Origin of the sequence: Rhodococcus sp. NPDC059969, assembly GCF_042738325.1 — a bacterium.
Taxonomy (GTDB): domain Bacteria; phylum Actinomycetota; class Actinomycetes; order Mycobacteriales; family Mycobacteriaceae; genus Rhodococcus_F.
Map to the genome: position 1 here is coordinate 57,167 of NZ_JBHWUF010000001.1, position 115,343 is coordinate 172,509.

Consider the following 115,343-nt stretch of genomic DNA (forward strand, 5'->3'; position numbering starts at 1 on the left):
GTGGCCGGTATTCGCATTGCTGCCGCCGGCGTCGATGATCCGCACCTGAAGCGCGATCGCTACGACACCGTCGCCGGAACACCCAATCCCGTCGCCCAGCTCAAGCTCGGCCTGACGCACTCGCCCGAACCGCGAGTTCTGGACCGGTTCGCCGACGACGGCTACGACCTCGTGCTCGCCGGCCACACGCACGGTGGTCAGCTGTGCCTTCCGTTCTACGGCGCGCTGGTCACCAACTGCCAGATCGACCGATCCCGGGTCAAGGGACCGTCGAAGTGGGGCGCGCACACCCAGCTGCACGTCTCAGCGGGCATCGGCACTTCGCCGTGGGCTCCGGCACGCTTCTGCTGCCGTCCCGAGGCAACTCTGCTGACTCTGGTTCCGGCTACCAGGCGCGAACCGGAGCATGTCTCCGCACACAGTTCCGCAGAGTCTCCAGCGTCGGTTCTACGCAACTGACCTGCGGATTTAATGTCAGTCGACTCGGTAATGTAAGCTAACCGAGGTTCGACACGGGGTGTGGCGCAGCTTGGTAGCGCGCTTCGTTCGGGACGAAGAGGTCGTGGGTTCAAATCCCGCCACCCCGACAGTGAAGAACAGAAATTGAGGCCCTTCCGCTTACGCGGGAGGGCCTCAATTTCGTTGACGATAAGGTGAAGCCGTGGCATCCGAACCAGACTTCGCGCACAACGACATGGCGAGCCGTAGCCGACGTGAGAAAGCTGTCGGTCTTGCCAAGTTCGCCTGGGACCGCGATATCAGCAGTGCAGAGTTGCTCGACATGCCCGACGATCGGCTGCGCAAACTCGCGCGGGCGGCCGGTGCCAATCCGCCGAGCACGCGGGAGACTTGGACTATCGCCGCCAGTCTGCTCGATGAGAAAGCTGTGTGGTCAGCCGCTAACCCAGACCGTCCCGAGGCTCGGCGTGAGCATCCGGACGAGAAGATCATGTGGGTGAAGAAGCCGATCGAGCCCTGGCTGTGACAGCCGAATTCAGCGCAGCTGTGACAGCCGAATTGAGCGCAGCTGTGACAGCCGAATTCAGTGGAGCTGTCAACCGGTGATCGGGCAGGTCGACGAAGTAGTTGTGGATTGCTCCGCACCAGCTCAGTTGGCGGAATTCTGGGCCGGGATCCTCGGTGGACAGCCGGTGAAGCGGAGCGAGGAGTGGGCGTTTGTCGACCCACCCGGATGGACTCGCCTCGCCTTCCAACGCGTACCGGAATCCAAGCTGACGAAGAATCGCCTGCACATCGACGTCAGCGTGGATGATGTCGTCGCTGCAACCGAGGCTGCCGAGCGCCTCGGCGCAACTCGGGTCGGCAATGTTCAGGAAGACCAGGCCGGTACCTTTCAGGTGTTGCTGGATCCCGAGGGAAACGAGTGGTGCGTCGTCCGAGGTATCGGAAGTTGATTCACACTCCCGCTACGGTTTCGCGAGCCCAACGGTAGTCGGCCTTCCCGCTGGGTGAGCGGAGGATGCTGGGCACCAGCACGATCGACCGGGGAATCTTGTACCCCGCTACGTGGGTGCGGCAATGCTCCGACAACGATTCCGTCGCAACATCTTCGAACCCCGGTCGAACCTGCACCACCGCGGCGACCTTCTCACCGAATCGAGTGTCGGGCGCACCCGCCACCAAAGCGTCGAAAACTGCCGGGTGAGTTTTGAGTGCCTGCTCGACTTCTTCGGGATAAACCTTCTCGCCTCCGGAGTTGATGCACATCGAACCGCGCCCGAGCAGCACGATGGTTCCGTCGGCTTCCATCGTGCCCATGTCCCCGAGTACCGCCAGACGCACCCCGTCGACGACGGGAAAAGTTGCAGCAGTCTTCGCGGGGTCGTCGAAGTAGGCCACGGGAACATGGCCGGCCCTGGCGATGAATCCGACTGTGTTCGAGCCTGGTTCGATGCGACGGAATTCGTCGTCGACAAGAATCATGTTGGGGTTGGATCGAATTCGCTTGGAACCGTCCTCACCGAATTCGACGACGCCGTCGTTGCCGGATTCCGAAGCACCGAATGCATCCTTGATCACCAGCCCCGGCAATCGGGTCGTCAGTTCCGCCTTGAGGTTCGGCGAGAACAATGCGCCACCCGAGCCGATCAGTTGGAGAGTCGAAAGGTCGTAGCGCCCTTCGCTTGCGGCGATGGCGTCGGCAATCGGTCGAGCAATCGCGTCGCCGACGACGGTGATTCCGGTGATCTTCTCGGCCTCGACCAGTCGCAGCACTTCCATCGGATCGAAGCTGCGGGTCAGCACACGGGGAGCTCCCATGAGAAATGCCGTGAGCAGTGAATAGATCGCGGCTCCATGCATGAGCGGCGGGATGAGTAGCAGCACAGTCGGATCGGTGTTGGCTACGGCCGCGTCCACAACCTCTTCGAGGCTTCGACGCGGCGGCCCGCTGAGGTTCGCTCCGGACAGCGCGGCGAAGAAGAAGTCTTCGTGCCGCCACACCACACCCTTGGGCATTCCGGTTGTACCGCCGGTGTAGATGATGAAATGGTCGTCGTTGCTGCGAGGGCCGAAGTCGCGGGTATCGGACTGCGCCGCAAGGGCGTTCTCGTAGTCGTCGCCGACGATCAGCACGTGGGTGATCTCCGGACACTGCGGAACCACGGCCAGTGCCGTCGGAGCGAATTCTGCCTCGACCAGCAGTGCCACCATCTGGGAGTTGGTGTAGATGTACGAGAGTTCGGCATCCGTGTAGCGAAAGTTGACGTTGATCGGTACCGCTCTGATCTTCAAGCAGGCAAGGAGCGCTTCGACGTACTCGACGCAGTTCCGCATGTGAATACCGACATGCTGGCCCGGTTCGACGCCCACCGACTGCAGATGATGAGCGAGTCGGTTCGATCGCAGTTCGAGTTCGGCGTAGCTCAACCGCACGTCTTCCAGAATCAAGGGAACCCGATCGGGGATCGCATCGGCAACGGCCTCGAACAGATCGGCAATGTTCAGGGTCATCGAAATCCTCACTACACGCGTCTTCGCTTACCAGTACAGGTCTTTCGCGAAGCTAACACGTTGGTCACGCCCTGTTGTCCGAATTGCGTAGAGGTCCCGCTGAGCGAGACCTGACGCGCCCTTCACCTGGTATCGACGGTGCGGATACCTCACTGACCAAGCCATATGGACGGAAGGTAGGGTAGCCTAATGCATTCACGCACCACTCTCCGGAGCCGCACGTCGGTCCGGGTCGCCATGGTTGCCCTGGCGACTGTTTTTGCCGCTACGGCCTGCGGCTCGTCCGACGCCGGCGGCAACGCAAACGGCAACACCGATGTCGCGACCGGCGGCAAGCTGTTCAGCACCGCCGACACGGAAACCGCGAAGCTCGGCAGCGATGCCGCGCCCGGCGAGTTCCCACGCACCATCACCCATGCTCTGGGCGAGACCACCCTCGAAGCCAAGCCGACCCGCATCGTCGTGCTCGACAGCGGCGAACTCGACGAGGTTCTTTCTCTCGGGATCACCCCGGTCGGCATCGCCAGCCCGGAAAGTGCCGCCGGTCAGCCGTCGTACCTGGCCGACAAGCTCGTCGGCGTCCCCGACGTCGGCACCACCAACAATCTCAACCTCGAGGCGATCACCGCACTGCAGCCCGATCTGATCCTCGGCAGCAAGTTGCGCCAGGACAAGCTTTACCCGCAGCTCGCGGCAATCGCGCCGACGGTCTTCAGCATCCGCCCCGGCTTCCCGTGGAAGGAGAACTTCCTCCTTGCCGGTGACGCACTCGGCGAAGAGACCAAGGCTGAGCAGGTTCTCAACGACTACCAAGAGCACGCCGACAAGGTCCGTGAGTCGATCGACGGCTCCCCGACAATTTCACTGGTTCGCTTTATGTCCGGGAAGCTGCGCCTGTACGGCAATCTGTCGTTCATCGGCGTCATCTTGAAGGACGTCGGTCTGCCCCGCCCGGCGATCCAGGACATCGACGAACTGGCCGTCGAGGTCAGCCCGGAAACGATCACCGAGGCGGAGGGTGACCGAATCTTCTACTCCAGCTACGGAAATCCCGCCGACACCGGCCAGACCACGGTTGTTGCCGGACCGCTGTGGGCCAGCATGGACGCAGTCAAGGAAGGACGCGCCACCGAGGTGAGCGACGAGACCTGGTTCCTGGGCCTCGGCCCGACAGGTGCCGGCCTGGTTCTCGACGATCTGCAGGCCAAGCTCGGCAAGTAGCCGTCACCTAAGCCAAGACCGCCGCTCGACTCTCCGGAGTCGAGCGGCGTTTTTTGTTCAGCGGTTGTCCTGCTCGAGGTGCTCGTTCATCGTGGAATGCAGGTCGACGAGAAATTCCTCGAATCGACTGAGCAGTTCGGGCGGGTACTTCGCCATCATGGCGTCGAGTCGCACAGCAAGGGGCCCGAAGAACTCGTCCGCCAGATCCTGCACATGCGCACTGCTGTGCAGCGTGACCACGCGGCGGTCTGCATTCTCGCGGGTCCGGACGATATGCCCTGCCTTTTCCAGGCGATTGAGCAACGCGGTGGTTGCGCCCGACGTCAGTGAGATCCGCTCGCCGAGGCGGGCAGGCGAGAGCGGCGCACCTTTCTCCTCAGCCGCCGTGATTTCCATCAGTGCGGTTGCGTCGGTGGAATGCAGGCCGAGCCACGACGCGAATCGATGACTGAATTCGGTGAACGTCCCACCGTACGTACGGAATTCGTCCATCAGCCGCTCCCGCTCCACGGAGATGTCGCGCGGTGCCTCCACCTCGGTGATCCCACCTTTCCTGTGCCAGACGGCGGCCGGTCGAGCCCAGCGCGCACGTTGACAACTTACCGCCTCAAATATACCTTCATAGTGAAGTTACTTCACAATGGAGGTTTATTCGTGAACATCTCACCCACCACCCGAAAGTGGCTGGGCCTGATCGCCATCGCACTCGGCGTGGCACTGATCGTCGTCGACACCACCATCGTCAACGTCATAGTCCCCTCGATCATCGAGGATCTCGGGATCAATTCCGTTCAGGCTCAATGGATCCAAGAGTCCTACGCAATCGTGTTCGCGGCGCTGCTGCTTCTGGTCGGCAGAGTTGCCGACCTGGTCGGCGCCCGTCGCATCTTCATCGCCGGAGTCGTCGTGTTCGGCGCAACGAGCCTGCTGGCCGGACTGGCGCCGAACGGCGGTCTGCTCATCCTGGCACGATTCCTGCAGGGCGCCGGCGCGGCCATGATCCTGCCCACGTCGCTGTCGCTTCTGAACGCGATGTTCACCGGCAAAGCTCGCGGCCAGGCCTTCGCGGTCTGGGGCTCCACCATCGGCGCTGCATCCGCCCTCGGCCCACTGCTCGGCGGCTGGCTTGCCGAACATGCCTCATGGCGTTGGGCATTCGGGATCAACATTCCGCTTGCTGCGCTCATTCTCATCGGCGCAGTGCTGTTCATCGCCCCCTCACCCCGCACCGCAGGGCGCATCGACGCCACCGGAGCAGCACTGTCCATCGCCGGGCTCGGACTGCTGGCCTTCGGCCTCGTCGAGGGACGAACGTACGGGTGGCTGACCACAAAGGAACCCTTCGATCTGTTCGGTCTGTCATGGTCCAGCGGACCGTCGCCGGTGCTGGTGGCGCTTGTGCTCGCCGTTCTGTCGCTCGGTGCGTTCGCCTACCGTCAAACCATGCTCACCCGCAGCGCCGATCCGTCGCGGGCGCTGATGGACGTACGGTTGTTCTCCATCTCGTCGTTCCGCAACGGCAACATCGCGACGCTGATCATCGGACTCGGCGAGTTCGGAATCGTTGCGGTGCTTCCTCTCTGGCTTCAGTTCACGCTCGGCTACAGCGCACTCCAGGCCGGACTCGCACTGGTTCCCATCGCCATCGGCAGCTTTGTCGCCAGTGGTGCGAGCTTCGGGCTGGCATCGAAGGTCTCGCCGTTGGGCTTGGTCCGTATCGGCCTGGCTCTCGAAGCTCTCGGTCTCGCCGGTCTCGGATTCATCGCTGCAACAGACAGCCCCTGGTGGACTATCGCCGCAGTGCTGTTCTTCTACGGCATCGGTGTAGGTTTCGCGACGGCGCAGGTTACCAACGTCGTGCTCGAGGAGATTCCCGAGCAGAGCGCGGGTCAAGGCTCCGGCATTCAGAGTGCGTTCCGCCAACTCGGATCGGCACTGGGCATCGCCGTCCTCACCACGGTGTTCTTCAGCACTCTCAATTCGACGCTGAACAACGACCTCACCGAATCCGGTGTCGACCAAGCTCAGGCTGATCAGCTGACGCGGGCAGTCACCGACAGCGCAGGCGCCGCCATCGACTCACTGGCCGGCTCACCGAGCACTGCTTTCGTTGCCGACGCCGCCCAGTCTGCGATGACTCACGGCATCACACTCGGCGGATACCTTGCGGCCGGATTTGTCGTGGTGGGCCTGATCGCCACGGCGCTCATCCCGAACAAGCCGGCCCCGTCGACCGAGGAGGAAACGAAAGCAGCAGCCGACGTCGCCTGACGGTCTGATCGGTGCAGTACGGTGCCGGTATGCGATTGCCCTGGTCACGGTCACGACAGTCAGCACCGGTGCTCAGTGAGGCTGACATCGTCGCCGTACGTGAGCAAGCACGCGAACTGGTACTCCCAGGTTTCGCGACGTTCGAAGAAATCTGCGAAGCCGCCCGAGACTGTGTCGAGGGCGGCTTCGAGAACGACGAACTCGGCAGACAGATCGACGCGGGAGTGCGTGCAGTCTGGGACCACAGACTCGTGGAGCAGACGCAGTGGACGGCTCCCGGCGACTTCGAGCGCGTATCCGCAGCCTTCGCCGAACTCGAGCGCAACGGCATCGTAGCCCGGATGAACTTCACGTGCTGCATGCAGTGCGGCACTACCGAAATCGACGACGAACGCACGCCGTCCGAACCCGACGAGAACGGGTATCCCTTTGCTCAGTGGGCGTACACGTTCTTCCACATGCAAGATGCGGAGCGTCTCGGCGACGAGCCGTCCGATCTCTACTTGTCCTACAGTGCGTTTCGTCCGGCCCATGATCTCGATCCCGCGCTGATCGCCGCTGCCTTCGGCGGCGACGAAACCGCCAAGGCACACATGATTGCGCACACCGATCAGACCGTCGGGCGCCAGGTAGCCGACGCACTCCGAGCCCAGGGACTGAGCGTCGACTGGAACGGTGACAACAATCAGCGTATCCGCGTCACCGACGTACGTTGGCGCAAACCGCTTCCGCAGTAGGAGATTCAGCTGGGTGGCAATACGCGGTCGAGGAACGTATTGCTGAATACGCGGTGCGGGTCGTGTTCGTCGAGTGTGGCGAGTGCGAAGTCCCAATTCCCGTCGCCACCGGCACGGAAGGTGGCAGGCACTGTGCTGGTGAGGAATTCGTCGTCCTGGTACGCCGCCTGATCGGTGAATGCCCACCCCTTGGACCACTCCGGACGGAAGGTCGCGTAATCGCCGGAGTAGTTCGCGACCATCCACCGTTCCATCTCACGAAGGAACGCGGGCAATCCTGCCGTGCCAGGAATCGAGACCACGTTCATCCAGATGGCAGTGTCCCAGTCCTGACGACCCGCCCGCGGCCGCACCGCTGACAGATCCGGCACGCCGGCACTGTCGACAAGAACTTCACCATTGTCGTCGACCCCGCAGAGACGCACTTCGAACGGCATGTTGACGGGATACTGCCCCAGCGACGCGTAGTGCGTCATTCGTTCGTTCAGCCAACTCGTCATCTCGTGCACGACACGGCCGATGTTGGACCGCTTGGTGATCACTGCGCCACCACCGGCTACGACGCGCAAGGTTGTGTGCCGCAGGTAGAACAGAACATCTTTCGACCAACCCCACAGATCGTCGGTGTCGGTCAGCACCAATCCTGCTGCTACGGCTCCGAACTGGGAGGCACCGAACAGTGGTGTCGCAGCTTGAAGACCCTGCGCCACCATCCCTAACGGGGTGGTGACTTCTTCGGGAATCGCGTCGGAGAAGAAGTAGTTGTACGGACCGCTCACTTCTCGGGACTCCGGCGGTTTGACCGGGGTCGGCGTCCAGACCTTGAGCCACGGTGTTTGCGTGAACGGGAACCAGATCGCTTCCACCCGTCCGGATTTCTCGACGAAACTCTCGTAGGTACGCCCTGGCGACCCGGGAGCAGCAAAGAGTTCTTGCCACGGAATGTCGGTAAAACTCTGGCAACGCAGCCGATAATTCTCCCCGGCTTGCAGCGTCACGGAGGTGACGAAGGTTCGGCCCAGGTGGGTCAGGAAAGCCGTGATCTTGTCATCTGATCGGTGAAAAGTCTTCAGCGCGTAGCGATTGCTGCCTTCGTCCCACGCCACCACCGTGATCTCGGTGATCAGGTTGCTCAGCGATCCGTACGACTGACCAGGGGTGATCGTCTCCCCCGCCGCCGGATAGGTTGCCCCGTGAGCACCGATCGCCAGCGCCCCGGCGATGGACAGCTCACCGATCGCCGGAGAGTTGGCCCAGCCGAGCCCCTCCCGCTCGAGCGCTGTCAGAATCGCTTCGATGCTGGCCCCGGCGCCCGCCGTGGCTGTTGCGGGTGTGCCGTGCTGCACCACAACCGAAGTCAGGTTCGTCATCGTGTCGACCAGCAGAACTCGATCCGAAGGTGCGCCGGGCACCACCGTCAACGGGCTCCACCCGTGCATCGTTCCGCGCGCACGCACCGTGTAACCGTTGTCGAACGCCCAGTTGGCGAGGGTGACGACGTCGTCGCTGTGACGCGCCGTCGCCGTCCACACACTGTCGAGCATGATTTCCCGCGACCAATTGGCGTATGCCTGCTGTGACAGCGGAATGTCCGACGGAAATCCGGGCGGTGGCGCGATGGTCGATGCCGAGCCCCAGGGAACTGCTCCCGCCGGCGCCCAAGCAAGACCCGTAAGCGCGGCAGCACCGGCACTCGCTGCGAGAAATCCGCGCCGGCTCACACCGCCTTCTCCGGAGCTGTGCTCTGCCTTGCGCTCTGCTTGATGCACCACTGCTCACTCCGTCAGCCGACTCGGTTCATGTCAGGGACGAACGTAGAACAAATATGATTACGATGCCAGTGGTTCCGTAATAAAAGTTTTCCGACGCTTACTGCACCATCGGAGCGAAGACCGCGTAGATCGCTTCCGGGGCACCGTCGAACGCACTGATGATCAACCAGGCAGTCAGAACCGTCAGAGCCGGCCCGATCAGAACCTTCTCGAGGTTCCCACCTGCGCGGATGGACAGAAATGACGGCAGCCGTTGCTCCCACCATCGTTTGCCGCCGAGCGGAATCAGGGGCGCGAGAAACGGCACCCCTTCTTTGGTGATCGCATCGCCGAGACAGTGCGTTGCGCAGCCCAGTGCCACCGCAACACCTAGCCCCGTGGATCCGGCCTCGCTGGGATACCACTGCCAGGTGAGGGCCGAGAGCACCAACGCAACGGCAGAAACCGCGAGCCATCCCTTCTCCTTGGCCAATTCACCAGCCAATCCTCGGATCGCCAACCCGAGGCAGAAGAACAGCGTGATGATGATGGCGGGTTTCCCGAACTGAACCACCAGCGCAGAGACCCCGGCACCGAGACCCGCGGCAAACAGTGCGGTATGCGTGAGCGTCCGATGTCCACCACGACGCTTGCCGTCCTTCTTGCCTTTCGTAATGCGGTAGAAGGTCACCGAAATTGCGTCGATGCCCTTGGCCAGAGCCTTGCTGAGCGGACCGAATGATCGAGAAACCGTGGACTGACCGGTATCGAGGTCGGGAAGCAAGGCGGCTCCGGCGCACACCCCGGCAAAGGTCAAAGTTTCCGCAGTGGATGTGGGCCCTCCCCAGTCGAGAGGCAACAACTCCGCAACGACCAACCCCACAGCAGCACCGGACATCGCGTGGGTGGGGCCCATGACCATGAAACACAACACCTTTCGAAACGCGCCCCGCGCCGGGCTGTACCGCACCCGGAGCAAGACACCACACACATGACGCCGTCGGCGACGGTCCCGGCATGCTCGCCGAGACCGCCCCGAACGTAGCAAGTGCTACCGACAGGCTTGACGAACCTCCAGACCCAGTTGAGTACGGCCGTACCGTTCCAGGTCAAAGCGGTTCATGCGGAGCTTTTTTCGCTCGTCAGCCCGCGGCAACCGCGCATGACAGGGCAACGCCTTCCTCCAGCGGAGCGACACCGGCCATGTCGAGCACCTCCGCCGGAACACCCTCGGTCGTCGGAGCCCACTCGACGGTCGGCAACGCCGGCACCCCTTCACGCGCAACGAATGTCGCAGCTTCGCTCGGCACTTCGATAGTGACTGCGGCCGTACCGGCCTCCTCCGCGCGCACGACCTTGCCCTCGTCGATGAGCTTCTGCAGCTCCTCGTCGGAAATCGGTGCCGCGACACCACACGCTACTTCGGGAGCCACACCCAACTCGGCTGGAGCGGTCGCGATCGATCGCACCGCCACCGGAGACCCATCGGAGATCGGGTTGGAAGCCCAGGCGATTCCCGGCGCCACTGCCATACCGAGGACCGCCACGGACGCCACCACCACACCGGTCCGGCGGGCCCGCTTGCCGTTCACTTTCAATCGCGTCATCGTTGTTCTCCTTGATCGAACATTCTCGAATTCTCGGCGCGGTCGCATCCGAGAAACCCGAGGTTATGAAGCCAACACTGCAGATCTGTTGTCGGTTTCTTAGGAGTTGATGAGAATGCGGCGGCCCTCGCTCCGAGCGGGACCCCAGGCCTTGATCCGATGGCACCATGGCTGGGGTGAGTACACGCGAGCGCATCCTGATCGTTGACGACGACGCGAAGGTTCTGAATTCGCTCGAACGTGGACTCCGATTGTCGGGCTTCGACACGGCAACTGCCGTCGACGGACGATCGGCCTTGTCCTCGGTGAACAAGCAATGCCCGGCCGCGCTCGTTCTCGACGTCAACATGCCCGGCCTCGACGGCGTCGGGGTCGTGACCGCCCTACGCGCGATCGGCAACGAGGTTCCGATCTGCGTACTCAGCGCCCGAAGTTCCGTGGGCGACCGCATCGCGGGGCTGGAAGCGGGCGCCGACGACTACCTCACCAAACCCTTCGAGTTGGCAGAACTGGTCGCCAGACTCCGCGCTTTGCTACGACGCACGACGCGGGCCACCCCTACCCTCGATCACCCGATCACCGTCGGCCCTCTCACCGTTGATCTTCGTGGTCACCGAGCACACATCAGCGGTAAACGAATCGAACTCACCAAAAGAGAATTCGATCTGTTGTCCGTGCTCGCCGAGCACGCCGGCATCGTACTGAGCCGGGCACAGCTCCTGCGCCTCGTCTGGGGTTACGACTTCGCTGCCGATACCAATGTCGTCGACGTCTTTGTCACCTATCTACGCAAGAAACTCGAGGTCGACGGGGCGCCTCGCGTGGTCCACACCGTGCGCGGAGTCGGCTTCGTCCTGAGGGCCGAAAGATGAAGCGGCCGCTGTCACTACAGACCCGCGTAGCCATCGCCTCAGGCCTGGCCGCTGGAATCGTGATTGCCGCGATCGGAATTGCCTTCGCGGTCTTCCTGCGTGTCAACGGATCCGAACAACTCGAACGCACACTCGATTCCGTCACTCTGGGAGTTGCGGCAAGTGCACCGAGCCCGGCGTTCATCGAAACACCCACCGCAACAACACAACCACTCGTCGTCGATCCCGGCTTCACTGCCACGAGCATCAGTGCGTTGGCTACCACCGATGTCCGCAGTCGAGATGTTCTGCTGCCCGGCGACAGTGGCGCTGCACTGGCCGTCAGCATCCCCGAAGACCCACTGACCCAGGCAATCCGTGAGCAGCAGGTCCAGGTGGCCGCTGCGGCGGTGGTCGCCATTCTCGCCGCGGCCGGGCTCGGCTGGTTCCTCACGGGCCGTGCCGTCCGCCCCCTACAGCAACTGACCGAGACCACCAGTTCGATAGGCAACAACCTCGACGTCGAAGGACTCTCGCGCCGGGCACCGTCGGTACGTGGCACGCGCGAGGCCGAAGAACTTTCCGAAGCAATCCACAGCATGCTCAGTCGCATCGAAAGCGATCGAAGCCGCACCGAGGAGGCGTTGGAGTCGGCACGAGATTTTGCTCGCGTCTCCGCCCACGAACTACGCACCCCTCTGACGTCGATGCGTACCGATCTGGAAGTTCTCGCGACACTGGACCTCACGGAAAGCCAACGGCGCGAACTGTCCAGTGAATTGTTGGAGGCGCAGCGCCAGATCGAGCGCACCTTGACCGATCTGGAGACACTCGCCCTGGGTGAGGTGGCCGATCCCGAGGATTGTGCCGACGTCGACCTGGTGGAGGTTGCCGATCGCGCCGTCGCGGACGCCGGCCGTCTGCACCCGCAGGTCGACGTTCGATTGAAAGCACCGGAAGAGCTTTCGGTTCAGGCGTTTCCCGCGGGCATCCGTCTGGTGTTGACCAACGCCGTCACCAACTCCGTTCGGCACGGCAATGCCGACGAAGTCGAGATCACCGTCCGATCAGGGGCTGCGACCGGTTCGGCGACGGTATTCGTCGACGACAACGGCACGGTGATCGCGCCGTCGGAACGGGAAGCGATGTTCGAACGATTTGTTCGTGGTACCGGTGCGGGCGACGCCGGAAGCGGTTTGGGTTTGGCCCTCGTCGCGCAGCAGGCGCGGCTGCACGGCGGTAGCGCTCGACTCGACAAGAGCCCGCTCGGCGGTACTCGATTGATTTTCTCGATCAACCCAATTCGACGTGCAGAGCCTCGAGCAGCGGCTTGGCCGCCTCGTCGAAGAATCGGTCTTGGGTATCTCCACCGATCTGCACCAGTGCCACATCGGTGAATCCGGCGTCCGTGTATGCCTTGACCGCCTCGACGATCACATCAAGATCGGGACCACACGGAATGCTTTCAGCTACATCCTCTTTACGCACGAACTGAGTTGCGCCCGAGAAGCTCGCCGGCGTCGGCAGTTCGGAGTTCACGGACCACCCTCCGCCGAACCACCGGAACTGCTGGTGAGCTCGGGCGATTGCCGTGTCGCGATCAGGATCCCACGAGATCGGAATCTGACCGATGGTCCGGCCTGCGGGAGCCAATCCGTATGCCCGGCCGTGCACATGCTTCCACAGGTGCACCAGTTCCGAATCCGGTTGCACGGCAATCAGATCGTCGGCCATCGGACCGAAACGCTCGACGGACTTGTCACCGGACATGGCCAGCGCCAGGGGAACCGGGTTCTCCGGGAGATCCCAGATCCTGGCGGACTGGACGTCGAAGTACTCCCCCTTCCAGCTCACCAGATCTCCGGCGAGCAGTGCGCGAATGATGCTCACCGCCTCCTGCAGCATGTCCTGGCGGGTGTCGATGGACGGCCAACCCTCCCCAACCACATGCTCGTTCAGGCTCTCGCCACTTCCCAATCCCAGGGTGAAGCGCCCGTCCGCGAGGATCTGGATCGTCGCGGCCTTCTGAGCGACGACGGCAGGGTGGTACCTCACGGTCGGACAAGTCACGTACGTCATCAAGCCGACTCGCTCGGTGGCGTGGGCGACTGCTCCCAGCACCGACCAGGCGTAGGGCGCATGCCCCTGCTCGGTCAGCCACGGCGAGTAGTGATCACTCATCACTTCGAAGTCGAAGCCGACTTCTTCGGCCCGAACTGCGTGGCGAACCAGTTCTTTCGGGCCGGCCTGTTCGGTCATCAACGTGTAGCCGAATCGTGCCATCACTGATCAACTCCTGGTATCGAGGCCTGAAACGAGTTCGGAAATCACACTGCCGTCGAGGTGGTCGAGAAGGTCGCGAGCGTCGTCGTACACGGCAGCCGCACCCGCGCCTTCGAGTTCGTCGGTCGACATGCCACCGCTGCGCACTCCCACAGCCACAACGCCCGCCCATGTCGCCGCCTTCATGTCCCAGACGGCGTCTCCGACCATGACCGCATCTCCCGCGTCGACACCTGCCTTCGCGAGCGCGACCTCGATCAGGTCCGGATCAGGTTTGGCCTCGTCGACGGATTCCGAAGAGGTGGCGGCGTAGATCATTTCGTCGATGTCGAGCGTCCGGCGCAGCAACTCCAGTTCGTCGTCTGGCGCCGAAGTTGCGAGCACGACGTGCAGTCCGAGCGAGTGAACTCGGCGGATCAACTCTCGTGCTCCCGGCAGTACCCGGAGGCGGTCAGCCGACTGCCGGTAGTACTTGGTGTGAAGCTCCTTGGCCCGTGGCCCGCACCCGTCGATGTCTTCGCCGAGCAAGGTCTCCAGTAGTTGGTCTCCGTCCATGCCGATGCTGCGATGCACCCGCCACGCGTCGACCGGGCGACCTACCTCGAAGAAAGCTCGCGACCACGCTTCTACATGCAGGTAGTTGGAATCGACGAGCGTTCCGTCGATGTCGAAGAGAACCGCACCTATTGCCATGGGAATTGACTGCCCAACACCTCGGTTCGCGAAACTTGTGCCCCGAGCATTCTCCGCGCGAGAAGCGGATCATGGAGAGTGCGAACAGCAGAAGTGCACGTCGAACAGGGGTGTCGTCATGGAGTCAGTCGTTGTATTCCTTCTCGCATGCTTCGTCTACTGGTTCGCGCTGCTGTAGTTGGGCAGACGGAAACGGACCGCTGCCGGGGATCGATTTCCCTTGCAGCGGCCCGCATTCGGTACACCTATTCGATTGTCAGGTCAGCGGATCACTGACCTGCGCGTACACCTTCTTCGACGCGCTTACCCAAATCTGCGTCGACGTTCTTCCAGTACTCGAAGACACGCAGCAGAACTTCCTCGCTGACGCCGGCAAGGGCGTGGCCGACGATGTTGCTCACCAGGCGCTCACGAGCTGCGTCGTCGAGAACTTCACGGACCAGCGTTCCGGCCTGCGTGAAGTCGCCGTCCTCGGCGTGCTCGATGTATCCGGCGCGCACTGCCTTGCCGTCGAATGCCCACAGTCCTTCGTCACCGGCAACCGACGGATCGGCATGCGGTCCGCCGTACGAGTTCGGTGCGTACACCGGCGTCGACGGGGAATTGAAGCTGTAACGCATGGCGCCCTCCTTGGAGTAGGAGTTCACCTCGTTCTTCGGGGCGTTGACCGGCAGGTCGGCGTAGTTGGTGCCGATGCGGTAACGATGTGCGTCGGCGTAGGAGAAGACGCGTCCGAGAAGCATCTTGTCCGGGCTGAATCCGATGCCGGGCACCACGTTCGACGGCTCGAACGACGCCTGCTCGATCTGCGCGAAGAAGTTCTCCGGGTTGCGGTTCAGCGTCCACTTGCCGACCTCGATCAGCGGGTAGTCCTTCTGGGACCAAACCTTGGTGAGGTCGAACGGGTTGAAGCGGTAGCCCTCGGCCTCGTCGACCGGCATGATCTGAACGTTGAGGGTCCAGCTCGGGAAATTACCGGCCTCGATAGCGTTGTACAGATCCGCGCGGTGGTAGTCAGGATCGCTACCGGCGAGGCTGTCTGCTTCGGCCTGCGTCAGGAACTCGATGCCCTGATCGGTCTTGAAGTGGTACTTCACCCAGAAGCGTTCACCCGCAGCATTGACCCACTGGTAGGTGTGCGATCCGAAGCCGTCCATGTTGCGCCAGGTCTTCGGGATACCGCGGTCACCCATCAGCCAGGTCACCTGGTGAGCGGTCTCGGGACGCAGAGTCCAGAAGTCCCACTGCATGTCGTGGTCACGAAGACCGGAGCCGGGCAGTCGCTTCTGCGAACGAATGAAGTCGGGGAACTTGATGGCGTCCTTGATGAAGAACACCGGGGTGTTGTTGCCGACGAGGTCGTAGTTTCCCTCTTCGGTGTAGAACTTCATCGCGAAACCGCGCGGATCGCGCCAGGTGTCGGGGCTGCCCTGCTCACCGGCGACGGTGGAGAAGCGGACGAGTGACTCGGTCTTCTTACCCGGCTGCAGGAACGCGGCCTTGGTGTACTTGCTGACGTCGTGTGTGATGACGAGTTCACCGAAAGCGCCGCCGCCCTTGGCGTGGACGATGCGCTCCGGGACACGCTCGCGGTTGAACTGCGCGAGCTTCTCGATCAGGTAGTGGTCGTGAAGGAGCACCGGCCCCTGAATACCCGCGGTCAGCGATTCGTCATCACTTGCGACCGCGATACCGAAATTGTTGGTGGTGGGCTTGGTCATGGCGAAGCCTCCTAGCGTTGTGGGCTGGGCGTCAGAGGAGCGGGGCTGCATCCGAGCCGAACGCATGGGCTGCATGCGAGGGGGCCGACTCGGAGGTTCTGGACGCATCAATTCGATTCTGCGAGACCGCGTCCGACTCGGTGTCGGATTCGGCAGAATTCTTCAGGCAATCTTGGCAACGGCCCCAGAACACGACCTCGGCTTCGTCGATTTCGAAGCCGTGATTATCGGAAGGTTCGAGGCAGGGAGCTTGGCCGACAACACAATCGACGTCGACGACCTTGCCGCAGCCGCGACAGACGAGGTGATGGTGGTTGTCACCAGTCCTCGTCTCGAACCGTGCGGGCGAACCCGCCGGCTCGATGCGTCGCAGCAATCCTGCGTTCACGCATGCCTTCAGCACGTCGTAAACGGCCTGTGTGGATACCGATCCGAGCTGCTGCCGCACGAGTGCTGCAACAGAATCGGCGTCTGAATGCGGTTGGGCTGTAACCGCATCCAGCACGGCGAGGCGCGGAGCAGTGACCCTCAACCCGACGGCGCGCAGTTGCGCTCGGGGGTCGAAGTCATGCTCTCCGTCTCGCATGTTTCCCAGTATGCCGCTTTTCTGGAATTAGTCAAGAAAAGGATTGCCTAAGTTGAATCGAGACCGGCGTCACACCCAGTGGCGTCACACCCCAGTGCACCGCACCCGGTTACTCAGCCCAGGACGAACCAGATCGCCTTGACCGTCTCGTCCGTCTCGTTACGCAACCGGTGGGGAACGTTCCCGACCAGGTGTATCGCTTCACCCGCCTTGAGCAGCCGACGCATTCCGTCGATGTCGATCGTCAAAGTCCCTTCCAGCACGTACCCGTAGTCGTCACCCGAATGGGTCTGCGGTGCATCGCCCGGCGCAGAGTCGGCGCCGGGCTCGTACTCCGTGAGGAGGAACTGGACGTGATGATTCGCGGGAGTATTCGCCAACCGTTGCCAGCGAACACCCGACCGAAAGGTGAGGCAGTCGGAGATCCGCGGTTCGTGAGTCTTCGTTTCGGATGCGGATTCACGTTCCGGATCGACGCTGTTGCCGAGCAGCACGTCCAACGACAGGTTGAGTTCGGTCGCGATTGCAAAAAGCGTATTCACCGCGGCCTGACTCTGCCCCAGTTCGAACTGCGACAGGAAGGACGGCGATACGCCGAGCCGCCTCGCCAATTCACGAACCGGGATTCCCTGTCTCGTGCGTTCGGCACGAACCGTCTTGCCTACCGACGTCCCCAAACCGTTGTCCTCCGCCTTCTGTTTGCGCGCCGCCACCTTGGCCGGCGCCGACTTCTGCTGTGCCGACTTCTTATGCGCCGCCTTCTTCTGCGCCGTCGTCTTTTGGGGAGTCGTCTTGCGCGGTTGCGATTTCTTCGATGCAGCCGCTGTCGACTCAGCCGCCTTACGAGGTGGCTTTGCGCCGGTTGCCGTCATGTCCGAACTCGCTTCCGTAGGTCTCGGGGACCGCCTGTGCGGAGCCCAAGCCTAACGCTCGACGCAGGAGAAACTTCTGAACCTTCCCACTCTCCGTCCGAGGAAGCGACGCAACGGTCTCGACTCTCTCCGGAGCTTTCTGAACGGCAAATCCTTCGGACAGCAGGAAGATCCGCAGATCTCGAACGCTTGGCGGATCACCGTCCGGAACCACGAAGGCGCACGCGCGCTCCCCCAGTTCCTCGTCCGGATATCCGACCACTGCCACCTCTCCCACATTGGGATGAGCCTCGAGGGCCCACTCGATGTCGGCAGCGCTGAATTTCTCTCCGCCCCGGTTGATGATGTCCTTGATCCGTGACGTGATCCGGATCTGACCTGGCTCGTCCACGGCGGCTACGTCGCCGGTCCGGAAAAAGCCGTCCTCGGTGAACGATTCCTCGTTGATCGAGCTGTCGACGTAGCCGACGAACAGTTCCGGACCCCGCACCAACAGCTCGTCGTCTTCGCCGAGCCGGAATTCGTTTCCGCCGATCACCGCTCCTTCGTCCTCTGCCTGCAGGTCGATGTCACCGAAAGGATCACCCATGACGAGGGTCGGAAGCTCCGTCGATCCGTAGGTACGAACAACCGCCGTCCCCATCACGCGATGGGCCCGACGCACCAACTCGGGCGGAATCCCGGCCCCACCACACACGAATCGGGTCAGCTGGGATCGTCGATATCCGCCCTTCTCGTAGGCGTCGGCAAGACCACGGAGAAACGGTGTCGCGCTCACGGTGAACGTGCATTGCTCGCGTTCGATCAACGCAACTGCCTCTTCGGGAACCCAGCGTTGCATCAGAACTGTCGAGCAGGCTGCCGCTGCCGGCAGAACTACCGCATACGAAATCCCCGTGATGTGGGGTAACGGCGAAGGCATGAAGATTCGGTCCTGCGAATCCACGCCGCAATGCGCGATCATGCTCGAACTCTCGGCCATCAGAGTCCGATGAGTGTGCAGCACGCCTTTTGGAGCGGAAGTGGTACCCGACGTGTAGAGAACGAGGGCGACATCGTCGGGATCCGCGCAGTGGTCGGGCCGGTTCGACTCCATCCCGAAGTCCAGGAAGTCGTCGAACGTAGTGCGCCGCAACCCACCTTCGCCTCGCGCCTCCACCAGAAGAACCTCTCGGCCCAGATCACGGAGCACCGTCCCGAGCTCCTCGACGTGACGATATCCGCGGTATTCCTGCGGGGCGACGATCACCGACGGCTCAGCTTGCTCGATGATGAAGGACAGCTCGTGTGCGCGGTAAATCGGGACCACCGGAAGGAGAATGCCGCCGGCAAGCCACGTGCCCCAGGCCGCAACGACGGATTCCCACCAGTTCGGCAGTTGAACGAGTACCACGTCTCCGGGCTCGAATCCTGATTTATGCAGTGCGCCTGCAAATCTCGTCGACGCGTCCACCAATTCCTGGTAAGTCCACCGCACACTCTCGTCGACAAGGGCCAGTGCTTCGGGATCTCGACGCAGAGCGTCGAGAAGCATCTCGGGCAACACCCCGCCACCGGTCATTGCCCGCGGACGGGTAGCGCTCAGCACGACATCACCCGCCGAACGGCTGCAACGATGTCGTCAGGTCCGACTTCCCACTCACGTTCGAGCACCGGTGCATAGGGCGCAGGCGCGTACCGTGCGCCCACCCGCACTACCGGCGCGTCCAGGGAATAGAACCCGGAATCTACTGCCATAGCTGCGATCTCGGCTCCGACGCCGAAGTCCACGACGGCTTCCTGGGCAATGACCATCCGGTTCGTCCGACTGAATGATTCGAGAATCGTCTCCCGATCGAGCGGAGCAATCGTTCGTAGATCGATGACCTCGGCCTCGATCCCTTCCTCTGCCAACGTCTGTGCCGCGGCCAAGGCGTGCATCGCCATACGCGACCACGAGACAATGGTGACGTCCGAACCAGGTCTCGTCACCGCCGCCTTTCCGATCGGAACCCGAAAATCCTTGCTCGGCAACACACTTTTCTTCTCGTACAGCAGACGGTGTTCGATGAACATCACCGGGTTGTCGTCCTCGATCGCCGCCCGCAGCAGACCGTACGCATCAGCGCCCGAACTGGGCATGAGAACAGTCAGTCCCGGGATGTGCGCCAACAGTGCCTCGAGACTCTGCGAATGCTGCCCACCCGATGATCTGCCGGAACCGAACTGCGTCCGCACCACCAACGGCAGGCTCACCGCACCGCCCGTCATGAACCGGAGCTTTGCCGCCTGATTCATCAGTTGATCCAGGCATACCCCGAGGAAGTCGAGGTACATCAGTTCCACGACGGGTCTACGGCCTGCCATCGCCGAGCCGACGGCGAGGCCCATGATCGCCGATTCGGAGATCGGCGTATCGAGCACTCGCCCCGGATACTTCGCGGCCAATCCCCTGGTAAGACCGAAAACGTTCCCGCCGGCTACATCGATACCGGCAAGAAACACATCCGGCTCGGCCGCCAGAGAGTCGTCGAGCGCCGCCTTGAGGATCTTGGACTGCGACACGGCCGTGCCGCCCGCGCCGACACCCACGTCGAGGCGGTCCGGCGGGTAGATGCGACGCGGCGAAAAGATGTACTCCATCACGCTCGACGCCTCCGGTTGCGGCGACGACCGCGCGAAACGCTCCGCCTCGTCGACCACCGCCCTCACCCGCTTGTCCACCAGATCGAGTACTTCGTCCCCGATGCCGAGCTCTCGGAGTCGGCCACGCGTCAGCGTCAGTGGATCGGCCGCGAGAATGTCTCGCGCCATCTCGTCCTTGTCGCGGTACACCTGCGGATCGCCCTCGTAGTGCCCGTGCACCCGCAGGGTCGTGACCTCCACGAACACCGGACCACCGCCGCCTCGCACCTGCTCATACACCGGCCGAATACCGTCGGCGACCGCCTCGACGTCGTTGCCTGCCAGCGTGATCGATTCCATCCCGTATCCCGCTGCGCGCGCAGAGATCGGGACAGGATGCTGATCCACCGTCGAGGAAAACTCCGAGAATCCGTTGTTCTCGCACAGGAAGATGATCGGCAGTTTCCACAGCGCAGCCATGTTCATCGCCTCGTGGAACGCACCGGTCGCAATCGCCCCGTCACCGAAGAACGCCACCACCAGATCGCCCTCACCGCGATCCTTGGCAGCGAAAGCCGCACCGACGGCAATCGGCAACCCCGCGCCCACGATCCCATTCGCACCGAAGATCCCCAAGCGGGGATCCGCCACGTGCATCGAGCCACCCCGGCCGTTGTTGGCTCCGGTGACCTTGCCCATCAACTCCGCCATCATCCGGTCGGGTTCCAGGCCTTTTGCCAGAACGTGGCCGTGCCCGCGGTGCGTCGAGGTGATGACGTCACTGACCCGCGCATGAGTGAGAGCCCCCACCGCGCACGCCTCTTGACCTATCGAAGTGTGAACGAACCCGGGAATGGTGTCGCCCTTGTAGAGCGTCGAGATGCGCTCCTCCATCACCCGGATCAACAACATCTTTTCGTAGGCACACAGAACTTCTTCGCCGTTCACGAGCCGGAACACCTCCAATAATGCTGCGCTCGTTACGAATACATGCGCAGTGGGTGAGCAGGACTATACCGACGGATTTTCCTTGCTGTCCAGTGACACTTGACAAAGGCTGTGAGGTGACTCACGATTACGGAGTACTTCGGATCCGCGACGATCCGCTCGGGGCAGTTGGCACGAGCGAACCGCGTCGATGCCGTAATACGCACGGCGACAAGACCGTCCGTTTTCTTTCGTACCTACTTCCGTTCAGCTTTCACTCGTTACATGAGGAGTCGCGCAATGCGCCGTGAAGATGTCGAATTCTCCAGCGACGGAGTCACCGTTCGCGGTTGGCTGTACCGACCCGACACCGACGACGACGTTCCGGCCGTCGTACTGGCAGGCGGTTGGTGCTACGTCCGCGAATTGGTCATGCCCTACTACGCCGAGGCCTTCGTGACGGCCGGTATGGCTGCGCTGGTCTTCGACTACCGCAACCTGGGCGTCTCGGACGGTGAGCCCCGCCAACATCTGGACCCGAAGCAACAGATTCGTGACTATCAGAACGCGCTCAGCTTCCTCGAGCGCACCCCCGGCATCGACAACGACCGTCTCGGCGCCTGGGGAATTTCCTACTCCGGCGGCCACGTGATGATTCTCGCCGCGACCGATCCCCGGGTGAAGGCCATCGTGTCTCAGATTCCGGTGATCGACGGGTACCGCAACATGCGTCGGATCCACGGGACCATGGGTTATCGAAAGCTGTGGGACGCAATTCTCGAAGATCGCCGACTCCGCTTCGACGATCCGGATCAGCGACTGCACATCGCGCATGCGAGCGAGAACCCCGAGGAAGAACTGTCGTCCTGGCCGTTCCCCGAGACGAAGATGACCTTCGCGGCACTTCAAGCCACCGAAGCTCCTCTCTACCAGAACAGTTCGACCATGGAATCCGTCGATCTCCTGCTCGACTACGACGTCAACTACTTCGTACCCCGGATTCTCGACACGCCGTCGATGATGATCGTGGCCGAAGGCGACGACCTCACGTTGTGGGACTTGGAGATCGAGAGTTTCAACAACATCCCGACTCCGAAGAAAGAACTTGTCGTCCTACCGCACACGTCGCACATGACGCTCTACAGCGATCAGTCCAAGCTCGCAGTAGCGGCCGAACACGCTTCCCGTTGGTTCACAACGCATCTGCTGGCGAAGTAGCGAAATCTCCCGTTTCCTCCACACCTCGAGACAACCTCTCGAGCCCCCTCTTGTGAGACCAAGGATGTGATCATGCCTTCGATCGAATCGAAGATCGTGGACGTCGCACGAAACGCGACGTTCTCTCATCCACTGACCCGACGTTCCTTCTTCGCCGCAATGGGCGCAGCAGGCATCACCCTCGGCGCAGTGGCCTGCGGAGCAGGCGGCAGTTCCACCAGTACCGCCGCCGGCGGTGGCGCCGGCGCCGGCAAAGTCCAGGAAAAGACCCTCTGCCAGGTCACAACTCTCTCCAACGACTACTTCGTCGCGTTCTCGGACGGCGGCAAGCAGGCGATGGACGCGCTGGGCGTGAGCATGTCCTCGGTGGAGGACCAGGGCAACGTCAACACTGCGCTGGGTCAGGTAGGCAACGTCCGCGCTTCGGGCGGCAAGTCGATCTTCGGTACTCCCGCCACCGAAGCTCAAGCGGCAGCTGTCACGAAAGCCTGCCAGGCAGCCGGGATTCTGTATGCCAGCTCGTACACGGCGCCCGCCTGGTACACACCGGCCGACGCGGACAAGTGGGTCCGCTTCATCACACCGCCGTCCACCAAGATCGCCGTCGCAACCGCCAAGGCTTTGTTCGACAAGGTCGGCGGCAACGGAACCATCATTCATGTTCCGGGGCAGAAGGGTTCGTCTTCCGACGATCAACGGACAGCTGGACTGAACGCCGCGGCCAAGGACTACCCGGGAATCAAGATCGTCACCGCGTCGCCGGGCAACTGGACTTCGGAAGACGCGAGAAAGGCGTTCACGAACATCTTGCCTTCGGTGCCGGACTTCGTCGGGGTGTTCGCGCAGAACGACAGTCAAGCTGCAGGAGTCATCGCGGCACTGGACGCCGCGAAGATCACGGGCAAGATCGTGGTCGGATTCGACGGTAACAAGCAGAACGTCGAATACATCGCGCAGGGAAAGCAATACCTGACCAGTGCAACGGTCGGCGGACTCACGGCAGGAATTCTCGGTGTCACCATCTTCGATCAACTCAACGGCGTCGACCTGTCTCTGCCGGAGCGATTCCTTTCACAGGGAGCACTCCTGGTGACTCCGGAGATCGCCGACGACGTACTGAAAACCGTGTACGCACCCACACTTCCGTTCGACTGGGCAAAAATGAGCAAGGCCCTGCATCCTGACGATTGGGACCCGCAGACCGTACTCAACCCGATCGATCCGCGGGAGTACTACGCCGGCGTATCGCAGGACCAATACACGCTGAACAGCGCTTGGAACTCTGCAGATATCACCGGAGTACGCACCGAGTACGCAGCCGCGTTCCGCTCGGGCCCGTTGCTGCAGTACAAAGACCAACTCGTGGCCTGAGAATGAGTGATACGAAGGTGAGCGACACAGCAACCATCAGCTTGCGTGGGGTCTGCAAGAGTTACGGACCCGTTCACGCCCTCCAGGACGTCTCACTCGACGTCAGCCGAGGTGACGTTCTCGGCTTGATCGGTGAGAACGGCGCCGGAAAGTCAACGCTGATCGGCGTTTTGACGGGAACGGTGCGTCCCGACGCCGGAAGCCTCGATGTCAACGGGACACACGTGGAACTCGGCGACTCGCGCACTCTCCGCGAACTCGGAATCTCCGTGGTGGTCCAGGAGCAGTCATTGGTCGATGCACTGCGGGTGTACGAGAACATCTATCTCGGACGTGAGGGCGAGATAGGTGGTTGGGGACCCGGCCGGCGTCGGAGAATGCGCGACGCCGCCCAGTCGCTACTCGACACACTCGGCATCGAGGGGCTGCGCGCCGACGCCGTTGTCGCCGAATTGACCTACCCGCAAAGGCAACTGGTCGAGATCGCACGTGCATTCTCGCGGATCACCGACGCCACCGAAGCGCCGGTGATCCTGCTCGACGAGCCGACAAGCGCGTTGACCGAGACCGAGGTGGAAATCCTCTTCGCGTTGATCGAAGGGTGGCGCGATCGGGTGTCGTTCATCTTCGTCTCCCACATCCTGCAAGACGTCCTGCGGATCAGCACACGGCTACTCGTACTTCGCGACGGGCGGTCCATCGAAACGCTCTCCGCTGACGGCGTCACGGCCGAGCGACTGCACGAATTGATGGTGGGTAGCGAGCGCAGCGCCGACTACTACCGCGAAGGCGAACAGACCGGAGCACTGTCGACGAAGCCGTTGATCGAACTCCGAGATGCAAGCAGCGCAGGCGAGTTCGAGTCGGTCGATCTTGTTGTGCGACCGGGCGAGGTAGTGGGACTGGCTGGAGTCATCGGTTCGGGGAAAGCGTCGGTGGCTGCAGCAGTCGCGGGTGCGGAGTCGTTGTCGACGGGTTCAATTCACGTCGAAGGTACTGCGCACGAGCACTGGTCGGTTCCCGCCGCCGTGGCAGCCGGAGTCCTGTACGTCCCACCGGAGCGCGCCCAGGACTCCCTGTTCCGCAGCGCATCGATCAGAAACAACATCTCGATCGGCTTCCTCGATCTCCTCCGCCACCCGTGGACGCGGCTATTGCGTCTGCGCACCGAAAGGGAACGGACGACGCAGCTGGCCCGCGCGCTGCAGGTCAAGGCCCCGTCGTTGTCGACGCCCATCGGGGAACTCAGTGGCGGAAACCAACAGAAGGCGATCTTCGCTCGGTGGCAAGGTCGCGAATGCAAAGTGCTGGTCCTCAGCGATCCGACGCGCGGAATCGACGTCGGAACGCGAGAGGAGATCTACGGTTTGGTCCGATCGATGGCTGCGTCGGGGGTCGGTGTGCTGCTGTGCGCCGAATCTCTCGAAGAAGTGATCGGAATGTCCGACCGAATCGTGGTCATGAAGGACGGGGTCATCAGCGCAGAGCTGGCGGCCCCTGCAGAGCACAAGCCCGCCGAAGTCGACGTGATCAAGCACATGATGTGAGGAATGCAGTGACCCAGACACTCTCGAAGCAATCGCCGGCCAGCGATGCCGCAGCGCCGTCAGGCGCGCGCGGTCTGCTGAGTCGACTCGATCAGCACCGCAACATAGTTGTTCCGACGGTTGCAGTGCTGGTCCTGATCATCTATTTCCAGTGGCGCACGGAAAGTTTCATCACTGCGACGTCCGCGCAGAACATTCTCAACCAGATGGCTTTCCTGACCGTGCTCGCGCTCGCCGGCACGTTTGTCATCCTGATCGGTGGTATCGATCTTTCGGTGGCGGCGACGGCCACTCTCGCCGGAATTCTGATCGCCACGTGGATCGACAAGTTCGGTGGCCCGTTGGCGATAGTCATGGTGATCGTCGCCGGGGCCCTGGTCGGACTGGTCAACGGACTGATCACGACAATGCTCAAGGTTCCGTCGTTCCTGGTGACGCTGGGAATGATGTCCGTACTCGACGGAATTTCCAACACCGTCTCCAAAGGCGGTCCTGTTTCCTATAATTCGAATCTTCTCCAGAGCCTGGTGAACGAGTCAATGATTCCCAACGTCCCCAACGGGGCACTGATTGCAATCCTGCTGACCATCGGCGCGACAGTCCTGGCATTCGGTACGTCGTTCGGTCGCCACATGTATGCGGTCGGTGGCAACGAACGCGCCGCGGCACTCGTCGGTGTTCGCGTACGACGCACCAAACTTGCGGTCTTCGCGGTCGCCGGAGCCGTCGCCGCGATTGCCGGAATCATCTTCACCGGCCAGGCCAGCACCGGCGTCCCGATGGGTGCAGGCCCCAGCCTGCTCAATTCCATTGCAGCCGTGGTGGTGGGCGGCACCGCACTGTCCGGTGGCGTCGGCGGCCCACATCGAACGATCCTCGGCGCTCTCGTGATCGTGTTGCTGAGCGCCGGAATGGACCTGACCTCCGTCGACCCCTACACACAACTCGTTATCAAGGGCATCGTGGTGATTGCCGCAGTTGCCCTCACCATTGACCGACGCCGATACGGAGTGATCAAGTGACCACCAGAGCACGCACCACCGGAAGAGTTTCGGGCAAGGTCGCGTTCGTCACCGGCGCAGCACGCGGCCAGGGCCGTGCACATGCGATCCGCTTGGCCGAGGAAGGCGCAGACATCATCGCGCTCGACATCTGCTCCGACGTCGAAGGCGTTCCGTACTCGCTGGCAAGCGAAGCCGACCTCGCCGAGACCGTCCGGTCGGTCGAGGCCGTCGGTGGACGAATTCTGGCCGAGGTGGCCGATGTTCGCGACTTCACCGCGATCAAGGGTGTCCTCGGCCGCGGAGTCGACCAGTTCGGGCACGTCGATATCGTCTGTGCCAACGTCGGTATCAACATCCCCTCGCCTACACACGAACTCACCGAAAGCCAGTGGGGCACTGTCGTCGACATCGATCTCAGCGGCACGTGGCGAACCGCCAAAGCAGCAATCCCCTACCTCATCGAACAGGGCGTCGGGGGCGCGATCATCCTGACCAGTTCGGCGGCCGGACTCAAGGGATACGGCAACATCGCGCACTACACAGCCGCAAAACATGGCGTCAACGGATTGATGAAAACCCTCGCCCAAGAACTCGCCCCCCACCGAATCCGGGTCAACACGGTGAACCCCACCCAGGTCGACACTCCGATGATCATGAACGACGCGATGTACAAGTTGTTCTGTCCGGACATCGACAAGCCGACCCGTAAGGATTTCGCCCCGTTGTCGCAAGCAATGAACGCGCTGCCCATCCCGTGGGTCGAATCCGTCGACGTCAGCAATGCCGTGCTTTTCCTCGCATCCGACGAAGCCAGGTACATCACCGGCGTCGCACTGCCCGTCGATGCAGGCGTACTCGTCAAATAGCTCTCCGATCACCCACGTACACAACAATTTCAGTAACAGGAGGATCCCCATGACCGGACGATTCGAAGGCAAGGTCGCATTCATCACGGGTGCTGCTCGCGGACAAGGGCGTAATCACGCATTGCGGCTGGCGCAGGAGGGCGCGAACATCATCGCTCTCGACTCCGTCAAGGACAACGACACCGTGCCGTACCCCTTGGCCACGGAGGACGACGTCCAGGAAACAATCCGTCTCGTCGAAGAAGCAGGCGGCAGGATCATCTTCTCGCACGCCGACGTGCGCAACTTCGACTCGGTCAAGCTGGCCCTTGAAGCCGGGCTCGATCGCTTCGGTCACGTCGACATCGTCATCGCCAACGCAGGCATCCTCTCCTTCGGGAACGCGCACGAGTTGGACGAGGAGAAGTGGGGCGAAATGATCGACGTCAACCTCAGCGGTGTGTGGCGCACCGTCAAGGCCGCGATCCCCCACATGATCGAACAAGGCACCGGCGGCGCGATCGTTCTCACTGCCTCCGTTGCCGGGCTACGCGCGTACACGGGCGTCGGACACTATGTTTCGGCCAAGCACGGCGTCGTGGGATTGATGAAGACCCTCGCCCAGGAACTCGCTCCGCATCGCATTCGCGTCAATACCGTGAACCCGACGCAGGTCGACACCGAGATGGTGCAGAACCAGGCGATGTACAACCAGTTCGTTCCCGGCACGGACAATCCGGGTCGCGACGACTTCGCCAAGGCCTCCGGCGACATGATCCTCTACCCGATCCCGTGGGTCGAGAACGACGATGTCACCAACGCCGTCAAATTCCTCGCCTCCGACGAAGCGCGTTACATCACCGGCGTCGCACTGCCCGTGGACGGCGGCGTGCTGGTCATGTGAGTGCCCGACCAGCTCAGGAGACTCCTGTGAACCGAGTGACGAAGATGCCACCTCAGCCCTGTGCAGGGACGAGCGTCGCAACCACCCACGAATGTCAGGTTCGACGCGCCAAACGCTCGCGAAATCGTGGGTCGTATGCGGACGACCTCATCGACTTCGCAATCCTGTGGCGCCCGTGGAACGGTGCCACTGCCGAGGACATCTTCGTCACTTTCGGTCTGTCGCCGCGAACTTATTTCAACCGACTGCGGTCAGCGCTGAGCGGCCCCGCGGGATCGGACCTGTGCACGGCACTGAAAAAGGAACTCGCCCAACTCGGCCCTGCCTGAACTCTTCGGCCCTGCCTGAACTCACTGCACACCGCGTCTGAAACTACTTGGCGATCCCCGGGAACAAATTCGGGCAGACCACCGTTGAACACCCTGTCGGCGTCCGAACAAGCCCCGGGCCCCACCCCTTTTGTCGCTGCGAGCGACCACCCGCCGAGAGGCGCCTGTGAGACGTCGACACCTGACTTTCACACCACACGACCAAGGCCGCCCGGTCCCTGACAGGGGCGGCCTTGGTCGCTTTTCCGCGGGTCAAACCAACTACTACCTGTGCTCGGCTGCTCCCGTAGTCATTTTGCCGCCCAGAATCACGACACCGTGATGGGTGCCCGCAGCCAGCCAGCTCGGCAGTGTCGGCCCCTCTGCCTCGACGCTCACACGCGCGTATCGGAACGATCCGGCCAGCCTCGCCGACGCAATCGCCACACCGCCGCCGGATTCCGGCTGTGCAAACCCCAACGCCCCGGCAATCGGCAGACGCGGCCCGAACATCCGCGTGTCCGAGCGCACCCGCCATCCGTCACCGGTTGCCGTGAATTTCCGCTGCACGTCTCCGTCGAACTCGGCCAGAACCTTCGGCAGTTGCCAGTGGACCCGTCCGCCGTGCACCGACGGTTCCGAATCCACCGCGATGAAAGGGACCGTCATTCGCGGCATCGGCCCGATCCGTTTTCCCGGCGCATGCAAGACGGGGCTGGCGAGGATCTCGCGATACGGACCGACCGGAGAATCAAGGTAGTCCACCATCATGGCCACCGTCATCGGGATCGTTCGACCGTCCGGCCCGAGCTCGCGCGCCGCCGACGTACTGCGGTGCCACCACAATGTCGCGCGAACGCGAGCAGGCCATGGCGGCGGATCACTCACCGGCCAGTCGACGCGGTCACTTGTCGATTCAGGCACGCTCCACATCGGACACCTTCTCAGCTCGAATGGTCAGGGGAAGCCGCAAAGCTCCTGGTGCATGCGTCGGCACCACCGGATCGGACGGCAAAGTCGGATCGATACGTACGTATGGCTCGCCGGCCTCCGGGCGGGCGTCCGCGCCACCTTTGTTCGGCCACATCGCGCACGCTCGTTCCGCCTGTGCCGTGATGGTCAGGGAAGGATTCACTCCGAGATTCGCGCTCACCACCGAACCGTCCATGACGTGCAGTCCCTCATGACCGTATGCACGCAGATACGGGTCCACGACGCCACTGGACGCGTCGTCACCGATCGCGCAGCCGCCCAGAAAGTGCGCCGTCATCGGGATGTTCACGATCTCGGCGATGGAACCTCCCGGGTCGCCGTCGATCTTAGCGGCTACCTTACGAATAGCTTTATGGCCCTGCGGAATCCACTGAGGAGGCGGATCACCCGGTCCCGGCCTGCTGGTGAGTGAACGTCCGAATCGTTTGGTGTTCTTGGAGAGTTCGAGGGAGTTGTCGTCGGTCTGCATCACCAGCGCGATGACGGTTCGCTCGGACCAGTTCCGCACCGACAACGATCGCAAGAATGCCCCTGGGTGCCGGGCCGCGACAGCCAGGGTCTTCAGCACCCGGGGAGTTCGCCCACCTCCGTCACTCAGGACGGTCTGCAGAAGCCCTATTGCATTGCTGCCCTTGCCGTATCGCACCGGTTCGATGTGAGTGTGATCGTCGGGGTGAAATGACGATGTGATCGCGACACCCTGCGTAAAGTTCTGTCGACGCGACTTCGACGTTGCGGCCAGTACGGCTTCGGAATTGGTACGTATGACGGTGCCCAGAGTGTCCGACAGGCCCGGCAAGGCACCGGATTCCTTCATACCGAGCAGCAGTCTCGCCGTTCCGTACGTTCCGGCGGCAACCACCACTTGGTCGGCGGTGAACCGAACTTCTCGTCGGCGGACGCCATCCGTTCGCCTCGCCAGCAGGTGGTACCCACCGCTTGCCGCCGGCCGCAGGTCGGTGACGGTCGTGAGCGGATGCACTCTGGCGCCCGCTTGCTCGGCAAGATGGAGGTAGTTCTTGACCAGCGTGTTCTTTGCCCCCACGCGGCACCCGGTCATGCATCCCCCGCATTCGGTGCAGCCGGTGCGCTCGGGTCCCTTCCCGCCGAAGAACGGGTCCGGCACGGAAACTCCCGCCTCCCCGAAGAAGACGCCGACGGGTGTGGACGTGAAGGTCTCCCCCACACCCATTTCTTCCGCTACCTCCTTCATCACCGCATCGGCGGGAGTGAAGGACGGATTGGTGCGAACACCCAACATCCGCTTGGCCTGGTCGTAGTACGGCGCCAGCTCGTCGTGCCAGTCCGTGATGTGCGCCCACTGACGGTCTTCGAAGAACCGCCTGGGTGGCTGATACAACGTGTTGGCGTAGTTCAACGATCCTCCGCCAACCCCGGATCCCGCCATCACCAGCACATCCGGAAGCAGATGGATTCGCTGCACGCCGTAGCACCCAATCCAAGGCGCCCACAGATACTTTCGCAGTCGCCAACTGGTTTCGGGTAGCTCGTCGTCGGAAAACCGTCGACCGGCTTCAAGCACCCCGACGCGGTAACCCTTCTCCGTCAGGCGAAGAGCGGCGACACTGCCACCGAATCCCGATCCGACCACCACCACGTCGTAGTGCGTCGTGGTCATGCCTCTACGCTCTCGATCTTGCGAGCCGAGTAGTTCTCACGATCGAAATGCTCCAGCAGCGACCGGAATTTGAAAGTGAACGTCGGCCACTGCACCGAGTTGCGTCCCTCCGGATCGATGTACCAGCTCGAGCATCCACCCTTGTTCCACACCGTGTGCTTCAACTCGTGCTGAATTCCCTTGTTGTAGTGCACCTGTACCGACTCGTTGACATCGAGAGCGTCCAGTCGCTCACGCTTCATGGTGTTCAAGGCGTCGTTGACGTACTCGGCCTGGGACTCGAGCATGTAGACGATCGAACTGTGACCGAGGTTGGTGTTCGGACCGTACATGAGGAACAGATTCGGGAACCCGCTCACCGCAGTGCCTTTGTACGCATTGGGGCTTCCGTTCCAATGCGCGGCCAGCGTCTCGCCCCACTTTCCTGTGATCAGATGCGCTACAGGAGGTTCCGTCGGTGTGAACCCCGTGGCGAAGATGATGGTGTCGACTTTGTGCTCGACTCCGCGTCCGTCGACCACTCCGTTTTCGGTGACCGAGACGAGCCCACTGTCGACCAGACTCACGTCCGCGCGGTCAAGGGTGCGCAACCAGTCGTTGGACAGGAGCATGCGCTTGCAACCGATCGTGAAATCGGGAGTCAGTTTCCGGCGCAACTCCGGATCTTTCACCTGTCGGCGCAGATGGACGCGCGCGGCCGCCTCGAAGGCAGGCAGCACCCACGTCGCGTGCGACATCGCGGCACCGAGTAGTTCACGGAAGCCGTAAACCCATCCCCGAACCACCTTCTGTGTAGCGGGAATCCGCGAGTACACGGCCTTCTGCGCAGCAGGCAGGGTGCGATCCATTCGCGGGATCACCCAGGCCGGAGTTCTCTGGAACACGGTGACGTGGGCCGCCGGATCGGCAATTTCGGGAACGAACTGAACCGCCGACGCTCCCGTTCCGATCACGGCTACGCGCTCACCACGCAGTTCGTGTTCGTGCTTCCACGTCGCCGAATGGAAAGTGGTCCCCGAGAATTGGTCGAGACCGGGGAAATCCGGGATCTTGGGCGTCGACAACGCCCCGGTCGCAGCGACCAGAGTCTTGGCCGTCAAGGACCCTCGGGATGTTCGAATACGCCACAGCGCCGCATCCTCGTCCCAAACAGCAGCTTCTAGCTCGCAGTTCAGGACTACGCGATCCCCGATGCCGGTGTCTGCAGCCACCTTCTTCAAGTAGTCGTAAATCTCGGGCTGACGAGCGAACGTGTGACTCCAATCGGCGCTCGGCGCAAAAGAATACGAGTACAACGCCGTCGGCACGTCACAGGCACAGCCTGGATAGGTGTTGTCGCGCCAGGTGCCACCGATATCAGCTCCGCGCTCGATCAACACGACGTCCGCTGCTCGGTTGTCGCGGAGCATTCTGGCCGCCAAACCCATACCCGCGAATCCGGCACCGACGATCAACGTTTCGACATGTTCGGGAAGCTTCACTTCTTCTCCACTCGGGATTGCCAGGCCGGCAACAGTCGCGCTCTGAGCGCGTCGTCGGCTTCGGATGTACGGAAAAGGGCTGAGACGGCAAGCCCACGGACTAGTTCGATGGTGAGTTCGACCGATTCGGAATCGAAGCGATCGCCGAACAACTCCGCGCTACCGAATTCGAGTGCCTCACTTACCTTGCGTTCGAGAGGCACCGTCGCCGCGTGCAGAACGGGATCGGTTCGCGCCGCGACCCACAATTCGAGGGCGGCATAGAACAGCGGCCCGGAGAACGCGTCCGCCAGGACCTCGAGGCCTCGACCGCGATCCACTTCAGCGGTGAGGATTTCTTCCAGTCGCTTGTCGACCAAATACTCGACGGCTGCAACGACCAGCGATTCCTTCGTCGGAAAATGATGCAGTTGCGTACCCCGCGAAACGCCTGCGCGGCGGGCGATCTCTTGCGTACTGGTCCGTGCGTAGCCCAGTTCGACCAGCGACTCGACGGCGGCGTCGAGCAGGCGCCCACGCATCGCGGCAGTTCGTTCGGCCTGCGTACGGCTTACTTTCGCATCAGACGTGGTCTCGGTCACAAGACAACTGTAGAGCTGAAACGTAAAACAGTCCAGGCTGACTTCAAAACTTAGCCAGCCGATAACTTTATCCAGACCAACCGGTCAGCTTCCCTGATAACGTCTTCGCATCGAGAGGAGGGAATCGTTCGTATGTCAGAGCAAACAGTATTTCCACACCGCCGTGTCGGGTTGGTGGAAGACCACGAGTCGGTGGCTATCGGCTTGTCCGTGATGCTGAAGGACGAGCCAGATCTCGAGTTGGTGTGCATCGCGACCACCGTGTCCGAACTGCTCGCTCAGAACGTCGCCGTGGATTTGGCAATTCTCGACCTCCGGCTGGCTGACGGGTCATCGCCCAAGAGCAACGTCGAGCAACTGCGGGCAGCCGGGCTCGAGACATTGATCTTCACCGGAGCAGAGAACCCGTTTCTCGTTCGCTCGGCCGCCCGTGCCGGCGTGCTGGGTGTTGTACGCAAATCCGAGCCGACTGCCGTCGTGGTTGATGCGATTCGTTCCGCCGCGTCGGGAGGGCAGGTGGTGACGACGGAGTGGGCTGCCGCCATTGACGGGGATCCAGGTCTAGGTGAAGTGGGTCTGAGTCCTCGGCAACTCGAGGTACTCGAACTTTACGCATCCGGAGAGAAGGCGGATCGCGTTGCGCGGCTCACCGGATTGTCGCCGCAAACGGTCAACGACTACCTCCAGCGCATCAGGCAGAAATATGCGGCCGCCGGACGGCCGGCCCCCACAAAGACTGATCTGTACAAACGCGCGGTCGAGGACGGGGTGTTGCCGATTCCGGAACGGACGAATTTCGGGAGCAATCTGACATTGACCAACAATGACCTTCAGTAATGAAGCTGTTTCGCTGACAATTACTTTCGCTAAGGCTGCCCCTGGAAATATGGGCAGAGGAATTGATGTCTGGGACAAAGGACCAACTTCGACTTACATTCTCCTGGTAAGAAGACGGCGCTGTCGGGGAGTCTGTCATTCCGCTATTCGAAAGAAAGACGAAACTCATGACCGTCACTGTGGAAAACTGCACGGCACAAGAACCTGTCGGACCACACCTTTCGGAGCGCGAAGTCGAGGTTCTCAGGGCGTGGCTACTCAGTGATTCGAAGTCACGCGTCGCTCAAAACCTCTACATAAGCGTGGGAACAGTGGGAACCCACCTGTCCCGGATTCGCGAGAAGTATGCCTACGTTGGAAGGAACGCACCGACGAAATGCGAACTACTCGTGCGAGCGATACAAGATCAGATAGTCACGATCGACGAACTCTGATCGGACTGCCTCGCCAGTCCCTGACGGATGAGAGTCAATCAAGTACTACCGATTCCACCTTCACCGACAAGATCCTTCGACTGTTCGGTAGATTCGTCTGTACCGGCTACTTGTTTTACCTGCTCATCCTGATTCCGAATATCAGGGACGCAGCAGCAACCACCGCGGCCTGGTGGACACCGGTGGCAATCTTCGCGATATTCGGAACAGCCGTGGCATTGGGGCTTTCGACGTTCCTCCCCCAGACGATCTGGATTCGTCGAGCTGCCGCAGTCAATGCAATCGTCTACATTCTCGTTGCGTGCGCGTGGTGGCCCGCCTGGACCGGCGAACATGTCCAAGGGTTCGGGACGTGGCTCGCCAACATCCCTGGTGTCGCCGGGCTCGCGGCCGCAGCTGCATGGCAGCCTGCCTGGGCTCTGCTGTACCTCGGAGTTGGAGTCACGCTTGTCCAACTGATCAATCACACCATCCGTGAAGCACCCCTGTTCTATCTCCTGATTCCGGACCTCAGCGCTGCGCTGATGTTCTGCACAGTTTTTGTTGCAGCGTCCGTCGTCGCACTTCGCACCGGACAAACCCTTGACGCCACCATTGCCACTACCCACGCTGCGGCCGCCGGCGCCGCGGCTGCAGCTGCCAAGGACGTCGAACGGGAACGTTTCAACGCCCTGATCCACGACACCGTGATGTCGACCTTGTTGGCTGCGGCGCGAAACGACTCCGATTCCACAGTCGCCGAGCAGTCCCGACGCACACTGACCCGCCTGGACCATCTTCGGTCTGGAGTCGAGTCCGCAGAACGATTGGACCCGGATGCGGTTCTCGCTCAACTCCGTTCGGCGGCATCGGAGGTCGACGAGAACGTCGCCTTCACGTCACACGTCGGGCCAGACGCCAACACTGTCGAGTTTCCGTCGGATCCGGTGAGTGCTCTCGCCGCAGCCTTGAGTGAAGCGCTGCGGAACAGTAAGAAACACGCAGGGCCGGACGCACGCCGTTCAGTCGACGCAATTGTCGAAGAAACTCGAATCGAGGTGACGGTACGTGACAACGGAATCGGTTTCGATCCGCGCACCGTACCGACACATCGACTCGGCATCGCCGTGAGCATTCATGCCAGGGTACGCAATATCCCCGGAGGTGCAGCGCACGTCGGGTCTACTCCGGGAGCAGGAACCACAGTCACTCTGTCCTGGCAGAGACCTGAGGGGGCTCCTCGATGAACAACGCCGCGGGGAGCATCACCGCCGGCAAAGACATCCGCGACCTACTCGGAATGCGTAGCAGATCCGCTCTCGTTCTGGTTGTCTGCTTCACCGTCACGTACTCGATTTCCGCCGCGTACGGGACAAGCGGAGTCAAGTCCTGGTGGCCGCTGGCGGTCGCGGTACTCGTTGGGTCGGCAGCTGCTTTCTCCATCGTCCTGACCGACGGGGATCCCATGCCCCTGCCCCAGGGCATCCTTCTCAGTGCTACGGGCTTAGTCGCCTGCGGCGCGGTGTTCATGGTACTGCCGGTACCGGTGCATAATCCGGCACAACTCTGGCCTTTCGGAATGTGTACTGTCGTCTTCACCTTCATGTGCGTGCGGGGAAGAACGGGCTACGCCTGGCTCGGTGTGATTCTACTAATTGCTTCCTCGATTGCCTGGTCGATTGTCACAGGCCAAGGCCCGATGTACGGCTTTTCCGAATCCTTCGCCAACGTCGGGCCAGTCTTGATGTCGACGGTCTTCGCCCTCACGATTCGGCCACGAGCCAAGATGATCTTCGCACTACGCCAAGCATCTACCGAACGCATCGCCGCGGAAGCAGCCACTTCGGCAGTCATCGAAGAACGAGACGCCCAACTCGACAGACTCAACATGCTGGCCCGGCCCCTGCTCGAGCGGATTGCTTCAGCCGTGCCGATGGATTCCACCGAGAAATTGGCCTGTGAGCTTCTCGAAGCTCAACTACGTGACTCGCTCCGAGCGCCAGGATTTCAGAAGAATCACGTAGTCGATGCCGTTGCCCTTGCGCGGAGCCGCGGCGTCGAGGTGGTACTGCTCGACGACCACGGAATGGATGACGCGAACCCCGCTGTGCGCGACCGAATCCACTCGAGCATCGTCCGGGAACTCACCGCGATCACGCGAGGCAAAGTGACTATTCGGATCCTTCCACCACGGCGCACCGCCATGGCCACGATGCTGGTCGACACCGAAGACGTTCGACGAATCGAGTTCGATCACAACGGAATGCAACTGATACGGCAGAAGGGTTAGCGGAGCTCGGCACCGCATCCGTGTCCGTCGATCCGACTACAGGCAGCACCATCGATCCCTAATAGCTTTCGAGGAGAATGAGATTCACCGGGTCGATCACCAGGAGAAAAGAATGATCTTCGAACTGCGTCCAGCACATATCGCTCGCGCCCTCGCCGCGCTGTGCGCACTTCCGATTTTGTGGACCTTCGCAGTCGAGGGAATCACCACGACAACGGAATACGACTACAGCACAGGCGAAGCGTCCTCGTCGAGCGACCTGGGCTCCCAGATCGGAAGTGTCGCGATCTGGATCGTCCTAGCGATCATTTTTGCCGCCGGTGCATGGTATCTGGAGAAGCAGCGCATCGGTTGGCCGCCGGCGGCACACGAACAGTTGGTCAAACTGCAGCTCGCGTCACCCAGCCGAGACGAGTAAGGCTCCCTATCGCTTCCGATCACCCGCGCGGAGGAGATTACTGGGAACTGCATGGCCCACAATCTCTTCCGCAACGGCAGCGGCACGAATGCTCGCGTCCAGGTCGATACCTGTCGCAATGCCCATGTCTTCGAGCATGTAGACCAGTTCCTCAGTCGCAATATTGCCACTGGCACCTGGAGCGAACGGACAACCGCCTAGACCGCCGGTGGACGCGTCCAGGTTTCGAACACCGTGCTGCACAGCCGCCAACGCGCAGGCAAGACCAGCGCCGCGAGTGTTGTGGAAGTGCACACCCAACCCGAAGTCGCCCACTCTTTCGCCCACGGCGTCGATCAACCGTCCGACACGCCCCGGCGTGGCAGTGCCGATGGTGTCCGCGATCGAGAACTGATCAGCGCCGAACTCTTTGGCCTGCTCCGCAATCCGCAGAACACGATCCGGATCGGTGGGACCGTCGAACGGGCAGTCCCAGGCTGTGGCCACGATGACCTCTACCCGCCCACCGGCGTCGTGGACGATCTGAACGACTTCTCCGATACGTTCGGTTGCTTGCTCGGTGGTCGACCGGGTGTTGGCTTCGCTGTGTCCATTCGATGCCGACACAACGTATTCGACGGTTTTCATTCCTGCAGCGACGGCCCGTTTCGCTCCTCCGATTCCGGCGACCAATGCCGAGAACTCGATGCCCGGCCACTGGTGCAGTTCTGCGGCCAATAACTCCGCGTCCGCCAATGCCGGCACAGCGCGCGGCGAGACGAACGACGTCGCCTCGATGCGCGAAACACCCGTCGCAGCCAGAGCTTCGACAAGTCGAAGTTTCTCCGCCAGCGACACCGGGTCTTCGATCTGCAACCCGTCCCGTGGCCCGACTTCACGAATACTGACTGCTGGAATACCCGCGTCAGGGACCGACATGTCAGATCACGCCCTTCGTTTTCAGTTCTGCCTGCTCGTCGTCCGAGAGTCCGAGGAGCCCGCCCCAGACCGAGGAGTTGTCGTGACCCGGCGCCGACGCTCCCGCGTTGCGCACCGATCCAGGGGTCTCACTGAAGGTAGGCACGACGCCCAAACCGAGGACGTTTTCTCCGATCCGCTCGTCGTAGTGGTCGACAAGCATTCCCCGTTCGATCAACTGAGGATCCTTGACGACGTCTTCAACCGTGTTGATCGGCCCGGCAACAACTCCCACTTCGGTCAGCCGTTCCACCAGCGTCGCGGGATCCTGTGCCACAACCCATTCGGCGATCAGTTCGTCGAGTTCGTCCTGGTGCTTTCCCCGCGCAACGTGATCCGCGAAACGCTTGTCCTGAGCAAGTTCCGGTGAACCCATGATGCTGCACAGCCGAGCGAACAACGTGTCCTGATTGGCCGCGATCACCACCCAGTTTCCTTCAGAGGTCTGATAGATGTTGGACGGCGCGATACCCTCCAACCTCGTTCCCGAGGGCTGTCGGATGATGCCGCCGCGGTCGTAATCCGGAATCGTGGATTCCTGCACCGCCAGACAGGATTCCGTGAGAGCAACGTCGACGACCTGACCGCGGCCGGTCCGCTCTCGTGAGAGCAACGCCGCCAACACTCCCTGAACGGCGAACATCCCGCCGAGGGAATCTCCGAGCGAAAGAGCAATACGCGGAGGTGCCTGCCCTGGATAGCCATTCAGATGCCGAAATCCGCTGACTGCCTCAGCCACCGAGGCGTAGCCGGCACTCTTCGCCTGCGGCCCGCTCTGCCCGTACCCGGATACCCTGGCCAAGACCAACTTCGGGTTGCGCGCGCTGAGCACGTCGAATCCCAGTCCCCATTTTTCGAGGGTGCCCGGCCGGAAGTTCTCGACCACCACGTCCGCATGTTCGACCAGATTCAGAAACAGGTCTCGTCCCGCGTCGACGCGAAGGTCCAACGTCACACACCGTTTGTTGCGGGCGTGAACCGTCCAGAAGAATCGATGACCGTCCTGCTCAGCCTGACCCCAGGTACGAAGCGGGTCTGGGCGGTCCGGTGATTCGATCTTGATCACGTCGGCTCCCATGTCGCCGAGCAATTTCCCGGCGAAGGGCCCGGCGATCAAGGTTCCGAGTTCAATCACCCGATATCCGTCCAGGGGCCCGGTGGGCGCACCTTCCGACACAGCTGCCTCCTCTGGGAACTTTTCTCCCTTTGAAGGCTACGTCACCACCCGATATCGCAACATCATGTCGTGGTCTTCGTGATCGAGCATGTGGCAGTGCCAGACGTACCCCTGCAGGTCCTCCATGCCGGCCTCACCGTGTGCCGAGTGATCCGCCATGGAACCTCTCGCGAATGTTGCATCCGGATCGAAGCCCAGCTCGTCCGCCGTCGGAAAGCGAACGATCACGCGGGTAATCGAGTTGGCATCCACGATGACAGTGTCCTTCTCCCCCGTTTCCCACACTTCGGGAGGCCGCAGCGGGGAGGTCAGGAACTCCTCGGCCGACGGCGTCCACCGGACCCCCAGGTCAGGTACCGGATACCGCTGCATCAGCGCTGCAGTGTCGATGTTCTGGCGTCCCACAACGCGGAACGCCACCAGATGCAGATGAATCGGATGCGGTTCCGTGGTGATGTTGATCAGATTCCATTGTTCGACGGTCCCCTGGCGCGGCAATTCGATATCCGAATCGGTGAACCGCAAATTGTTGAGCGACATGGTGATCGAGGGATAATCCGAGGGACGCGACAGCTGCATGATCGTGAGATTTCGCACCACATCCGGGGACGCAGGCTCGGCGGCAACGGAATTCAGCTGCTGGGGGATCGTGCCGGTGAACCCTGCTGCACTGCCCACGTCGAATCGGCAGAAGACCGGCATCACCTGCGTGCCGCGTTGAGCCACCGCAAGAGGTACCGGTTCATCGTTGCGCAATTCCACCGTCGTGCCCGGCTCGAGCATGCTGAAGTCGACCAGCAGATCAGCGCGTTCACCTGGACTCAACCGGACGTGATCCGTCGGCGCAGGAGCGGCCAATAGTCCGCCTTCGGACCCGATCACCCAGAACCGCATACGATTTGCGAAGTGTAGATTCCACACCGAGTAGGTTGCGGCGTTGAGCAGTCGCAATCGATACAGTCCGCGAGCCACCTCCACTTTCGGCCATACGACGCCGTTCACCACACCCACGTCACCAGGAGTCGCCGGATCCCATGAACCTTGCGGAGTGAGCCACGTGGAACGGACACTCTGCTGACCGTCGGAGGTGAATACCTTGTCCTGCAGAATCATCGGAAGCTCGAACTCACCGGACGGCAAGCCGAGAGAGTTCCCGGCTGTGCCTGTGTCAGCTTCGTCACGGAGAAAATACATCCCGACCAGCCCGGCGTAGACGTTGAGGCGAGTCATCCCCATGGCGTGATCGTGGTACCAGAGATTACCGGCCGCACGACCATTCGTGTATTCGTGGACCAAACCTTCGCCCGGCCGTTGAATCAACTCCGGATGTCCGTCGAACTGTGGTGCAGTAACTCCTCCATGCAGGTGAAGCGAGGTGGGGACCTGTGTGCGGTCGAGGTCGCTCACACCGTGCAGGCCCGGATCGACATCGGCGGCAAGCGGATACGCAGCAATGTCATTGGCGTATCGCACTGTCACGAGCTGATCGACGTGCGCCTCGATGGTGGGGCCCAGATAGTCCAACCCGCCGTATCCCAGCGAAGGCGACGACGGTAGGTCCGGATGGAACCGGTGCATCGACGACGCCGCGCGAAGTTCCAGATTGCCACCCGAAATGCCCGGCAGGACAGGAAGGGGCTCCCGGAACGGTTCCAGCCGGGGTGACGGAAGTTGGAACGGGCGCAGTGGATCGACATCAGGAGGTCGAGCCGTCGCAGATCCAGCGGACAATGCACTCAGTCCAGCGAGCAGACCAAGCCCTTGAACAAACGATCGGCGACGGATCTTGTGTGACTCGTCCACTCACGGCCCCCTCACGCTGACGGCATCCGGAGCGGGTTACCCGTGTGCTCACGCGGTCAAACGCCGACCGCATTCTTTAGCCAAGTTTGAGAATCGGTGGCCTATACCCCACCCCATCGGTCGTGACACTCGATGACGGCCTCCGTCCCGACGAAACACATTCGCGGACAACGGATGCACTCCTGAATCTTTGGGAGAAACCGAGGATTCAAAAACGCTCTTGACTCGAAAGTATGTTCGAGTATGATTCAAGGAGGGGATCGGGGGATTCAATGAGTGTCTATCTGTCGGACGTGGTATCGGGTTCTGCGGTGGGGTTACGCGGACGCCTGTGGCGGTTGTCTGCTGCGGAGTTACGGGCTGCTGCGGTGTCGGCGAGTATCGAGATTCTGCGCCTGGAAGCCGTTCGGGTGGCGGTGGTCGACGAACTGGCGATGCGTCCGGATGATCAGGTGATTGCGTCCCGCGGAGTCGGTGCGTGGTTGGCGGCGAACACGATGCTGCAGGTTCGGGACGGGAAGAAGATCGCCGCGTTGGGTGCAGCTTTGCGGCCGTTTCCCGCGGTGGCAGCGAGTTTCGATGCGGGGGATTGCTCGTTCGAACATGCCGTCTTGATCGTCGCGTTCTGCGAATCACCACCGAAAGGCATGCCGGACGAAGCGCTACCGAAGTGCATCGATTTGTTGCTCGCAGCAGCGTCGGGTGTGGAGGCGACAACGACGAAGGTGCGGCACGTTATCGCAACATTGGAGCGGATGTTCGAGTCCGATGAGATTCCACCCGCCGAAGACGTCGACCAGAACGAACTGCGGATCGCCTCGACCTTGAACGGCCGGGTGGTGGTGCGCGGCGATTTCGACGCCCTCACCGGCGAAATGCTGCTGTCGGCGTTGTCGAATCTGACGATGCCCACCCCAGCACCCGACGGAACTCCCGATGCTCGGTCGGCGGCGAAGCGGACGGCAGACGGGTTCACCGAACTGATCCGCCGCTATCTGGACTGTGCCAAGACCGGTACCGATGGCGGCCAACGACCGCACGTGAACGTGCACATCAATGCTCGCGATCTCGCTGAGCATCGGGATTGTGCCGCCGCGCCTTCTGATGGTGAAGAGTCCCCGTCTGATCTCGACGTCGGACACATGCCATGGCTCGGACCGCTGTCGGTCTCACAGACCAGACTCCTCGGCTGCGATTGCTTCCTCTCGACCGTCCTACTCGACGCTCACGGCGCACCCTTGGATGCGAAACCCGGAAAACGATTGGTCAACGCCGAACAGAGAGTGGCGTTGATCGCCCGAGACAAGGGCTGCGCCTTCCCCGGCTGCATATGCGTACCGGCCTGGACCGACGCACACCACATTAAGCACTGGGCCAACGGCGGCCCGACAGTGATGAACAACCTTGTCCTACTGTGCCGTTCGCACCACCGGCTGATGCACCGCAAAGCGGGGTTCGTCGGAAAATGGGAAATCAGAATAGGCGTCGACAACAAACCGTGGTTCATCCCACCGCCCTCGATCGACCCGCAGCGGCACCCCAGGCCGGCGAACACCACCTTCAAAACCTGAGAAGAGCTTCTCGGGGACAACAGAACACGGCCAGGCTCCGCATCGGACATCAGCACCCGATACGGAGCCCACAGGCCGTGGCGAACCCGTCAGACTGCCTGCGGAACCTTGGCGGCTCGCGGGAATCGCTCCCGAATCTCTGCTGGGGTGACAACCCTCGGGTCGAGGGGTTGCTCGTCACGCAGGTGCCGCTCCAACACCTTGCCCGTCATCGGCGCAATGACTTTCAGAGCAGTGGTCATATTCTTCGGTGAACTGCCCACCCGGACTGCAGTTCGCACCGCGGGCGCAATTGCCCTGTCCAACAACGCGGGCTGATCGAACCCACCCATCGTTCGCATCCAGCCGGGCAAAGTCGCGATAGTGGCCGGCGCGACCAATCGGCTGAAGGCCGCGAACTTCGTCTTCCCCTGCGCTCTCGGAGTTCTCAACAAGTAGTGCATTGCCCGGTTGGCACGCTCGGAGGTACACAATCTGGGCCTGACTTCTGCGAAGTACTCACGTACCTCGTCTCGGGAGCGTGGAACGTCGGAGGTCTTGCATGTCTGTAGTTCGGCAGCGATCACGCATTCTTCCCAGTACCGCTGCTCTTCGACGGCGGAGAGTGGGCCCGGCCCATACATCTCGTAGCACTTGAGCACCGAATGCCAACCGGTCACGTGGATCCACAGTTGTGACGCCGGATTGTTTGCACTGTAACGAGTTCCGGTGATCGGTTCGATGCCCGTGGCCTGAGCGTGAACCGTCATGAGATGGTCGGACAAGGCCAGTGCCGTCCGCCCGTCGGCAGTGGCGACGGTCAGGAAGTAGGCCAAGGTTCGGTCGAGTCGCCCGGCCGGATCGCTGTAGATCCCGCTCATGTCTGCCACTGCGGCAGCAAGAAAGGGGTCGAAGTGCTCGAGCACCACTGACCGTTGGAAACCGATCAATGCTGTCGGAGCCGCCCATATTTTCCAACTGGGTGATCCTGGGCCGAAGAAGCCGTAATCCTCACGCGGTCGATTCATTGTCAGTTCAGACATTTCATTCCTCCCCGTTCGTTTCGCGAGCACCGTTCATTTCGTATGCACCGGACAGAGCAACAACCTGCTGCCAGACGTACTCGAATCGCTCGGCCGCAAACGCGGGGCGCCGAATGGATGCGAGAGCCAACCGTTGTTGATCTTCACTGGCACTGGGCTTGCCGTACAACTCCACCGCCGCAGCACTGAAGTCGCGAACCAAGACATCGAAGATCTGATCCAGGACCCCGCCGTCGCGCTGCCCCTCGTCCAATCCCAAGATCTCGGCCTGTTCGAGGATCAGCTGGCCGTAGACGACGAGGGTGAAGAGTTCGGTGATCGCCAAGCCGAAGTCCAAGTCGACCTGCTGCGCCGCATCCGGTGCAGCTTCGGCCAAAAGGGTCACGAGCGCTTCTGCCTGCTCGACGAACAGCGCGACGTTGGGAACATCCGCGAACTTCGCGTACACCGCTCGCCAGTCATCGAATCGAACCTTCGACAGCCCGCGTGCCGGGCCCTGACGGAACAGGAACTCGTCGTCGGCGGCGTCATTGCGCGTCGGAATCGCCGGAAATGACTCGGGGGCAAAGAGGTACGCCGGCATGAACTTGGCGATAAGGGCGAGATTGACGGCGACGGTCCCTTCGAGCTTGGGCAACCCGTCGACATCCATCTTGGCCACCGCGAGGTAGCTGTCTTTCTCGAAACCCTTTGCCGCAGCGATGTCGGAGAGCAGTCCGATCACTTTCTGCGCTTCGGTTGTCACCTTCATCTTGGTGACGGGGTTGAACAAGAGATAGCGGCGGTCTTCGGGCGATGCAGTACGGAAATAATCCACCGCTCGATCCGAGAAAAGCCTCATTGCCAGCAGGCGCGCGTACGCGTCTACGAACTCACGTCGCACGTGAGGGAAGGCGGTGACTGGATTACCGAACAGAATTCGATTGTGCGCGTGGGTGATCGTCTCGTACAACGCATGTGTCGACATACCGATTCCACCGAAGCACAGGTTGAACTTTCCGATGTTCACCGTGTTGAGTGCGGCACTGAAGGCTGCCTCACCGGTATGCAGAATACCTTCTGCCGCAACGGGATAGTCGGCGAGAGAGAACTCCGCCACGTACATCTGCGCCGGAACGATGTTCTTCACCACGGTGAATGCCGGATGGTCCGAGTCAGCGTAGAAGAAGACGTACTGATCAGCACCCTCCACTCCATCGACGCGACCGAAGACGGAAACAGTGTTGGCACAGTTGCCATTTCCGATGTAATACTTCGAACCGCTGGCCAGGTAGCCGCCACCGCCGTTCGGCGTCAAGACCATGTCGGTGGAGTAGACGTCGGCGCCGTGCTCTTTCTCGGACAATCCGAATGCCGCAACACCTCCGGAATTCAACGCGGAAGCTGCTCGCGCCCTTGCCGTCTCGTTGTCGCTCTGCCACACCGGCCCGAGACCGAGAATGGTCACCTGCCACGGGTACCAGTAGTTGAGTCCGTAGAAGCCGAGGATCTCGGACAGCGCGGCGATACGACTGGTATCCCAGCGCTTGTCGGAGTCACCACCGCTGTCGCGGGCCGGCGTCAGAAATGTGGCGAACAACCCTTCCTTCGCCGCGAAATCGAGGAAATCGGAGTAGAAGGTCTTGTCGTGATAGTCGGCCAGGAGCCGACTCTTTCCACGTGCCTCGAACCAGTCGACGGTCGCGCCCAGCAGTCTCCGCGTGGTCGCGTCGAACTCCGGCCGATCGTAAGTGGAGGGATGAAGCAACAGATCATTCGGCGCTGTCATAGCGGTTGTTCTCCTCGAGATCTCGGCAGAGGCGCCTCACTGAGCACCCCTTCGAATACAACGCCACCGTAACAATTGCACACGCCGAATACAACGGTTGCGTATGATTCATGGAGAAGTGGCTGGCAGATTAGGGTGGGAGCGGAGGTGAGGCACACGATGACCAGGTCACAGGCAGACACAACGGACACACCGCGTCGAAAGTACGCTCCGCGCATGGCGCCCGAGCAACGTCGCGAACAGCTCCTCGACGCAGCATTCGAGGTCACCGGCCGCGTTGGCCTGCACAACCTCAGCATGGAATCAGTCGCCGCCGAAGCCGGCGTCGGCAAGCCCGTCCTCTACACAATTTTCGACACGAGAACCGATCTCGTTGCCGCACTGCTGCGCCGCGAGCACGAGCGAGCCATCGCTCAGGTGCTCGAAACCATGCCGACAGATCTGAGCGAGCTCGGCCCAGCCGCGTCGTACACCGGAACCGTTGGAGCCTTCGTCGACGCCGTACTCGCGAACCCGACGCGCTGGCGCCTGATTCTCACGTCTGTCGAGAACGCACCCAGCGAGTATCACGGTCTGTTGAAGCTCTCACGCGGAGCCGTTTTCGCTCGCGCCGAAGAACTGGCCCGCGCCGGAATTGCCATCGAACCGAAACTCGAAGGACTGGATCCGGTTCTCCTCGCCCACACGATGATGTCGTTTGCCGAAATGCTCGGACGGTTGGCCGTCAGCGACCCCGAAAGCTATACCCGAGAACGACTTTCCAGCTTCGCCGTAGCTCTCGCCCAATCGGTAGGTCGCTAGAAAGACGACTGAAACCTGTCGGTGAACTCGGTGCGCTTCTCGCCAAGGCGTATTCGGACGCCGACGACCTCGGCGGCCTGGTCGCGATCTCCGAACTGGACTGAAACGCACCAGCAAAACGACAGTGACCCCGCACCGCAAGGCACGGGGTCACTGGCAAAAAAGATGCTTAGCCGACCAACAGCTCGGCAATCTGAATCGTGTTGAGAGCGGCGCCCTTACGCAGGTTGTCACCCGAGACGAAGAGCGCGAGTCCGCGGCCCTCCGGAACACCCTCGTCCTGACGGATGCGACCGACCAGCGACGCGTTGCCACCGGCAGCGGCCAGCGGCGTCGGAACCTCTACCAGCTCCACACCGGGAGCATCGGCGAGGATTTCCTTCGCACGAGCGACCGAGAGCGGGTTGGCGAACTCTGCGTTGATCGCGAGCGAGTGCCCGGTCACGACGGGAACGCGCACGCAGGTGCCCGAAACCAGCAGATCAGGAAGTCCGAGGATCTTGCGGCTCTCGTTGCGGAGCTTCTGATCTTCGTCGGTCTCGCCGCTTCCGTCGTCGACCAGCGAACCTGCGAGAGGCAGGACGTTGAACGCGATGGGAGCGACGTAGTTGTTCGGGGCCGGGAAGTCGACGGCACTGCCGTCGTGAACCAGCTTCTCGGCGTCGCCGACAACGGCGCGCACCTGGCCGAGGAGTTCCTCGACGCCGGCGATGCCGCTACCGGACACAGCCTGGTAGCTGGAGACGATCAGACGCTGCAGACCAGCTTCGTCGTGCAGAACCTTCAGCACCGGCATCGCTGCCATGGTGGTGCAGTTGGGGTTCGCGATGATGCCCTTGACCAGGTTCTTCGCGTCCTGCGGGTTGACCTCGCTGACCACGAGGGGAACCTCGGGATCCTTGCGCCACGCCGAAGAGTTGTCGACAACGGTCGCACCGGCAGCGGCGAACCGCGGAGCCTGTGCACGGGACAGCGTCGCACCGGCGGAGAAGAGGGCGATGTCGATGCCCTTCAGGTCCTCGTCGGACGTAGCTGCAGCATCCTCGACAACGATCTCTTCGCCGCGGAACGTCAGCTTCTTGCCGGCAGAGCGTGCCGATGCGAAGAACCGCACCTTGTCTGCGGGGAAGTTACGTTCTTCGAGCAGAGTGCGCATGACGATGCCGACCTGACCGGTCGCACCGACAACAGCGATTGTCGTCATCAGAAATTACCGTCCTGTTCCTGCGTGTACTACAGCTTCTTCGTCGCCGCCCAGTCCGAAGGCTGCGTGGATAACGCGCACGGCGTCGTCGAGTTCGGTGTCCTTGACCAGCACGGAGATGCGGATCTCGGAAGTCGAGATGAGGTCGATGTTGATGTCGGCCTTGGCCAGCGCCTCACAGAACGTGGCCGTGACACCCGGATGGCTGCGCATGCCGGCGCCGACGAGGGAGACCTTGCCGATGTGGTCGTCGAACAAGATCTGTGTGAAACCGATGTCATCCTGACGCTTGGTCAGGATCTCGACGGCGCGCGGGCCGTCAGCCGTCGGCAGCGTGAAGGTGATGTCCGTCTTGTTGGTCTCCACCTTGGAGATGTTCTGCAGCACCATGTCGATGTTGATCTCGGCATCGGAGACAGCGCGGAACACCTTGGCAGCGTGTCCCGGTGTGTCCGGCAATCCGACAACGGTGATCTTGGCTTCGCCGCGATCGTGCGCGACTCCGGTGATCAGGGCCTCTTCCACAGGAATGTCCTCCATCGATCCGGACACGATTGTTCCGGGCTTGGTGGTGTATGACGAACGGACGTGCACTGGCACGTTGTAGCGACGGGCGTACTCGACACAGCGGAGCATGAGCACCTTGGCACCGCACGCTGCGAGTTCGAGCATTTCCTCGAAGGAAACCGTCTCGAGACGGTGAGCGTCGGGGACGATGCGCGGATCGGCGGAGTAAACGCCGTCGACGTCGGTGTAGATCTCGCAGACGTCCGCGTCGAGAGCAGCTGCCAACGCCACGGCAGTGGTGTCCGAGCCACCGCGTCCGAGCGTCGTGATGTCCTTGCTGTCCTGGCTGACGCCTTGGAATCCGGCGACCAGAACGATCGAGCCCTCGTCGAGCGCGGTGCGAACACGGCCCGGGGTGACGTCGATGATCTTGGCGTTTCCGTGGCTGCCGGTGGTGATGACTCCGGCCTGTGAGCCCGTGAACGAGCGAGCCTCGGCACCGAGAGAATGAATTGCCATCGCAACCAAGGAGTTGGAGATGCGCTCACCCGAGGTCAGCAGCATGTCCATTTCACGGGCCGGCGGGGAAGGGCACACCTGCTGAGCCAGGTCGAGCAGCTCATCGGTGGTATCGCCCATCGCTGACACCACGACGACGACATCATTGCCGGCCTTCTTGGTCTCGACGATCCGTTCAGCGACTCGTCGGATGCGCTCGGCGGTTGCCACCGAGGATCCGCCGTACTTCTGGACGACGAGAGCCACGCGTTTCTACCTCCAGGTCGAAATTGTTTACAGATACCAGAGGTCGAGCTTACCGAGGTGGTCCTGGGACTTCCCGATGCGTACTGCTGTTCGCCTCAGATCCCCGCGGGATCAGTTGCGAGATCCGCGCTCGCATCAACGTCGCAGAACGCGAGCCACCGGCAACATAACCGACCACCGCGACGGCAACTCCGCAGGCGAGAAGGACGCGGATAGTGCTGACCAGCGAAACTGCGAGCGCGTCGTACACCGCGACTGCCGCCTCAGATGACGGTATGTCTGAATTCTGTAAATAGACCCGACGCACGACGGCCAGCGCCACCAGCAGGGCGATCATCGCCACCGCGGTCGCCAGCCCGACCAGGGACAGCGCCCGCATTCGCCCCGGTGCAACTGCGACGGCCGCGATCGCACACGCCACCGACACCCACGGCAGCCAAGCCGCTGCTCGGTCGAGAGAGTTCGAGAGGTCCTGAGCCCGCACCAGCTCGTCGGACTGCAGGATCTCGAACTGCGGATCGAACGTCGGGAGACGATCGACGACGGTGAATCCGCGATCGCGGAGGTTCGTCCGCAGTTCTGTCATGACCGGTTCGAGGGACAAGGTGACTGTTCCGCTGTCGTCGGACCGAACGATGCCGTCGGTGGCCCGGCCGGTCACCATCGCGGCAAGTTGCACGTGCGCCTGACGGTTGGCCGCGGTCCAGAGCGTCGCAAACTTCTCGCTCGAGACCAACGACTGAGCCGCCTCGCGAACGAGTCTCTCGGCCTGTCTCGTCACCACCTGCGGAAACCCGTCCAACCGCTGCGTCAATTCCTCGGTCAGCCGGTCAACGACAGCCGCTTGGACAGCAGGTTCGGAAGCCAACGGGGCAACCGTCTCGACGTAACTGTCGGTGTCGTTCACCTGGGTGTGGACGAACAGCGCAACCACCGAACCGGCAGAACCGAGCCCGGCGAGAACGATCAGCAGTGAACAGACGACCCAGCGGATCGAACGCATCACGTGTGCTTGGCGCGCGCCGGTCGGATCTTTGCGGTGATGCGGTGAATGCGGTGATCGTCAGCGGGTATCCGGAAAGTCTCGGTAACCCGAACGGTCATCAGGCTCCGCCCGAACAACCCGGCGTCAAGGAGGTACTCAGCCGTCAGGTCGTCCCCGTCGACCGTCCACTCCACCTCACGAATGTCGCGGATCACGCGATACTGAGGACCTCCGGAAAGGCTGCGCCGCAGATGATTCCCCGAAAATCCGGTCTTGAGCCCGACCTCGTGGCGTACCGCGTCCGGAGCCAGCGGTACGGAACTGCCATCGTGACTGCGGAGCGCGTCGAGGTACGTGCTCGCCACGGCGATTCGGGGATCCATGGACGACAGTCCACCATTTTCGGTGCCGAAACGGCAGCACAATTCGGCGACAAATTGGACATGAGGGCGAACCCCACCGTTTTCTCGCGAAATCCAGGAGTAGAGTGCTGTCCATGCAGCGCGCACTCCTTCTTGGTTGCCGCGACGGGGTCTGATCCAGACTGGCCTCCCGCCGCGGGGTTTTTGTGCGCCGGTCGACCAAGCCTTCCGGACTCATGGTCTTGACCAACAGGTCAACAGGCCGGGTCCACAATCCTGGAGATCACACCCATGTCCCCCGCTGATGCATTCACCACCGGCACTCGCACCATCACCCCGCCCACGAAGCCGGCACCTTCCGACCAGCCTGCGTGGAACACGCAGAAGAACTCGTCGATGCCGACGTTCCGCTACCGCCCGTTCGCCGAAGAGGTCGAGACAGTCACGCTGCCCGACCGCACCTGGCCGGACAAGATCATCGACCGAGCACCCCAGTGGTGCGCCGTCGACCTGCGCGACGGCAACCAGGCGCTGATCGATCCGATGAGCCCGGCGCGCAAGCGTCGTATGTTCGATCTCCTGGTTCGTATGGGCTACAAGGAAATCGAGGTCGGATTCCCGTCCGCGAGCCAGACGGACTTCGATTTCGTTCGCGAGATCATCGAGGACGGCGCCATCCCGTCCGACGTCACCATCCAGGTGCTGACGCAGTCGCGTCCCGAGCTGATCAAGCGCACTTTCGAGGCCTGTGAAGGTGCCGAGAACGCGATCGTGCACTTCTACAACTCCACCTCGATCCTGCAGCGCCGCGTCGTTTTCCGCGCCGACAAGGACACGATCAAGAAGATCGCCACCGACGCCGCCGAGCTGGTCCTGGCCGAGTCCAAGAAGTACCCGGACACGAACTGGCGCTGGGAGTACTCCCCCGAGTCCTACACCGGCACCGAGCTCGAGTACGCCAAGGAAGTTTGTGACGCCGTCACCGAAACCCTGGGTGCGACGCCTGCCAACCCGGTCATCCTGAACCTGCCTGCCACCGTCGAGATGGCCACGCCCAACGTGTACGCCGACTCCATCGAGTGGATGCACCGCAACCTGGCTCGCCGCGATTCGGTCATCCTGTCGCTGCACCCCCACAACGACCGCGGCACCGGCGTCGCTGCAGCCGAGCTGGGCTACCAGGCCGGCGCAGACCGCATCGAAGGCTGCCTGTTCGGCAACGGTGAGCGCACCGGCAACGTCTGCCTGGTCACTCTCGCTCTGAACATGTTCACGCGTGGCGTCGACCCGCAGATCGATTTCTCGAACATCGACGAGATCCGTCGCACGGTCGAGTACTGCAACCAGCTGCCCGTCCACGAGCGTCATCCGTACGGCGGCGACCTGGTCTACACCGCATTCTCCGGCAGCCACCAGGACGCCATCAACAAGGGCCTCGACGCCATGAAGGTCGACGCCGACAGCCAGAACTCCGACGTCGACGACATTCTCTGGCAGGTCCCCTACCTGCCGATCGACCCGAAGGACGTCGGCCGCAGCTACGAGGCCGTCATCCGCGTGAACTCGCAGTCCGGCAAGGGCGGCGTCGCATACATCATGAAGGCCGATCACGGTCTCGTGCTGCCGCGTCGTCTGCAGGTCGAGTTCTCGCAGTCGGTCCAGAAGATCACCGACGGTGAGGGCGGCGAGGTTTCGCCGAAGGAAATGTGGGACGTCTTCCACGAGGAGTACCTCGCTCCGATCACCCCGCTCGAGCGCATGAAGCAGAAGGTCACCGCGTCCGAGGAAGACGGCGGCACCGATGCGATCACCGCGATCGTCAAGGTGAACGGCAAGGAGCAGGAGATCTCGGGAACCGGCAACGGCCCGCTCGCTGCCTTCGTCGACGCGCTGGGAAGCATCAACTTCGACGTTCGTGTCCTCGACTACTCCGAGCACGCGATGTCCGCCGGTGACGACGCCCAGGCCGCGGCCTACGTCGAGTGCGCCGTGACGGGTCCGGAGGGTCAGAGCACCGTCGTCTGGGGTGTGGGTATCGCCACGTCGATCACGACGGCCTCGCTGCGCGCTGTGGTCTCGGCAGTGAACCGCGCCAGCTGACACTCAGCTCCCAACAATCCCTGGTCTCACCCGATTTTCGGGTGGGACCAGGGTCGCTTTCAGGGCACTGAAGATTTTCGGTCCATGTTTTCGATTCGGCATGACATTGGTCCCGAAAGAGTCGGTTAGCGAAGTTAACAAAAAGAATTCACCCATCGAGGATGATGCAGACGCCACGTGCGCGTGAGATAGTCAGCTCAGACAAATCCGACTTGTGAAATGGAGCTCGACAATGGATTCCTTTTGGGACTTCCTCTGGCTGATCATCATCAGCTTCGCGTTCATCGCGTACTTGATCCTGCTCTTCTCGATCATCACCGACCTGTTCCGCGATCACAAGACCTCCGGCTGGGTGAAGGCAATCTGGATCGTCTTCCTGTTCTTCATTCCGCTGCTCACCTCGCTCGTCTACCTGATCGTTCGCAGTGACGGAATGGCACAGCGGTCCCTCGAGGCTGCGCAGCAGGTCAAGAATGCACAGGACAGCTACATCCGTGAGGTTGCCGGAAAGTCCCCGGCTGAATCCATCGCAGATGCAAAGGCACTTCTCGACGCCGGCACCATCAGCGAAGAAGAATTCGCAGCACTGAAGGCCAAGGCCCTCGCCTGATTCCGGCCATCGATAACCGGCCTCCACTAACCGGGCCTCAATAGTCAGTGGAGATTGCACTACCGAAGCGGGAGCGACACTAATCGTGTCGCTCCCGTTTTGTGTTCATTCACCAACCGTCGTTCATTCACCGACGGCCCTTCATTCACCGACAGCCCTTCATTCACCAACAGCACGTGCGACGTCGCGAAAGGCGTCGAGTACCACTCCGATTGCCGGACTGCGATCGGAATGTAATCGAGTTGCCAATTCATAAACGCGTGCAGCGCGCACTCCCGCCACCGGTTTCCTCGATACTCCGGGATGTGTGATCGCGTAACGCGGCATCAAAGCCACGCCGTGGCCCGCAGCCACCAACTCTTCGATGACGCGGAAATCGTTTATCCGATGAGCGACGCGAGGCTGGACCCCGGTTACCGACGCAACCGACAGCAGAACGTCGTCGACCGGAAATCCGCCGCGCACGCTTATCCAGTTCTCATCGGCCAATTGTTCCAACCGAACCGAATCCTGCTCGGCGAGTGGATGATCTGGCCGCAGCACCAGATCGATCGGTTCACGCATCAACGGTTGCACGCTGACCCGGGGAAATGACGTCTCGGCTCCGCGTTCGTCACGGTGAGTGAGGATCACATCGTGATCGGCCAACAGCCCAGGGACGGCCGACGCCGGCTTGTCGACGTCGTAGGCGTCGATGTCCACGTCCGAGTTCTTCAGCGCCGTCAGGACACCGGGCAGCAGGAGTGCCGCGCCGGAGGGGAAGAACGCGACTCGCACCTTGCCGCGCGGCGAGCCTCGGTACGACGCCATCTCGTCCGCTGCCCGGTCGAGCGCCGCCACCACGTCGTCGGCGCGAAGCACCAGCGCTCGACCCGCGTCGGTGAGGCGCAGCGTGCGCCCGTCCGGCTCGAGGAGCGAGACCCCCGCCTCTCGGCCGAGGATCTTGAGTTGTTGCGAGACGGCGGACGGCGTCATCGAGAGGGCGAGAGCAGTAGCGCCGACGGTTCCTCGGTCGGCGAGCTCGCGGAGAATCCGCAAGCGAGTGGCATCCATACGGTGACGAATATCCATGTAGTAAAACTACATGGATAGTGCATCTATATTCGCTTGTTCTGATGCTTTGTAAGGCTCACGATTAACGTCATGACTCCCCGCGACCGTCTCCTCGGCCTGACCGTGATCGTCTTGTGGGGTCTGAACTTCCTGGCGATTCGCGTCGGCCTGGATCATTTCCCGCCGTTCTTCTTCGCAGCGCTGCGGTTTCTGATCATCGCGATTCCGGTGGTCATCTTCGTGCCGCGTCCGCAGGTACCGCTCCGTTGGTTGCTGCTCTACGGATTCGGTTTCGGATTCGGCCAGTTCGTCTTCCTCTTCTGGGCGATGCATTCGGGGATGCCGACGGGCCTTGCATCACTTGTCCTGCAGTCGTCAGCACCGTTCACCGTCCTACTCGGCGCGTTCCTGCTCCGCGAGAAGCTCAGCGTCTGGCAGGTCTCCGGTATCGCCGTCGCCGTTGCCGGTATGTCCTTGATCGGCTGGGACCGCTCGCACCATGCGGCACTGTTGCCCGTGATCCTTACGCTCCTCGGCGGTCTGTCCTGGGCATTCGGCAATCTCGGCAGCCGCTTGGCCGCGGCGAACACCGTCGGCGATCCCGCACCGATGCGGTTGATGTTGTGGATGTGTGTCATCCCGCCGTTGCCGATGCTCGCACTGTCAGCCGTGGTCGAGGGCCCCACCGTCGGCTGGCACGCACTCGGCACCGCATTCAGCGCCGACGCCTGGCCGTCGCTGGTCGTGCTGGCCTACATCATCGTGCTCGGCACCATCGCCGGATCCGGGCTCTGGACGATGCTCATGGGCCGCTACCCGGCCGGCATGGTCGCGCCGCTCTCCCTGCTGGTGCCGGTGGTGGGAATCGGCGCGTCCTGGCTGTTCCTGCACGAGGATCCGAGCCCGTTGTCGCTGGTCGGGGCTGTCATCGTAATTGCCGGTGCCAGCGCCGCACAGATGAGGCGCAAGCCCGCTGGCACTGTTTTCTCGGACACACCTGCAGCCTCATCACCGGCGCGACTCGGCGTCTGACGACGCCCTGTGCCAAACTCGGGCCGTGGGAACTGGACTATCGATCACAGCGCGCGGAAAGCTCGCCATGCGAGCTGCCGCAGCAGCATCTTGGGCATCGCAGAAGGCCGGTCGCGGCAAGGGTTCGATGATCGGCGGGCTGATCGCTCTCAAGATCGACCCGACGCTCATGACTCAGCTCGGACGCGGCAAGCGCACCGTCGTGGTCACCGGCACCAACGGCAAGTCGACGACCACGCGTATGACCGCTGCAGCGCTCGCGACACTCGGTGACGTCGCGACCCAGGCCGACGGCGCCAACATGGATGCCGGGATCGTTGCTGCTCTGGCCGCGCGTACCGATGCGACGCTGGCGGCACTCGAGGTCGACGAACTGCACGTCCCCCACGTAGCCGACGCCGTGAACCCGGAAGTGATCGTGCTCCTCAACCTCAGCCGCGATCAGCTCGACCGGGTCGGCGAGATCAACATGATCGAACGGAAACTGCGCGCGTGCGTCAACGCGCATCCGAATGCGGTGATCGTCGCCAACTGCGATGACGTCCTGGTCACCTCCGTGGCATACGACGCCACCAACGTCGTGTGGGTTGCGGCCGGCGGCGGCTGGGCCGGCGATTCCGTCAGCTGCCCGCGCACCGGCGAACCCATCGTGTGGGAGGGAAAGCACTGGCGCAGTACCGGTTCCGACTTCGCGCGGCCCGAGCCGACCTGGTGGCTCGACGACGACAATCTCTACGGCCCCGACGGCCTGAAGATTCCGATGACGTTGACCCTCCCCGGAAAAGCCAACCGCGGTAACGCAGCTCAGGCCGTAGCGGCAGCAGCGGCTTTGGGCGCAGATCCGGTCGGGGCAGTTGCCGCCGCGTCGACGGTCCAGGAAGTCGCCGGTCGGTACAGCACCGTCGAGGTCGGACCGCACTCCGTTCACATGCTGCTCGCGAAGAATCCCGCGGGTTGGCAGGAAGCGCTGTCGATGATCGACCCCACGGTGGACGGACTCGTGATCGCGGTGAACGGTCAGGTGCCGGACGGCGAAGACCTCTCCTGGCTGTGGGACGTGAAGTTCGAGCACTTCGAAGGCGTCAAGGTAGTGGCCGCCGGCGAACGCGGAACCGATCTGGCAGTTCGCCTCACGTACGCGGGCGTCGAGCACACTCTCGACCCGGACCCGTTGCGCGCCATAGCTTCCTGCCCTCCCGGACGTGTGGAGGTACTGGCGAACTACACGGCCTTCCGCGACCTCAACACCGCCATCGCGAAGGAGTCTCGCAATGTCTGACTCGACAATTCGCATCGGTCTGGTCCTCCCCGACGTGATGGGTACCTACGGCGACGGCGGCAATGCCCTGATCCTGCGTCAGCGTCTGCGGATGCGCGGCTACGACGCCGAGATCGTGGACATCACCCTCAGCGATCCGGTCCCCGATTCGCTCGACGTGTACACGTTGGGTGGCGCCGAGGATTCCGCTCAGCGCCTCGCAACGCGTCACCTCGCGAAATACCCTGGCCTGCAACGCGCCGCCGAGCGCGGCGCACCGGTTCTGGCGATCTGCGCTGCCATTCAGGTGCTCGGCAACTGGTACGAAACCTCCAGCGGCGAACGCGTCGACGGTGTCTCGATGCTCGACGTCACGACCTCACCGCAAGAGAAGCGCTCCATCGGCGAAGTCATCACGAAACCGCTGATCGACGGACTCACCGCGCCCCTCTCGGGGTTCGAGAACCACCGCGGCGGAACAACTCTGGGTAGCTCGGCCTCCGGATTTGCGCGGGTCACCCATGGTGTCGGAAACGGCGTCGGCGACGGATTCGAAGGCGTCGTGCAGGGTTCGGTGATCGGGACGTACATGCACGGACCCGCTTTGGCTCGCAACCCCGAACTCGCGGACCTCCTGCTCATGCGCGCCCTGGGTGTGAACGAGCTGGAACCCCTGCATCTGACCGAGGTCGACAAGCTCCGCAAGGAACGACTCGCGATTCGCTGAGCCAGCTCAGACGGTTTCGGATTTGCCCTCGGTCAGGATCAGTTCCACGGCCAACAGCGCCGCGCAGGCCAGCCCCGCGACCAGTTCGGGCACTGCGGTGTAGGTACCGCCGAGGACGACGATTATCGCGACCGAGAACGGTGCGAGAGTGCGTACCGACGAGTCGTGCAGTCGAATGTGGATGAACCACAAGGCCGCGAGGATGACCGCGACCGGCACGGTGACGGCGGCACCCGTCACCAACGCGCTGCCGTCGCCGTGATGAGTCCAGAAGTCGACGCGTGAGGCCAATCCTGCACCGATGGCGGCAGCGGCCGCGAAGATGAAGTAGTGACCGAACCCCCAGACGAAGGGTGAGACGTTGTCACCGCCGATCACTTCGCCGGCATTGCGTTGGAAGTACAACCACCACAGGCTGAAGACGATCAGGATGCCGCCGATCACGACGTAGGTGACCTGCGCTGCCGGATGCTCACCGTCGACCGCGTCCTGAATTGCGATGGTGGTCGAGAGGATCGTCTCGCCCAGAACGATGATGAAGAACAACGAGTACCGCTCCGCGATGTGATGCGGGTGCCACGGCGTCATGCCCGGCTTCTCGGACCAGATCGGAACCGCGAACTCGCACAGAACCAACACCAGGAACGTCGGAACGTAGATGGCGGAGGGCACGAAGTAGAAACCGATCCAACCGAGTTGGACCAGAACGATTCCGAGAGCGTATCGACGAGCCGTCAGCGCGTGTTCCGGGTCGTTCCGCGAAACCCTGAGCCATTGGATGACCAGAGCTATTCGCATGATGACGTAGCCGACGATGATCAGCAGGGCGTCGTCGTTGAAGAAGCGGACGATGCCCGCGGCAAGAACCAGCGACCCGAGGATCTGGAAGATGGTCAGCAGGCGGGCAATTCCGTCGTCGTTGTCGTACGCCGAGGTGAACCACGTGAAGTTCAGCCACGTCCACCAGATCGCGAAGAACGCCATCGCGAAGTGTCCGACACCCGAGGCCGCGTGCCCTTCGCTGATCGCATGGTGCAGACCGGTGGCCGCTTGAGCGACCGCCACGACGAAGCAGAGGTCGGTGAGCAGTTCGAGCGGCGTCGCCACCCGATGCGGCTCGTGCGGATCCCGCGGAACCAACGGCCTGATGAACGAACTGGTGCGATTCACGAAGGGCAGAGTAGCGCGATGATTGCCGACGCGCTGCCTGTGACTGGAACCCGATGTCTCAGATATTCACGCCGACGCCCCGATCTGAGCGCGGATCTCCAGCTGATCGGCGAGTTCGGCGCCTATCGCCCCCGCGCTCCCCAAGGTGAAGGCGATCTGGCGTCCCCACAGGAAGTAGCGGTGAATCGGGTAGTCGACATCCGCGCCCATCCCGCCGTGCAGGTGCTGGGTCGCGTGCACGACGCGCAAACCGCCGCGCGAGGCCCACCATTTGGCGACCAGCGCAGCCGCTTCCGCTTCACTCTCAACTCCGCTGTCCATCAACCAGGCAGCGCGGTGGGTGGTCAATCTTGTGCTCTCGGTGTCGAGGTACGCGTCGGCGGCCCGGACTGCCACTGCCTGATTGGTCGAGAGCGGACGGCCGAACTGCACTCGCTCCGAGGTGTATTTCGCCGTCATCGCCAGCGCTTCCTCGCAGACGCCGGTGGCCAGGGCCGCCAGCGCCACCCGTGCACGCCGCAACGTCCAGTCTCGAACTACCGTGCCGTCTGCGGGAAGTGCGTCGGCTGCACTGACGGCAACCCCGTCGAACTGCACAGCGCTGTTGCTCTCGCGGTTCGTCACCGCAAGCGGTGTACGCACCAGCGCGTCCCGGTCCGTCGGCACGATCATGACGGTGACACTGCCGTCCGGCATCGTCACCGGAACAACCAGTGCGGCGGCGAACTCGGCGGCCGGTACGGAGTCGACGCGTCCGGACAGAACCCAACCGTCAGGCGCCGGCTCGGCGCGAACTGCCGTCTCGGCGTTGTAGCCGGTGTCGAAGGCACCGGTGACGATCACCGAGCCGTCGAGCAGTCCCGGAAGCCACGACGCTTTCTGCTCCGAGCTGCCGAACTCCGCGATCGGCAGCGCCGCCGTGGACACCACCGACCAGAGCGGGACCTGGGCGACCCGGCGACCCTGTTGTTCCAGCACCGCTGCCAGACCGAGCATTCCGAGACCCGCTCCCCCGACCTCTTCCGGCAGAGCGATTCCCAGCACGTCGGAGTCAGCGAGGAGCTTCCACAGTTCGGCGTCGAAACCGCCGGCGCCCTCCACTTCCCGGAGTCGGTCCACACCGGACTTCGCCGCAAAGATCGAGTCACTCAGATCCCGTACGGCGGATAAATTGTCGTCGAATTCGAATTCCATGTCAGCTCTTTTCGTTCTGTACAGCGGGCCGTCGACGCGCAGCAAGCGCCATGCCCAGGCACTTGGCTGCAACGATTTCACGCATCACTTCGTTGGTACCGCCACCGAAGGTGTTGTTCTGGGCGCGTCGGCCCAGGTTCTCGACCCGGCCTTCGAGCACCGCTCCTGGCGAGCCGGGGCGCAGCAATCCCTTGGCGCCCAGCACTTCCTGCAGCATGCCGTAAGCACTGACGACGGCTTCGGTGCCGAAGATCTTGGCCGCAGCCGAATCGCCACCGCCCAATGTGTTGGCAGCGACGTCCGCCACCAGTCGCAGATTCATCAGGTCGGCAGCACTGAGCAGCGCGTAGACCTCTGCCAATTTCTCACGTACCCAACCGATGTCGTAGACGTGGCCGTCACCGGCGGGTTCGGTCTTTGCCCATTCGACCACCTCGGCAAAGAGCTCGTTGGCGATGCCGCCGCGTGCGGCCAGGGCCACACGTTCGTGGTTGAGCTGGTTGGTGATGAGCTTCCACCCTTGATTGAGCTCACCGACGACATTGGTGATCGGTACCCGAACATCTTCGTAATAGGTTGCCGAAGTGCTGATTCCGCCCACGGTGTGGATTTCGGTTACCGAGAAACCCGGCGAGCTGGTCGGCACCAGGACCACGGAAATGCCCTGATGCGTCGGCGCGTCAGGATCGGTACGAACGGCAAGCCAGACCCAGTCGGCAAACACACCGGCACTGGTGAAGATCTTGTTGCCGTTGATGACAAGCTCGTCGCCCTCGATGCGGGCCCGTGTTTCGAGTGCTGCGAGATCCGTGCCCGCATTGGGTTCGGTGTAGCCGATGGCAAAGATCAACTCGCCCGCCAGGATCGGCCGTAGGAAGAAGTCTTTCTGAGCTTGCGTTCCGTGCTTGATCAGAGCGGGTCCGACGGTGTTCAGCGTCACCAGTGACAGCGGTGCATTCGCCCGGATCACCTCGTCGTAGAACACGTACAGAGCTTCGGGGTTCTCACCCCGGCCGCCGAATTCCTCCGGCCACCCCAAGCCCAGCCAACCGTCTTTACCCATCCGGCGCAGGATGCGATCGAAGACGGGGCCGCCTTCGGTCTGATCCACGAGAGCACGACGATCTTCCTCGTTGATGATCTCCGCGAAGTACGCGCGCAATTCCTTGCGCAGAGTCTTCGACTCCTCCGACAAATCCAAATACATGGTGAAGCTCCTAAGATCTACGAACGCGGCAGGCCGAGTACGCGCTGCGCGATGACGTTGAGTTGAATTTCGACGGTTCCGCCGCCGAACAGAATCGAGGGCAGTCCGATGTGGTCTATCGCGTAGTTCGCTGCCGGATCGACAACGGCGGCGCGCGGTCCGAGCAGACGCAGCAGGTCCCGCGAGCCCTCGCGTTGCGCCAGGGCGTTGTACACCTTCGAGACGCTGATCTCGGCGCCCGGTTCCTGACCCGCCAGTCGCGCCGACACTCCGCGCAGATTCATCGCGGACAGCGCCAGTTCACGAGAGATACTGCGGCCGAGGCCTTCCACCGCGTCCTCGCGGGGGCAGTCGTGGCTCGCATCGGCAATCACCTGACGGAATTGATCGCTCGAACCGTGGTGAAGTGTGCTGCCCATGCTCAGACGCTCGTTGGACAGTGTTGTCGCAGCCAACTTCCAGCCCTGTCCAGGTTCCGCGACCAGACAGTCGTCCGGCACGAAGACGTCGTCGAGAAATACCTCGTTGAACTCCGACTTACCGGTGGCTTGCTTGAGTGGACGTACGTCGATGCCCTTCGAAGTCATGTCGACCAGGAAGTACGACAGCCCACGATGTTTCGGAGCGTCCGCGTCGGAACGTGCCAGGCAGACTCCCCAATCCGCCTCGTGCGCACCCGAGTTCCATACTTTCTGACCCGAGAGAACCCAGCCACCGTCGACCTTGCGGGCTTTGGTACTCAGACCGGCCAGGTCTGATCCCGCGCCCGGCTCACTGAAGAGCTGGCACCAGATGATGTCGGCTCGCAGCGAAGGCTCGACAAACCTGTCCTGTTGCTCGGCGTTGCCGTGTTCGAGGATCGTGGGCAGTACCCATTCTCCGATCACCGTGGACGGTTGAGCCCAACCTCGCATCGCGAATTCGTGTGCGATGACGGCTTGTTCCCTCGGTCCGGCCCCCAAACCGTACGGCGCCCGATAGTGCGGGGCAACCAGTTTGGCGTCGGCAAATCGTGCGCGTCGCGCGCTACCTTTGGCCGGCGCCCAACTCGCGCTGGTGGTTCCGTCGTCCGGCAGCAGCGCAACTTCGTCCAGAACCCTTCGAACCTGCTCTCGCAACTCCGGCAGCATGTCCGGGTCGACAAAGGAGAAGTCGCGGACCGAATCGGCAGACCGGCCGCCCAAGGCGTGTGCCCACTTCACCTCGGATCCTGCCAGCGCCGCAATACTGATCGCCCGGCGCCAGTACAGATGGGCGTCGTGCTCCCAGGTGAATCCGATTCCGCCGAGCAACGTCACACATTCGAGGGCGTTTTCGATGCCGACGGGCAGTGCAGCCAACGCGGCTTGAGCCGAGACAAGTTTCTGCTGATCCTCGTCGTGGTCCTCGGATCGAGCCGCATCCCACGCTGCGGCGCAGGCAATCTCGGAGCGGACCAGCATCATGGCTGCCTTGTGCTGGACTGCCTGGAAGCTTCCGACCGGACGACCGAACTGCTGACGGGACTTCACATAGTCGACCGCGGTGCGTAGCGCCCACCCGGCGATACCGCTTGCCTCCGCAGCCAACACCGTGTTGACGATCAGTTCGACTCGGTGCGTCTGGAGTCCGTCGACGATCAGCTCAGCGTCGACCTGGTGATCGGTCAACGTCAGTGTTCCGATCGACCGTGTCAGATCCACTCCGTCTTCGACCTCCACCGCAGCGGAAGGCGACGGCTCGAGCCGGAACCACAACTCACCGTCTTCGCTGTTTGCCTGCACGAGAACGACATCGGCTCCCGGCAAACCCAGGGCGGAGTCGGCAGAACCGCTCACCGTCCACCCGGCATCGCCGCGAGCCGCGCGCAATCCCGCGCCGGTGCAGACTGCTCCGGTTGCACCGGTGGCCAATTCGGTCAGCATTGTCTCCGCGGCCGAGCCAGTGGCTGTTGCAAGGATCCCACTGGCGATGACCGTGGGAACGTACGGTCCCGGATAGAGCGCATCACCCAATTGCTCGACTACCACAGCCAGTTCGGCAAGTCCTGCCCCGTCACCGCCGTATTGCTCGGGCAGGTGCACTGCGTGCAGGCCCTGACGGACCAATCCATCCCAGGAGTCCAGCCGATCCCCGGCGACGTAGCGCTTGACGTTGCTGCGCGTGTCCGCGATGCCACCAAAGCGGTTCGCGAATGCGGCTACCGCTTCCGCCAGGTCACGGTGATCTTCGAGCAGGGGCAGTGCCATGGCAGGTTCCTCAATCTTCGGTTCTTGTCAGATGCGTTCGAGAATCAGACAGGTAGTTGCGGCTGACGCACAGATCGCGATCAGTGCGGTGGACTTGTCTCGGCGTTCCAGTTCGTCGATGACATTGGCCAACAGCCTGATTCCGGTTGCACCGGCCGGATGGCCCAGTGCGATTGCGCCACCGTTGACGTTCAGCAATTCGGGATCGACGCCGTGAACCTGCGCAAACGACATCGGTACCGAAGCAAATGCCTCGTTGACCTCGAACAGATCGATATCGTCGATCGTCAGGCCGGTGCGGCCGAGCACGATGTTTGCCGCGTCGACGGGGCCGTCGAGCATGAACTCGGTGTCACCACCGATGACGCACTGCGCCAGTATCTTTGCCCGCGGTCGCACTCCGAGGGCCTTGGCTCGATCCTCGGACATCAGCAGAGCGGCACTCGCACCGTCCGAAACCTGCGAAGACGTTCCAGCGGTGTGCAGTCCACCCTCCTGAACGGTCCGCAGTTTCGCGAGTCCTTCGAGACTCGATTCGCGTAGACCCTGATCCCGATGAACCGGAACGTCAGAGCCCGGAGCCAGCACATCGATGATGTGCGAGTCGAATCGTCCTGCCTCCCAGGCTGCTGCGGCTCGCTGCTGCGAGCGCAACCCAAAGGAGTCGAGGTCCTCGCGGCTGAAACCACGCTTGACCGCAATCCGATCGGCCGCGGTGTACTGATCGACGGTATCGAGTGACCACGACTCCGGACGTGGTGTTCCGAGGCCGGTACCCACCTTGTAGGTGAGTGGTGCCCGCGACATCAGTTCCACACCGCAGGCAACTCCCACGTCGACTGCACCGATGGCAATTTGCCCGGCGATCAACTGCACCGACTGCTGCGCGGTTCCGCACTGCGCGTCGATCGTGGTGCAGCCCGCTTTCAACGGAAGGCCCGCATGCATCCAGGACGTACGCACGATATTGCCGAACTGCTCGCCGAGAGGCGTCACGCATCCACCGATGACCTGGTCGACTGCGCGAGGATCCACGCCGACCCGATCCAGCACGCCTTTCTGCGCGTAACCCAACAGTTCGGCCGCGTGGACTCCGGACAGCCATCCCTCACGCTTGCCGAACGGCGTTCGTGCTGCGTCCACGATGACGGGCTTCATGCCAACTCCTCGGTTCGTAGTGCCGTTCCGTCCAGACCACGCACGGTCAGAGCCCAGTCGTCGATCAGGTCCAAGCTCACGCACGAGCGCGCAGTGAACTCGGTGTCGCAACCACACAGCGCTGTGACCGCTTCCACCATTTCTTCCATAGATTCGACCTGATCCGGCCGGATAGTCTCACCGACCAGGACTCTGGCGCCCTCGCTGAGCACCGCCGCCCGCGGTTGAACCGTGTTGACACGCACCCCCTGGCCGTAGAGTTCCACGCCCATGCCGTTGCTGATCCTGTTGAGCGCTGCTTTGGACGCGCCGTACACGGTCATCGCGGTTCCCGGTTCGACCCACGTGAACGGCGGGCCCTGCCACGGTTTGACGGTGCCGCTGGACACGTTCACGATCCAGCCGTATCCGTTTGCCACCATCCCCGGCACCACGGCTTGCATCAGATCGAGCGGTGCGTGGACATTGGCCTCGAACATCAGACGTCGCCGACGCAGTGGGTAGTCCGACAGCGGTTGATAGATCGCTGCTGCCGCGTTGTTCACCAGGATGTCGATCGTCCCGCCGAGCTTCTCGATTGCCGCCGGCACAACGGTGTCGCGCTGCTGCTCGTCCGTCAGATCCGCAACAATGATCTCGACTTTGTTTCCGTACTTCGCAATTCGAGCGGCTGTCTCCTCGAGACTGCCAGGCAGGGTTGCGTGCGCACCGAGCGTCCGGGCCACGAGAGCGACGTCGGCACCTTCCGCTGCCAGCCTTTCTGCGACGCCTGCACCGATTCCGCGGCTGGAACCAGTGACAAGCGCTCGGCGTCCTTTGAAGCGATCGGTCATGCTACTTCCACTTCGAGGCAAAACGATTGATGCTCTCCGCAATCCGAGCAACTTCGTCTTCACGCAGGCCGTGGCTCATGCCGAGCGTCATGCCGCGGGCAAAAACCGCGTCGGCTTCCGGCAATCCTTCGGCCGGCTGACGGAATTCGATGTTGTGCATCATCGGGTGACGAGTGACGTTGCCGCTCCACACAGTTCGTGTGTCGATGCCGTCGGCCTCGATGGCTTCCTGCAGGTCGCTGCGTGTGAAGGGTGCATTCTCGTTGATCATCACGGGGTAGCACAGCCACGCCGTATCAAGACCGTCGAGTTCTACCGGCGTCGTGAAGAATTCGGGATGAGCCCCATACGCCGCCGTGAAGGCCGCAAACGTGGCCTTGCGCGTCTTGTAGTTCTCCTCCAGCTTGTCGAGTTGCACGACGCCGTAGGCTGCGCCGAGTTCGGAAGGCTCGAAGTTCCACGACATGAGCTCGAAGATGAAATCGTTGTCGTAGTCGACGCCGTCGAGTTCTTCACGGAAGACTCGGCCGGACTTGGTGCTGCCGAACAGGTTCGGCTCGCTACGACGACCCCAGCGGCGGAGCAGCAGAGCCTTGTCACGGCTGGCTTCGTCGTCGACGCACACCATTCCACCGGTTCCCGCGCACGTGATGATGTGTGCCATCGAGAAACTGGTGACAACGATGTCCGCCCGAGTGCCGGTCGGAGTACCGCGGAGCGTGGCGCCGATCGCGTCACACGAATCTTCGATCACCTTGAGTCCGTGACGATCTGCAATGTCGCGGATGGCATCCCAGTCCGGGCAGTTGCCGGCCAGGTTCGGCATCAGGATGGCGCCGGTTTTCTCGGTGACCATAGCCTCGATCTTGGTGACGTCGACGTTGAACGTGTTCGGTTCCACGTCCACGAACACCGGCACCAGACCGGCACGCACGATCGGCGCGATGTCGGTGGAGAACGTCAACGGCGATGTGATGACCTCGCTGCCGGCTGGAAGTCCGAGCAGCTCGACAGCCAAGTACAGACCCGAGGATCCCGAGTTGCACATGACGCCGAACTTCTTGCCTGCCAAGGCCGCGATACGCTCTTCCATCTCGAAGACGTTCTTGCCGATGCGCAGTCCTTGATGCCCGCTGCGCAAGACGTCGACAACAGCCTGTATTTCTTCCTCGCCGTGGGTGGCCCTGGCGTAGGTGATCCGCTCACTCATCGTGTTCCTGCTTTCTCGAATGTGTGCGGCAGATTCAGCGATCTGCCGAGAGGACGAGTGCACTGTGCGGGACGGGGGAACCGCCGGTCACGAGCACGTTGTCCAAAGTTTTGGTGGGTTGGTTGGTGGAGGTGCCGCGGATCAGACGAACGCCTTCGGCAATGCCGTTGACGCCGTGGATGTATCCCTCACCGAGTTGACCGCCGTGAGTGTTGATCGGTAGGCGGCCGTCCAGCTCGAGATTGCCGTCGGCGATGAAGTCCTTTGCCTCGCCTCGTCCGCAGAATCCGTACTCCTCGAGTTGAAGCAGAACCATCGGAGTGAAGGCGTCGTAGAGAATTGCGGCATCGATGTCGTCTGGCCCGATACCGGCCTGGTCCCACAGTTGGCGCGCGACCAGTTCGACTTCCGGCATACTGTCGATGTCGTCTCGGTAGTAGCTGCTCATCGAAATCTGTTGCGGACCTACACCTTGCGCGGCACCGCTGATGATCGCAGGTTTATGAGGGAGATCGCGGGCGCGCTCCGCGCTGACGATGACCAGCGCCTGTCCGCCGTCACTTTCCTGGCAGCAGTCGAGCAGGCGGATGGGGTCGGCGATCATGCGCGAGTTCTGATGATCCTCGATGGTGATCGGGCGTTCGTAGAACCAGGCCTTGGGGTTGTTCGCCGCATGCTTGCGCGAGAGAACCGAGATCTGGCCGAAGTCGGCGCTGGTTGCCCCGTACTTGTGCATGTACAGCTTGGCCAGGAAGGCTTCCTGCTGCGCCGGCGTCAGAAGCCCGTACGGGTTGATCCAATTCCGGTATTCCTGGTCCGTCGACGCGTTGTACGCAAAAGGTGGTGGCCCGGCGCCGAATCGGTGGCCGGATCTTTCGTTGAAGGCGCGGTAGACGACCACAACGTCGGCAACTCCGCTCGAGACGGCAAGCGCTGCTTGTTGAACCGGTGCACAGGCACCGCCGCCGCCGTGTGGAATACGACTGAAGAACGTCAGTTCCGGGATCCCGAGGGCACGTGCGACCGCAATCTCGGGATTGTTCTCCATGGTGAACAGCGCAAATCCGTTCACCTCTTCTGCCTCGATGTGCGCGTCGTCGAGTGCGGCGATCACGGATTCGCACGCCAACTGCCATTCGCTGCGGCCGGAGTTCTTGGAGAACTCGGTGGCGCCGATTCCGGCGATGGCTGCTTGCCTCGAAAATCCTCGTGTCATGCGATTGCCCTTTCCACCGGCTCGAGAGTCACGTCGGCACTCACGTGTGTTCCGCGGGCGTTTTTCCCGAGAACCGTCACGGTGAGCGCCCGGCTGTCTGTGGCGGTGACCCTGCCGGTGAATGTCATGGTGTCCCCGGGGAAGTTCGGAACACCAAGCCGTAGTGATGTTTTGACGATCCGTGATGCGGGGCCGGACCAGTCGGTGATGTAGCGGTCGATGAGCCCGTTGGTGGTGTTGATGCTCATGAAGATGTCAGGAGTTCCGCGATCCTGCGCCTTGCCCGGATCGTGATGCACGTCCTCGAAATCCTGAGAAGAGATCGCGGTGGCGACGATCAGCGTTCGATCCAACGGCAATTCGAGGCTGGGGAGGACCGAACCCACCTCGCAGTCAATCAGTTTCGTCATTCCGCCGAACCCCGTCGCCTCAGTTGCGGCAGCATCTCACCGTGAGCGTGCTCGGAGAAGGTCACTTCGAGTTCCATGCCGAATTCGAGTTCCTCGTGATCGATCCCCGCGATGTCGGCAACCAGACGCGTGCCTTCTTCGAGATCGACGAGCCCGACGGCGAGTGGGTACTCGAAAGCAGGATCCTTCGGGTGATGGATGACCGTGAAGCTGTGCAACGTGCATCGCCGCGTGGATTCGACTGTGTCCCAACTGAACGAGCGGCATTCCGGGCACGCGGGCGCGGGTGGGTGGCGCAGTGTCTTGCAATCCGCACACCGTTGGATCTCGAGGCGACCCTCTTTGGCCGCGGAGAAGAAGAAATCGTTGTCGTCGGTGACGGTGAGTCTCGGAACAGCGGTGTTGCGGGAGCCAGTCTCGCTCATGCGATTACCTCCTGGACTTCGAGCTGGGTATCTGTCTGGGCATCTGGTTTGAACCTGAGCAATCGAAAACGCTCTTCGACCAGCGTCTTTCCGTCCTGGTCGACGTACTTCTTGAACAGAGTGATGAAGCACCCGTGACCGAGGGCAGTTTGTTTGAACGGCGAGATCGATTCGATGGTGAAATGCGCGGTGACGTGGTCTCCGGGACTCAGCTCCGCGAAATACTCCTGCTCGACGTTGGTCGCGACGACCGAGGTGTATCCGGCCTCGTCCAACAACGCGAGCAGTCGTGAGTAGGCGAAGTCCTCGGAGACTCCGTCGGCACGAAGCTGTTGGACCTGGCGATAGCGTCGGTAGCCGGCCATCACCCAGGTCGAGATCATGGCGGGTGGGCAGACGACATCTCGACGACCCACGCTGCGGGCAGTTTCTGCGTCGACATAGATCGGATTGCGGTCGTCGTGCGCCTCGACCCAGTTGCGGATCATCGCCTCGTTGACGGCGTAGCGGGCGACCCGGGGTGGTTCGGCCTCTGCGCCGATGAAGTTCGGAAACTGCGTCTGCAGGCTCTGCACTGAAATCCTCCGTGAACGAAAGTTGAGCAAGCGCTTGATTTTGAAGCTAGCATAGGAAACCGGAAGTTGAAACACGCGATCTCACCGACGAATTGGTTCGAGCCGGAGCCATCAGGCAGGATTGCGCTACGTTCGACGCCGGAAGCCTGGCACCCGTGAAACCCTGTCCTGAGCAGGACCGACAACCAGCGGAGATTTCAGTGGCATCACCAGATCGTCGGGAGAAAATCCTGGAGAGCTCAGCCGAGCTGTTTGCCAGGAAGGGTGTCGCGACCACGACCGTTCGCGAAATCGGCGACGCCGCCGGCGTGTTCTCGGGCAGCCTTTACCACTACTTCAAGTCGAAGAACGCGATAGTTGCCGAGCTCATGCACGGATTCATCACCGATATTCAGCTCCGCTTCGATCAGGTCGAGAAAACGGCAACCGGCCCCGAGGACGTCCTGCGCGGCCTGATCCGCGAGACGCTGATCGTGATCGAACTGCACCCGCACCCGACTGCGATCTATCAGAACGATCGGGCTTATCTTCGCGACAACGATCTCCTGCAATCCGTCGACGGGCCTTCCCGCCAAGTCCGCGAGCATTGGATGAAAGCGATTGCCGAAGGCGTCGATCAGGGAATCTTCCGCAAAGACGTGGCACCGGAAATTTTCTATCGATCGGTACGAGACACCTTGTGGTCGACAACGCATTGGCCGGATCGCCAGAAGTACACCACCGACGAGTTCGCGGATCTGATGATCACGCTCTTCCTCTCGGGATTCAGGGTCGCCTGACCAGATCCGGCAAATCCAGATGTTTCGGGGTTCGTCCCTGCGGCAACAGGATCGACACCGCGAACACGACCACCGCGCAGCCCGCGCACACCAGGTAGGCGACGGAGAATCCGGTCCACGACGTGGAATGTTCCGAACCGCTGATCACGAATGCAGCGAGAATGGTTGCCACCGTCGCACTGCAGATCGTGCTTCCGGACGTCCGCAGAAGTGAGTTCACCCCGTTGGCAGCCGCCAGTCGCTGACGAGGTACGGCAACCAGAATCAGCAGCGAGAGCGTGCTGTACACGATGGCAGTCCCGACCGCTGTGATACCCAGTGCTGCAACCACTCCCCACAGCGGCTTACCGGCAACGGCGTGAATCCCGTACCCGCCGGCGAGGAACACGGCGCCGGTCAACATCGCGGTCCGTGAACCGAAGCGGTCGGTGATACGCACCGCAACCGGTGAGAACAGCACCATCGCGATACTCGCCGGAATCTGGCAGAGCGCTGCCGCGATGATCGACAGGCCGTACCCGGCACCCGGCCCCTTCATCCCCTGCAGCAGTTGTGTGGTGATCAGTGTGTTCCCGAAAAACGCGAACCCGACCAGCAGAGCCGCCAGATGCGGGATCAACACCGCACGTTTCACGAGAGCACGGACGTCGACCAGCGGATTGACGTTGCGCCGCTGTTGAATTACCCAGAGCGTGAACAGCACCGCCGACGCGGCCAGTATGGAGATCACCGCTCCACTGGTCCACCCCCAACTCGACCCCTGAGTGATCGGCACAAGCAGAGCAATCATCGCGGCGCTCAGACCAACCGCCCCGACGCCGTCGAATCTTCCCGACGGATTCGGCTCGGACTCTCGAATGAACAGCACCGCAGCAAGAGTCACGGACAGCCCGATGGCGGTGGTTACCCAGAACAGGACGTGCCAGTTCGAGTACTGCGCGATCATCGCAGAAAACGGTATGCCCAAAGCGGTTCCGACGCCGAGCGTCGAACTCATCATGGCCACTGCGCCGTTGACCTTGTTGCGTGGCAATTCGTCACGGAGCATGGAGATTCCGATGGGGATGACCGCCGACCCGGCTCCCTGCAACGCTCTCGCGAAGATGAGGACAGCGATGTCCGACGACAGCGCACACAACATCGAGCCGAGAGTCATCATCGAGAAAGCAACCAGAAGCATCTTCTTCTTGCCGAACATGTCGGCGAGTCTGCCGAAAATGGGAGTGACCACCGCGCCGACCAGCAACGTGACGGTCACCAGCCAGGACACGGCCGTACGTCCAGCGCCTGTGAAGTGCGGCAACTCCGGCAGCAGTGGAACGATGACCGTCTGCAGAACAGCCTGGAACACTGCGGCGGCGACAACGATGGGGAACAGGAAGCGGGAGCGCGGCTGCGCGAGTCCCGCATCGGAGGTGGTGACTGCAGGCGTGCCCGGCGGACGGTCGAGCGTCGTCACCCCACACCGCCTGTTCTCACTAGGTAAATATTCGTTCACCTACATTAGGTGAACGGATATTTACCTAGCAAGAATTGTGACGCCGCTCACCCGTCGAGCAGCTTTTGCACCAGCGGTGCGTACAGCGCAACCACCTCGTCCTGGGTGCCGGTGGCATGGCCGGCCATCATCCGTCGGCGCATGATCGCCACTCCGACCACCATCGACATCGCCAGTTCCGCGCGCAATCTCGCGTCGGGGCCGGACAGGCGAGCGGCGAGGGTGTCGATCATCTGCGTCGAATAGTTCTCGCGCAGCTTGCGGTTGCTCTCTTCACTGACGCCGCTCATGAACAACAAGCTCATGGACAGCGGCTTGTACGACTCCAACGGCTTGGTGAACAGCGAGACCATGCGCTCGCCGAGCGAGTCGTTCGGGGCATCGAAGACCGTGACCGCCGCTGCCCGGAAGTCGACCAACTCGTCGTACAACTGCTCTTTGGAACCGAAGTACTTGATGATCAGAGGCGCGCTGACGCCTGCGTCTTCGGCGATGTCCTTGAGCGTGATCTCGCGGTACGGCCGAGTCGCGAATGCTTTCCCGGCCGACGCGATGATCTGCGCACGCGTCTGCTCGGACGTACGACGCACCTGCTGACCTTGCTCCGTGCCGCTCATCAAGCGTTCCGCGACAATTCACGACGGCCGGACAATGCCCGACCCAGCGTCAACTCGTCTGCGAATTCGAGATCGCCACCCATCGGAAGACCCGAAGCCAACCGAGACACCGTCAGCCCCGGAATGTCTCGCATCATGCGAACGAGATAGGTAGCTGTCGCCTCACCCTCCGTGTTGGGGTCGGTGGCGATGATGACCTCGGACACGTCGACGCCGTCCTCCTGATTTGCGATGCGAGCCAACAACTCCCGGATACGCAACTGGTCAGGCCCGATCCCCGAGAGCGGATTGAGCGCACCGCCGAGCACGTGATAACGACCCTTGAACTCACGGGTGCGCTCGACGGCCTGGACGTCCTTCGGTTCCTCCACGACGCAGATCACCGTGCGATCGCGACGTGCGTCGGCGCAGATGCGGCACTTCTCCTGATCGGAGACAGTTCCGCACACCGTGCAGAACTGAACGCCGTCACGGATGCGCTGCAATGCATTTTTCAAACGGTCGATCTCGGGAGGCTCCACGGAGAGCAGGTGAAAAGCGATGCGTTGAGCGCTCTTCGGCCCGACTCCGGGAAGCTTCCCGAGTTCGTCGATCAGATCCTGAACCGGACCTTCGTACACGCGTTCTCGTTTCTAGAAGCCGGGGAGACCGGGAAGGCCTCCGCCGAGTCCGCCGGCCAACGGGCCGAGCTTCTCAGCAGCGACTTCCTGTGCCTTGCGCGAAGCATCCTCGATCGCGCCGATCACCAGATCCTGCAGCGTCTCGACGTCTTCGGGGTCGACGACCTTGGGATCGATCTGCAGACCGACAACCTCGCCGGTGCCCTTGACCGTGGCGACAACCAGCCCGCCGCCGGCCTGACCGGTCACTTCGGCCTGCGCCATTTCCTGCTGCGCCGCCATCAATTGCTGCTGCATCTGCTGAGCCTGAGCCAACAGAGCAGACATGTCGGGTGCTCCACCTGGTTGCACGAGCGGTCCTTTCTACAGAGTTATCCCCACCAGCGTAGTCGGTGCGCGCTACCGTGAGCGGGTGCGCCGGAACCAGTCAGACACCGTAAAACCGTCAAGAGGGTCAAACATGGCATCACGTGTGTTCCGCTCCACCGCCCTCATTGCCGTAGTCGGGGCCGGGCTGCTGAGTGCCGCGTGCACGATTCCCACCGAGACTGCCGACGCCACGGCGCCCGAGGCCACGACTTCGGTCGAGGTGTCTCCGCTCAGCACTGTCGCCGCCGACATCCCCGCAGCGCTCACCGGCAAGGTCGTCTTCCTCGATCCCGGGCACAGTGGTGCGAACGACGACAGCATCAACACCCAGGTCCCCACCGGCCGCGGCGGCACCAAGAACTGCCAGACCACCGGCACCAACACCGACGCCGGGTTCCCCGAACACACCTTCAACTGGGAAGTCGCGAGCCTGGTCAAGAGCGAACTCGAAGGCCAAGGCGCCACAGTCGTCCTGAGTCGACCGGACGACGTCAGCGTCGGATCTTGCGTCGACGCACGCGCCGAAGCCGCCAATTCCTCCGGCGCCGACGTCGTGGTGAGTATTCATGCGGACGGCGCAGCGGCCGGGGCCGAAGGCTTCCACGTCTGCTACTCCGCTCCCCCGCTGAACTCGGTGCAGGCCGGCCCGTCCGTGGCTTTTGCGGAAACCATGCGCGACTCACTCGTCACGGCCGGCCTCACCCCGTCGACCTACATCGGTGACGACGGGCTGGCACCACGCGCCGATCTGACGGGACTCAATCTGTCGCAGCGGCCGTCGATTCTGGTCGAACTCGGCAACATGCGAAATGCCGACGAGGCAGCGCGCATGACGAGCCCGGACGGTCAGCAGGACTATGCAGCCGCCGTCACCAGTGGAGTCACGGCCTTCCTGACAACCCCCTGATCCGGCTTCTGTGGAGAAAATCCGCTTGTCCACAGGAAAGCCGGCACGGCCCAGACAGCCAGTTCGCCTGGCTACGGTTCAGCCATGGGGCCGATACTTCAGGTAGACATCGCTGCGTTGCAGCAACTTTCGGCTGATCTGTCTCGAATTGCGGATCAGATTTCAGGGATCGACTCCGCTGGCCCGATTTCCGAAGCCGCGACGAGCCTGGATTCGTCCGCTGTCATGGCTGTATCGACGGAGCATGCCGGCGTGATCGCCGACGCCTACCGGCACCTGGCTACGCAATTGGGGCTCGTGGCGTCCGGAACCACTGCCGCAGCACGTCTGTACGACACTATCGAGGCCGACGTGGTGTCCGAACTGCGCAGAGACTACTGATGCGGCCCAACATCTCTCAACTTCGCGCGTGGTCACCGGAGCAACTACGCACCTGCGCTGCGGAACTCGTCGAAAACGATCGGAAAGTCGAATTTCTCAGTGGCGACGCCGGTCGCAGCATCGACGCCGTCCGCGAGTTCTGGCGGGGCGAAGCGTCGAGCGCGGCGGCAGTGCAGTGGTCGGGCATCTCGCTTGTCTCCTCTCGGCTCTCGATTGCGGTGCGCGTGGTCGCGGATCTGTATGCCGGAGCGGCCAATACGATCGGCACCGCGCGAAGAACAGTTCTGGACCTGGTCGAGGAGGCGACTCTCGAACACGGCTTGACGGTGTCAGACAGCGGAGCTGTATCGGCGCCTGCGTCGACGCAGCCGTGGAATCTGGCCGACGTCATGCAGGCTTCCGAAAACGCTACGGCTGCACAGAGTTTTCAGCAGCGAATCTTCGACTCTTTGTCGGCGCTGGACTATGAAGACAACCGGGCCGCGACTGCTCTACGTCAGGCATTCCGGGAGATCGGATCGCTCCTGGGTAATCAGCCTGATCGCCTCAACCACACTGTCGTCGACATCCTCGATGGGAGGTCGACGCTCCCCGGGACACCAACGGAGCTACACCGACTCTGGGAATCGCTCACGCACAACGAGAAAGACGCGTTGGCGAGGTGGGATCCGTCCATCGGAAGTCGCGACGGCCTTCCCGCTCTCGACCGGGACTACTACAACCGGCGGTACCTCTCTGCACTCGAGCAGTTGCCGGATCGAACGGTAGCGGCCGGATACTCGGCCGTGCGCGGCGAACTTCGACCGGACACGTTCCTTCTCTCGGTCACGGATGGGCACGCCGTCGTGGCAGTCGGTAATCCCGATGCCGCCGACAACGTCGCAACGTTGATCCCCGGAACCGGTTCCGGGCTCTCGGGCGTCGGCGGAGATCTACAACGAACCAGAGCCATGTACGACGCAGCCGTCAGCGCGGCACCGACGGAAGCCACGTCAGTGATCCTGTGGTCCGGGTACGACGCTCCCCCAGGCATTCCCGACGCCGGTTCGGATCGCTACGCAGACTCCGCGGCGCCCGGGCTGGACACTTTCCAGGACGGGCTACGCACCTCACATGACGGTCCGCCGTCGCACAACGTCGTGATCGGGCACTCCTACGGCAGCACCGTCATCGGTGCCGCGACTACCCGTGGCGCTTCTCTCGACGTCGACGAACTGGTATTTGTCGCAAGCCCGGGAGTCGATGCCGAGCGTGTGAACGAACTGAGCCTGGACGGCGTCGCCTCCTCCGAGATGTCGCGTCGTGTTCATTCGACGACGGCCTTCTGGGATCCGGTCCGATTAATCCCCAAGATCCTCGGAGTCCACGGATTCGACCCGTCGGATCCGGAATTCGGCGCGCAGGTATTCGACGGATCACCCGGAGAGCCGGGGGTCGGAGTTCACAGCGATTACTGGGAAAGCGGAAACCCCGCACTCGCCGAGTTGGGGCGGATCATTACCGGCGCATGAAAGATGGCGCCGCACCGGTGAAGGTACGACGCCATCTCTCGAGATGCAGAATCAGTCAGACCAGTTCGCGCTTGAGATTGTCCAGGACCTGGGCCTGGATGCGCTGCAGACCCTTCGGAGCGAAGGTGCGCTCGAAGAAGCCGCCGATTCCGGTGGCACCCTGCCACTGGGTGAGCGTCGTAACCGTCGTTCCGGTGCCGTTGGGGGCAACGGTCCAGGTGGTGACGAGACTGGAGTTGGCGTCCTTCTCGGTGATGACGTTGCCGTCGACCGTCACTGTGGCCTTGACGTTGCGCGAACGCTTTTCCGTCGCCTTGAGCGTCCACTGCGCGACGGTTCCGTCACCCTGGCCGCCTTCGACGACCTTGTAGTCGAGGTACTGCTCGGACAGGATTCGCGGGCGAACCGTCTCGTAGTCCGAGAGCGCCGCGAGCACCTTGTCGAGTGCTGCTGTGACGACTATCGAACTCATTGCATTGACCTGACCCATATGCCCTACGTCTCCTTGTTCGACCAACGCGGCTCGATACCGCGAATGACTCTCGAATCCGCACCTCGAACTGCGCAGACATTCCTTTCCATATTGCCTGTCCCGCCCCGGTATCTCGACAATCTGCCCTGTCCTGTGAGCTGGTTCACCTGTTGGCGCATTTATCGAGTTCGTTTGCAACAACTCGATCAAATTCGGGCATTAAGACCCCTCCAGATAGCTTGCACGCGCAACTACCGATAGCGTCAGGGTGTGACTCTCTCGTTCAATGGGGTAGTTCAGAAGTTCGATCGAATCCGGACAAAGCAAGGCCCGGGTTCCGATGCTGCGCGTGAAATGGGGTTCGAGCAGCACAGAGAAGGCGTCGAACGCCTACTCGCGTCATACCGCGCCATTCCCGCCGATGCTTCTGTACGCCTGGCAAAGAAGACATCCAATCTGTTCCGCGCTCGCGCCAAGACGTCGGCCCCCGGCCTCGACGTCAGCGGTCTGGCCGGTGTCATCGCCGTCGATGCGCAGGCGCGCACCGCCGACGTCGCCGGCATGTGCACCTACGAAGACCTCGTCGACGCGACGCTGCCCTACGGGTTGGCGCCATTGGTCGTGCCTCAGCTCAAGACCATCACCCTGGGCGGTGCGGTGACCGGCCTGGGCATCGAGTCCACCTCCTTCCGCAACGGCTTACCGCACGAGTCGGTACTCGAAATCGACGTACTGACCGGAAGCGGCGAGATCATCACCGCAACGCCGGACGGTGAACACGCCGAGCTGTTCTTCGGTTTCCCCAATTCCTACGGCACCCTTGGCTATTCGACGCGATTGAAGATCGCACTCGAACCGGTCGAGAAGTACGTCGCGTTGCGTCATGTGCGCTTCGATTCACTGAAGAAGCTCGAAGAAACGATGGATCGCATCGTCACCGAGCGCGAGTACGACGGGATCGCCGTCGACTACCTCGACGGGGTGGTCTTCACCGATTCCGAGAGCTACCTCACACTCGGCGTGCAAACCGACGAGGAAGGCCCGGTCAGCGACTACACCGACCAGGACATCTTCTACCGGTCGATCCAGCATCCGTCACTCACACAGCCCAAGACGGACCGCTTGACCATTCGGGACTACTTGTGGCGCTGGGACACCGACTGGTTCTGGTGCTCACGGGCTTTCGGTGCACAGAACCCGAAGATCCGGCGCTTCTGGCCCAAGCAGTACCTGCGCAGCAGCTTCTACTGGAAGCTGATTGCCCTCGACCACAAGTACGACATCGGAGATCGCCTCGAAAAGCGCAAGGGCAAGCCCCCGCGCGAACGCGTCGTCCAGGACGTCGAGGTACCCATCGAACGAACCGCGGACTTCGTCTCGTGGTTCCTCGAGGAAATTCCGATCGAACCACTGTGGTTGTGCCCGTTGCGTCTTCGTGAGCCAAGCCCGGCCGCTGCCTCAGCTTCTCGGCTGGATCAATTGGCCACATCGCGGCCGTGGCCCCTCTACCCCCTCGAACCCAAGCGCACCTACGTCAACATCGGCTTCTGGTCTTCGGTGCCGATAGTTCCCGGTGAGCGCGAGGGGGCAGCAAATCGACTGATCGAAGAAAAGGTCAGCGATTTCGACGGACACAAATCGCTCTACTCCGACTCCTACTACTCGAAGGAAGACTTCGAGGAGCTGTACTACGGCGGCGACCGGTACATCGGACTCAAGGAACGCTACGACCCGAAATCCCGTTTATTGGATCTATTCTCTAAGGCGGTGCAACGTAAATGACCACGTTCAAAGACTCCAAAAGCCAGGACAAGCTCTCCATCGCAGAGATTCTCGAGACGCTTTCCGACGGCATGCTGCCGCTTCGATTCACCGCGTACGACGGCAGCACCGCCGGCCCCGAAGATGCCGACTACGGACTGCACCTCAAGTCGACTCGCGGAACCACTTATCTCGCAACGGCTCCCGGCGACCTCGGCATGGCCCGCGCGTACGTCTCCGGCGATCTCGAAGCCGAGGGTGTCCACCCCGGTGATCCGTACGAGATTCTGCGCATCATGGGCGACGAACTCCACCTCAAGCGCCCGTCAGCACTGACTCTCGCCAGCATCACGCGCTCGCTGGGCTGGGATCTGTTGCGGCCCATCGCCCCGCCGCCCCAGGAACATCTCCCTCGCTGGCGTCGCGTCGCAGAAGGACTGCGTCACTCCAAAACTCGTGACGCCGAGGTCATCCACCATCACTACGACGTCTCCAACACCTTCTACGAGTACGTCCTCGGTCCATCCATGACGTACACCTGCGCCGCCTACGACAATGCGGAGCAGACCCTCGAAGAAGCCCAGGAGAACAAGTACCGCCTGGTGTTCGAGAAGCTCGGACTTCAGAAGGGTGATCGACTTCTCGACATCGGCTGCGGCTGGGGCTCGATGGTTCGCTACGCAGCACGACGCGGCGTCAAGGTGATCGGCGTGACTCTCTCACGCGAACAGGCAGATTGGGCACAGAAGGCCATCGAAGACGAGGGGCTTGCCGACCTCGCGCAGGTCCGTTTCTCCGACTACCGCGACGTCGCGGAGACCGGGTTCGACGCAGTGTCCTCGATCGGTCTGACCGAACACATCGGCGTCGGAAACTACCCGGCGTACTTCGAGTTCCTCAAGGGCAAGTTGCGCGAGGGTGGGCGTCTGCTCAACCACTGCATCACCCGTCCGGACAACCGAAGCGGCGCCAAGGCAGGCGGATTCATCGACCGGTACGTCTTCCCCGACGGGGAGCTCACCGGATCGGGTCGCATCATCTCCGAGATCCAGAACGTCGGCCTCGAGGTGCGTCACGAAGAGAACCTTCGCGAGCACTACGCACTGACGCTCGCCGGATGGTGCCAGAACCTCGTCGACAACTGGGACGCCTGCGTCGCCGAGGTCGGCGAAGGAACCGCACGCGTCTGGGGCCTGTACATGGCGGGCTCACGGCTCGGATTCGAGCGCAATGTCGTTCAGCTGCACCAGGTTCTGGCCGTCAAACTCGGCCCCAAGGGTGAGGCGCATGTGCCGCTTCGCCCGTGGTGGAAGGCCTAGGGGCAAAGCCCCTGTGAGTGGTTAAGGAGTCTCCGCACTCCTTAACCACTCACAGGCCCCGCAGGGGCTATCCCCCGTCCTCACCCAACCTCCCCGCCGCAAGACCGTCTCTACCTCGTGCGCAACCTGGCACGGGGTCTTCACCACCTCGTCGAATCCGTAGACCAACCGCGGACGACCTGCCAGCTCTGCCGCATTGTCACGACGGCGATCACGGAATGCCACCTCCGCCATGGAATGCGCCCACCGACCGTCGAGACGCACGATCAGCGGCACACCGAATTCGCTGTAGTCGCAATCCTCGTACAACGTGCGGCCGTCGACGCGCACCGGTGATTGGCGTCTGGCCGGCGGCAACCCGTGCGCCTGCTCCACGTCGACCGCATAGTGGTATTCGAGCGATGACTGCACCCCATCTGCCAAGAGCTTCACCGCACTGTCGAGGGCCTTCCGATATCGACGGGGTGAGCGCTCCTCCACGCGTCGGCGGATGTCCGTCAAACGGATGCGTCCGTTGGTGACTGTGGTGATGAGGCTGACATAGGCCTCGCGCGCAGTCGGTTCTGCGACGGCCAGATCGAGAGCTGTATCAGCCTTGCCGGTGCGCGGCATCTGCGCGTCGACACCGATGTGACGATGAGCCCTCGAACGGTGGACCACAACGCCGGGATGGAGGACAGAGCCGATCATTGGTGACGGATGTCGGTCGGCGCCGAGGCCACGAACGAAAGTGGCAGCCTGAGAGATCGCGGACTTCCCGTACGGAACGGTGATGTGTACTGGTGCAGTGCTGTCCGGCCGACGCATCGACCATTCCTCAGCGGCGGTGTGATGGCTGAGCATCGACGACCCGCCGCCGTACAGGAGCGCCGCTTCGAGTGCGGCATACCTGGTCAATGGGCCCGTGGTGACGGAGTAGACGCCGCGAAGAACAGTTTGCCAGCGTCCGACCTCAACTCGTTGTTTCACGCGAGAGCGCGGAAATCCGATGGCGTGAAGTTGGGCGTGACTGACCAGTCCGTGCTGAGCATCGACGATAACCTGCAATGCATCGATTTCTGTATGTGAAGGCATACGACGAGCCTGCAAATACATACAGAAGGATTTCGCCGAAAAAACCAACCTGTGGATAAAGCTGTGCGCGGTTAGGAAGTGCTGAGACTCCCTAACCGCGCACGGGGGCTATGCCCCTAGCGACGCCGGCGGGGTGAACCGCGGGCCGTACTGCGCAGCGAGTTCCTTTGCGCGAGCGACGAAGCCGGCAGTGCCGCCCTCGTAGCCGACGATGAACTGGTGAACGCCACCGGTCCAGGCCGGGAATCCGATGCCCATGATGGAGCCGATGTTGGCGTCCGCCGTGGTGATCAGGACGTTCTCGTCGAAGCACTTCTGCGTCTCGATCGCCTCGATGAACAGCATGCGGTCGATGAGGTCCTGGATCGGGGCGTCGGAGGTTCCGGAGTTGAAGTTCTCGCGGAGTCCGGACCACAGGCCGGTGCGCTTGCCCTCTGCGTAGTCGTAGAAGCCTGCTCCACCGAGCTTGCCCTTACGGTCGAACTTCTCGACGAGGGTGTTGATGACCTCGCCGGCCGGATCTGCCGGCAGTTCCTTGCCTTCGGCCTTGGCTGCCTCGGCAGATTCCTTGCGGATCTTCTGCATGAGGGTGAGGTTGAGCTCGTCCGAAAGCTGAAGCGGCGCAGCCGGGTAACCGGCCTGCATACCTGCCTGCTCGATGGTGGCGGGCTCGACGCCCTCGGCGAGCATGCCGATGGCCTCGTTGATGAAGGTTCCGATGACACGTGAGGTGAAGAAGCCACGCGAGTCGTTGACCACGATCGGCGTCTTGCGGATTGCCTGGACGTAGTCGAACACGCGAGCCAGAGTCTCGTCGGAGGTCTTCTCACCGCGGATGATCTCCACCAGCGGCATCTTGTCGACGGGCGAGAAGAAGTGGATGCCGATGAAGTCTTCCTGACGCTTCACGCCGGTGGCGAGACCCGTGATGGGCAGCGTCGAGGTGTTCGAGCCCAGCAGTGCCTTGGGATCGACGATGTCCTCGATCTCCTGGAACACCTTGTGCTTGAGTTCCTGGCTCTCGAAGACTGCTTCGATGACGAAGTCGACGCCGGCGAAATCTGCCGGGTCAGCCGTCGGGGTGATCTTGGCAAGGAGTGCGTCGGACTTCTCCTGCGTGGTCTTGCCGCGCGAGAGCGCCTTGGCCTCAATGCCTTCGGCGTACGCCTTGCCCTTGTTGGCAGCCTCGATGCTGACGTCCTTGAGGACGACGTCGAAGCCGGCCTTCGCGGAGACGTACGCGATGCCCGCGCCCATCATGCCTGCGCCGAGGACGCCGACCTTCTTGATGGTGGACTTCTCGATGCCTGCCGGACGTGAACCGCCGCCGTTGATCGACTGCAGGTCGAAGAAGAACGCCTGGATCATGTTCTTCGCGACGCGGCCGGTCACCAGCGAGGTGAAGTAGCGAGCCTCGATGAGCAGCGCGTTGTCGATGTCGACCTGCGAACCCTCGACGGCTGCGGCCATGATGGCGCGCGGAGCCGGCATCGGAGCACCCTTGAGCTGCTTACGCAGGTTCGCGGGGAACGCCGGAAGGTTGGCAGCGAATGCCGGAGTGGACGGAGTTCCGCCAGGGATCTTGTAGCCCTTGACATCCCACGGCTGAACGCCGCCTTCGGGGTTGGCCTTGATCCATGCCTTCGCAGCCGGAACCAGTTCTTCTACCGAGCCGACGACCTCGTCGATGAGGCCGACTTCCTTGGCCTGAACGGGTCCACGCTGCTGCCCCTGGAGCAGGACGCCCATGAGCGCGTTCTGCAGACCGAGCATCCGCACGGTGCGCACGACGCCGCCGCCACCGGGCAGCAGGCCGAGGGTGACCTCGGGCAGGCCGATCTTGACGCCCTTGACGTCTGCCGCGATGCGGTGGTGGGTCGCGAGAGCGATCTCGAGACCGCCGCCGAGCGCCGCGCCGTTGATGGCGGCGACGACCGGCTTGCCGAGAGTTTCGAGACGACGCAGGTCTGCCTTGATCTCGACGCTGTGGTTGTAGATCTCCTCGGCCTGCTCGGGGCCGACCTTGATCATGTTCTTGAGGTCGCCACCGGCGAAGAAGGTCTTCTTGCCGGAAGTGATGACGGCACCGGTGATGGAGTCCTTCTCGGCGACCAGACGGTCGACGGTGGCCTTCATCGACGCGATGTACGCGTCGTTCATGGTGTTTGCGCCCTGGTTGGGATCGTTGATGGTGAGCACGACGATGCCGTCGGCGTCCTGGTCCCAGTTGATGATGTTCTGATCAGTCACTTTGCTTGACTCCTGGTAAGCCTCGTTGGAAGGACGGACGCCGCGTCAGACGCGCTCGATGATGGTGGCAACGCCCATACCGCCGCCGATGCACAGGGTGATGAGGGCGCGCTTGCCGCCACGACGCTCGAGCTCGTCGACCATCGTTCCGGTGATCATCGCGCCGGTTGCACCGAGGGGGTGGCCCATGGCGATAGCGCCGCCGTTGACGTTGAGCTTCTCGTCCGGGATGTTCAGGTCCTTCTGGAACTTCAGGACGACGGAAGCGAATGCCTCGTTGATCTCGAAGAGGTCGATGTCGTCGACCGTCAAGCCGGCAGCTGCCAGAACCTTCTTCGACGCCGGCGTCGGGCCGGTGAGCATGATGGTGGAGTCGGCGCCGCTGGTGGCGGTGGCGACGACGCGAGCGCGCGGCGTCAGACCCATGTCCTTGCCGGCCTGCTCGCTACCGACGAGCACGAGGGCAGCGCCGTCGACGATTCCCGAGCTGTTACCGCCGTGGTGAACGTGGTTGATCTTCTCGACCCAGTGGTACTTCTGCAGCGAAACGGCGTCGAATCCGCCGATTTCACCGATCACACCGAACGCGGGAGCCAAGCCGGCGAGGTTCTCTGCCGTGGTGCCCGGACGCATGTGCTCGTCGTTGTCGAGGATGGTGATGCCGTTGATGTCCTTGACCGGCACTACCGACTTGGCGAAGTATCCGCCGGTCCACGCCTTGGCGGCGAGGTCCTGCGAGCGCACGGCGTATGCGTCGACGTCGTCACGCGAGAAGCCCTCGATGGTGGCGATGAGGTCTGCGCCGACGCCCTGCGGCACGAAGTAGTTGTCGTAGTTGGTGGCGGGGTCGAGTGCCCACGGTCCACCGTCGGATCCCATCGGAACGCGGGACATCGACTCGACGCCACCGGCAATCACCAGTTCGTCCCAGCCGGACCGAACCTTCTGAGCAGCCATGTTCACGGCCTCGAGGCCGGAAGCGCAGAAACGGTTGAGCTGAACGCCACCGACGGTGTCGGGCAGTCCCGCATCGTTGACTGCAACGCGGGCGATGTCCATTCCCTGATCGCCAACGGGGGTGACGACGCCCAGGATGAGGTCGGAGATCCGGTCCTCGTCGAGGTCGGGAAAGCGCACGCGCAGTTCCTGGATCAGACCCGTGACCAGCGAGATCGGCTTGACCGAGTGCAACGACCCGGTCTTCTTGCCGCGGCCTCGCGGGGTACGGATGGCTTCATAAATGAATGCCTCTGTGGTCACTGTGAGGTGTTCCTTCCGTGTAATTCGTCGAACCGGTCTGCAGATCGTCCGCGCCACCTTCGGTGGTGGCGCATGGCCGAGGTACAGACCTCAGCCCTTTCACTGTAGAACGTGTTCCAAATTCATGGGAAGGACCGAAGCGATCCTGCTAGGTGACCGAGGTGATCAGGTGCCCGAACGCCTGCCCGCTTCGGTTCATTTCGGGTGCGCCCCCGGAAGCACTCACGGCACGATGCGATACGGCAACATCATGTCGTGATCTTCGTGATCGAGTAGATGGCAATGCCACACGTATCCCTGGAGTCGACCAGAATCAGCCATATCGTGGCGCCCACCGCCCGTCATCCCACTACCCGTCATCACACCGCTCGGAAGACGATCGAACATCGCGTCGGGATCGAAACCCAGCTCATCCGCGGTGGGGAATCGCACGATGATCCGGGTGACGGTGCCGCCGTCCACCCTGACGGTGTCCTTCATCCCCGCTTCCCACTGCGCCGGCGCGATCATCGGCCCCGCCTCGAACCCGTCGGGCGACGGAGTCCACTTGTTGCCGATCACCGGCTGCGGATGGCGGATCAAGTACTCCAGCGTCCGCATCGGTGTTCTGCCGAGAATCCGGAAATTCACCAGGTGCAGGTGTATCGGATGCGGGTCCGGCGTGGTGTTGACGATGTTCCACTGCTCGACGGTGCCTTGCCGCGGCCTCTCGACGTCCGTGGTGCTGAACGTCAGGTTGTTCAACGTCATCTGAGCCGGTGGATTCCGCAGTTCCAGTTGCTGGCTCACCGTCACCGTGCGAATTACAGTCGGCTGCTCCAACGGGGCGAGAACGTCACGTTGCCGGCGCCCACCGCGCAGTTGCGACGGAACACCACCGGTGAATCCGCGCCTGGCGTCACCGCGGAACCGGCAGAACAGCGGCATAGTCACTTCACCGATGACAGCGGCGGGTAGCGGGGGCGCCTCGTCGTTGCGAAGCTCCACCGTCGAACCCTCCGACAGTCCGGTGAAATCGACGAGGAGGTCGTGCCGCTCCCCCGGTGCGCAGCGGAAGGCATTGACCGCGACGGGTGCGTCGAGCATTCCGGCGTCGTTGCCGATGACCCAGAACGTCATCATGTTCGAGAAGTGAAGATTCCACACACTTGCCGACGACGCATTGACGATGCGGAAACGGTAAAGGCCCCGAGCCACGGACAGTTCCGGCCACACCTTGCCGTTGACCAAGCCGACGTCGCCCACCGCGCCGCCTTCCCACGATCCTTCCGGGATCAAGATGGTGGATCGGCCGTTCTGGGCGCCTGTCGGCGTGAAGATCTTCTCCTGCAGGATCAACGGGATCTCGAATTCCTCGGCCGGCAACCCCAACGGATTTCCCAGTTCGCCGGTGTCGAATTCATCCCTGACCAGATAGTTGCCGATCAGACCGGCGTAGACGTTGAGCCGGGTGATGCCCATCGCATGATCGTGATACCAGAGGTGGGCGGCTTCCTGACCGTGCAAAAAGTGATGCGTCGCAGCCTGTCCCGGCATCACCAGCAGCTCCGGATGGCCGTCGCTCTCAGGTGAAGTGACTCCCCCGTGCAAGTGCAACGACGTCGGCGGGTTAGCGCGAAAGTCTGCCTGCATTCCGTGCAGCGTCATATCGATGTCCGCGGCCAACGGATGTCCGGTCAGATCGTTCTCGAACGTCAACATGATCGGCTCGCCGGAATGCGCCTCGACGGTAGGGCCCAGATAACCGCCACCGATCTCTCCGCTGCGGTACGACAGTGCTGGGGACGAGGGAAAATCCCGATGAAAGGCATGTTGCCCCACTTGCGCTGTCAGTGTGATCTCGTTTCCGGAAAGCGTTGACAACGACGGTAGTTCGTCACAGAACGGCTCGAACTCCGGCGAATGAAAAATCAACGGAGACTGGATATCCACACTCCCCGCCGGAGCAGCACCTGCCTTTGCACCCAAAGCAACAGCCGCTGTGCCGACTACCGACCCTTTCAGAACCGATCTTCTGGAAACCCCGATACCCATACATTCCCCTCCCCATCGAAACGGGTTGCGTTCTCCCGCAAGGAAAACGCAACCCGTCTCTCCACTTCGATCTCGGAAAATCCCCCGCCTACTTTCCGTCGATCGCCTCCAGCACCGAATCGATCAGCGACTGTGGAAGTTTCGACGGCGGAGAGATTTCCAGTTCTCCCGGAGCGCCCGGCATCGTCCAGACAGTTCTGTGCCGAGCGATCGCGAGCTTCTCCCGTGATCCGTCCTCATTGACCTTGAAGTACTCGAACTCGAGGTCGATCCCCCTCTCGTAGAGGGCAGACAGGGACATCGTGACCAGGACGTCGTCGAACGGCATGACCTCGCGCAGATGCTCAACCCTGGTGTGCACACAACGAAGTTCCCCGAGAGCGCCTCTGGCCGCCATGGCCTCACGCTGAGAACGGACCAGGAACTTGTCCCGAACCCTCGACTGCCAGATGTAATAGTTGCCGAAGTAGATGTTGCCCACGACGTTTCCGTCCTGCAACGTCGTCGAGAACACCTCGGATTCGAGCAGGTACGGATTGCGCGGCACCATCGGAGCCGAGCGGATCACGGAACCACGATCGACGTTCTTCGGTTCGGTGGGAACAGCGATGTTCTTCGTCCCCGTCGGAATCGTCATCGGCTCGATGAAATCGTGGAAGTACTGCGGCATCGGCCGTGCCGCCACCACACCGTGGGAGAGGATTTCCACCCACGTCGTCTGCATCGCACTCCACCCGATGTGAGTGCGCGTCTCGCCGTCGACCCGGGACCATTCGACATGCAGATTGGTGGTTGCCCGATCCGGACCGGTGAGCTCGGTGATCCAGATCGTCCCCTCGACAATGTCGTCGGTGTACAGGTTCGCATCGATGAACACCTCGGAGTTGTTGGTCACCATGCCCCAACGACCCGTCGCCATGTCCTCCACGATCTGCTTCGAGATCGGTCCGGTTCCCCTCTCTCGCAAAGCGCCCAACCACAGCGCGAAGCTCGCGAACCCCACTGATCCACCGACGTTGCACGCGTCCCGGAACCCGACGGGGAACCGGATCGACACCGCCGGATAGCCGCTCCGGGCCACCACATGCACGTCGGAGCCGTAGGCCATCGGATCGAACTGCGCGAGAGACTTCGCCGACAACGGTCCGGAGTCGAACTGCGGTGCCGGGTCCTGCGCCGGTTCCTCCGCATCCTCCTCATGAGTCACAAACGCGAGAATCCGCTCCTCGTTGTCCGTCAACAGAGCTGGAAAAGTCAGAACCACCACGCTTCCCTCTGCGCCGCCGCGGAAGGTCACTGCGTCGTCCTCCCTGGCGCCCATCGCCAGAGAAACCGACATCTGCCCCGTGGCCTTTCGGATCGCCTCGGCCGCCGCCCACAGCCTGGTTCCCGCACGATCGAGTGATTCGCCGCCTGCGATCAACTCGTCCAGCAGCGGAATCCGCGCCGAACCCAGAAGCGCCTTCCACTGCACGGCGGTTCGGGAGCGAATCGGTTCGATGTCACACCCCTGAGGCCAGTCGCCGGCCGAACTGAGTGACTTGCTGCCGTCGTGCGAGAGCGAGACATCCACAGAGGGCGGAATATCACCGACGACGACGGGCTTTCCGGTTTCCTGCCATTCGATGGCAAAGGCATTACTCATTTGATCACCACATCCTCATCGAGATGAATGTTCACGGCCGCCTCGGCGATCGGTTTCTCCTGCTCGTGGCGTTCCGACTTGGTCAACTCGTGAATCCCCGGGGTATGCGCGACCACAACCCGCGGGCTCTTCACTCCCAACGCCCGGCTGTGTTGCGCGAGCTTGTCGAGAATGATCTGTGCGTCGCGCGCAGTCGGATCCGCGATTTCCTCAGCTGTAGGACGGCTTTCGTCGTGGGAGAGAATCTGGGAGCGATATCCCTCGAGCTGCATCACCACTCGTCCGTCCTTCACCACCGCCACGTCGGCTTGCATGTGGGTCTCTGTCTGCACCTTGTCGTAGGCGTACGCGGTGAACGAACGAGCCTCGAATCGTCCGTCGTACATGTCGATTCGCGCAATGTTGACCGGAAGGCAGATCTCCCGCGGAACCATGATCTGACCCGATTGGAGCAGGGAATCGAGGAAGTAGGGATCACCGAGGAGGTGCTGCTTACGGTCGGCTCGCGAAATAGCGCTGAAGAGAATGTGCTCGGAATCGAGGCTCGAGATCTCTTCGAGTCGGCGGAAATCGCCCTCCTGGAACAGCAACCACGAGTAGAGATCGTCCAACGGATCGATGTCGAGCACCGGTCGCGGCAACTCCTTCTCGAACTCCGGCAGTGTTTCGTCCAGCCCGAAGATGAAGTCGGCCGAGAAATGGGGCCGTCCGTACCCGGTCCGTTCGGTGCCGATCGTGACATGCACCCGCGTTCCTGCAGCATCACGATCCTGCTCCACGACGCTTGCCTTGATCTCGACTCTGGTGCCCTCGACCGTGTCGACGACGATCGGTCGATCCAGCTTGATGTCGTCGATGCGGACGCGGCCCAGGGTCACCCGTCCCGTGACATAGGCTGCCGCCTGCGACATCGCCTCGAGCCCGAAGACCGTCGGCAGCAACGCCGATCCCTTCCAGACATGTTCGAGGACAAACGAATCCGCCGAGGTGGACAACGTAGTTCGGGTCGCGAGTTCTACGTGCGGCTCGAACGTCACGATTTGGTCGATGTAGCGCGACACCGCCGGCAGAGCCGGCGCTGCTGGAGCCCAGGTGTCGAGACCCCCGAGTCGACTGGTCACGACGATGCGACTCGCCTCGGGTCCACTGTCGACCAGACGAAGGAAGTGATCCACTCCCGCAGCCGTCGAAATCGGCATGACACCCATCTTCGCGAGGTGGTTGACGCTGCCCATGCGGGCGCCCATCCCTGTCTCTCCCCACACGCTGTACGCGAGCGAGAACGTCCGAGTCTTCGGGTGCCCGGCGGCATACCGCACCACCATTTCGTCGAGAAGCTCGTTTCCGTATGCATACCAGCTGTTTCCGGGCATACCAGTGAATCCGATGATGGAAGAGAAGCCCACGAACAGCTTCAACTCGCGTTCAGCGAGCGCTTCCACGAAGTTGGCTGCGCCCAGGACCTTCGGTGCAACCTCCTTGAAAGCCGCAGCGCTGTCGACTCTCTCGAACCGCCGCGGAACGTTCGCCCCCGCACCGTGGACAAACCCGGTGATCGGCCCCACCTCGATCTCGATCTGAGTGACGATGCCGGCCACCGCCGCAGCATCCGTGACGTTGCAGCGATAGTAGTGGGCACTCAAACCGGCAGACGTGAAGTCCGCAAGAGTGGAGGCGATTTCGTCACCGGCCTGCCGCTGAGAGCTTCCGATCAGTACCAGTTCGGCGCCGGTCTTTCGGCCCAGCGCCAGAGCGCATTGCGCCATGATGCCTTTCGCGCCTCCGGTCACGACCACAACATCCGAACTTCCCAGCCCACTTTCCCGGACGGTGTAGTCGTTCGAGGCGAGCACCCGCGGTTGCAGTGCCGTGCGCGCCAGCTCGGCGTCGTAAGTCGCGAACACATAGGGTGCAACCGAATCCAACTCGGAGACGACCGTGGTTGCCACCTCCGCGTCCGCTGTCGAGCCGTCGAATCCTAGGACGCGTACATCCAGCTCGGGGCGCTCGTGATGCACCGAAGCTGCAAAAGCCGCCGCACTCGGCACCGGCGCTGGATTGCTCAACTCGACATCGGTGAACTGAACCACCGCCAATGTGGTTCGCGCGCCACCACTTTGCTGCGCCGGAACTATTCTGTGCATGTGTTCGATTCCGCGGCGCAAGCCGATTTCGGTGACGGAATCATCGGTCACGCGCGGCATTACCGCAATCACGTGGTGTGCGTTCGCAGTGTCGGCGTCGGAGAATGTCCGGGTGTCGACCTGGGCGCCACGGCCTCGAAGTTCGGATTCCAATCTTCCGACCAAACCGGCGTCGTCACCGATGACGACAAACGTCGCGGCCGTGAGGTCGCGGACTTCGTGCAACGCTGTCTCGCTCCGAACCTTTTCCAGGGTGTAATCGCGAACCCAGGTGAAGCTGTCGGCCGATATACCCTGTGACTTCGTCGGCAGCGCCCGCGCAGCCGGCTGCTGCTGACCCGACATCTCCTTCGCGGACCGATCGAGCACCTCGATCAGTTCACCCAGGCTGACGTTGACGAGTTCGGCCGGATCCAGGTCACCCTGAACACCCAACCGTGTTGCTACCGTGGCTATTGCGTCGGCAGCCTTGATCGAGTCCATGTTCAGGTCGTCGAGCAGGTGGAGATCCACATCGAGAGACTCCACCGGAAATCCGGTGTCCTCTGCGATTACCTCGAGCAGGATTCGCGACACGTCCGATTGCCCCGAATGCGCTACTGGAACGGCAGCTACTGGAACGGCAGTGCCGGCATTCGGCGATGCCGCAAGGATCAGCGATGCAGCTTCTCCGATGGTGGCATTGGCCAACTCGGCAGGGTCGAGGTCGACAACCTCGAACTGATGCGCAACCTTCGAAATAGCCTCTGCCGCACTGATCGAGTCGAGATTCAGATCATCGAGCAGACGCAGATCCGTCGTGATCGACTCGGCGGGGAATCCCGTCATATCGGCGAGGATCCTGATCAGCTCACTTTCCACGGACCCAGCGCCCGCGACAGCCGGCTCTTCGACCACCGGAGCCGAAACCGGCGCAGGAGCTTTCGCTGCTACAGATTCGTGGCCGTTGGTGACTGCCCGCGAAGTCGGAGCAGATGGAGAAGACGGAGAAGTCGCTCCACTGCCTACATCCGCGCGAATGACGTCGACGAGGAAGTTCCCGCGTCGGCTCAGGTAATCGGCCAGCGCCGCAGCCGGATCCCCGCCGGACGTACCAACTGCGAGCGGTTCGGGAGCAGATTTAACCGTCAGCTTCGCCTCGGCCAAGTTCTCGATGAACACCTTCTGATCGGCGGGAACGAATTCGCGAACGAAGCGGCCGTCGAAAAGTTCGTTCCAGCGGACCTGAGCGCCGTGTACGTACATCGCGGCCAGTGCGACGTTGAAGTCCTCGTCACGTCCGGACTTGGACGCAACGGGGAAGCAGCGCACGCCGTCGGTCCCGTTGATCGCCTTGGTGAGCCCGGTCAGCACACGGCCGGGTCCGACCTCGACAAGCAGGTCCACCTCCTGCGAGATCCCACGTACCGTCTTGATCCAGTCGACCGGTGAGACAACCTGTTTGGTCACCAATTCGCGAAGTGCCACTGGCGTCTGGACGCGTTCCCCTTCAACGCAGGAATATACGGGGCAGGTCAGTAGACCGACTTGCTCGTCAACGGGCGCAGTGGACTTCAGCTCCCGCTCGGCCTCGTTCATCATCTCGGAGTGGAAAGCATTCGACACGGCAAGCGCCTGGGCCGACACTCCGCGCGTCTTCGCGATGGCAACCACATCGTCGACCGCGTCCTTGGTACCCGAAACCACTGTCTGCGTCGGCGTATTCAGATTCGCGACGGTCGCATATCCGTTTGCTTCCGCGATGATCGCCTCAGCCGTCGATCGGTCGCAGGTCAGGCTCGCCATTGCGCCGTTTCCGCCACCACTGACCGCCATCGCCGCGCCCTTCGCCGCAGCCAAGGTGATCAGCGTCTTCTTGTCGTAAGCCCCTGCCACGTAGAGGGCTGTCAGCTCCCCGAGACTGTGCCCGGCAACGGCAGTGGGTGTGACGCCCAAACGGTGGAGGTACTCGAACCACAGTAGCGACGCCAAGGCAACGGCGGGCTGGGTGAACTGCGTCTGGGCGAGGTCCCTCTTCCACTTCGCCAATTCCGCAGCGTCAGCGCTCTTGACCGGGTTCCGCAGAATCCGCGGCGTGATCGCTTCCGCTCCCGCATCCTCCAGCCAGCCGTCGGCCTCGTTCGCCAGTTCACGTGCCCACTCGAAACGCTCGATCAGCACGCGAGCCATCTCGAGCTGTTGTGATCCCTGTCCCGGGAACAGGAACCCGATGTCGTGACGAACGTTGTTCGAGATCGATATCTCGTTGCTGACCACCTTGACCTGGCCGGCCGCGGGCGCAGAGTTCTCGCAGATGACGGCGAGTTGGCGCATGCGTTCGGCCAACTGCGCGGGTCGACCTGCCACCACTGCGGCCCGGAAGGGCGCGGTCGGCGAGATCACCCGCGAGAGCTTCGCCGAAAAGTCCAGCAGCTCGGCAACACTCAACGGAACTGCCAGATCTGCGACATCCCGCGCTCGGGTCGCCAAGTCCATGGCGGAATCTGCGGAAAGTACGAAGACCTCGGTGTCCTGGTACGACGCCATCATGGTGCGGACGTCGCGCGAAGGTGTCAGCTTGCTGGACGGTGCATCAGCCGATTCGATGGCGACGTGGCAGTTGATACCGCCGAATCCCATGGCCTGCGCACCGGCGCGCATCTTCTCGGACGGATCTCTGATCTCGCCGTTGACGAGCGGAAAGAGCGCTGGCGCTTCGGTTCCGAACGCCGGGTTCGGGTCGGTGCAACCGGCGATCGGCGGAAGGATTCGTTGGTTGACGGCCATTGTCGCCTTGATCAGCGCAAGGATGCCCGACGCCGCCTTCGTGTGCCCGATCAGCGACTTCAGCGAGGTCATACCGATGCTGCGAGCCTCGACGGGCCCGTCCGTCTGCGCGGCCTGCTGGACGCCGGCAAGTTCGACGGGGTCCCCGACAGGAGTGCCAGTTCCGTGTCCTTCGACAAAGGCAACCTCGCTGGCAGCGAATCCTGCTCCCGAGTATGCGCGACGGATCATTTCGGCCTGAGTTTCGGCGCGGGGCTTGGTAATTCCACCCTTGCCATCGGTGGAGATGCCCCAGCCGCGAATCGTCGCGTACACGTAGTCACCGTCTGCCCTGGCGTCCTCGAGCCGTTTCAAGGCCACGAATCCACAGCCTTCACCCGGGATGAATCCGCTTCGGCTTGCGTCGTACACGTTCATGTCACCGCGTGTCAGTGCACCCAAACGCGCGAATCCCACGAGTTCCAAAGGATCCAAGCTGACGTCGACTCCACCTGCCAAGACGAAGTCGGCCGCGCCGGACGCCAGCTTTTCCGCCGCAGTCGCCACCGCGAGCATGCCGGACGCGCACGCACCGTCCACGACGTACCCGCCGCCGTTGAAGTCGAGGTAGTTGCAGATACGACCGGCAATCGTATTCGACAACATACCGGCCAGAGTGTCTTCACTCGGCTCCACCAGCGGGCCTTTGTAGACCTCTTCCATCGTCTCGGCGAGGGCATCGACGACGGAACTGTCCAACTGGCGCGCTTCGGCCGCCACAGCGAGGGCGCGCTTGACATAAGGCCAGCGCAAACGCATCGACCACATCCGGGATTCTTCACCGGTAAGGGAGTTGCCGACGATTGCGGCGCTGCGGCCAGTGGGTACCGATCCTCGGCTGTAGCCCGCGTCCGTCAAAGCTCCGAGTGCTGTTTCCAGCGCCAACCAGTGTGTGAGATCTGTCGACTTGAAGGTCCGCTCCGGGATCCGGCGCCCGACCCAGTCGAATTCGAATCCGTCCATGAACGCGCCCCGGTCGGCATACGTTCTGTCGACGTCGTCGGGATTTGCGCTCCAATAGTCGTCGAGAGACATCCGCGACTCGGGAAACTTTCGGAATTGCATCCGGCGCGCAAGGACGTTCTCCCAAAATCCTTGCAGATCGTGTGCACCGGGAGACCACATGCTCATCCCGACTATCGCAATTGCAGGATTAGTTGAATCTTCAGTCATCTTACACTTCCTATTTTCACGCGCATCCACGGGAGACTCAATCGACCGAAGACTAACCACGCGTTCGTCGGCGTGTAAAACGCAGATTCACCTCAAGGCATAACCAAATAACAAAGATTGTTCGAGATCGCGAACATGTTTCAGCAATTTTTCCGCAATCGACAATTAGCTGTAACTTCGAGTTACTCGTTTGCCTAACGCGACGTCAAACTCCGGCTGGAACATCCGTATCTGATCCTGGATTCAAAGCCGTCCAATCCAGACATACAGCAAATATGCAGTTGAGCATCCGTTAAATCGACACAATGCCGAATATGTGGCCAATTCGCCGAATGTCCCAAATTGGTCGATCGACACAAAACAAACATCTGCAAGGTTCAATCTGAACATTCGTGACACGCTGAGAGTTAGCAATATTGATCGAACGTCGGTCGATCGACAAGAAATCTCAGATATTCTTCGGCGGTCATCGTACGAATCGAGGTTTCGTTACAGCGAAACTGGGCGAACAAATGTGCCAGCAAACCAGCCACAGCATTTTCAGCATTGACTGACCGAGCGACTGCACCCTCGACGCCCGCGAAGAGCAACGACGAGTCACTTATAACGATTCGATCACGCGACCTGTCTCGAGACATTCCGGCCGTTGTTCCGCCCACAAGGGACGCGTCAGCGACTCAACTTTCGAGTCTGCGGGCTCCAAGGACGTCCTTGAGTAGTTCCTTGGCAACATCCTCGGGATCGCGTCTGGCCGTCGGGTCCGCGGGCTCGGCCGCCTCCGCGAACATTTCGTCCTCGTCCTCACGCGTTGCAGGCGGAGGAGTCGCCTCGTAGTCGACCTCGGGAGCGGGGGCCGGTCCAGGGTCTTCCGGGTAGTCGGGAGCCTCGGGCGGCGGAATGTCGTCCGAATCCCCACGCTGGGGCTGCGGAGCCTTGGGCTGCTGCGCCGCGCGTTCCTGACTGGGGCGCGAGAATCGCGGCGCAGCGGCAGGGCGAGTCGGAGCCTCTGCCGCCTTTGAAGTGCTCGATGTCGCCGGCGCGGGCGGCGCACCTTCCTGGTACTCGACTTGCCAAGTACCACCGAACATTTCGGCAAGGACCTCGCAAATGACCGCCGCGTTGTGCGGTTGCGTCACACGAGCACCCAGGACCGGTGAGCCGTGAGCGATGACAACGACATGTCCACGCACGTCGTGAACCGTCGCAGCGGACAGCATGGCCGGAAGAACCTTGTTTCGTTCACCGACCTTGTTGCGCAGGGTGTTCCACGATTCACGAAGCGTCTCGACCGTGGGGCCTGCCGAAGCCGGCGCAACTTCTGCAGCCGCCGGCTCCTCGTACTCGGGCTCGGGCTCGTAGTCGGGTTCCGGCTCGGAAAGTCCGATCGGCTCTTCCGCTTCGACAGTAGCTGGAGTCGGTAGTTCAACCACGGGAGCTTCAACCACTGGAGCTTCGACAACCGGCGGTTCGGCAACGGTGGGTTCGGCAACGGCGGGTTCGGCAACGGTGGGTTCGGCAACGGGCGGCGCCACGATCTCGACGACTGGGGGCTCGACGACGGGAACTGCCGCTACCGGAGGCTCGACGACAGGAGCCTCGACAACCGGCGGCGCCGCCGCGGGAGCAGGCGCGGCTGGTTCCGGCCGTGCCTCAGGCTCGGCCTTACGTTGGGAGGGCCGTTGGAACTTGGAAGCAATCTCCGGTTCGAGCGGCGGCACGGTCGGTGCCGGCGTTGCTGCCGCGCGAGGGGCAGCGGCAGCCGCGACTCCGGCAGCCGGAATACCTTGTTCCAGGCGCTCGAGCCGCTGCAATACAGCTGACTCGGTATCCGAAGCAGAGGGAAGCAGCATTCGCGCGCACATCACTTCGAGCAGCAGCCGCGGCGCCGTCGCCCCACGCATTTCGCTGAGCCCGGCATGGACGGTCTCGGCGAAACGGGTGAGCGTGGCCGGACCGACTCGCTGAATCTGCTCACGCATCGTGACCAGCTCCGCCTCGGGTGCGTCGACCAACCCTCGTTCGCTGGCGTCGGAGACAGCCTGCATCAAAATGAGATCACGCAGACGTTCGAGGAGATCCAGCGCGAAGCGGCGTGGGTCGTGACCGGCGTCCATCACGCGATCGACAGTGCCGAACAAGGCGGCTCCGTCACTGGCGGAGAGAGCATCGACGGCTTCGTCGATGAGCGCGACGTCGGTGACTCCGAGAAGGGAGAGCGCGCGCGGATACGTGACACCTTCTTCTCCGGCGCCCGCGAGCAGCTGATCGAGGACACTCAACGAGTCTCGAGGCGAACCCCCGCCGGCCTTGATGACCAGTGGATACACCGCAGGCTCGACCGGTACGCCCTCCTGGGCGCAGATCTTTTCCAGGAGTCCGCGCATGGTCGACGGCGCCAACAGACGGAACGGGTAATGGTGTGTACGCGAGCGAATGGTGGGGAGAACCTTTTCGGGTTCCGTCGTCGCAAAGATGAAGATGAGGTGTTCCGGCGGCTCTTCGACAATCTTGAGCAGCGCGTTGAAGCCCGCCGCCGTCACCATGTGTGCCTCGTCGATGATGAAGACGCGATAACGAGAAGCGGCCGGTGCGTGGAAGGCCTTGTCTCGGAGTTCTCGCGTGTCGTCGACGCCACCGTGACTTGCGGCGTCGAGTTCGGTGACGTCCAGGTTGCCTGTGCCGCCCGGGCCCAGCGAAACGCACGAGTCGCACACGTCGCACGGCGTCGAGGTCGGACCCTTCTCACAGTTCAGTGAACGCGCAAGGATGCGCGCCGACGACGTCTTTCCACAGCCACGTGGGCCGGAAAAGAGATAGGCATGGTTGATGCGTCCGGTGTCGAGGGCCGTGCTGAGCGGTGCGGTGACATGCTCCTGCCCCACCACCTCGGCGAAGGACGCGGGTCGATACTTCCGGTACAGGGCCACGCGCAAAGACTACCGGCGACCCACGACAGGTGGTCCGGTGCGGGTGCAACGCCGACTTCTCCCGAAACATGTTCGCAACACAATCGCAGTGCGTAGGAAACCGCACGCACGCATCGTGGGTTCCGTGCACGCGGGCTGGTCCGCGTGCGTGAGGAGAAGACTGTGCCCGCCACCATCGATGCCGGAGCAACTGCCTGGTTGCTCGTCAGTACTGCACTGGTACTTCTGATGACGCCAGGACTGGCACTGTTCTACGGCGGCATGGTCCGCTCGACCGGCGTCCTCAACATGATCATGATGAGCTTCGTCTCGATCGCACTCGTCACTGTTGCGTGGTTGTTCGTGGGCTACAGCCTCGTGTTCGGCGACGATCACGGCGGCATCATCGGTGGACTCGAGCACGTCGGAATGGCGGGCATCGACCCGTCGACCGTGCACGGGAACGTCCCGGAAGTGTTGTTCGCAACCTTTCAATTGACCTTCGCGATCCTTACTGCGGCACTGATCAGTGGTGCGATCGCCGACCGAGCGAAGTTCTCCGCCTGGATGATCTTCGTCCCCATCTGGTCCTTGCTCGTCTACGTCCCCGTCGCTCACTGGGTGTGGAATCCGCAGGGATGGCTCGCCCAGATGGGAGCACTCGACTACGCCGGTGGCCTCGTGGTCGAGATCGTGTCCGGAGCGTCGGGTCTGGCATTGGCCCTGGTCCTCGGCCAGCGGATGGGTTTCAAGGCCGAGTCGATGCGTCCGCACAATCTGCCGTTCGTCCTACTCGGCGTAGGCCTGCTCTGGTTCGGTTGGTTCGGATTCAACGCCGGCTCGGCCCTTGCGGCCGACGGTATGGCCTCGCAGATCTTCCTCAACACACTCGTCGCCGGTTGCACCGGACTACTCGGCTGGCTGTTCGTCGAGCAAAATCGTGACGGACACCCCACGACGTTCGGCGCAGCTTCGGGCGTCGTCGCCGGTCTGGTCGCGATCACCCCGTCGTGCGGAACGGTGAACATGTTCGGGGCGCTCGTCATCGGTCTGATCGCCGGCATCGTCTGCTCGTACGCCGTGGGATGGAAGCACAAGCTCGGCTACGACGACTCCCTCGACGTCGTCGGCGTGCACCTCGTCGGTGGAATCGTCGGCTCGTTGCTGATCGGACTCCTCGCGACGGCCGTGATGACGGGCGGTCCGGAAGGTTTGTTCTTCGGCGGTGGATTCGCGCAGCTGGGCAAGCAGTTCGTCGGTGTTGTCGTTGTTGCGCTCTACGCCTTCGGAGTCACCTACGGACTGGGAAAGCTCATCGACAAGACCTTCGGCTTCCGTATTTCGCGTGAAGACGAGGCCCGCGGCATCGACGTTGCCCTGCACGCGGAGTCCGCCTACGAGCATGGAGTCCTCGGGCACGGTCCGATCGGCGGACAGAACCCGAGCCCGTTCCTCCAGCGTCAGCGTGAGGAACGGGAGAACCGCGAGCGGGACTGACCGCCGTCACCGGTTCGCGATTCACCGGGTGTTCGCGATTTCCTCCATCAGGATCGGTACGCCGACGTTGCAGGAGTGAATCCCGACCACGGTGGTCAGTTTCAGCACCTCGAGAATCTCCTTCGGGGTCACTCCCATGTCGAGTGCGGCGCGAATATGGCGTCGTACGCCGGGCGCGTACATGTGTGTGCTCGCCGCATCGACGGCTATGCACAGCAACTGGATCACCTGAGGTGACAGCACCCCACTGTTCCAGGGCTGCATTGCCGTCGTCATGTACAGCTCGGTCCACTCGGGATCCAGCTCCGAAAGGCCGTCCCACAACGGATTCCAGCCACCCGAATCCTTCATGGCCTGGGTGACGGGAAATGCTTCATTTGCTCGAACGTCAGTCATCGATCTCCTCAGACAATCGAAAATGCTTGATTCAGTTCACGTTTGAGAATCTTTCCGGTTGCCGTCATCGGCAGCGACGGCACGAACTCGATGCGGCGCGGATATTTGTAGGCGGCCATCTGTTCCCGCGACCATTCCACGAGATCCGATTCGGAGACCTCTTCACTCGGCTCTCGGATCACGAACGCGACAACTTCTTCGCCGAGGCTCGTGTCCGGCACCCCGACGACGGCGACGAGTGAGACGGCCGGGTGAGCGAGCAGAACCTCTTCGATTTCGCGTGGGTAGACGTTGAATCCGCCCCGCACGATCATGTCCTTCGCTCGATCGACGATGTAGTAATTCCCGTCGGTATCGACCCGTGCCAGATCCCCGGTGCGAAACCATCCGTCGCACATGACTTCCGACGTCGCCTCCGGTCGATTGAAATAGCCCTTCATGACGTTGTGCCCGCGAATGGCCAACTCGCCCACGTCGTCGGGGCCGGTGATCGTGCTCCAGGAGTCATCGACGAGCCTCGCTTCGACGCCCCAGATCGGCACGCCGATCGAACCGGGCCGGGGATCGCCCTCGGGGTCACTGAACAAGGCCAGCGGAGAGGTCTCGGACAGTCCGTACCCTTCGAGGATCTGAACCCCGAAGCGTTCCTTGAACCGCGTCAAGATTTCGACGGGAAGCGCTGCGCCACCTGAGATCGCGCACCGCATGTTCTGTGCAATGGTTCCGACATCCACCCCGGATCTCACTACCTCGTCCAGCACGCCGAGCAGTCCCCAGTACATGGTCGGGACGCCCGCGAAGACCGAGATCTTTTCGTGTTCCATGATCTCGAGTGCCGCGGTCGCATCGAAGCGTGGCATCAACACCAACGTGGCACCGACGCAGATTCCCGCATTCATGGTCACTGTCTGGCCGAACGAGTGGAACAGTGGCAAAGTCAGGAGATACCGCTCGTGCATGGAGGGAACGCTCTCGAACAACCGGTTGGTGGACAGTGCATTCAAGACCATGTTGCAGTGAGTGAGTTCGGCGCCCTTGGGTTTTCCGGTTGTGCCGCTGGTGTAGAGAATAACCGCGGTGTCCGTCGGTTCACGAACAACCACGGCTGCAGTTGTTTCCGTTTCCGGCACGGATGCCAGTGCTTCGCCTAGAGTCTCGACTCCGGAGATCGACGACGGTGCGCCCGACTCGGCAGTGATCACGATCAGGGAAGAACAACTCTCGCTCTGCTCGAACCCGGCAATGGCGTACTCGGCTATCGGCAATTCGAGACTTCCCTCGAAACAGAAGTACAGCTTTGCTTCCGAATCATCCAAGTGATAGGCGATTTCACGCCCCTTCAGCAAGATGTTCAAGGGAACGACGACGGCCCCGGCCTTGAGAATTCCGTAGTAGACAATCGGAAACTCGAGAACGTTCGGGCAGGACAACGCCACCCTGTCACCTGGCGCGACACCCCGCGAGACGAGCAGTTGCGCGATGCGATTCGCGTAGGCGTCGAACTGCGCATACGTCAGCCGCGCTTCCCCGAGCACCAGCGCATCCCGTTCCGGATATCGCCGGGCCGAGTCTTCCAGCAGAGCAGCAAGATCAAGCACGACTGTGTTCCTCCTGCTCCACGGAATCCGTCGTATGAGATGGGGCAGCGTGCGACACCGACTCGAGCAGTTCCCACACCAACGATTCCGCCCGCGGCCAATACCCATACCCGGACGCCGGATTGAGATGTCCGACCTCGCCCAGATCCAGCAACCGACTCCCCCATCCTTCAGCCAAACCCACAACTCGGCGATAGCCGGCCAGCGGATCGTTCCGGCTCGCCGCGACCGTGCTCGGAAACGGCAGACGCTGACGCGGTATCGGTAGCCACCCGTGTCGGTCGAGATCTTCGAGAGACGGATAAGACTCGGGCAGCGGAAGTTCGAGATCTGCCGGCGTGACCAGAAGGGCGCCCGCAACTTCTCGATGATGCGCCCTCGCCCAGTGAGCAACGGTCATGACTCCGGCGCTGTGCGCGACCAGGACAACCGGCCCGCAGACACTTGTCAGCACCACGTCCAATGCCGCAACCCTGGCATCTCGACTGAGCTTGTCGGTCTCGAGGGGAGGAACCGTCAAAACATTGTCCAGGCCGCGTTCGAGGTGAGTCTGCCAATGATCCTCGACGTGATCGCGCAATCCGGGAACTATTACTACCGTGGATGATTCATTCATTACGAACTCCGAACGTCTGTTACTTCGGTGGCGCCCGGGATCTCGGGCCGCTTCTGCAACGTCGCCAACCGCCTCATCCCGGCGGGATAAGCACGCTTGCCGGCTACCAACGCGAGGGCTGCGGCGACATAGACGAACGGCGAAAGCTGTAGAGCACCGAGAAGACCCAGGTGATCGGCGAGGATACCGACCACGAACGGACCGAGCGCCAACCCCAGAAGGTTGTTGGCAACGGTGAGCGTTCCCATGGCGGATGCTCGAATCGAATGATGGGTAAGGTTCGCGACCATCGCTGCCGTCGGCCCCGACGAACCGGCGGAGAAGAAGGCACCGATACCGAGCAACACGAGTTGTGCTGTCCCCGTGCCTAACCGGAGCCCGATGCTCAGCGTCACCAATGAGATGGCGCAGTAGACGATGGCGGTGGTCCATTTCCGCGCCGAATCGTCGCGGCTGAATCTGTCTGTGATGAAACCGCAGACCACCATCCCGCTTCCGACCAGGAGGACGAACACGGATGCCGTGACGCCGGCCTTGTCCGGGGCCAAATCGTAGTAGCGATTGAAGAAGCTCGGCAACCACGCCAGAAGTACAGCGGCGGTGAACATCTGGAGACCACCACCGATGTAGGCGAACAATACGGCCGGATTGGTGAACAACGATGACACCGGCGCGCGAAAGCCGTCGCGCCTGAGCGCTTCCCCGGCAGCATCCGGCGCGGCCTCGACGGCGTAGGCCGTAAGCTTCTTCTCGGTGACGAGGGCACGGAAGAGCGCAACCAGAATCAGACCGAAGATCGCCATGGCGGCGAAAGACCACCGCCAACTGAACTGAACTGCGATGAACCCACCGATTGCCACACCGATGACCGAACCGAACGATCCACCGGCCATGAAAGCACCGGCGAGAGCTGCGTGCACACGGGGCGCAAACACACTGAGCACCACGGCGATACCCACGCTGCCGTACGCCGCTTCACCGACACCGACCAAGAACCTTGCGCCCAACATCTGTTCGTAGGTCTGAGCGATAGCGCACAGCAACGTCGCGACACTCCACAACACCGCCATCAAGATCAAGCTCTTGACGCGCCCCCAGCGGTCCGCGAGCAGCGACAACGGGAACGTCAACAGCCCGACCATCAATGCCACCACGCTGCTCAGGGAGGCAAGGTGCGAATCGGAAAGATCCCAGTCGGCTTTCAGGATCGGGAAGACCGCACTGAGTACCTGCCGCGACATGTAGTCCGAGAGAAGAAGACCGAAAGCCAGGGCAAAAACGATCCACGGGTATAACTTTCGTCGTCCGCCGATTCCGAGCGCGGTGTCCACACGTGGTGTGGCGGGAGCTTGCAGTCCCATGACTCTCCTAGGAGTACTCGAGGTAGACCGGGGGCTTCGGGGGTACGAACCGTCGCGGTTCGTACCCCCGGAACTGTTGTACGAGAGGGTGCGGACTCAGGCGTGCTGCGTGAATCCCAGCTGACCGATCCGGCGGTTGGGTGCATAACCCAACTTCGCCAACGTCTCGTCGGTGTCGGCATACGTCTCACCGATCCGGTAGATGTCGCGAGCTTCCTTCGCGGTAGCCACTTCGCGGCCCAATTCGCCTGCAATGCGCACCAACTGCTCGATCTGCTGCACCGATGTCATCTTCTCGCCCTTGCGGCCCCAGATGGTGTCCTCGTTGCCGCAACGAGCGTGCAAGCCCATCGCGATCGCCATCGTGTTCACCGGCAGGACGCTACGCATCAGCGTTTCGAGCGTCAGGCAGGCTCCGTCGGGAACGCGCTGCACGAAGTTCATCATGTTGTACGGGTTGGGGCCGTCGAAGCCGCCGCCGATTGCGACCCACGTGAGGTTGACCGGACCCGTGTAGATGCCGCGGCGGATCAACCGCTCCACCGTTTCGAGCTGCGGAATACTCGACAACTGGAAATGGGGCTGGATGCCGGCGGCCTGCAGCCGGCGCAGGTGCTCTGCCACCCATTCCGGACCGGCGGGCACGGTCATCTCCCGATACGTATCGGCCAATTCCGGACGCTGCATCGACGTACCCGCGATGTCGTCGTCGGTTATCAGTTCCATGATGTTCATCTGGCTGGTGTTGATCGCGATCGTCACCTGATCAGGAGCCGGCTCCAATTCCGCCAGCATGTGACGCACATCGTCGGACAACCACTTCGCATCGGCACCTTCCCCTTCCGGAGCAAACGAAATCGAACCGCCGACCTGCAGAATCATCTCGGGAACGGCCTCACGCAAGCGACCGAGAAGCTCGTTGAACTTCGACAGACGCTTCGAGCCCTTTCCGTCGAGTTCACGCACGTGGATGTGGAGAACTGTGGCACCGGCGTTGAAACAGTCGACGGCTTGCTGGACGTGCTCGTCCATCGACAGCGGTAGGTCTTCTGCAAAATCGTCCGGCTCCCACTCCGGTCCGTAGGGAGCAACGGTGATGACAAGCTTGTCCTGGGTTTCGGGGAACAGTGAATCGTCGTGGAAATGCATAGCGTGACTCCGATCGAGTGAATGAATTATCTTCGGGGCTGGGAAGAGAGATCAGAACGGTGCGTCGCCGATGATTCCGGCGCGCTCCATCTTTCGAACTGCGGGCCAGTAGTCCTGCACCGCGTAATGCTGTGTCGAACGGTTGTCCCAGATCGCGACGCTGTTCTCGGTCCAGCGCCACCGAACCTGATACTCGGGAATCTGGGCCTGACTGGCCAGGTAGGTGAGCAGGTTTCCGGCGCCGGGGGCGTAATCGATTCCGTAGCGGACGTTCTCGGGCGTGTGATAGTTCACGAGGTGCGTGGCAAACGAGTTGACGAATAGAATCTTCTCGTCGGTCTCCGGATGTGTTCGTACCACGGGATGTTCGGCGTCGGGAAAGCGTTCCCTCAGTTGGTGGCGCTGTTCGATCGGCATCCGAGCGCCGAAGGTCGACTCGATACTGTGCCTGGCACGCAGGTCCTTGATCTGCTCCTTGACCCGCGCCGGCAGATTCTCGTAGGCGAGTGCCATGTTCACCCAAATCGTGTCGCCGCCGACAGGAGGTGTTTCCACACAACGCAATACACATCCCATGGGCGGGTTGACGCGCCAGGTGGCGTCGCAGTGATACGCATTCTCGAAGTGCTCCGGCGGGCTGTCCAGGTCTTTGTAGATGCGGACCAGGCCCGGATGGTCGGGATCACTGCCCAGAGCTGGATGATCCTCCAGTTCACCGAATCGCTGGGCAAGTTCTACGTGCTCGGCTTTGGAGAAGTTCTGGTCGCGAAAAAACAGGACCTTGTGCTCGAGTAACAATGCCTTGATTTCGGCGAAGAGTGCATCGTCTCGCGCGACCTCTCCGAGATCCACCCCGGACAACTCTGCCCCGATCGAACAGGTCAATTTCTCGACGTGGATCGTGCTGGTCGACGGGAGCAGGTTTTCTGTCAACGTTGCAGTATTGGTCATGACAATTCCTCTGGGAAGTGCTGTTTCGGTTCAGACGGAGAAGACGGAGGAACCGATACTGCGACCGGACTCCATGTCGTGGTGCGCGCGCACCGCATCTTCGAGGGGGTATCGCTGGTTGATCTCGATCTTGATTCGCCCGGACTCGACGTGTGAGAACAGTTCGCCCGCCAATTCGGCACGTTCTGCGGGATCTGCGATGTAGTCAGCAAGTGCCGGACGGGTGACGAAGAGAGATCCCTTGACTGCCAACTGCATTGCCTGAATCGGCGGAGTAGGTCCGGACGCCGTTCCGAAGCACACCAGCAGCCCGCGCCTGGCAAGGCAATCGAGTGAGATGTCGAAGGTGGACTGCCCGATGCTGTCGTACACAACCGGCACGCCGACGCCCCCGGTGATCTCCTTGACGCGTGCGACGACGTCCTCGCGGGTGTAGATGACGACTTCATCGCACCCGTGCGCACGGGCAACGCTCGCTTTCTCGTCGCTCGACACCGTGCCGATCACTTTGATTCCCAACAGTTTTGCCCACTGGGTGAAGATCAGTCCGACACCACCGGCCGCGGCATGCAGCAAGACGGTGTCCCCCGCTTTCAACGGGTAGATGCGACGCAGAAGGTAGGCGGCGGTCAACCCTCGCATGGTCATGGCGGCTGCGGTGTCGAAGGCAATGCCGTCGGGAAGCGCGATCAGGTCGGACGCCGCCATGATCCGCTCGGTGGCGTACGCCCCCAGCGGACTGCCGGTGTAGGTCACGCGGTCCCCCACGGCAAAATCGACGACTCCTTCGCCGATCTCTTCGACCACGCCAGCGCCCTCGACTCCCATCCCGGCAGGCAATTGCGCAGGATAGAGGCCACTTCGAAAGTAGGTGTCGGCGAAGTTCAGCCCCACCGCCTCATGGCGAACCCGAACCTCTCCAGCACCCGGTCGTCCTACCTCGATCTCTTCCCAACGCATGACGGACGGTGTGCCGATCTCGTGGAATCGAATGGCGTTTGCCATCAATGCTCTCCAATTCTGTGGGGCGGGCTCGACTCGATTGCGATCGAGCTGCATTCGTACGCAACAACTTCCAGAAGTCGGTGCTCGACTTCGTGGTCGTGCCGAACTGATGTGAACAAAACTATGTGAGATCCGGCTCACATGCTTAACTTGACGAGACACACAACACAACATTTCGGGACATCGAGTAAAGGGGGCCCTATGAAGCCACTCGCCCGCTACGCATCACTGAACCGCTACGTCGACCTGTGCCGAACGGTGGACGTGGACGCCGTGGGCCTCATGAGGAGTGTCGGCCTGAGTCCGGCAAGCCTGGCGAACCCGGACCAATGGGTTCCGGCCGCCTCGATCGCGTCGCTCCTGGAGCGATCGGCAGCGGAGTCCGGACACGAAGACTTCGGACTCCTACTCGCCGGCCTGCGTCGACTGTCCAATCTCGGCCCCCTCAGCTTGGTCATCAGGGAAGAACCAGACGTCAGGAGCGCACTCGACGTACTGATGCGATACGAGCACACGTACAACGAGTCATTGCGCATCCGATTGAACGAAGTCAACGGACTCGCGACCCTGCGAGTCTCGCTCGAGGTCGGCGAACCGGTCGACACCAGACAGAGCGTCGAACTCGCAGTCGGCGCAACGCTGCAGATCCTGCGGAGTTTCCTGGGTTCTCGATGGCAACCGGTCAGCGTCGGATTCACGCACAATGCTCCGAAAGACACGAGCACGCATCGGCGAATCCTCGGCGACACGGTGGAATTCGATCACGAGTTCACCGGCATCGTCTTCTTCGCCGCCGACCTGGATGCGGCCAACCAACTGTCCGACGAGTTACTCCGGCCGTACGCTCGCCAGTTTCTCGACTCACTTCCTGCCTCGGAAACTTCCGATACCCTCAGCCGCACCAGGGAATTGATCGAAGTTCTGCTTCCGACCGGCCGGTGCTCTGTCGAGCAGGTGGCACGAAGCCTCGGGTTCGACCGGCGGACACTGCACCGTCATCTCGCCGAATCCGGAGATACGTTCACGGCCGTTCTCAATTCGGTTCGAAGCACCCTTGCGGAAAGATTTGTCGCCAATCCTCGCTATTCGTTGACCGAAGTCGCGGTACACCTCGGGTTTTCGACGCAAGGCAGCTTCTCGAGGTGGTTTCGCACTCAGTTCTCGACGAGCCCCAGCGCATGGCGGACCCAGCACTCGATCAGCTGACCAACACGACTCCGACGTAGGCGATCGTTGCCACCCACACAGTGGAAATCGCGGCCAGCACGAACGGTCGGGCGCCCACTCCTCGAATGACGCTCAGGCGCACACCCAGGCCGAGCGCGAACATCGCAGCGGCCAACAGTATCGTCTGCGCCGTCTTCGCCAGTCCCAGAAGCTCATCCGGCAAGATGCCCGTGGAGCGCAAGCCCATACAGCCGATGAACGCCACGACGAACAACGGAATCAGCGGAGGACGCTTCGCTGCAGTGTTGTCGGCCATCGTGCGTTGCCGGATGCTCAGAAATGCCATGACCGGCGCCAACATCAACACACGCGCCAGTTTCACGATGGTCGCGACACCCAACGCGGTTGCGCCGAGAGCGCTGCCGGCAGCCACTACTTGCGCAACCTCGTGGATCGAGCCACCGGCCCACATGCCTGCACCAATCTCGCTCATACCGAAACTTCTGGCCAACAACGGGATTGTCGGAATCATCAGAGTTCCGAAGATCACCACCAGTGCAACAGCGGTGAGCAACTCTTCCTCCCGCGCACTCACAACACCGTCCGCAGCAGCCACAGCGGCAGCACCACAGATCGAGAAGCCGCAGGCGATCAGAATTCTCTGCGTCCAACTCAATCCGAGAAGTTTTCCGGCATACATGGTTCCGGCGATACCGAGGAACACGATCGCCACCACAACGGCAATCACTCCCCAGCCCAGACCGACGATGTCGGAGAACATCAATTGCAGCCCGAGCAGAGCGATGCCCACCCGGAGTAGTCGTTTCGCCGAGAATGCCAGACCAGGTTGGAGTTTCGCCGGCAAGGCAACGGTGTTCGCCACCGCCGCACCCGCCACGATCGCAATCAGCAACGGACTCACTGCAGAGGTGAACTGACCGATCACCAGCGCGAACGCGGCGCCGAAAGCGCACAGCGCAAGTCCGGGCACCAATGCAGCGACGCTCGACCACCGTCGTACTTCTGACGAAGGGGCGACTGGTGGTTTCGCGGCCACGGACTTCACATCACGGTTCACTCATCCAGAGTCGTTCAGGGATCATTACTCCGGTAGGGCGATTTCTACCATCACGACATATCAAATCGATCTGAACATGAAGCTGGGTATAGCCTGTTTGCATGACCAGACGGTGGCCAGACCTCACCACTCTCGAGCTACTCATCGGCATCGATGACCACGGAAGTCTCAGTGCTGCAAGCCGTTCAGTGAATATTGCGCAGCCGAATGCAAGCCGCGCCGTGAAAGCACTCGAGCGACAACTCGGGATGCCACTCATTCACCGAAGATCAACGGGGGCGACATTGACGCCCCAAGGGACCGTCATCGTTCACTGGGCCCGCCGCGTCCTCGCCAACTCGAGCCAGCTTCTCGACGTGGCCGAAGGGATGCGGACCGAACGATCCGCGGAATTGACCGTCTGTGCCAGCATGACCGTCGCCGAACATCTGATCCCGGCCTGGCTCGGCATCTTTCGGTCACTACATCCTGGTGTCACCGTCCACCTTCAGGTCTACAACTCGACTCGCGTCCTCGAAGCCGTCGAGGTGGGAATGTGTGACCTCGGATTCGTCGAGTCGCCGACCACTCCGAAGAGCCTGTCCAGCGTCACCGTCGCGCGTGACTCGCTGGTCGTGGTCGTCCATCCGGATCATCCATGGGCGCGTCGACGAAAAACGCTGACCGTCGCCGAACTGGCAGCGACACCGCTGCTGGTGCGCGAACCCGGATCGGGAACCAGAACAACTCTCGACCTGGCGTTGCACGAATACGAGCGAGGTGCGCCCTTGTTGGAACTGGGCAGTTCGGCCGCGATTCGAACCAGCGTGCTCGGTGGCGTCGGCCCGGCGGTACTGAGCACGCTGGCCGTCGACGACCAGGTGAAGCAAGGAGAGCTTCGGGTCGTAGCCGTCGAAGGCTTGGATCTCGACCGATCCCTACGTGCAGTGTGGCGCCCGCCGCGTCAGCTCGAGGGCCCCGCAGGCGACCTGATGAAAGTAGTGCGTGCGAGCGGGTCCCGGAAATCCTGAAAGCGGCTTACTTCTTGTCGGCCTTCGCTGCGGCCTTTGCGGCCTTCTTGAACTCACGGACCTCGAGCAAAGACTGCTCGTCGACCACGTCGGCAATCGAACGCCTCGAACCTTCGAGGCCGTAGTCGCCGGCAGCTTCACGCCAACCCTTCGGCTCGACGCCGATCTGCTTGCCGAGCAATGCAAGGAAGATCCGGGCTTTCTGGTCGCCGTAACCGGGCAGAGCCTTGAGCCGCTTCAGCACTTCCTTGCCATCGGGGTTGCCCGAAGTCCAGATCGCCGCGGTGTCGCCGTCGTAGTTCTCGACGATGAACTGGCACATGAGCTGGATGCGCTCGCCCATCGACTTGGGGAATCGGTGCACAGCCGGGGGCTCGGCACAGATCGCGATGAACTCGTCGGTGTCCATGTCGGCGATTCGCCTGACATCGATGCTGCCGAGCCGATCCGCCAGCTTCTTCGGACCGAGGAAGGCCGTTTCCATCGGAACCTGTTGATCGAGAAGCATTCCGATCAGCAAAGCCAACGGGTCTTCGGCGAGGAGGGCATCAGCTTCGGGGTCACCGACAAGGTTCAGATGAAGTGCCATGAGTCCGATACTGCCACGTCAGGCAGCAGTTGAGACCGGCGCCGACGCATCCGGCGCCGGAATCTTCCACTTCTTCCAGCCGAACAGAACCAAGGTCGAGACCGCGGCAAGCGTGAAGACCCAGAGGTAGACGCCGACGGTCGGAATCCGCAGATACTCGGGCGGCACGAACATGAACAGGCCCATTCCGATGAAGCGATCCGTACCCGGAATGACCGACGGGTCCCACCAGGTGTGAGACCAGTTCAAGACCGGGAGCAGGAAAACGAACGGCGCCACCCACGCCCAGCGCTTCTTAGACACCATCGCGTAGTGCGCGGCGAGGACGACCAGCGGGACGAACCACACCCAGTGATGACCCCACGAGAACGGCGAGACAGTGGTCGCCGTCAACCCCGTCATGGTGAGGCCGAGCAATTTCTGACCGTGCCGGTGAGCAACCCACGCGGCACCGAGTCCGAGGCACACCGCAAGCGCACTGAAGACGAGGACCAGAATCCGCGACGGCGTCGGAGTGTGAGTGAGCTGAGCGATCAAACCGGACACGGACTGATTGCTCGGAGCATCCGTCGGTCCGACGCGTTCGCTGTCGACGAGAGTGCCGGTCCAGTACTTGTACGCATCGTTGTAGATCACGACGAAGCCGATCGCAACGGTCGCAGCGAACGTCACGACGGCAGTCACCAACGCACGCCATTGGCGCGTGATGAACAGGTATGCCCAGAAGAAGGCCGGCGTGAGCTTCACACCCGCGGCAATACCGGCTCCGATTCCGCGGAGACGACTCTTCTCGTCCCGGCCTAGATCCCACACGATCAGGAGCAGCAGGAATATGTTGATCTGCCCGAGCCAGAGCGTCGTACGTATCGGTTCCATGAACAGGAAGATCGTGGTCGCCAACGCACTGACGGCGTACGTCTTCGCGTCGAGCCGATAACCGAGGTACTTCCAGCACAACACGATCACGGCGAACAAGGCTGCGATGTTCAAGCCTGTCCACACGACAATCGCCTGTTTGAACGAGAGCACCGCCCACACCGTGAACAGCAAAGCGGCAAACGGGGTGTACGTGAACATCATTCCTTGCAGAACCGGTCCGTCGTACAACGGAAGGCCCTGAACCACGACGCTGCCGCCGTGGCGGTAGACGTCGAGGTCGAGGAAGTTGTCGAAGATTCCCCAGTACCGCGTATTCATCGGCACCGCGAACAGGACCATCAGCACGGACGCGACTGCCAGAACGCCGAGTACGACGAACCCGAGAACCCCGACACGGAGACTGCGTCGCGGAATGTCTGCTTCGATGACCGACTCTGAATTCGCGGTGTGTGCCTCGAAAGAAGGCCCATCCGAAGCGTTGATCGCGCCCGTCACTACAACCTCCGGGATTCACACCCTATGTCGGGAATTGATGCTTCGAACGGTACAAGACCAGACCAAAAAGTACCGACCGGGCACGCCGCTTCGAACGCTCAGATCTCGGAGAGACGCGATTCGGTGGCTGCGAGCAGGACACACGTAGCGACGCCGTCCATGGCAACTTCGAGTTCAGCCGTGGACGGGAAACTCGGGGCCAACCGGATGTTCCGGTCATCCGGATCCGTGCTGTATGGGAAAGCCGATCCGGCAGCGGTGAGCGCGATACCGGCGTTCTTCGCCAGTTCGATGACTCGCTTGGCTGTGCCGTCGACCACGTCGAGGCTGATGAAGTATCCGCCCTTCGGCTCGGTCCAGGACGCGACCTTCGACGCACCGAGGCGGTCCTCGAGGATCCGCAATACGAGCTCGAACTTGGGCGCCAGGAACGCGCGATGCTTCTCCATGTGCGCACGAACGCCGTCGGCATTGCCGAAGAAACGCAGGTGGCGAAGCTGATTGACCTTGTCCGGCCCAATGCTCTTCTTGCCGAGGAACTTCTGGTACCAGGCAAGGTTTTCTGCCGAGCTACCGAAGAAGCTCACACCGGCGCCGGCAAAAGTGATCTTGGACGTCGACGCGAACACGAGCGGACGGTTGGGGTGTCCGGCCTCCGCTGCCATCGACAGAATGTCGTAGGAAGGTGCAGTCTCGCCGACGAGCGGATGCACGGCATACGCATTGTCCCAGTACAGGCGGAAGTCAGGCGCAGCTGTCGGCATCGACGCCAGCGTCCGGACAATTTCTTCGGAGTACACGGCACCGGTGGGGTTCGCGTAGACCGGAACAGCCCACATGCCCTTGATCTGCGGATCTGAGGCGACAAGTTCGGCGATCTTGACGACGTCAGGTCCGTCATGGTTCATCGGCACAGCGATCATCTCGATACCGAGAGACTCGGTGATCGCGAAGTGACGGTCGTAGCCCGGTGCGGGGCAGAGGAACTTGACCTTCTCTTCACGCGCCCACGGCCGAGCTGAATCCGGTGTGCCGTGCAGGAGTGAGAACACGACATTGTCGTGCATGATCTCGAGGCTCGCGTTGTTGCCGGCGAGAAGGTTCGCAACAGGGATACCCAGCAGCTCGCCGAAGATGGCGCGCAGTTCCGGCAGACCGGTGAGCCCACCGTAGTTACGGCAGTCGGTTCCGCTTCCGTCTCGGAAATCACCGTCGCCGGGCAGCGTCAGCAACGCTGCGGAAAGATCGAGTTGCTCCGGCGAAGGCTTACCGCGAGTCAGATCGAGTGCGAGCTTCTGCGCCTGGAGCTGCGTGTACTTCGCGCTCTGGCTCTCATGCTCGGAGGTGAGTTCTTCATGGCTCATCAACCCGATCTGGGTTTGGATAGGCATCCGGAGCGGCCTTTCACCGACGAGGCGGGGTCGGGTATGTGAAAAAATAGAGGACCCCGCGCACCCGGCAGAGCCCGTTGACCCTTGCTGCCTTCCGGCCCTGGGGGAGTTCACAGGATGCGCGCCGCGCGGGATCCAATGAACAGTGTAGACGGCTTTCGCCGGCCGCTGCACACCACCTACCGGGGTGGAGATGCAAACCCTGAGATCCACCGGTTCTTCGCAGGTCAGGCACCCGTTTAACGCTTCGCGCTCGCGATTGGGTATGCTGCTCCACGGAGGATTCGCCTAGTGGCCTATGGCGCTCGCCTGGAACGCGGGTTGGGTTAACGCCCTCAGGGGTTCAAATCCCCTATCCTCCGCCACAGGAACCCCTGTGAACTGCTGAGAAGCGGTTCACAGGGGTTCTTTTTTGCCCGAGTTCAGGCACGTCGCATGAACGAACCGCCGTCGAAGGGTAGGTCGTCGCCGACCGGCGCGCGGTCGGCTCGTCGCAGCACGTCAGGTTCGGGTGCGGCCGGTGTCTGATCGAACGCGTCCACTGCATTGAATGCGGTCATTGCCCTCGCGACACGAGGGTCGAGAAGGAGCGGGGCGCGTAGTTCCTGCGCCGCCGACGCTGCTGCCGCAGAAGCGGTTCGGTGAGCCGCTGTGATCGAGGCGGAGAGCGCAGCCGCGCCGACCCGAAGACAACCCTCGGTCAGTTGCAGGTCAGTGATCGTGCCGTATGCATCGACCTCCACGCTGACGGCACCACCTCCCGCCTCGGCGCGGGCGCGAACCTTCCCGACCTCGGCGTCGACTTGGCGAGCGAGAACAGTCAACTCGGGAAACGAGGATGCGGGCCCCGTCACGGCTGATCGATCTGCACCGGCGCGTTCGGATGATCCGACGCGTCGGGTCGGGGGAAGCACGGCGACGATCCAGCCAAACTTGCTCCCCGCGCATACTCGTCGAGAACCATTCGATATCCATCCGGCAAGATTGTTTCAGTACTCGTCGTATCCCCAGCGGAGTCGTACGTTCGCGATGCCCAGCCGCGCTCATCCCACAGATTGCGAATCGCATCGCCGAAACCTGGAATGCTCGAGGCGTCAGAAGACGTGAGGAAGTACGTCACCCCGTAGTCCACGGACGTGTCCTTCGACAGATTGCTGTCGTTGCACGGGACGGTGCTGCCCGGGCTGAGGGTGACCTTTTGGTTCAGCTCGGAATACCGCGTCAGGTAGGCGCCCTGCGGCAGTATCGCGATCGTTTCGGTCAGGTACTCGATCACCTTGGCTTGTGCTTGCGCGCGAGTCAGATTCACGTCAGCTTCCGTCACTTTTGCGTTCTCCGTCGTCGTACACGCCGACAGCAGCACTGCCACCGCGATACCGCTCGAACCGAATGCCCTACGGCGTCGAGTTGAGTTGGTCATGGCGCTCCTAGTCCCGCGATAACGTGGCCCATACCGGCAAGAGCCGGATTGTTGATTTCCCAGTACTCACTGTGTGCGGCCGGGTTGGGGAGCACACCCAACAGTCCGGCGTCGATCCCGGTCCCGGGTGCGGACTCGATGACAGTGGCGCCGAATCCGATCAACGGAAGATCGTTCGCGGGGTTCGCGCCGTGCGAGAGACCACCGAACACGTCTCCGATCATCGGAACCGGATCATTGGCCGCGGCCGTGGCGTATACGTGGCCGCCGACGTGTTCGGGGCTGATGCCCTCGAGCGAAAGTCCCTCGACCCGGTCCATTCCCACTCCAGGGCTTCCCACGAAGAACAGATCGTCCGCGTCGATGGACCGTCCGTCCGAGGCCGCAGCGCCGATCACGGTCGATCCGTAACTGTGCCCGATAACCGTGTTGTGCGAAGGCACACCATCGTGGGACGCGCGAAGTCCGTCTTGGAACCGGCCGAGCGATCCGGCGCCGCCGTCGGCATACCCGTCGAGACCTGCTTGCGGGATCGTTTGCGGCGCATCGTATCCGTACCAGGTCGTCACCGAAGTCGACCCTGAAATCCCGGCCCTTTCCAACGCCTTTTGTCCCGAATCCAACATGGCCTGTGAGCGATCGATGTCGCCGCCGATGGTTCCCAGGTGGCTGCCGGTGCCAGGTACGAACGTTGCGACGTTGGTCGCGGTATCCGGATTGTTCAGTGCCACGATGGCACGACCTTTGCCGTCGACGCCGAGCAGGTACTTCTCCGAATCACCCTCCTGAGCGAGAGCGAGGTCGATCTGGTCGGCGAGGACACCGTATCCGTCGAGACGCTGCCGCAGGTCCACGCGTTGCTGCTCCCACCGCTCGTAGTCGCGGCGCGCCTGCTGGTCCGCCTCGTCCACACCGCCCGCGTCTGACGGAATGTTGCGCCCCTGAGCCCAATCGGGGTGCTCACCGTCGAGATCGGAGAGTTCGGTCGACGTCGACGATTGCAGATTGCCGAGGTTGATCCGGTTGAAATGATCGCGATCTGCGGCCGGCATCCCGTCCCTGTTTCCGATTCCCGGATCGAACGCCGCGAGAGCATCTTTGTCGCTCGGGGACAGTGATTCCCAGAATTCGTTGAACTCCCTCGCGCCGTCCGGAGGGAACGCGTTGCCGTCCAGGATCGCGGCCACCTCCGCGCTCATGGTCGGCCGGGCGCCTGGGTGCTGTGCGAGATCGGTGAGGTCTCCTGCTGCCTTCGACAAGGCCGCGGCAGCATCCTCGTCGAGGCTTCCCGCCGTGTGCAGGGCAGGAATCAGTCGCGCCTCGAACCTACGTGCCTGCTCGTCGAACGCAGCCTGCCCCAAGATGTCGAGTGCGGTGTTGCCGCTTCCGTACCGAGGTGCGCTCACCCGGCCGTCGTCGGCAACAGCCACCCCCTCCGCGATCGCACCGTCGGCGATCTCGATCACCGCCGCTCGCGCCGGCTCCAACGCGGAAGCGGCTTCACTCAGCGCGTCGGCTTCGGCAAATACTCCCGTGGTGAGATGCGTCGCGGCGATACTGTCAGCTAGCGCTCGCGCCGATGCTGCAGCTGAGGCTTCGCCTTTCCAGTGATCGAGTGCGGAGTCGACCGAGCGGTGTGCCGATTCCACAGCACGCATGAAGTAGCGGTTCTTCTGCTCCAATTCCGTTGCAGCGGTAGCGAAACCAGCCGGATTCCACGCGCGGACCTGAGAGATCGTCGCCATCTACACAGCCGCCTGGTAGGCGGCCAGTCGGTTCCGGAAAGCAACCTCGACAGCCTCGTAGTCATTCGCGCTGAATTGGGCGGCGTCGGCCATCGACGTCAACATCTCCGAAGTAGCGCGGTATCCGGCGGTAATCGGGTCACCGGCCCGCGCGGCGGCGAGACCGCTTGCCGAATCCGGCATCGCTGCAGCCGCGTCAGCGAGAATTCCGGACACGTCGATGCCGGCGATCACGGCACTTTGGTCTCGCGCGGCGTTGGCCAACACCCGTAGCGACTCGACATCTGCTTGCAGTACTTCGTTCCCCACCCAAGCCCCCCGGCTTCGAATCGACGTGCGAAAAAGCAGAGTAACAGCGCATCGACTGCTTTAGAACCACGCAATTTCGTTTGACAGACTCACAAACCCGAAGACACACTTTCCGTCCAACCCAAAGATCGGGAGTACGCGTGATTGCCGGCCAGACCAATCTGCTCGCAGATTGCAGCAGTTGCTTCGGCCTGTGCTGCGTCGCGCTCCCCTTTTCCAAGTCTTCCGACTTCGCGGCCAACAAGAATGCCGGCGACCCCTGCAAGAACCTGCAGGAGGATTTCGGTTGCGGCATTCACACTGGATTGCGAAAGAAGGGCTTCACCGGTTGCACCGTCTACGACTGTTTCGGTGCGGGACAGAAGGTTTCACAGCATACCTACCACGGCGTCAGCTGGCGTGACGCCACTGAGACCGGGTCGGACATGTTCGAAACCTTCCCTGTCGTACGCCAATTGCACGAACTGCTCTGGTATCTCGCCGAAGCCCGCTCGCTGAAGCAGACCCACTCGATTCGGAAGGAACTCGACGCTGCACTCGCAGAGACCGAAACCCTGACCAACGGCACACCTTCGCAGATTCAAGCCGTTGACGTCTCAGCACACCGAGCGGCAGTCAACACACTGCTCTTGCAGACGGGTGACCTTGTGCGATCACCGATCTCAGGCAAGAAGGGTCGCAAACTCGACCACCGCGGCGCAGACCTCATCGGCGCCAAACTTCGTGGTTCCGATCTACGCGGGGCCAACTTTCGCGGGACCTATCTGATCGGGGCAGACCTCCGCGGCTGCGATCTCGATCGAGCCGACCTGATCGGTGCAGACTTACGCGGCACCGACATTCGCGGTGCAAAACTCCGCGGCAGCATCTTTCTCACTCAGTTCCAGA

The 115,343-nt window shown here is 62.1% G+C and carries 101 protein-coding genes, 2 tRNA genes and 1 other RNA gene (2 of these 104 running past the window's edge); 39 read left to right on the plus strand and 65 right to left on the minus strand.

Annotated features, from left to right (window positions below; genetic code table 11):
* The 4 genes from ACFWAD_RS00290 to ACFWAD_RS00305 all read left to right on the plus strand — a co-directional run.
* Positions 1 to 459, plus strand: the end of a protein-coding gene (locus ACFWAD_RS00290; RefSeq protein WP_003943461.1) for a metallophosphoesterase. 510 nt of this gene lie to the left of the window's left edge; 459 of the gene's 969 nt are visible here — the last part of the coding sequence; its start codon lies beyond the left edge, outside the window; it ends in the stop codon at positions 457 to 459.
* A 54-nt stretch (positions 460 to 513) separates the two neighbouring features.
* Positions 514 to 587: transfer RNA gene (locus ACFWAD_RS00295), tRNA-Pro, on the plus strand.
* Positions 588 to 661: 74 nt separating this feature from the next.
* Complete coding sequence (locus tag ACFWAD_RS00300) at positions 662 to 985, plus strand: hypothetical protein (protein WP_378537074.1); 324 nt, start codon at positions 662 to 664, stop codon at positions 983 to 985.
* 76 nt (positions 986 to 1,061) lie between these two features.
* Positions 1,062 to 1,415 (plus strand): VOC family protein, encoded by a 354-nt coding sequence (locus tag ACFWAD_RS00305; RefSeq protein WP_378540468.1) that lies wholly within the window; start codon positions 1,062 to 1,064, stop codon positions 1,413 to 1,415.
* A gap of 1 nt (position 1,416) precedes the next feature.
* Here the strand turns inward: ACFWAD_RS00305 and ACFWAD_RS00310 are convergent, their stop codons facing one another.
* Complete coding sequence (locus tag ACFWAD_RS00310; protein ID WP_378540470.1) at positions 1,417 to 2,973, minus strand: acyl-CoA synthetase; 1,557 nt, start codon at positions 2,971 to 2,973, stop codon at positions 1,417 to 1,419.
* A gap of 189 nt (positions 2,974 to 3,162) precedes the next feature.
* Between ACFWAD_RS00310 and ACFWAD_RS00315 the strand changes: the two genes are divergently transcribed.
* Complete coding sequence (locus ACFWAD_RS00315; protein ID WP_378540472.1) at positions 3,163 to 4,194, plus strand: ABC transporter substrate-binding protein; 1,032 nt, start codon at positions 3,163 to 3,165, stop codon at positions 4,192 to 4,194.
* A gap of 57 nt (positions 4,195 to 4,251) precedes the next feature.
* On the opposite strand, the gene ACFWAD_RS00320 is transcribed toward ACFWAD_RS00315, so the two are convergent.
* Positions 4,252 to 4,728, minus strand: coding sequence for a MarR family winged helix-turn-helix transcriptional regulator (locus ACFWAD_RS00320; RefSeq protein ID WP_378540474.1), 477 nt, complete (start codon positions 4,726 to 4,728; stop codon positions 4,252 to 4,254).
* Positions 4,729 to 4,848: 120 nt separating this feature from the next.
* Between ACFWAD_RS00320 and ACFWAD_RS00325 the strand changes: the two genes are divergently transcribed.
* Positions 4,849 to 6,465, plus strand: a complete 1,617-nt coding sequence (locus ACFWAD_RS00325; protein ID WP_378540476.1) for a DHA2 family efflux MFS transporter permease subunit — start codon at positions 4,849 to 4,851, stop codon at positions 6,463 to 6,465.
* Positions 6,466 to 6,533: 68 nt separating this feature from the next.
* Positions 6,534 to 7,202 (plus strand): DUF6891 domain-containing protein, encoded by a 669-nt coding sequence (locus ACFWAD_RS00330; RefSeq protein WP_378540478.1) that lies wholly within the window; start codon positions 6,534 to 6,536, stop codon positions 7,200 to 7,202.
* 5 nt (positions 7,203 to 7,207) lie between these two features.
* On the opposite strand, the gene ACFWAD_RS00335 is transcribed toward ACFWAD_RS00330, so the two are convergent.
* From ACFWAD_RS00335 to ACFWAD_RS00345, 3 genes are all read right to left on the minus strand, one after another.
* Complete coding sequence (locus ACFWAD_RS00335; RefSeq protein ID WP_378540480.1) at positions 7,208 to 8,974, minus strand: cholesterol oxidase substrate-binding domain-containing protein; 1,767 nt, start codon at positions 8,972 to 8,974, stop codon at positions 7,208 to 7,210.
* Between the two features lie 97 nt (positions 8,975 to 9,071).
* Complete coding sequence (locus tag ACFWAD_RS00340; protein WP_047270024.1) at positions 9,072 to 9,875, minus strand: metal-dependent hydrolase; 804 nt, start codon at positions 9,873 to 9,875, stop codon at positions 9,072 to 9,074.
* Positions 9,876 to 10,095: 220 nt separating this feature from the next.
* A complete protein-coding gene (locus ACFWAD_RS00345; protein ID WP_378540482.1) occupies positions 10,096 to 10,560 on the minus strand; it encodes a light harvesting protein subunit alpha in 465 nt (154 codons plus the stop codon).
* Positions 10,561 to 10,727: 167 nt separating this feature from the next.
* Here ACFWAD_RS00345 and ACFWAD_RS00350 point away from each other — a divergent pair, with 167 nt between their 5' ends.
* Positions 10,728 to 11,432, plus strand: coding sequence for a response regulator transcription factor (locus ACFWAD_RS00350; RefSeq protein WP_378537054.1), 705 nt, complete (start codon positions 10,728 to 10,730; stop codon positions 11,430 to 11,432).
* On the plus strand, positions 11,429 to 12,808 hold the full coding sequence (locus ACFWAD_RS00355) for a sensor histidine kinase (protein ID WP_378540484.1): 1,380 nt from the start codon (positions 11,429 to 11,431) through the stop codon (positions 12,806 to 12,808). Before ACFWAD_RS00350 ends, ACFWAD_RS00355 begins: the two co-directional genes overlap by 4 nt.
* On the opposite strand, the gene ACFWAD_RS00360 is transcribed toward ACFWAD_RS00355, so the two are convergent.
* The 7 genes from ACFWAD_RS00360 to ACFWAD_RS00390 all read right to left on the minus strand — a co-directional run bounded on the left by ACFWAD_RS00360 (position 12,705) and on the right by ACFWAD_RS00390 (position 21,118).
* Positions 12,705 to 13,694 carry an LLM class F420-dependent oxidoreductase gene (locus tag ACFWAD_RS00360; RefSeq protein WP_007732341.1) on the minus strand — a complete coding sequence of 330 codons (990 nt, stop codon included), beginning with the start codon at positions 13,692 to 13,694 and terminating at the stop codon, positions 12,705 to 12,707. The genes ACFWAD_RS00355 and ACFWAD_RS00360 overlap by 104 nt on opposite strands.
* Positions 13,695 to 13,700: 6 nt before the next feature.
* Positions 13,701 to 14,387, minus strand: coding sequence for an HAD family hydrolase (locus ACFWAD_RS00365; protein ID WP_378540486.1), 687 nt, complete (start codon positions 14,385 to 14,387; stop codon positions 13,701 to 13,703).
* Positions 14,388 to 14,656: 269 nt separating this feature from the next.
* Positions 14,657 to 16,108: a catalase gene (locus ACFWAD_RS00370; RefSeq protein WP_230816542.1), complete on the minus strand. Its 1,452-nt coding sequence runs from the start codon at positions 16,106 to 16,108 to the stop codon at positions 14,657 to 14,659.
* Positions 16,109 to 16,139: 31 nt separating this feature from the next.
* A complete protein-coding gene (locus ACFWAD_RS00375) occupies positions 16,140 to 16,694 on the minus strand; it encodes a Fur family transcriptional regulator (RefSeq protein ID WP_378537052.1) in 555 nt (184 codons plus the stop codon).
* A 113-nt stretch (positions 16,695 to 16,807) separates the two neighbouring features.
* Positions 16,808 to 17,566 carry a cupin domain-containing protein gene (locus ACFWAD_RS00380; protein WP_378540488.1) on the minus strand — a complete coding sequence of 253 codons (759 nt, stop codon included), beginning with the start codon at positions 17,564 to 17,566 and terminating at the stop codon, positions 16,808 to 16,810.
* Positions 17,535 to 19,154: an AMP-binding protein gene (locus tag ACFWAD_RS00385; protein WP_378540490.1), complete on the minus strand. Its 1,620-nt coding sequence runs from the start codon at positions 19,152 to 19,154 to the stop codon at positions 17,535 to 17,537. Before ACFWAD_RS00385 ends, ACFWAD_RS00380 begins: the two co-directional genes overlap by 32 nt.
* A complete protein-coding gene (locus ACFWAD_RS00390; RefSeq protein WP_378540492.1) occupies positions 19,148 to 21,118 on the minus strand; it encodes a thiamine pyrophosphate-dependent enzyme in 1,971 nt (656 codons plus the stop codon). Before ACFWAD_RS00390 ends, ACFWAD_RS00385 begins: the two co-directional genes overlap by 7 nt.
* A 279-nt stretch (positions 21,119 to 21,397) precedes the next feature.
* On the opposite strand from ACFWAD_RS00390, the gene ACFWAD_RS00395 reads away from it, so the two are divergent.
* The 7 genes from ACFWAD_RS00395 (at position 21,398) to ACFWAD_RS00425 (ending at position 28,315) form a co-directional block, all read left to right on the plus strand.
* Positions 21,398 to 22,315, plus strand: a complete 918-nt coding sequence (locus tag ACFWAD_RS00395) for an alpha/beta hydrolase (protein WP_378540495.1) — start codon at positions 21,398 to 21,400, stop codon at positions 22,313 to 22,315.
* Between the two features lie 72 nt (positions 22,316 to 22,387).
* The gene (locus ACFWAD_RS00400) at positions 22,388 to 23,686 is read left to right on the plus strand and encodes a sugar ABC transporter substrate-binding protein (RefSeq protein WP_143542547.1); all 1,299 of its coding nucleotides are present in this window, start codon (positions 22,388 to 22,390) and stop codon (positions 23,684 to 23,686) included.
* A 17-nt stretch (positions 23,687 to 23,703) separates the two neighbouring features.
* Complete coding sequence (locus ACFWAD_RS00405; protein WP_378445706.1) at positions 23,704 to 25,233, plus strand: sugar ABC transporter ATP-binding protein; 1,530 nt, start codon at positions 23,704 to 23,706, stop codon at positions 25,231 to 25,233.
* An 8-nt stretch (positions 25,234 to 25,241) separates the two neighbouring features.
* The gene (locus ACFWAD_RS00410; protein ID WP_378537046.1) at positions 25,242 to 26,255 is read left to right on the plus strand and encodes an ABC transporter permease; all 1,014 of its coding nucleotides are present in this window, start codon (positions 25,242 to 25,244) and stop codon (positions 26,253 to 26,255) included.
* Positions 26,252 to 27,103, plus strand: a complete 852-nt coding sequence (locus tag ACFWAD_RS00415; RefSeq protein ID WP_378537044.1) for a mycofactocin-coupled SDR family oxidoreductase — start codon at positions 26,252 to 26,254, stop codon at positions 27,101 to 27,103. Before ACFWAD_RS00410 ends, ACFWAD_RS00415 begins: the two co-directional genes overlap by 4 nt.
* Before the next feature lie 49 nt (positions 27,104 to 27,152).
* Positions 27,153 to 27,986, plus strand: coding sequence for a mycofactocin-coupled SDR family oxidoreductase (locus ACFWAD_RS00420; RefSeq protein WP_378540497.1), 834 nt, complete (start codon positions 27,153 to 27,155; stop codon positions 27,984 to 27,986).
* A gap of 26 nt (positions 27,987 to 28,012) precedes the next feature.
* Positions 28,013 to 28,315 (plus strand): hypothetical protein, encoded by a 303-nt coding sequence (locus tag ACFWAD_RS00425; RefSeq protein WP_378540499.1) that lies wholly within the window; start codon positions 28,013 to 28,015, stop codon positions 28,313 to 28,315.
* Between the two features lie 264 nt (positions 28,316 to 28,579).
* Here ACFWAD_RS00425 and ACFWAD_RS00430 read toward each other — a convergent pair whose 3' ends face one another.
* Genes ACFWAD_RS00430 through ACFWAD_RS00445 form a run of 4 tightly spaced genes read right to left on the minus strand, consistent with a single transcriptional unit; the run spans position 28,580 to position 32,928 of the window.
* Positions 28,580 to 29,227, minus strand: a complete 648-nt coding sequence (locus tag ACFWAD_RS00430; RefSeq protein WP_378540501.1) for a hypothetical protein — start codon at positions 29,225 to 29,227, stop codon at positions 28,580 to 28,582.
* Complete coding sequence (locus tag ACFWAD_RS00435; protein ID WP_378540503.1) at positions 29,211 to 30,926, minus strand: GMC oxidoreductase; 1,716 nt, start codon at positions 30,924 to 30,926, stop codon at positions 29,211 to 29,213. The genes ACFWAD_RS00430 and ACFWAD_RS00435 overlap by 17 nt, the downstream gene beginning before the upstream one ends.
* Positions 30,923 to 32,407, minus strand: a complete 1,485-nt coding sequence (locus ACFWAD_RS00440) for a flavin-containing monooxygenase (protein WP_378540505.1) — start codon at positions 32,405 to 32,407, stop codon at positions 30,923 to 30,925. Before ACFWAD_RS00440 ends, ACFWAD_RS00435 begins: the two co-directional genes overlap by 4 nt.
* A complete protein-coding gene (locus tag ACFWAD_RS00445; RefSeq protein WP_223304522.1) occupies positions 32,404 to 32,928 on the minus strand; it encodes a TetR/AcrR family transcriptional regulator in 525 nt (174 codons plus the stop codon). The genes ACFWAD_RS00440 and ACFWAD_RS00445 overlap by 4 nt, the downstream gene beginning before the upstream one ends.
* 192 nt (positions 32,929 to 33,120) lie before the next feature.
* On the opposite strand from ACFWAD_RS00445, the gene ACFWAD_RS00450 reads away from it, so the two are divergent.
* The 5 genes from ACFWAD_RS00450 to ACFWAD_RS00470 all read left to right on the plus strand — a co-directional run bounded on the left by ACFWAD_RS00450 (position 33,121) and on the right by ACFWAD_RS00470 (position 36,946).
* A complete protein-coding gene (locus ACFWAD_RS00450; RefSeq protein ID WP_378540507.1) occupies positions 33,121 to 33,825 on the plus strand; it encodes a LuxR C-terminal-related transcriptional regulator in 705 nt (234 codons plus the stop codon).
* 167 nt (positions 33,826 to 33,992) lie between these two features.
* Positions 33,993 to 34,259: a response regulator transcription factor gene (locus tag ACFWAD_RS00455; RefSeq protein ID WP_378537032.1), complete on the plus strand. Its 267-nt coding sequence runs from the start codon at positions 33,993 to 33,995 to the stop codon at positions 34,257 to 34,259.
* A gap of 182 nt (positions 34,260 to 34,441) precedes the next feature.
* Positions 34,442 to 35,485, plus strand: a complete 1,044-nt coding sequence (locus ACFWAD_RS00460) for a sensor histidine kinase (RefSeq protein WP_378540509.1) — start codon at positions 34,442 to 34,444, stop codon at positions 35,483 to 35,485.
* The gene (locus ACFWAD_RS00465) at positions 35,482 to 36,528 is read left to right on the plus strand and encodes a hypothetical protein (protein ID WP_378540511.1); all 1,047 of its coding nucleotides are present in this window, start codon (positions 35,482 to 35,484) and stop codon (positions 36,526 to 36,528) included. Before ACFWAD_RS00460 ends, ACFWAD_RS00465 begins: the two co-directional genes overlap by 4 nt.
* Positions 36,529 to 36,640: 112 nt before the next feature.
* Positions 36,641 to 36,946 carry a hypothetical protein gene (locus ACFWAD_RS00470; protein ID WP_378445695.1) on the plus strand — a complete coding sequence of 102 codons (306 nt, stop codon included), beginning with the start codon at positions 36,641 to 36,643 and terminating at the stop codon, positions 36,944 to 36,946.
* Between the two features lie 6 nt (positions 36,947 to 36,952).
* On the opposite strand, the gene ACFWAD_RS00475 is transcribed toward ACFWAD_RS00470, so the two are convergent.
* From ACFWAD_RS00475 to ACFWAD_RS00485, 3 genes are read right to left on the minus strand one after another with little or no spacing between them, the layout of a single operon-like run.
* A complete protein-coding gene (locus tag ACFWAD_RS00475) occupies positions 36,953 to 37,864 on the minus strand; it encodes a hydroxymethylglutaryl-CoA lyase (protein WP_378445694.1) in 912 nt (303 codons plus the stop codon).
* A 1-nt stretch (position 37,865) separates the two neighbouring features.
* Positions 37,866 to 39,080, minus strand: a complete 1,215-nt coding sequence (locus ACFWAD_RS00480) for a CaiB/BaiF CoA transferase family protein (protein WP_378537022.1) — start codon at positions 39,078 to 39,080, stop codon at positions 37,866 to 37,868.
* A 36-nt stretch (positions 39,081 to 39,116) separates the two neighbouring features.
* A complete protein-coding gene (locus ACFWAD_RS00485) occupies positions 39,117 to 40,883 on the minus strand; it encodes a multicopper oxidase family protein (RefSeq protein ID WP_378540513.1) in 1,767 nt (588 codons plus the stop codon).
* 272 nt (positions 40,884 to 41,155) lie between these two features.
* On the opposite strand from ACFWAD_RS00485, the gene ACFWAD_RS00490 reads away from it, so the two are divergent.
* Positions 41,156 to 42,454, plus strand: a complete 1,299-nt coding sequence (locus tag ACFWAD_RS00490; protein ID WP_378540515.1) for a DUF222 domain-containing protein — start codon at positions 41,156 to 41,158, stop codon at positions 42,452 to 42,454.
* An 89-nt stretch (positions 42,455 to 42,543) separates the two neighbouring features.
* On the opposite strand, the gene ACFWAD_RS00495 is transcribed toward ACFWAD_RS00490, so the two are convergent.
* Positions 42,544 to 43,476: an oxygenase MpaB family protein gene (locus tag ACFWAD_RS00495; protein ID WP_378537014.1), complete on the minus strand. Its 933-nt coding sequence runs from the start codon at positions 43,474 to 43,476 to the stop codon at positions 42,544 to 42,546.
* Between the two features lies 1 nt (position 43,477).
* Positions 43,478 to 45,265, minus strand: a complete 1,788-nt coding sequence (locus ACFWAD_RS00500) for an acyl-CoA dehydrogenase (RefSeq protein ID WP_378542871.1) — start codon at positions 45,263 to 45,265, stop codon at positions 43,478 to 43,480.
* A 138-nt stretch (positions 45,266 to 45,403) separates the two neighbouring features.
* Between ACFWAD_RS00500 and ACFWAD_RS00505 the strand changes: the two genes are divergently transcribed.
* Positions 45,404 to 46,045, plus strand: a complete 642-nt coding sequence (locus ACFWAD_RS00505) for a TetR/AcrR family transcriptional regulator (protein WP_378445687.1) — start codon at positions 45,404 to 45,406, stop codon at positions 46,043 to 46,045.
* 169 nt (positions 46,046 to 46,214) lie between these two features.
* On the opposite strand, the gene ACFWAD_RS00510 is transcribed toward ACFWAD_RS00505, so the two are convergent.
* Genes ACFWAD_RS00510 through ACFWAD_RS00525 form a run of 4 tightly spaced genes read right to left on the minus strand, consistent with a single transcriptional unit; the run spans position 46,215 to position 49,889 of the window.
* Entirely contained in the window at positions 46,215 to 47,249 is a 1,035-nt protein-coding gene (locus ACFWAD_RS00510; protein WP_378537010.1) for an aspartate-semialdehyde dehydrogenase, read from the minus strand.
* Between the two features lie 6 nt (positions 47,250 to 47,255).
* The gene (locus ACFWAD_RS00515; protein WP_378540517.1) at positions 47,256 to 48,521 is read right to left on the minus strand and encodes an aspartate kinase; all 1,266 of its coding nucleotides are present in this window, start codon (positions 48,519 to 48,521) and stop codon (positions 47,256 to 47,258) included.
* 49 nt (positions 48,522 to 48,570) lie between these two features.
* On the minus strand, positions 48,571 to 49,524 hold the full coding sequence (locus ACFWAD_RS00520; protein WP_378540519.1) for a hypothetical protein: 954 nt from the start codon (positions 49,522 to 49,524) through the stop codon (positions 48,571 to 48,573).
* A complete protein-coding gene (locus ACFWAD_RS00525) occupies positions 49,524 to 49,889 on the minus strand; it encodes a hypothetical protein (RefSeq protein WP_378540521.1) in 366 nt (121 codons plus the stop codon). The genes ACFWAD_RS00520 and ACFWAD_RS00525 overlap by 1 nt, the downstream gene beginning before the upstream one ends.
* A gap of 270 nt (positions 49,890 to 50,159) precedes the next feature.
* Between ACFWAD_RS00525 and leuA the strand changes: the two genes are divergently transcribed.
* Positions 50,160 to 51,968 (plus strand): 2-isopropylmalate synthase, encoded by a 1,809-nt coding sequence (gene leuA / locus ACFWAD_RS00530; protein ID WP_003943488.1) that lies wholly within the window; start codon positions 50,160 to 50,162, stop codon positions 51,966 to 51,968.
* 232 nt (positions 51,969 to 52,200) lie between these two features.
* Complete coding sequence (locus tag ACFWAD_RS00535; RefSeq protein ID WP_003943489.1) at positions 52,201 to 52,578, plus strand: SHOCT domain-containing protein; 378 nt, start codon at positions 52,201 to 52,203, stop codon at positions 52,576 to 52,578.
* Positions 52,579 to 52,737: 159 nt separating this feature from the next.
* Here the strand turns inward: ACFWAD_RS00535 and ACFWAD_RS00540 are convergent, their stop codons facing one another.
* Positions 52,738 to 53,631, minus strand: coding sequence for a LysR family transcriptional regulator (locus ACFWAD_RS00540; protein ID WP_378542873.1), 894 nt, complete (start codon positions 53,629 to 53,631; stop codon positions 52,738 to 52,740).
* Between the two features lie 90 nt (positions 53,632 to 53,721).
* Between ACFWAD_RS00540 and ACFWAD_RS00545 the strand changes: the two genes are divergently transcribed.
* From ACFWAD_RS00545 to ACFWAD_RS00555, 3 genes are read left to right on the plus strand one after another with little or no spacing between them, the layout of a single operon-like run.
* The gene (locus ACFWAD_RS00545) at positions 53,722 to 54,663 is read left to right on the plus strand and encodes an EamA family transporter (protein ID WP_378540523.1); all 942 of its coding nucleotides are present in this window, start codon (positions 53,722 to 53,724) and stop codon (positions 54,661 to 54,663) included.
* A gap of 25 nt (positions 54,664 to 54,688) precedes the next feature.
* Entirely contained in the window at positions 54,689 to 55,942 is a 1,254-nt protein-coding gene (locus ACFWAD_RS00550; protein WP_003943457.1) for a MurT ligase domain-containing protein, read from the plus strand.
* Positions 55,935 to 56,648, plus strand: coding sequence for a type 1 glutamine amidotransferase (locus ACFWAD_RS00555; protein ID WP_378540525.1), 714 nt, complete (start codon positions 55,935 to 55,937; stop codon positions 56,646 to 56,648). Before ACFWAD_RS00550 ends, ACFWAD_RS00555 begins: the two co-directional genes overlap by 8 nt.
* A gap of 6 nt (positions 56,649 to 56,654) precedes the next feature.
* Here ACFWAD_RS00555 and ACFWAD_RS00560 read toward each other — a convergent pair whose 3' ends face one another.
* The 11 genes from ACFWAD_RS00560 to ACFWAD_RS00610 form a co-directional block, all read right to left on the minus strand.
* Entirely contained in the window at positions 56,655 to 57,818 is a 1,164-nt protein-coding gene (locus ACFWAD_RS00560; protein WP_378536983.1) for a low temperature requirement protein A, read from the minus strand.
* 66 nt (positions 57,819 to 57,884) lie between these two features.
* Positions 57,885 to 59,012, minus strand: coding sequence for an acyl-CoA dehydrogenase family protein (locus ACFWAD_RS00565; RefSeq protein ID WP_378536980.1), 1,128 nt, complete (start codon positions 59,010 to 59,012; stop codon positions 57,885 to 57,887).
* 1 nt (position 59,013) lies between these two features.
* A complete protein-coding gene (locus ACFWAD_RS00570) occupies positions 59,014 to 60,219 on the minus strand; it encodes an acyl-CoA dehydrogenase family protein (protein WP_378536976.1) in 1,206 nt (401 codons plus the stop codon).
* 17 nt (positions 60,220 to 60,236) lie between these two features.
* Positions 60,237 to 62,447 carry an acyl-CoA dehydrogenase gene (locus tag ACFWAD_RS00575; protein WP_378540527.1) on the minus strand — a complete coding sequence of 737 codons (2,211 nt, stop codon included), beginning with the start codon at positions 62,445 to 62,447 and terminating at the stop codon, positions 60,237 to 60,239.
* Positions 62,448 to 62,474: 27 nt separating this feature from the next.
* On the minus strand, positions 62,475 to 63,605 hold the full coding sequence (locus tag ACFWAD_RS00580; protein WP_378540529.1) for a steroid 3-ketoacyl-CoA thiolase: 1,131 nt from the start codon (positions 63,603 to 63,605) through the stop codon (positions 62,475 to 62,477).
* On the minus strand, positions 63,602 to 64,438 hold the full coding sequence (locus ACFWAD_RS00585) for an SDR family NAD(P)-dependent oxidoreductase (RefSeq protein ID WP_378540532.1): 837 nt from the start codon (positions 64,436 to 64,438) through the stop codon (positions 63,602 to 63,604). The genes ACFWAD_RS00580 and ACFWAD_RS00585 overlap by 4 nt, the downstream gene beginning before the upstream one ends.
* 1 nt (position 64,439) lies before the next feature.
* Positions 64,440 to 65,648: a DegT/DnrJ/EryC1/StrS family aminotransferase gene (locus tag ACFWAD_RS00590; RefSeq protein WP_378540534.1), complete on the minus strand. Its 1,209-nt coding sequence runs from the start codon at positions 65,646 to 65,648 to the stop codon at positions 64,440 to 64,442.
* Between the two features lie 34 nt (positions 65,649 to 65,682).
* Positions 65,683 to 66,864, minus strand: a complete 1,182-nt coding sequence (locus ACFWAD_RS00595; RefSeq protein WP_230816589.1) for a lipid-transfer protein — start codon at positions 66,862 to 66,864, stop codon at positions 65,683 to 65,685.
* The gene (locus ACFWAD_RS00600; RefSeq protein WP_378540536.1) at positions 66,861 to 67,274 is read right to left on the minus strand and encodes an acyl dehydratase; all 414 of its coding nucleotides are present in this window, start codon (positions 67,272 to 67,274) and stop codon (positions 66,861 to 66,863) included. Before ACFWAD_RS00600 ends, ACFWAD_RS00595 begins: the two co-directional genes overlap by 4 nt.
* On the minus strand, positions 67,271 to 67,699 hold the full coding sequence (locus ACFWAD_RS00605; RefSeq protein WP_378445672.1) for a Zn-ribbon domain-containing OB-fold protein: 429 nt from the start codon (positions 67,697 to 67,699) through the stop codon (positions 67,271 to 67,273). Before ACFWAD_RS00605 ends, ACFWAD_RS00600 begins: the two co-directional genes overlap by 4 nt.
* Positions 67,696 to 68,274 (minus strand): MaoC family dehydratase N-terminal domain-containing protein, encoded by a 579-nt coding sequence (locus tag ACFWAD_RS00610; protein WP_378540538.1) that lies wholly within the window; start codon positions 68,272 to 68,274, stop codon positions 67,696 to 67,698. Before ACFWAD_RS00610 ends, ACFWAD_RS00605 begins: the two co-directional genes overlap by 4 nt.
* A gap of 200 nt (positions 68,275 to 68,474) precedes the next feature.
* Between ACFWAD_RS00610 and ACFWAD_RS00615 the strand changes: the two genes are divergently transcribed.
* Positions 68,475 to 69,053 carry a TetR/AcrR family transcriptional regulator gene (locus ACFWAD_RS00615; RefSeq protein WP_378540540.1) on the plus strand — a complete coding sequence of 193 codons (579 nt, stop codon included), beginning with the start codon at positions 68,475 to 68,477 and terminating at the stop codon, positions 69,051 to 69,053.
* On the opposite strand, the gene ACFWAD_RS00620 is transcribed toward ACFWAD_RS00615, so the two are convergent.
* The 4 genes from ACFWAD_RS00620 to ACFWAD_RS00635 all read right to left on the minus strand — a co-directional run bounded on the left by ACFWAD_RS00620 (position 69,040) and on the right by ACFWAD_RS00635 (position 72,139).
* Positions 69,040 to 70,512, minus strand: a complete 1,473-nt coding sequence (locus tag ACFWAD_RS00620) for an MFS transporter (RefSeq protein ID WP_378540542.1) — start codon at positions 70,510 to 70,512, stop codon at positions 69,040 to 69,042. The two genes, ACFWAD_RS00615 and ACFWAD_RS00620, sit on opposite strands and share 14 nt — an antisense overlap.
* Positions 70,513 to 70,598: 86 nt before the next feature.
* Positions 70,599 to 71,168: a TetR/AcrR family transcriptional regulator gene (locus ACFWAD_RS00625; protein ID WP_007731538.1), complete on the minus strand. Its 570-nt coding sequence runs from the start codon at positions 71,166 to 71,168 to the stop codon at positions 70,599 to 70,601.
* Positions 71,168 to 71,788, minus strand: a complete 621-nt coding sequence (gene recR / locus ACFWAD_RS00630) for a recombination mediator RecR (protein ID WP_003943917.1) — start codon at positions 71,786 to 71,788, stop codon at positions 71,168 to 71,170. Before recR ends, ACFWAD_RS00625 begins: the two co-directional genes overlap by 1 nt.
* 12 nt (positions 71,789 to 71,800) lie before the next feature.
* Complete coding sequence (locus ACFWAD_RS00635) at positions 71,801 to 72,139, minus strand: YbaB/EbfC family nucleoid-associated protein (protein WP_003943929.1); 339 nt, start codon at positions 72,137 to 72,139, stop codon at positions 71,801 to 71,803.
* A gap of 109 nt (positions 72,140 to 72,248) precedes the next feature.
* Between ACFWAD_RS00635 and ACFWAD_RS00640 the strand changes: the two genes are divergently transcribed.
* The 3 genes from ACFWAD_RS00640 (at position 72,249) to ACFWAD_RS00650 (ending at position 74,956) form a co-directional block, all read left to right on the plus strand.
* Positions 72,249 to 73,064, plus strand: coding sequence for an Rv3717 family N-acetylmuramoyl-L-alanine amidase (locus tag ACFWAD_RS00640; RefSeq protein ID WP_378445667.1), 816 nt, complete (start codon positions 72,249 to 72,251; stop codon positions 73,062 to 73,064).
* Positions 73,065 to 73,148: 84 nt separating this feature from the next.
* Complete coding sequence (locus ACFWAD_RS00645) at positions 73,149 to 73,445, plus strand: hypothetical protein (protein ID WP_378540545.1); 297 nt, start codon at positions 73,149 to 73,151, stop codon at positions 73,443 to 73,445.
* Positions 73,445 to 74,956, plus strand: a complete 1,512-nt coding sequence (locus tag ACFWAD_RS00650; protein WP_378540547.1) for an alpha/beta hydrolase — start codon at positions 73,445 to 73,447, stop codon at positions 74,954 to 74,956. The genes ACFWAD_RS00645 and ACFWAD_RS00650 overlap by 1 nt, the downstream gene beginning before the upstream one ends.
* A 55-nt stretch (positions 74,957 to 75,011) precedes the next feature.
* Here the strand turns inward: ACFWAD_RS00650 and ACFWAD_RS00655 are convergent, their stop codons facing one another.
* The gene (locus ACFWAD_RS00655) at positions 75,012 to 75,446 is read right to left on the minus strand and encodes an SRPBCC family protein (RefSeq protein WP_378540549.1); all 435 of its coding nucleotides are present in this window, start codon (positions 75,444 to 75,446) and stop codon (positions 75,012 to 75,014) included.
* A gap of 336 nt (positions 75,447 to 75,782) precedes the next feature.
* Here ACFWAD_RS00655 and ACFWAD_RS00660 point away from each other — a divergent pair, with 336 nt between their 5' ends.
* Both ACFWAD_RS00660 and ACFWAD_RS00665 read left to right on the plus strand, forming a co-directional pair.
* A complete protein-coding gene (locus ACFWAD_RS00660) occupies positions 75,783 to 77,210 on the plus strand; it encodes an FAD-binding protein (RefSeq protein WP_378445774.1) in 1,428 nt (475 codons plus the stop codon).
* A complete protein-coding gene (locus ACFWAD_RS00665; protein ID WP_230816598.1) occupies positions 77,207 to 78,508 on the plus strand; it encodes a class I SAM-dependent methyltransferase in 1,302 nt (433 codons plus the stop codon). The genes ACFWAD_RS00660 and ACFWAD_RS00665 overlap by 4 nt, the downstream gene beginning before the upstream one ends.
* 21 nt (positions 78,509 to 78,529) lie before the next feature.
* Here the strand turns inward: ACFWAD_RS00665 and ACFWAD_RS00670 are convergent, their stop codons facing one another.
* From ACFWAD_RS00670 to ACFWAD_RS00700, 7 genes are all read right to left on the minus strand, one after another.
* Positions 78,530 to 79,582, minus strand: coding sequence for a hypothetical protein (locus tag ACFWAD_RS00670; protein WP_378540551.1), 1,053 nt, complete (start codon positions 79,580 to 79,582; stop codon positions 78,530 to 78,532).
* 108 nt (positions 79,583 to 79,690) lie between these two features.
* The gene (locus tag ACFWAD_RS00675) at positions 79,691 to 81,832 is read right to left on the minus strand and encodes a 3-hydroxyacyl-CoA dehydrogenase NAD-binding domain-containing protein (protein WP_378540553.1); all 2,142 of its coding nucleotides are present in this window, start codon (positions 81,830 to 81,832) and stop codon (positions 79,691 to 79,693) included.
* 45 nt (positions 81,833 to 81,877) lie between these two features.
* Positions 81,878 to 83,092: an acetyl-CoA C-acetyltransferase gene (locus ACFWAD_RS00680; protein ID WP_007731553.1), complete on the minus strand. Its 1,215-nt coding sequence runs from the start codon at positions 83,090 to 83,092 to the stop codon at positions 81,878 to 81,880.
* Between the two features lie 222 nt (positions 83,093 to 83,314).
* Positions 83,315 to 85,126 (minus strand): multicopper oxidase family protein, encoded by a 1,812-nt coding sequence (locus tag ACFWAD_RS00685; RefSeq protein ID WP_378540555.1) that lies wholly within the window; start codon positions 85,124 to 85,126, stop codon positions 83,315 to 83,317.
* A gap of 88 nt (positions 85,127 to 85,214) precedes the next feature.
* Positions 85,215 to 86,771, minus strand: coding sequence for a hypothetical protein (locus ACFWAD_RS00690; protein ID WP_221742590.1), 1,557 nt, complete (start codon positions 86,769 to 86,771; stop codon positions 85,215 to 85,217).
* Positions 86,768 to 92,893, minus strand: a complete 6,126-nt coding sequence (locus tag ACFWAD_RS00695) for an SDR family NAD(P)-dependent oxidoreductase (RefSeq protein ID WP_378540557.1) — start codon at positions 92,891 to 92,893, stop codon at positions 86,768 to 86,770. The genes ACFWAD_RS00690 and ACFWAD_RS00695 overlap by 4 nt, the downstream gene beginning before the upstream one ends.
* Positions 92,894 to 93,570: 677 nt before the next feature.
* Positions 93,571 to 95,820 carry a DNA polymerase III subunit gamma and tau gene (locus tag ACFWAD_RS00700; RefSeq protein ID WP_378540559.1) on the minus strand — a complete coding sequence of 750 codons (2,250 nt, stop codon included), beginning with the start codon at positions 95,818 to 95,820 and terminating at the stop codon, positions 93,571 to 93,573.
* 162 nt (positions 95,821 to 95,982) lie between these two features.
* Here ACFWAD_RS00700 and ACFWAD_RS00705 point away from each other — a divergent pair, with 162 nt between their 5' ends.
* Entirely contained in the window at positions 95,983 to 97,296 is a 1,314-nt protein-coding gene (locus ACFWAD_RS00705) for an ammonium transporter (RefSeq protein ID WP_060939276.1), read from the plus strand.
* Between the two features lie 21 nt (positions 97,297 to 97,317).
* Here the strand turns inward: ACFWAD_RS00705 and ACFWAD_RS00710 are convergent, their stop codons facing one another.
* The 7 genes from ACFWAD_RS00710 to ACFWAD_RS00740 form a co-directional block, all read right to left on the minus strand.
* Entirely contained in the window at positions 97,318 to 97,692 is a 375-nt protein-coding gene (locus tag ACFWAD_RS00710) for a carboxymuconolactone decarboxylase family protein (RefSeq protein WP_378540561.1), read from the minus strand.
* Positions 97,693 to 97,700: 8 nt separating this feature from the next.
* The gene (locus tag ACFWAD_RS00715) at positions 97,701 to 99,290 is read right to left on the minus strand and encodes a long-chain fatty acid--CoA ligase (RefSeq protein ID WP_378540563.1); all 1,590 of its coding nucleotides are present in this window, start codon (positions 99,288 to 99,290) and stop codon (positions 97,701 to 97,703) included.
* Entirely contained in the window at positions 99,283 to 99,906 is a 624-nt protein-coding gene (locus ACFWAD_RS00720; protein ID WP_378540565.1) for an RBBP9/YdeN family alpha/beta hydrolase, read from the minus strand. Before ACFWAD_RS00720 ends, ACFWAD_RS00715 begins: the two co-directional genes overlap by 8 nt.
* Positions 99,906 to 101,267: an MFS transporter gene (locus ACFWAD_RS00725; protein WP_378540567.1), complete on the minus strand. Its 1,362-nt coding sequence runs from the start codon at positions 101,265 to 101,267 to the stop codon at positions 99,906 to 99,908. The genes ACFWAD_RS00720 and ACFWAD_RS00725 overlap by 1 nt, the downstream gene beginning before the upstream one ends.
* 96 nt (positions 101,268 to 101,363) lie before the next feature.
* Positions 101,364 to 102,416, minus strand: coding sequence for a 3-keto-5-aminohexanoate cleavage protein (locus ACFWAD_RS00730; RefSeq protein WP_378540569.1), 1,053 nt, complete (start codon positions 102,414 to 102,416; stop codon positions 101,364 to 101,366).
* 51 nt (positions 102,417 to 102,467) lie between these two features.
* Positions 102,468 to 103,367, minus strand: coding sequence for a TauD/TfdA dioxygenase family protein (locus tag ACFWAD_RS00735; protein WP_378540571.1), 900 nt, complete (start codon positions 103,365 to 103,367; stop codon positions 102,468 to 102,470).
* A gap of 30 nt (positions 103,368 to 103,397) precedes the next feature.
* Complete coding sequence (locus ACFWAD_RS00740) at positions 103,398 to 104,372, minus strand: quinone oxidoreductase family protein (RefSeq protein WP_378540573.1); 975 nt, start codon at positions 104,370 to 104,372, stop codon at positions 103,398 to 103,400.
* A 201-nt stretch (positions 104,373 to 104,573) separates the two neighbouring features.
* On the opposite strand from ACFWAD_RS00740, the gene ACFWAD_RS00745 reads away from it, so the two are divergent.
* Entirely contained in the window at positions 104,574 to 105,578 is a 1,005-nt protein-coding gene (locus ACFWAD_RS00745; RefSeq protein ID WP_378540575.1) for an AraC family transcriptional regulator, read from the plus strand.
* On the opposite strand, the gene ACFWAD_RS00750 is transcribed toward ACFWAD_RS00745, so the two are convergent.
* Positions 105,571 to 106,596 carry a YeiH family protein gene (locus tag ACFWAD_RS00750; RefSeq protein ID WP_378542875.1) on the minus strand — a complete coding sequence of 342 codons (1,026 nt, stop codon included), beginning with the start codon at positions 106,594 to 106,596 and terminating at the stop codon, positions 105,571 to 105,573. The genes ACFWAD_RS00745 and ACFWAD_RS00750 overlap by 8 nt on opposite strands.
* A 122-nt stretch (positions 106,597 to 106,718) precedes the next feature.
* Here ACFWAD_RS00750 and ACFWAD_RS00755 point away from each other — a divergent pair, with 122 nt between their 5' ends.
* Positions 106,719 to 107,627 carry a LysR family transcriptional regulator gene (locus ACFWAD_RS00755; RefSeq protein WP_378540577.1) on the plus strand — a complete coding sequence of 303 codons (909 nt, stop codon included), beginning with the start codon at positions 106,719 to 106,721 and terminating at the stop codon, positions 107,625 to 107,627.
* A gap of 7 nt (positions 107,628 to 107,634) precedes the next feature.
* Here ACFWAD_RS00755 and ACFWAD_RS00760 read toward each other — a convergent pair whose 3' ends face one another.
* The 4 genes from ACFWAD_RS00760 to ffs form a co-directional block, all read right to left on the minus strand.
* Positions 107,635 to 108,216, minus strand: a complete 582-nt coding sequence (locus ACFWAD_RS00760; RefSeq protein ID WP_378536882.1) for an HhH-GPD-type base excision DNA repair protein — start codon at positions 108,214 to 108,216, stop codon at positions 107,635 to 107,637.
* Positions 108,217 to 108,234: 18 nt separating this feature from the next.
* Entirely contained in the window at positions 108,235 to 109,590 is a 1,356-nt protein-coding gene (locus tag ACFWAD_RS00765; protein WP_378540579.1) for a glycosyltransferase 87 family protein, read from the minus strand.
* Positions 109,591 to 109,688: 98 nt separating this feature from the next.
* The gene (locus ACFWAD_RS00770) at positions 109,689 to 110,981 is read right to left on the minus strand and encodes an aminotransferase class I/II-fold pyridoxal phosphate-dependent enzyme (RefSeq protein WP_378536874.1); all 1,293 of its coding nucleotides are present in this window, start codon (positions 110,979 to 110,981) and stop codon (positions 109,689 to 109,691) included.
* A 41-nt stretch (positions 110,982 to 111,022) separates the two neighbouring features.
* Positions 111,023 to 111,122: signal recognition particle sRNA small type (ffs, locus tag ACFWAD_RS00775), an RNA gene on the minus strand.
* Positions 111,123 to 111,258: 136 nt separating this feature from the next.
* On the opposite strand from ffs, the gene ACFWAD_RS00780 reads away from it, so the two are divergent.
* A tRNA-Ser gene (locus tag ACFWAD_RS00780) sits at positions 111,259 to 111,346 on the plus strand.
* 57 nt (positions 111,347 to 111,403) lie between these two features.
* On the opposite strand, the gene ACFWAD_RS00785 is transcribed toward ACFWAD_RS00780, so the two are convergent.
* The 4 genes from ACFWAD_RS00785 to ACFWAD_RS00800 are packed head-to-tail and all read right to left on the minus strand — an operon-like array spanning position 111,404 to position 114,455.
* Positions 111,404 to 111,835 carry a YbaB/EbfC family nucleoid-associated protein gene (locus ACFWAD_RS00785; protein ID WP_378540581.1) on the minus strand — a complete coding sequence of 144 codons (432 nt, stop codon included), beginning with the start codon at positions 111,833 to 111,835 and terminating at the stop codon, positions 111,404 to 111,406.
* Positions 111,832 to 112,401 (minus strand): hypothetical protein, encoded by a 570-nt coding sequence (locus ACFWAD_RS00790; RefSeq protein WP_378540583.1) that lies wholly within the window; start codon positions 112,399 to 112,401, stop codon positions 111,832 to 111,834. Before ACFWAD_RS00790 ends, ACFWAD_RS00785 begins: the two co-directional genes overlap by 4 nt.
* Complete coding sequence (locus ACFWAD_RS00795; protein ID WP_378540585.1) at positions 112,398 to 114,146, minus strand: alpha/beta hydrolase; 1,749 nt, start codon at positions 114,144 to 114,146, stop codon at positions 112,398 to 112,400. The genes ACFWAD_RS00790 and ACFWAD_RS00795 overlap by 4 nt, the downstream gene beginning before the upstream one ends.
* Positions 114,147 to 114,455 carry a hypothetical protein gene (locus ACFWAD_RS00800; protein ID WP_378540587.1) on the minus strand — a complete coding sequence of 103 codons (309 nt, stop codon included), beginning with the start codon at positions 114,453 to 114,455 and terminating at the stop codon, positions 114,147 to 114,149.
* 140 nt (positions 114,456 to 114,595) lie between these two features.
* Between ACFWAD_RS00800 and ACFWAD_RS00805 the strand changes: the two genes are divergently transcribed.
* Positions 114,596 to 115,343, plus strand: the 5' portion of a protein-coding gene (locus tag ACFWAD_RS00805) for a pentapeptide repeat-containing protein (protein ID WP_378540589.1). The gene runs 71 nt beyond the window's last position; only the first 748 of its 819 coding nucleotides appear in the window; the start codon lies at positions 114,596 to 114,598; its stop codon lies off the right edge, out of view.

Bases quoted from the DNA above. Each gene is read 5' to 3' on its own strand.
- ACFWAD_RS00605 (WP_378445672.1), bottom strand. From the start codon at position 67,699: ATGAGCGAGACTGGCTCCCGCAACACCGCTGTTCCGAGACTCACCGTC.
- ACFWAD_RS00685 (WP_378540555.1), bottom strand. From the start codon at position 85,126: ATGGGTATCGGGGTTTCCAGAAGATCGGTTCTGAAAGGGTCGGTAGTC.
- ACFWAD_RS00595 (WP_230816589.1), bottom strand. From the start codon at position 66,864: ATGACACGAGGATTTTCGAGGCAAGCAGCCATCGCCGGAATCGGCGCC.
- ACFWAD_RS00445 (WP_223304522.1), bottom strand. From the start codon at position 32,928: ATGCGTGGGCGCCTGCTCGACGCCGCCGTCGAGTCGCTGGTCGAACTG.
- ACFWAD_RS00375 (WP_378537052.1), bottom strand. From the start codon at position 16,694: ATGCGAGACGGAGAGCATGACTTCGACCCCCGAGCGCAACTGCGCGCC.
- ACFWAD_RS00735 (WP_378540571.1), bottom strand. From the start codon at position 103,367: ATGACCAATACTGCAACGTTGACAGAAAACCTGCTCCCGTCGACCAGC.
- ACFWAD_RS00350 (WP_378537054.1), top strand. From the start codon at position 10,728: ATGGCTGGGGTGAGTACACGCGAGCGCATCCTGATCGTTGACGACGAC.
- ACFWAD_RS00365 (WP_378540486.1), bottom strand. From the start codon at position 14,387: ATGGCAATAGGTGCGGTTCTCTTCGACATCGACGGAACGCTCGTCGAT.
- ACFWAD_RS00600 (WP_378540536.1), bottom strand. From the start codon at position 67,274: ATGACGAAACTGATTGACTGCGAGGTGGGTTCGGTCCTCCCCAGCCTC.
- ACFWAD_RS00455 (WP_378537032.1), top strand. From the start codon at position 33,993: ATGACCGTCACTGTGGAAAACTGCACGGCACAAGAACCTGTCGGACCA.
- ACFWAD_RS00640 (WP_378445667.1), top strand. From the start codon at position 72,249: ATGGCATCACGTGTGTTCCGCTCCACCGCCCTCATTGCCGTAGTCGGG.
- ACFWAD_RS00655 (WP_378540549.1), bottom strand. From the start codon at position 75,446: ATGGGTCAGGTCAATGCAATGAGTTCGATAGTCGTCACAGCAGCACTC.
- ACFWAD_RS00475 (WP_378445694.1), bottom strand. From the start codon at position 37,864: ATGTCGGTCCCTGACGCGGGTATTCCAGCAGTCAGTATTCGTGAAGTC.
- ACFWAD_RS00490 (WP_378540515.1), top strand. From the start codon at position 41,156: ATGAGTGTCTATCTGTCGGACGTGGTATCGGGTTCTGCGGTGGGGTTA.
- ACFWAD_RS00465 (WP_378540511.1), top strand. From the start codon at position 35,482: ATGAACAACGCCGCGGGGAGCATCACCGCCGGCAAAGACATCCGCGAC.
- ACFWAD_RS00695 (WP_378540557.1), bottom strand. From the start codon at position 92,893: ATGACTGAAGATTCAACTAATCCTGCAATTGCGATAGTCGGGATGAGC.
- ACFWAD_RS00740 (WP_378540573.1), bottom strand. From the start codon at position 104,372: ATGGCAAACGCCATTCGATTCCACGAGATCGGCACACCGTCCGTCATG.
- ACFWAD_RS00570 (WP_378536976.1), bottom strand. From the start codon at position 60,219: ATGTATTTGGATTTGTCGGAGGAGTCGAAGACTCTGCGCAAGGAATTG.
- ACFWAD_RS00755 (WP_378540577.1), top strand. From the start codon at position 106,719: ATGACCAGACGGTGGCCAGACCTCACCACTCTCGAGCTACTCATCGGC.
- ACFWAD_RS00400 (WP_143542547.1), top strand. From the start codon at position 22,388: ATGCCTTCGATCGAATCGAAGATCGTGGACGTCGCACGAAACGCGACG.
- ACFWAD_RS00355 (WP_378540484.1), top strand. From the start codon at position 11,429: ATGAAGCGGCCGCTGTCACTACAGACCCGCGTAGCCATCGCCTCAGGC.
- ACFWAD_RS00760 (WP_378536882.1), bottom strand. From the start codon at position 108,216: ATGGCACTTCATCTGAACCTTGTCGGTGACCCCGAAGCTGATGCCCTC.
- ACFWAD_RS00420 (WP_378540497.1), top strand. From the start codon at position 27,153: ATGACCGGACGATTCGAAGGCAAGGTCGCATTCATCACGGGTGCTGCT.
- ACFWAD_RS00710 (WP_378540561.1), bottom strand. From the start codon at position 97,692: ATGACTGACGTTCGAGCAAATGAAGCATTTCCCGTCACCCAGGCCATG.
- ACFWAD_RS00745 (WP_378540575.1), top strand. From the start codon at position 104,574: ATGAAGCCACTCGCCCGCTACGCATCACTGAACCGCTACGTCGACCTG.
- ACFWAD_RS00435 (WP_378540503.1), bottom strand. From the start codon at position 30,926: ATGACCACGACGCACTACGACGTGGTGGTGGTCGGATCGGGATTCGGT.
- ACFWAD_RS00495 (WP_378537014.1), bottom strand. From the start codon at position 43,476: ATGTCTGAACTGACAATGAATCGACCGCGTGAGGATTACGGCTTCTTC.
- ACFWAD_RS00310 (WP_378540470.1), bottom strand. From the start codon at position 2,973: ATGACCCTGAACATTGCCGATCTGTTCGAGGCCGTTGCCGATGCGATC.
- ACFWAD_RS00585 (WP_378540532.1), bottom strand. From the start codon at position 64,438: ATGACCGATCGCTTCAAAGGACGCCGAGCGCTTGTCACTGGTTCCAGC.
- ACFWAD_RS00545 (WP_378540523.1), top strand. From the start codon at position 53,722: ATGACTCCCCGCGACCGTCTCCTCGGCCTGACCGTGATCGTCTTGTGG.
- ACFWAD_RS00690 (WP_221742590.1), bottom strand. From the start codon at position 86,771: ATGAGTAATGCCTTTGCCATCGAATGGCAGGAAACCGGAAAGCCCGTC.
- ACFWAD_RS00665 (WP_230816598.1), top strand. From the start codon at position 77,207: ATGACCACGTTCAAAGACTCCAAAAGCCAGGACAAGCTCTCCATCGCA.
- ACFWAD_RS00540 (WP_378542873.1), bottom strand. From the start codon at position 53,631: ATGGATGCCACTCGCTTGCGGATTCTCCGCGAGCTCGCCGACCGAGGA.
- ACFWAD_RS00370 (WP_230816542.1), bottom strand. From the start codon at position 16,108: ATGACCAAGCCCACCACCAACAATTTCGGTATCGCGGTCGCAAGTGAT.
- ACFWAD_RS00580 (WP_378540529.1), bottom strand. From the start codon at position 63,605: ATGAAGCCCGTCATCGTGGACGCAGCACGAACGCCGTTCGGCAAGCGT.
- ACFWAD_RS00565 (WP_378536980.1), bottom strand. From the start codon at position 59,012: ATGGAATTCGAATTCGACGACAATTTATCCGCCGTACGGGATCTGAGT.
- ACFWAD_RS00340 (WP_047270024.1), bottom strand. From the start codon at position 9,875: ATGGTCATGGGCCCCACCCACGCGATGTCCGGTGCTGCTGTGGGGTTG.
- ACFWAD_RS00380 (WP_378540488.1), bottom strand. From the start codon at position 17,566: ATGACGGCAACCGGCGCAAAGCCACCTCGTAAGGCGGCTGAGTCGACA.
- ACFWAD_RS00450 (WP_378540507.1), top strand. From the start codon at position 33,121: ATGTCAGAGCAAACAGTATTTCCACACCGCCGTGTCGGGTTGGTGGAA.
- ACFWAD_RS00505 (WP_378445687.1), top strand. From the start codon at position 45,404: ATGACCAGGTCACAGGCAGACACAACGGACACACCGCGTCGAAAGTAC.
- ACFWAD_RS00660 (WP_378445774.1), top strand. From the start codon at position 75,783: ATGGGGTTCGAGCAGCACAGAGAAGGCGTCGAACGCCTACTCGCGTCA.
- ACFWAD_RS00650 (WP_378540547.1), top strand. From the start codon at position 73,445: ATGCGGCCCAACATCTCTCAACTTCGCGCGTGGTCACCGGAGCAACTA.
- ACFWAD_RS00795 (WP_378540585.1), bottom strand. From the start codon at position 114,146: ATGGCGACGATCTCTCAGGTCCGCGCGTGGAATCCGGCTGGTTTCGCT.
- ACFWAD_RS00520 (WP_378540519.1), bottom strand. From the start codon at position 49,524: ATGCGTTCGATCCGCTGGGTCGTCTGTTCACTGCTGATCGTTCTCGCC.
- ACFWAD_RS00315 (WP_378540472.1), top strand. From the start codon at position 3,163: ATGCATTCACGCACCACTCTCCGGAGCCGCACGTCGGTCCGGGTCGCC.
- ACFWAD_RS00590 (WP_378540534.1), bottom strand. From the start codon at position 65,648: ATGAGTGAGCGGATCACCTACGCCAGGGCCACCCACGGCGAGGAAGAA.
- ACFWAD_RS00720 (WP_378540565.1), bottom strand. From the start codon at position 99,906: ATGAATGAATCATCCACGGTAGTAATAGTTCCCGGATTGCGCGATCAC.
- ACFWAD_RS00670 (WP_378540551.1), bottom strand. From the start codon at position 79,582: ATGCCTTCACATACAGAAATCGATGCATTGCAGGTTATCGTCGATGCT.
- ACFWAD_RS00510 (WP_378537010.1), bottom strand. From the start codon at position 47,249: ATGACGACAATCGCTGTTGTCGGTGCGACCGGTCAGGTCGGCATCGTC.
- ACFWAD_RS00345 (WP_378540482.1), bottom strand. From the start codon at position 10,560: ATGACGCGATTGAAAGTGAACGGCAAGCGGGCCCGCCGGACCGGTGTG.
- ACFWAD_RS00525 (WP_378540521.1), bottom strand. From the start codon at position 49,889: ATGGATCCCCGAATCGCCGTGGCGAGCACGTACCTCGACGCGCTCCGC.
- ACFWAD_RS00360 (WP_007732341.1), bottom strand. From the start codon at position 13,694: ATGGCACGATTCGGCTACACGTTGATGACCGAACAGGCCGGCCCGAAA.
- ACFWAD_RS00395 (WP_378540495.1), top strand. From the start codon at position 21,398: ATGCGCCGTGAAGATGTCGAATTCTCCAGCGACGGAGTCACCGTTCGC.
- ACFWAD_RS00535 (WP_003943489.1), top strand. From the start codon at position 52,201: ATGGATTCCTTTTGGGACTTCCTCTGGCTGATCATCATCAGCTTCGCG.
- ACFWAD_RS00725 (WP_378540567.1), bottom strand. From the start codon at position 101,267: ATGGGACTGCAAGCTCCCGCCACACCACGTGTGGACACCGCGCTCGGA.
- ACFWAD_RS00430 (WP_378540501.1), bottom strand. From the start codon at position 29,227: ATGTGGAGCGTGCCTGAATCGACAAGTGACCGCGTCGACTGGCCGGTG.
- leuA (WP_003943488.1), top strand. From the start codon at position 50,160: ATGTCCCCCGCTGATGCATTCACCACCGGCACTCGCACCATCACCCCG.
- ACFWAD_RS00575 (WP_378540527.1), bottom strand. From the start codon at position 62,447: ATGGCACTGCCCCTGCTCGAAGATCACCGTGACCTGGCGGAAGCGGTA.
- ACFWAD_RS00790 (WP_378540583.1), bottom strand. From the start codon at position 112,401: ATGACCAACTCAACTCGACGCCGTAGGGCATTCGGTTCGAGCGGTATC.
- ACFWAD_RS00645 (WP_378540545.1), top strand. From the start codon at position 73,149: ATGGGGCCGATACTTCAGGTAGACATCGCTGCGTTGCAGCAACTTTCG.
- ACFWAD_RS00730 (WP_378540569.1), bottom strand. From the start codon at position 102,416: ATGCATTTCCACGACGATTCACTGTTCCCCGAAACCCAGGACAAGCTT.
- ACFWAD_RS00770 (WP_378536874.1), bottom strand. From the start codon at position 110,981: ATGCCTATCCAAACCCAGATCGGGTTGATGAGCCATGAAGAACTCACC.
- ACFWAD_RS00625 (WP_007731538.1), bottom strand. From the start codon at position 71,168: ATGAGCGGCACGGAGCAAGGTCAGCAGGTGCGTCGTACGTCCGAGCAG.
- ACFWAD_RS00470 (WP_378445695.1), top strand. From the start codon at position 36,641: ATGATCTTCGAACTGCGTCCAGCACATATCGCTCGCGCCCTCGCCGCG.
- ACFWAD_RS00555 (WP_378540525.1), top strand. From the start codon at position 55,935: ATGTCTGACTCGACAATTCGCATCGGTCTGGTCCTCCCCGACGTGATG.